Origin of the sequence: Hydrococcus rivularis NIES-593 (assembly GCF_001904635.1) — a bacterium.
In the GTDB taxonomy this organism is placed as follows: domain Bacteria; phylum Cyanobacteriota; class Cyanobacteriia; order Cyanobacteriales; family Microcystaceae; genus Hydrococcus; species Hydrococcus rivularis.
The window spans coordinates 1-85,075 of the sequence record NZ_MRCB01000020.1 but is presented as its reverse complement, the minus strand read 5'-3'; the positions used below and the strand labels follow the sequence as shown (position 1 = coordinate 85,075).

General features: G+C 44.8%; 76 protein-coding genes and 3 pseudogenes. 46 read left to right on the top strand and 33 right to left on the bottom strand.

Annotated elements, in window-relative coordinates; all coding sequences use genetic code 11:
* Positions 1–221 precede the first annotated feature (221 nt).
* From NIES593_RS15940 to NIES593_RS15930, 3 genes are all read left to right on the top strand, one after another.
* Positions 222–1,418 carry a DNA double-strand break repair nuclease NurA gene (locus tag NIES593_RS15940; protein WP_073600515.1) on the top strand — a complete coding sequence of 399 codons (1,197 nt, stop codon included), beginning with the start codon at positions 222–224 and terminating at the stop codon, positions 1,416–1,418.
* Between the two features lie 107 nt (positions 1,419–1,525).
* Positions 1,526–2,971: an Asp-tRNA(Asn)/Glu-tRNA(Gln) amidotransferase subunit GatA gene (gatA, locus tag NIES593_RS15935; protein WP_073600514.1), complete on the top strand. Its 1,446-nt coding sequence runs from the start codon at positions 1,526–1,528 to the stop codon at positions 2,969–2,971.
* Positions 2,972–3,196: 225 nt separating this feature from the next.
* Positions 3,197–4,099 carry an alpha/beta hydrolase gene (locus NIES593_RS15930; RefSeq protein ID WP_083602467.1) on the top strand — a complete coding sequence of 301 codons (903 nt, stop codon included), beginning with the start codon at positions 3,197–3,199 and terminating at the stop codon, positions 4,097–4,099.
* Between the two features lie 209 nt (positions 4,100–4,308).
* Here the strand turns inward: NIES593_RS15930 and NIES593_RS15925 are convergent, their stop codons facing one another.
* Positions 4,309–4,500 carry a hypothetical protein gene (locus NIES593_RS15925; RefSeq protein WP_073600513.1) on the bottom strand — a complete coding sequence of 64 codons (192 nt, stop codon included), beginning with the start codon at positions 4,498–4,500 and terminating at the stop codon, positions 4,309–4,311.
* A 70-nt stretch (positions 4,501–4,570) separates the two neighbouring features.
* Between NIES593_RS15925 and NIES593_RS15920 the strand changes: the two genes are divergently transcribed.
* The 5 genes from NIES593_RS15920 to NIES593_RS15900 all read left to right on the top strand — a co-directional run bounded on the left by NIES593_RS15920 (position 4,571) and on the right by NIES593_RS15900 (position 14,488).
* The gene (locus tag NIES593_RS15920; protein WP_083602466.1) at positions 4,571–8,347 is read left to right on the top strand and encodes a HEAT repeat domain-containing protein; all 3,777 of its coding nucleotides are present in this window, start codon (positions 4,571–4,573) and stop codon (positions 8,345–8,347) included.
* Positions 8,348–8,377: 30 nt separating this feature from the next.
* On the top strand, positions 8,378–8,980 hold the full coding sequence (locus NIES593_RS15915; protein WP_015142704.1) for a DUF1517 domain-containing protein: 603 nt from the start codon (positions 8,378–8,380) through the stop codon (positions 8,978–8,980).
* A 155-nt stretch (positions 8,981–9,135) separates the two neighbouring features.
* On the top strand, positions 9,136–9,984 hold the full coding sequence (locus NIES593_RS15910) for a hypothetical protein (RefSeq protein ID WP_073600511.1): 849 nt from the start codon (positions 9,136–9,138) through the stop codon (positions 9,982–9,984).
* Positions 9,985–10,558: 574 nt separating this feature from the next.
* Positions 10,559–13,456: a GAF domain-containing protein gene (locus tag NIES593_RS15905; protein WP_073600510.1), complete on the top strand. Its 2,898-nt coding sequence runs from the start codon at positions 10,559–10,561 to the stop codon at positions 13,454–13,456.
* A gap of 12 nt (positions 13,457–13,468) precedes the next feature.
* A complete protein-coding gene (locus NIES593_RS15900) occupies positions 13,469–14,488 on the top strand; it encodes an ATP-binding response regulator (protein ID WP_073600509.1) in 1,020 nt (339 codons plus the stop codon).
* Between the two features lie 162 nt (positions 14,489–14,650).
* Here NIES593_RS15900 and NIES593_RS15895 read toward each other — a convergent pair whose 3' ends face one another.
* A complete protein-coding gene (locus NIES593_RS15895) occupies positions 14,651–16,258 on the bottom strand; it encodes an NAD(P)H-quinone oxidoreductase subunit 4 (protein ID WP_175561155.1) in 1,608 nt (535 codons plus the stop codon).
* A 237-nt stretch (positions 16,259–16,495) separates the two neighbouring features.
* Between NIES593_RS15895 and NIES593_RS25625 the strand changes: the two are divergent.
* A pseudogene (locus NIES593_RS25625) lies at positions 16,496–16,723 on the top strand (REP-associated tyrosine transposase); the annotation flags it as partial.
* Positions 16,724–16,900: 177 nt separating this feature from the next.
* On the opposite strand, the gene NIES593_RS15885 reads toward NIES593_RS25625, so the two are convergent.
* A complete protein-coding gene (locus tag NIES593_RS15885; protein ID WP_073600507.1) occupies positions 16,901–17,668 on the bottom strand; it encodes a GDSL-type esterase/lipase family protein in 768 nt (255 codons plus the stop codon).
* Between the two features lie 80 nt (positions 17,669–17,748).
* Between NIES593_RS15885 and NIES593_RS15880 the strand changes: the two genes are divergently transcribed.
* The gene (locus NIES593_RS15880; RefSeq protein ID WP_073600521.1) at positions 17,749–19,050 is read left to right on the top strand and encodes a cytosine deaminase; all 1,302 of its coding nucleotides are present in this window, start codon (positions 17,749–17,751) and stop codon (positions 19,048–19,050) included.
* A gap of 35 nt (positions 19,051–19,085) precedes the next feature.
* Here the strand turns inward: NIES593_RS15880 and NIES593_RS15875 are convergent, their stop codons facing one another.
* Positions 19,086–19,400 carry a phage holin family protein gene (locus tag NIES593_RS15875; protein WP_139253720.1) on the bottom strand — a complete coding sequence of 105 codons (315 nt, stop codon included), beginning with the start codon at positions 19,398–19,400 and terminating at the stop codon, positions 19,086–19,088.
* A gap of 250 nt (positions 19,401–19,650) precedes the next feature.
* A complete protein-coding gene (locus NIES593_RS15870; RefSeq protein WP_073600506.1) occupies positions 19,651–20,190 on the bottom strand; it encodes a pentapeptide repeat-containing protein in 540 nt (179 codons plus the stop codon).
* A 445-nt stretch (positions 20,191–20,635) separates the two neighbouring features.
* Between NIES593_RS15870 and ggt the strand changes: the two genes are divergently transcribed.
* Positions 20,636–22,390, top strand: a complete 1,755-nt coding sequence (gene ggt, locus NIES593_RS15865; protein ID WP_073600505.1) for a gamma-glutamyltransferase — start codon at positions 20,636–20,638, stop codon at positions 22,388–22,390.
* 145 nt (positions 22,391–22,535) lie between these two features.
* Here ggt and NIES593_RS25620 read toward each other — a convergent pair.
* A pseudogene (locus NIES593_RS25620) lies at positions 22,536–22,787 on the bottom strand (hypothetical protein).
* A 53-nt stretch (positions 22,788–22,840) separates the two neighbouring features.
* Between NIES593_RS25620 and NIES593_RS15855 the strand changes: the two are divergent.
* From NIES593_RS15855 to NIES593_RS15835, 5 genes are all read left to right on the top strand, one after another.
* Positions 22,841–24,187, top strand: coding sequence for an FAD-binding oxidoreductase (locus NIES593_RS15855; protein WP_073600504.1), 1,347 nt, complete (start codon positions 22,841–22,843; stop codon positions 24,185–24,187).
* A 6-nt stretch (positions 24,188–24,193) separates the two neighbouring features.
* Positions 24,194–24,892 carry a TVP38/TMEM64 family protein gene (locus NIES593_RS15850; RefSeq protein WP_073600503.1) on the top strand — a complete coding sequence of 233 codons (699 nt, stop codon included), beginning with the start codon at positions 24,194–24,196 and terminating at the stop codon, positions 24,890–24,892.
* Between the two features lie 554 nt (positions 24,893–25,446).
* Positions 25,447–27,357 carry an ArnT family glycosyltransferase gene (locus NIES593_RS15845; protein WP_245817544.1) on the top strand — a complete coding sequence of 637 codons (1,911 nt, stop codon included), beginning with the start codon at positions 25,447–25,449 and terminating at the stop codon, positions 27,355–27,357.
* A gap of 35 nt (positions 27,358–27,392) precedes the next feature.
* Positions 27,393–28,205, top strand: coding sequence for a creatininase family protein (locus NIES593_RS15840; protein ID WP_073600501.1), 813 nt, complete (start codon positions 27,393–27,395; stop codon positions 28,203–28,205).
* Positions 28,202–28,786 carry an HD domain-containing protein gene (locus NIES593_RS15835; RefSeq protein ID WP_073600500.1) on the top strand — a complete coding sequence of 195 codons (585 nt, stop codon included), beginning with the start codon at positions 28,202–28,204 and terminating at the stop codon, positions 28,784–28,786. Before NIES593_RS15840 ends, NIES593_RS15835 begins: the two co-directional genes overlap by 4 nt.
* Before the next feature lies 1 nt (position 28,787).
* Here the strand turns inward: NIES593_RS15835 and NIES593_RS15830 are convergent, their stop codons facing one another.
* From NIES593_RS15830 to NIES593_RS15820, 3 genes are all read right to left on the bottom strand, one after another.
* Positions 28,788–29,306, bottom strand: coding sequence for a hypothetical protein (locus NIES593_RS15830; RefSeq protein WP_073600499.1), 519 nt, complete (start codon positions 29,304–29,306; stop codon positions 28,788–28,790).
* A 122-nt stretch (positions 29,307–29,428) separates the two neighbouring features.
* Complete coding sequence (locus tag NIES593_RS15825) at positions 29,429–30,178, bottom strand: ABC transporter ATP-binding protein (protein ID WP_073600498.1); 750 nt, start codon at positions 30,176–30,178, stop codon at positions 29,429–29,431.
* Between the two features lie 91 nt (positions 30,179–30,269).
* Positions 30,270–30,494: a ferredoxin family protein gene (locus NIES593_RS15820; protein WP_015142721.1), complete on the bottom strand. Its 225-nt coding sequence runs from the start codon at positions 30,492–30,494 to the stop codon at positions 30,270–30,272.
* A gap of 232 nt (positions 30,495–30,726) precedes the next feature.
* On the opposite strand from NIES593_RS15820, the gene NIES593_RS15815 reads away from it, so the two are divergent.
* From NIES593_RS15815 to NIES593_RS15800, 4 genes are read left to right on the top strand one after another with little or no spacing between them, the layout of a single operon-like run.
* Complete coding sequence (locus tag NIES593_RS15815) at positions 30,727–31,296, top strand: DUF3611 family protein (RefSeq protein WP_073600520.1); 570 nt, start codon at positions 30,727–30,729, stop codon at positions 31,294–31,296.
* Between the two features lie 32 nt (positions 31,297–31,328).
* Positions 31,329–31,652, top strand: coding sequence for a DUF565 domain-containing protein (locus tag NIES593_RS15810; RefSeq protein WP_015142723.1), 324 nt, complete (start codon positions 31,329–31,331; stop codon positions 31,650–31,652).
* Between the two features lie 3 nt (positions 31,653–31,655).
* Positions 31,656–32,726: a glycerate kinase gene (locus NIES593_RS15805; protein ID WP_073600497.1), complete on the top strand. Its 1,071-nt coding sequence runs from the start codon at positions 31,656–31,658 to the stop codon at positions 32,724–32,726.
* Between the two features lie 17 nt (positions 32,727–32,743).
* Positions 32,744–33,208: a hypothetical protein gene (locus tag NIES593_RS15800; protein ID WP_073600496.1), complete on the top strand. Its 465-nt coding sequence runs from the start codon at positions 32,744–32,746 to the stop codon at positions 33,206–33,208.
* A 24-nt stretch (positions 33,209–33,232) separates the two neighbouring features.
* Here NIES593_RS15800 and NIES593_RS15795 read toward each other — a convergent pair whose 3' ends face one another.
* Positions 33,233–35,455 carry an FdhF/YdeP family oxidoreductase gene (locus NIES593_RS15795; protein WP_073600495.1) on the bottom strand — a complete coding sequence of 741 codons (2,223 nt, stop codon included), beginning with the start codon at positions 35,453–35,455 and terminating at the stop codon, positions 33,233–33,235.
* Between the two features lie 55 nt (positions 35,456–35,510).
* Positions 35,511–35,612: pseudogene (locus tag NIES593_RS25265) on the bottom strand (formyltetrahydrofolate deformylase); the annotation flags it as partial.
* Between the two features lie 160 nt (positions 35,613–35,772).
* Here NIES593_RS25265 and NIES593_RS15790 point away from each other — a divergent pair.
* Positions 35,773–36,330: a Rieske 2Fe-2S domain-containing protein gene (locus NIES593_RS15790; RefSeq protein ID WP_073600494.1), complete on the top strand. Its 558-nt coding sequence runs from the start codon at positions 35,773–35,775 to the stop codon at positions 36,328–36,330.
* A 67-nt stretch (positions 36,331–36,397) separates the two neighbouring features.
* On the opposite strand, the gene NIES593_RS15785 is transcribed toward NIES593_RS15790, so the two are convergent.
* Positions 36,398–36,784, bottom strand: coding sequence for a Uma2 family endonuclease (locus NIES593_RS15785; RefSeq protein WP_425432544.1), 387 nt, complete (start codon positions 36,782–36,784; stop codon positions 36,398–36,400).
* A 92-nt stretch (positions 36,785–36,876) separates the two neighbouring features.
* Here NIES593_RS15785 and NIES593_RS15780 point away from each other — a divergent pair, with 92 nt between their 5' ends.
* Both NIES593_RS15780 and NIES593_RS15775 read left to right on the top strand, forming a co-directional pair.
* Complete coding sequence (locus NIES593_RS15780; RefSeq protein WP_073600493.1) at positions 36,877–38,208, top strand: cytochrome P450; 1,332 nt, start codon at positions 36,877–36,879, stop codon at positions 38,206–38,208.
* A gap of 143 nt (positions 38,209–38,351) precedes the next feature.
* Complete coding sequence (locus NIES593_RS15775) at positions 38,352–39,035, top strand: acetoacetate decarboxylase family protein (protein WP_073600492.1); 684 nt, start codon at positions 38,352–38,354, stop codon at positions 39,033–39,035.
* Positions 39,036–39,075: 40 nt separating this feature from the next.
* Here NIES593_RS15775 and murG read toward each other — a convergent pair whose 3' ends face one another.
* Positions 39,076–40,131: an undecaprenyldiphospho-muramoylpentapeptide beta-N-acetylglucosaminyltransferase gene (murG, locus tag NIES593_RS15770; RefSeq protein ID WP_073600491.1), complete on the bottom strand. Its 1,056-nt coding sequence runs from the start codon at positions 40,129–40,131 to the stop codon at positions 39,076–39,078.
* A gap of 85 nt (positions 40,132–40,216) precedes the next feature.
* On the opposite strand from murG, the gene NIES593_RS15765 reads away from it, so the two are divergent.
* Positions 40,217–41,023 (top strand): hypothetical protein, encoded by an 807-nt coding sequence (locus tag NIES593_RS15765; RefSeq protein ID WP_073600490.1) that lies wholly within the window; start codon positions 40,217–40,219, stop codon positions 41,021–41,023.
* Between the two features lie 173 nt (positions 41,024–41,196).
* On the opposite strand, the gene NIES593_RS15760 is transcribed toward NIES593_RS15765, so the two are convergent.
* Positions 41,197–41,862 (bottom strand): EcsC family protein, encoded by a 666-nt coding sequence (locus NIES593_RS15760; protein ID WP_073600489.1) that lies wholly within the window; start codon positions 41,860–41,862, stop codon positions 41,197–41,199.
* A gap of 426 nt (positions 41,863–42,288) precedes the next feature.
* On the opposite strand from NIES593_RS15760, the gene NIES593_RS15755 reads away from it, so the two are divergent.
* From NIES593_RS15755 to metK, 3 genes are all read left to right on the top strand, one after another.
* Positions 42,289–42,807 carry a DUF5132 domain-containing protein gene (locus tag NIES593_RS15755; RefSeq protein WP_073600488.1) on the top strand — a complete coding sequence of 173 codons (519 nt, stop codon included), beginning with the start codon at positions 42,289–42,291 and terminating at the stop codon, positions 42,805–42,807.
* Positions 42,808–42,908: 101 nt separating this feature from the next.
* Positions 42,909–45,920 carry a cation-translocating P-type ATPase gene (locus NIES593_RS25260; protein ID WP_073600487.1) on the top strand — a complete coding sequence of 1,004 codons (3,012 nt, stop codon included), beginning with the start codon at positions 42,909–42,911 and terminating at the stop codon, positions 45,918–45,920.
* Between the two features lie 34 nt (positions 45,921–45,954).
* The gene (gene metK, locus NIES593_RS15745; RefSeq protein WP_073600486.1) at positions 45,955–47,139 is read left to right on the top strand and encodes a methionine adenosyltransferase; all 1,185 of its coding nucleotides are present in this window, start codon (positions 45,955–45,957) and stop codon (positions 47,137–47,139) included.
* On the opposite strand, the gene clpX is transcribed toward metK, so the two are convergent.
* From clpX to tig, 4 genes are all read right to left on the bottom strand, one after another.
* Positions 47,136–48,473 (bottom strand): ATP-dependent protease ATP-binding subunit ClpX, encoded by a 1,338-nt coding sequence (clpX, locus tag NIES593_RS15740; RefSeq protein WP_073600485.1) that lies wholly within the window; start codon positions 48,471–48,473, stop codon positions 47,136–47,138. The two genes, metK and clpX, sit on opposite strands and share 4 nt — an antisense overlap.
* 2 nt (positions 48,474–48,475) lie before the next feature.
* Positions 48,476–49,177 carry an ATP-dependent Clp endopeptidase proteolytic subunit ClpP gene (clpP, locus tag NIES593_RS15735; RefSeq protein WP_073600484.1) on the bottom strand — a complete coding sequence of 234 codons (702 nt, stop codon included), beginning with the start codon at positions 49,175–49,177 and terminating at the stop codon, positions 48,476–48,478.
* 122 nt (positions 49,178–49,299) lie between these two features.
* Positions 49,300–49,464 carry a hypothetical protein gene (locus NIES593_RS24270; protein ID WP_175561152.1) on the bottom strand — a complete coding sequence of 55 codons (165 nt, stop codon included), beginning with the start codon at positions 49,462–49,464 and terminating at the stop codon, positions 49,300–49,302.
* A gap of 16 nt (positions 49,465–49,480) precedes the next feature.
* The gene (gene tig / locus NIES593_RS15730; protein ID WP_073600483.1) at positions 49,481–50,866 is read right to left on the bottom strand and encodes a trigger factor; all 1,386 of its coding nucleotides are present in this window, start codon (positions 50,864–50,866) and stop codon (positions 49,481–49,483) included.
* A gap of 449 nt (positions 50,867–51,315) precedes the next feature.
* Here tig and NIES593_RS15725 point away from each other — a divergent pair, with 449 nt between their 5' ends.
* The 4 genes from NIES593_RS15725 (at position 51,316) to NIES593_RS15710 (ending at position 56,092) form a co-directional block, all read left to right on the top strand.
* On the top strand, positions 51,316–52,359 hold the full coding sequence (locus tag NIES593_RS15725; RefSeq protein ID WP_073600519.1) for an aspartate-semialdehyde dehydrogenase: 1,044 nt from the start codon (positions 51,316–51,318) through the stop codon (positions 52,357–52,359).
* A gap of 48 nt (positions 52,360–52,407) precedes the next feature.
* Positions 52,408–53,298 (top strand): 4-hydroxy-tetrahydrodipicolinate synthase, encoded by an 891-nt coding sequence (gene dapA, locus NIES593_RS15720; RefSeq protein ID WP_073600482.1) that lies wholly within the window; start codon positions 52,408–52,410, stop codon positions 53,296–53,298.
* A 220-nt stretch (positions 53,299–53,518) separates the two neighbouring features.
* A complete protein-coding gene (locus tag NIES593_RS15715; RefSeq protein WP_073600481.1) occupies positions 53,519–55,303 on the top strand; it encodes a ribonuclease J in 1,785 nt (594 codons plus the stop codon).
* Positions 55,304–55,324: 21 nt separating this feature from the next.
* On the top strand, positions 55,325–56,092 hold the full coding sequence (locus NIES593_RS15710) for a hypothetical protein (RefSeq protein WP_073600480.1): 768 nt from the start codon (positions 55,325–55,327) through the stop codon (positions 56,090–56,092).
* A 117-nt stretch (positions 56,093–56,209) separates the two neighbouring features.
* Here NIES593_RS15710 and NIES593_RS15705 read toward each other — a convergent pair whose 3' ends face one another.
* Positions 56,210–57,952: a caspase family protein gene (locus NIES593_RS15705; RefSeq protein WP_073600479.1), complete on the bottom strand. Its 1,743-nt coding sequence runs from the start codon at positions 57,950–57,952 to the stop codon at positions 56,210–56,212.
* A gap of 71 nt (positions 57,953–58,023) precedes the next feature.
* Between NIES593_RS15705 and rpmF the strand changes: the two genes are divergently transcribed.
* From rpmF to rplI, 3 genes are all read left to right on the top strand, one after another.
* On the top strand, positions 58,024–58,200 hold the full coding sequence (rpmF, locus tag NIES593_RS15700) for a 50S ribosomal protein L32 (RefSeq protein WP_015142745.1): 177 nt from the start codon (positions 58,024–58,026) through the stop codon (positions 58,198–58,200).
* A 119-nt stretch (positions 58,201–58,319) separates the two neighbouring features.
* Positions 58,320–58,916, top strand: coding sequence for a sulfite oxidase-like oxidoreductase (locus tag NIES593_RS15695; protein ID WP_073600478.1), 597 nt, complete (start codon positions 58,320–58,322; stop codon positions 58,914–58,916).
* A 153-nt stretch (positions 58,917–59,069) separates the two neighbouring features.
* Complete coding sequence (gene rplI, locus NIES593_RS15690) at positions 59,070–59,528, top strand: 50S ribosomal protein L9 (protein ID WP_073600477.1); 459 nt, start codon at positions 59,070–59,072, stop codon at positions 59,526–59,528.
* A gap of 54 nt (positions 59,529–59,582) precedes the next feature.
* Here the strand turns inward: rplI and cysH are convergent, their stop codons facing one another.
* From cysH to NIES593_RS15675, 3 genes are all read right to left on the bottom strand, one after another.
* On the bottom strand, positions 59,583–60,443 hold the full coding sequence (gene cysH / locus NIES593_RS15685; RefSeq protein WP_139253719.1) for a phosphoadenosine phosphosulfate reductase: 861 nt from the start codon (positions 60,441–60,443) through the stop codon (positions 59,583–59,585).
* Positions 60,444–60,577: 134 nt separating this feature from the next.
* Positions 60,578–62,266, bottom strand: coding sequence for an alpha/beta hydrolase (locus NIES593_RS15680; protein ID WP_083602464.1), 1,689 nt, complete (start codon positions 62,264–62,266; stop codon positions 60,578–60,580).
* A 144-nt stretch (positions 62,267–62,410) separates the two neighbouring features.
* Positions 62,411–62,893, bottom strand: a complete 483-nt coding sequence (locus tag NIES593_RS15675; protein WP_015142750.1) for a hypothetical protein — start codon at positions 62,891–62,893, stop codon at positions 62,411–62,413.
* 185 nt (positions 62,894–63,078) lie between these two features.
* Here NIES593_RS15675 and hemF point away from each other — a divergent pair, with 185 nt between their 5' ends.
* Positions 63,079–64,113: an oxygen-dependent coproporphyrinogen oxidase gene (gene hemF / locus NIES593_RS15670; protein ID WP_073600475.1), complete on the top strand. Its 1,035-nt coding sequence runs from the start codon at positions 63,079–63,081 to the stop codon at positions 64,111–64,113.
* Positions 64,114–64,160: 47 nt separating this feature from the next.
* Here the strand turns inward: hemF and NIES593_RS15665 are convergent, their stop codons facing one another.
* From NIES593_RS15665 to NIES593_RS15635, 7 genes are all read right to left on the bottom strand, one after another.
* Positions 64,161–64,832 (bottom strand): MFS transporter, encoded by a 672-nt coding sequence (locus NIES593_RS15665; RefSeq protein ID WP_073600474.1) that lies wholly within the window; start codon positions 64,830–64,832, stop codon positions 64,161–64,163.
* 128 nt (positions 64,833–64,960) lie between these two features.
* Positions 64,961–65,260 carry an SET domain-containing protein-lysine N-methyltransferase gene (locus NIES593_RS24640; protein ID WP_073600473.1) on the bottom strand — a complete coding sequence of 100 codons (300 nt, stop codon included), beginning with the start codon at positions 65,258–65,260 and terminating at the stop codon, positions 64,961–64,963.
* Positions 65,261–65,438: 178 nt separating this feature from the next.
* Positions 65,439–66,053: an SET domain-containing protein gene (locus NIES593_RS15655; protein WP_073600472.1), complete on the bottom strand. Its 615-nt coding sequence runs from the start codon at positions 66,051–66,053 to the stop codon at positions 65,439–65,441.
* Between the two features lie 30 nt (positions 66,054–66,083).
* Positions 66,084–66,710, bottom strand: a complete 627-nt coding sequence (locus NIES593_RS15650; RefSeq protein WP_073600471.1) for an SET domain-containing protein — start codon at positions 66,708–66,710, stop codon at positions 66,084–66,086.
* Positions 66,711–66,749: 39 nt separating this feature from the next.
* Positions 66,750–67,403, bottom strand: coding sequence for an SET domain-containing protein (locus tag NIES593_RS15645; RefSeq protein ID WP_073600470.1), 654 nt, complete (start codon positions 67,401–67,403; stop codon positions 66,750–66,752).
* Between the two features lie 476 nt (positions 67,404–67,879).
* Complete coding sequence (locus NIES593_RS15640; protein WP_073600469.1) at positions 67,880–69,268, bottom strand: UDP-glucose dehydrogenase family protein; 1,389 nt, start codon at positions 69,266–69,268, stop codon at positions 67,880–67,882.
* 108 nt (positions 69,269–69,376) lie between these two features.
* Positions 69,377–70,303, bottom strand: coding sequence for a UDP-glucuronic acid decarboxylase family protein (locus tag NIES593_RS15635; protein ID WP_073600468.1), 927 nt, complete (start codon positions 70,301–70,303; stop codon positions 69,377–69,379).
* 257 nt (positions 70,304–70,560) lie between these two features.
* On the opposite strand from NIES593_RS15635, the gene rnhA reads away from it, so the two are divergent.
* Both rnhA and NIES593_RS15625 read left to right on the top strand, forming a co-directional pair.
* Positions 70,561–71,061, top strand: coding sequence for a ribonuclease HI (gene rnhA / locus NIES593_RS15630; protein WP_073600467.1), 501 nt, complete (start codon positions 70,561–70,563; stop codon positions 71,059–71,061).
* 7 nt (positions 71,062–71,068) lie between these two features.
* Complete coding sequence (locus NIES593_RS15625; protein ID WP_073600466.1) at positions 71,069–71,509, top strand: secondary thiamine-phosphate synthase enzyme YjbQ; 441 nt, start codon at positions 71,069–71,071, stop codon at positions 71,507–71,509.
* An 11-nt stretch (positions 71,510–71,520) separates the two neighbouring features.
* Here the strand turns inward: NIES593_RS15625 and NIES593_RS15620 are convergent, their stop codons facing one another.
* Complete coding sequence (locus tag NIES593_RS15620; protein WP_073600465.1) at positions 71,521–72,591, bottom strand: aromatic ring-hydroxylating dioxygenase subunit alpha; 1,071 nt, start codon at positions 72,589–72,591, stop codon at positions 71,521–71,523.
* Positions 72,592–72,673: 82 nt separating this feature from the next.
* On the opposite strand from NIES593_RS15620, the gene NIES593_RS15615 reads away from it, so the two are divergent.
* The 3 genes from NIES593_RS15615 to NIES593_RS15605 all read left to right on the top strand — a co-directional run bounded on the left by NIES593_RS15615 (position 72,674) and on the right by NIES593_RS15605 (position 75,301).
* Positions 72,674–73,132 carry a hypothetical protein gene (locus tag NIES593_RS15615; RefSeq protein WP_073600517.1) on the top strand — a complete coding sequence of 153 codons (459 nt, stop codon included), beginning with the start codon at positions 72,674–72,676 and terminating at the stop codon, positions 73,130–73,132.
* Positions 73,129–73,611 carry a P-loop NTPase family protein gene (locus NIES593_RS15610; RefSeq protein WP_073600464.1) on the top strand — a complete coding sequence of 161 codons (483 nt, stop codon included), beginning with the start codon at positions 73,129–73,131 and terminating at the stop codon, positions 73,609–73,611. The genes NIES593_RS15615 and NIES593_RS15610 overlap by 4 nt, the downstream gene beginning before the upstream one ends.
* A 175-nt stretch (positions 73,612–73,786) precedes the next feature.
* A complete protein-coding gene (locus NIES593_RS15605; RefSeq protein WP_073600463.1) occupies positions 73,787–75,301 on the top strand; it encodes a DEAD/DEAH box helicase in 1,515 nt (504 codons plus the stop codon).
* Positions 75,302–75,683: 382 nt separating this feature from the next.
* On the opposite strand, the gene NIES593_RS15600 is transcribed toward NIES593_RS15605, so the two are convergent.
* Together NIES593_RS15600 and NIES593_RS15595 are read right to left on the bottom strand one after the other, a co-directional pair.
* A complete protein-coding gene (locus tag NIES593_RS15600) occupies positions 75,684–76,709 on the bottom strand; it encodes an ABC transporter permease (protein WP_073600462.1) in 1,026 nt (341 codons plus the stop codon).
* A gap of 79 nt (positions 76,710–76,788) precedes the next feature.
* Complete coding sequence (locus tag NIES593_RS15595) at positions 76,789–77,070, bottom strand: DUF7219 family protein (RefSeq protein ID WP_073600461.1); 282 nt, start codon at positions 77,068–77,070, stop codon at positions 76,789–76,791.
* A 242-nt stretch (positions 77,071–77,312) separates the two neighbouring features.
* Between NIES593_RS15595 and purC the strand changes: the two genes are divergently transcribed.
* From purC to NIES593_RS15570, 5 genes are all read left to right on the top strand, one after another.
* Complete coding sequence (gene purC / locus NIES593_RS15590) at positions 77,313–78,050, top strand: phosphoribosylaminoimidazolesuccinocarboxamide synthase (RefSeq protein ID WP_073600516.1); 738 nt, start codon at positions 77,313–77,315, stop codon at positions 78,048–78,050.
* Positions 78,051–78,528: 478 nt separating this feature from the next.
* Complete coding sequence (locus NIES593_RS15585) at positions 78,529–80,607, top strand: BamA/TamA family outer membrane protein (protein WP_342747370.1); 2,079 nt, start codon at positions 78,529–78,531, stop codon at positions 80,605–80,607.
* 80 nt (positions 80,608–80,687) lie between these two features.
* Complete coding sequence (gene lpxC, locus NIES593_RS15580; RefSeq protein ID WP_073600459.1) at positions 80,688–81,524, top strand: UDP-3-O-acyl-N-acetylglucosamine deacetylase; 837 nt, start codon at positions 80,688–80,690, stop codon at positions 81,522–81,524.
* Between the two features lie 73 nt (positions 81,525–81,597).
* Positions 81,598–82,092, top strand: coding sequence for a 3-hydroxyacyl-ACP dehydratase FabZ (gene fabZ, locus NIES593_RS15575; protein ID WP_073600458.1), 495 nt, complete (start codon positions 81,598–81,600; stop codon positions 82,090–82,092).
* A gap of 554 nt (positions 82,093–82,646) precedes the next feature.
* Positions 82,647–83,342 carry an HAD family hydrolase gene (locus tag NIES593_RS15570; RefSeq protein WP_073600457.1) on the top strand — a complete coding sequence of 232 codons (696 nt, stop codon included), beginning with the start codon at positions 82,647–82,649 and terminating at the stop codon, positions 83,340–83,342.
* A 4-nt stretch (positions 83,343–83,346) separates the two neighbouring features.
* Here NIES593_RS15570 and NIES593_RS15565 read toward each other — a convergent pair whose 3' ends face one another.
* Entirely contained in the window at positions 83,347–83,973 is a 627-nt protein-coding gene (locus NIES593_RS15565) for a CPP1-like family protein (RefSeq protein ID WP_073600456.1), read from the bottom strand.
* Positions 83,974–84,326: 353 nt separating this feature from the next.
* Here NIES593_RS15565 and NIES593_RS15560 point away from each other — a divergent pair, with 353 nt between their 5' ends.
* The gene (locus NIES593_RS15560) at positions 84,327–85,031 is read left to right on the top strand and encodes a response regulator transcription factor (protein WP_073600455.1); all 705 of its coding nucleotides are present in this window, start codon (positions 84,327–84,329) and stop codon (positions 85,029–85,031) included.
* Positions 85,032–85,075 lie beyond the last annotated feature (44 nt).

Genomic DNA, 85,075 nt, shown 5'->3' with positions numbered 1-85,075 from the left:
TTTGGAGAGCCAGTCGTCCCCCGATTCTTCGGTTTAGACTGAACGAATCGCACTTGATTCCGGCGTTGATATCTCGGTCTGCAAAGTTAACCTATCTGTTGGATCTATCTGTACCGAGAACTGCACATAGTAGCCTAGCCATCAGCACGACGGACAATCCTCACTCGCTTGATTTGTTCAATGGAATAAAATAGATTAAGCCTGTTATAGCAGTGCGTCAAATGCTCGATCTCGCCAAACTTGCCGGACAAATTCCAGGAATTAGCCAACACTTTAAAAAAGAAGTCGCTGCAAGTCGCCAACGATTGGAACGCGCCCAGGTATTATTACTAGAAACGCAGGCAAAACAAGAGAAATTAATCGAACTGCACCAAAAATGGCGCGATCGCTTGATTTTCTCCGTCGCGATTCCCATCGAACCATTCGACACTCGCATTACCATCATCCCTCCCCCCGACCGTTACAGCGTCTTTGCTACCGATGGTTCGCAAATAGCCCCCTCTCATCACGAAATCGCCTATTGCTATTTAATCAATGTCGGTCGGGTCATGCTGCACTACGGGCAAAACTTGCATCCGCTAATCGATAGCGTTCCAGAAGTGTATTACAAACCCGAAGACCTCTACGTCTCCAAACAATGGGGAATTCGTACCGAAGAATGGATGGGATATCGGCGTGCGGTTTTAGAGACGCAAATGCTAGCAGAAATTGCTTGTCGCTGGGTAAACCCGCCAGGGGCGCATTACGATCCCAACCTCGCTTTAGTTGACGGGTCTTTGATTTACTGGTTTTTAGACGGGCTGCCCTTGGAGGCGCGCGATCGCATTTTATTACCTATCCTAGAAGCATGGGAACAGTTGCGAGAAACGAAAATTCCCTTAATAGGCTATCTCAGTGCTTCCCGCAGTACTGAAGCCGTTAACTTTCTACGCCTGCAAGCTTGCCCGCACGAGAGTCCCAACTGCCTTGCCAACTGTAGCGATCTCGAAGAAGATCGCACGCCTTGTCAAATTATCGATCCCCTGCGCGATGCGACCCTGTGGGCATATATACTAGAACCCGGACAGCGAGGTCCCCTGTGGCGCAGTTCCTTAAGAATTCTCGATTTGTATGGCGACTCGCTGAGGGTGTATTTTTGCTATGTCAACGTCGGAACGGAAATTGCTCGCATTGAAGTTCCTGCCTGGGTTGCAGAAGACTCGGAACTGTTCGATCGATCGCTGGGGATTATGCTAGCGCAGGTGAGCAAGGGATATGGCTATCCGATTTCCTTAGCAGAGGCGCACAATCAAGCAGTAGTTAGAGGCGGCGATCGCGCCCGTTTTTTTGCTTTACTCGAACAACAGATGATTCGGGCGGGGATGAAGAATGTAGGAGTCTCTTATAAGGAAACTCGCAAGCGAGGCAGTATTGCGTGACATCCTCGATCGAGTTAAATTTTCTCGAAAACCTGCCGCTGTTTGCTACAGTGACATAGGCGTAGTCTTTTTCTACGATTTTCTATTGACGTTTCAACGATACGCTCATGGCATCCATCCGCGAATTACATCAACAATTAGTCAAAAAAGAACGCTCGGCAACAGAAATTACAACTGAAGTCCTAGAACGCATTGAAGTACTAGAACCCAAATTACACAGTTTTTTGAGAGTTACTGCCGAGCAAGCCCTGGAAACCGCTAAGAAAGTGGATGCTAAAATTGCGGCAGGAGAAGAAATCGGACTGCTCGAAGGAATTCCTGTCGGCATCAAAGACAACATGTGTACCCAAGGAATTCCCACAACCTGCGCCTCGCGGATCTTAGAGAATTTTATTCCTCCCTATGAGTCTACCGTCACTCAAAAATTAAAAGACGCCGGGGCAGTCATGGTGGGAAAAACCAATCTCGATGAATTTGCTATGGGAGGTTCCACCGAAAACTCCGCCTATTATAGAACAGCCAACCCGTGGGATCTAGAGCGGGTTCCAGGGGGATCTTCCGGCGGTTCTGCCGCAGCCGTAGCCGCCGAAGAATGCGTCGTAGCCTTGGGTTCCGATACCGGAGGATCGATTCGTCAACCCGCTTCTCTGTGCGGGGTCGTAGGATTGAAACCCACTTACGGTTTGGTTTCGCGCTTTGGGTTAGTCGCTTTTGCGTCTTCGTTGGATCAAATCGGTCCTTTTGCCAGAACCGTAGAGGATGCCGCAATTTTACTCGGCGCGATCGCGGGGTACGATCCAAAAGATTCTACTAGCCTCAAGGTAGAAATCCCTAACTATACTCAATTCCTCAAACCAGACTTGTCTGGCTTAAAAATCGGGGTGATTCAAGAAACTTTTGGAGAAGGATTGGATCCGACTGTTGCAGAGACGGTCAACAACGCAATAGAACAACTCAAAACACTAGGAGCAGAGATTGTTGAGGTTTCCTGTCCTCGATTCCGCTACGGCGTTTCTGCTTACTATATCATTGCTCCCTCAGAAGCTTCGGCAAATCTAGCGCGTTACGATGCGGTCAGATATGGCATTCGAGAAAATAGCGATACGCTGCTATCAATGTATACAAAAACCCGCGCTATTGGTTTTGGGAAAGAAGTTAAGCGACGGATTATGTTGGGAACTTATGCACTCTCTGCGGGATACTATGATGCCTATTATCTGAAAGCGCAAAAAGTTCGCACTCTGATTAAACAAGACTTTGAGACGGCTTTTGAACGAGTAGACGTGTTAATTTGTCCCACCTCGCCAACGACTGCTTTCAAAGCTGGAGAGAAAACAGAAGATCCCCTGAGCATGTATTTATTGGACTTGATGACCATTCCGGTGAATTTGGCAGGTTTGCCGGGAATGAGCGTGCCTTGTGGATTCGACGCACAGGGATTGCCGATTGGCATGCAGTTAATCGGTAATGTTCTGCGAGAAGATTTGCTCTTTCAAGTTGCCTATGCTTACGAGCAATCCACCGATTGGCACACCAGAAAACCACCACTTTAACGGTTATTAGTGATTCGATGAAAGGATTGTAAAAGCGTCTTCTGCCTTCTGCCTTCACTTCCTCTGTTTTTCTTGGGCGCGATCGCCTAACTTTGCCAAAAACGTTACATTTTGTCGTTAAGATTACGTGAAGATAGGATCGGAAAAATGGAGGAACTCAAAGCTCGAAGCTTCTGACTCCTGAAAAGAGTAGACTGTTTTTAACCAATTTAGACGAAAGTGATTATGCAGTCGTGGCAAATTGTTCACTCTCCTTGGATGCAACTGTTATCAGGCGTTGTCGGTGTAGGTGCGCTCGTCTACTTTCTCTTTTGCATTGCTTTGACGCTGTGGCAAAATCGACTCATTTTTTTCCCCTCAACCATTATCAAAAACTCTCCTGGCGACTTTGGTTTAGCCTTTGAAGAGGTATGGATGCCCGTGTTGACTTGGAAGGGAAAAGTAGAACGCCTTCATGGATGGTGGATACCTTCTCTCAACCCTAAAGCAGATGTTCTTCTCTATCTACATGGAAATGGAGGCAATATCAGCGCTAATCTCGGACATGCCCGACGCTTTCACCAATTAGGATTTTCCGTACTGCTGATTGACTATCGAGGATACGGTCGCAGCAAAGGCAAATTTCCTACAGAAGCAGAAGTGTATCGAGATGCTCAAGCGGCATGGGATTATCTGGTGCGGCAGCGGGAAATTAACCCTCGCGATATCTTTATCTACGGACATTCCCTAGGAGGAGCGATCGCGATCGATTTAGCGGTGCGACGACCTCAAGCGGCTGGTTTAATTATAGAGAATACTTTTACTTCTATGGGCGAACAACTCGCCCGTCAAGGAGTTTTTCAACTTTTTCCTGTCAAATGGCTCCTGACTCAACGCTTTGACTCCCTGAGCAAACTAAAATTATTGCGGGTGCCGTTACTGCTGATTCATGGCGCGAGCGATCGCACCGTTCCTGTTCAAATGGGTCAAAACTTATATGAAGCTGCTAGCGCTCCCAAACAGCTTTTACTCGTTCCCCATGCGGGACACAATAATGTTGCTGCTGTCAGTGAAGAAGAATACCTTCGCGCCGTAAGTGAGTTTTATCAAGGAGTGCGTCGCACTCAGCTTCAGCTAGCCAAAGGCTGATTCTAATTCTACATCTAATATCTCTTTGCTTAGTTCTCTTGAGAGGACTTTAGCTATTAGTCAGGAACTTCAGTTTCTGACTAACTTGGAGTGAGATGACATAATGACATGAAAAAGAAATCGCCCGACAAATGATAGCAGGGACACAGATATTACGACATAAATAATGATATATCTATATATCTATAGATAGATTATAGATAGATCTTTTACAGGTCGTCGGGCATGACCCATTTAGGAGGCTCCGTTAGTTTTTTCAAACGAGCCGCTTCTGCCATTTCCAGCATTTTGTCCAAAGAAGTCTCGTTAATAAACTTAGAGGCTTCTGCTGCGTATTCCTTGTTGGGACACTGGTCGCCCAAAATACATCCATTAATACAATCCTTGGCACAATCAACCATTATTTCACCTTCGAGACCTACGATACAATTCCATTGTATTTGGGTACATTAAGATTGCAGGTCTTCTCGAATGCAGAGAAAACTGCCATGGCACTTATGCAATCGGTTTGAGAAAGCTTACATGAAGTCTGAAAAGTGCTTATCAACAAAGGCAAAAGAATCTTTTTCTCGGAAAAAATCTGCAATCGACTGGCATAAAGTTTGCCGTGTTATGCTCGATCGCTCTCTCCCAAGCAATCCTTTAACAACCCAACCCGACGGTTTAGAGCGCGCAGAAGAAGATAACCTTAATATATCACTGGGATTGGTCGAGCAGCGTCAACACCACGGTAGCCAAATTTTATCAGACGCAGAAGAACTCTCTTATCCTTCCCAGGAAGAACAAATCGCGCAAACTTTTCCACAAGAACAGTTTTTAACTCGGATTCTGCAACAGAGAAAAAGCCCTAGCCAAGGTTGCCGGATCGCGATCGTCGGCGAGTCCGGCACGGGAAAAACTTTCTTCCTGCAAAAAATCGCCAGTTGGGTATTGGAGAAAACAGAAGATGTTCCCATTTGGATTACTTCATCGCAGCTTGGGACGAATCTTTTCGATCAATATTTACGACAAAAATGGCTGCCTCAAGCCGCCAATAGTCCGGATCTGCCACCGATAGAATGGCAAGAAGCCTTTGAGGAATTACTCGATAGCGGTCGGGTGTGGCTGTTAATTGATGGCGTAGACGAACGATTGCTTAGACTATTGACAGTCGCTCAACAAATTCGCAGCTGGACGGATAAGGTACGGATCGTTTTAACCTGCCGTACCCATATTTGGGAAGACAATAAAAACTTACTCTCTGCATTCGATACCTATCAAACCCTAGAGCTAACCTATCCAGAACAGGTGAGAGAATTTATTGTCAAATGGTTTAATCCCAACCATTTGGCTAGCGATAAAAAAGTACAAGGCGAAGACTTAGGAGAAAAATTATTTCAAATCCTGAATCGACCCGAAAAAGTACAGATTCGCCAAATTATTAAGAATCCTTTGCGTTTGGCTTTGTTGTGTCGCCTATGGCAGAAGCAACCGCAAGACTTGCCCGATACGCGATCGCAACTGTACCAGAAACTCATTCCAGAATTTTATCAGTGGAAAGCCGAAGCGACTCCAACTAATGCAGCTCAGCAGCAAGAGTTAAATGCCGCCTTGGGGAAGCTAGCCCTGCTGTCGATGCAACAAGCCAAATCCTTTCCTTACAACATTTCTCACCGCCTCGTTGCCGAAACTCTCGGAGAAGATACGCCATTGTTTCGGCTGGCAATTCGATTGGGGTGGCTGCAATCGGTAGGAGTTTTCACAGAAAATCCACAGGAGAAATACTATGCATTTTTCGATCCGACTTTTCAAGAATATTTTGCCGCCCGCACAATAGAAGATTGGCACTTCTTTTTAAAAGACAAACTAGAAAAAGAAAACCCCCTAGATTCTCCCCACGATGGCTATCGCATCTTCGATCCCCATTGGAAACCAACGATTTTATTGTGGCTGGGACGCGAAGATATCGCGAAACAGGCTAAAGAAGACTTTATTAAAGCCTTAATCGAGTTTGACGACGGCTGCGGTTGTGAAAACTTTTATGGCAAACGAGCCTATTTTCTAGCGGCAGCAGGATTGTCAGAGTTTGGCGAATGCAGTCAAGCCGATAAAATTGTCGCGCAGCTTGTCGAGTGGGGATTGGCAGAACTCGATCGCCAGTCTCGGTTGCCAAGGGCACTGAATCATCCCTTCGCTGCCGCAGCTAGAGCCGCGCTAGCCGCAACCGATCCCAGAAAAACGATCGCGCTGCTGGTAAAATTAATTGAAACGACAGACAACGAGCGGGTTCAAAGCTTTGCTTTTAGAAGTTTAGAACAAATTGGCAAAGACAATTTAGAAGCGATCGCAGCGCTCCAACAAATTCTCGATACGACGAAATTAGCATCCATCCGCTGGCAAGCCGCAGAATGTTTGGGGAAAATAGAACCCGGCAATCAAAAAGCGATCGCAACTTTAGCCCAATTGCTCGACTCCAATACTCCCGAAGAGATTCAGCAAATTGCCTTCGATCGCTTAGAAAAAATTGGCGCAGGCAACCAAAAAGCGATCGCAACTTTAATTAACTTGCTTCGCACTGCCACCTCCAGCGCGACTCAACGAAGGGCATTTGAGTGTCTGGCTATCATCGGTCGCGGCAATCGGACGGCGATCGCGACGTTAGTCCAACTCATTCGCACCAACGAGGATGAAGGAGTACGCCGTCAGGCAGCAGAAACCCTAGAAAAAATCGATCCGGGCAACCCAACTGCGATCGCCGTTCTCGTTCAACTGTTGCAGTCGGCACAACAAAGAGAGGTTTGCCAACAAGCCGTCTACAGCTTGGGAGAAATCGATCCGGGCAATCTTGAGGCAATTGCTGCCCTAGTACAACTGCTCGAAACCTCGGACGATGTTTACATGCGTTGGCTCGCCGTCAGCAGTCTCGGCAAAATCGCCATCGGCAATCAAGAGGCAATCGACGCGCTCGTCAAAATTATCAAATCGCCAGAACAAGGCTTGTTGCATAAAGAAGCCATCGACAGTCTAGAAAAAATTCACCCCAATCATCCAGTAGCCTTCGCGGCTTTAGTGAGATTGATGCAGTATGCGGATGATGAATCCACCCGTCGAGAAGCCGCAGAAAGCTTGGGCAAAATCGATCCAGCTAATGCCGAAGCGATCGCCGCTCTGCAAGAGCTGCTCCGCACTAGCTATGACGAATTCACTTGCCGACAAGCCGCCTATAGCTTAGGAAAAATCGATCCGGGCAATCTTGAGGCAACTAAGGCGCTGGTTAAATTAATTCAATTGAGTCGAGATAAAGATGTCCGCAGCCTCGCCGCAGAAAGCCTAGGCGAAATTGGCAGCCACAATCCCGCCGCGATCGCAACGTTAATCCGCTTGATTCAGTCGGCGCGAGATAAAGATACCCTCAGACAAGCGGCTAAGAGTTTGGCAAAAGTGGGCGCGGGCAATCGAGAGGCGATTTCCGTTTTGCTGGGATTGCTTCAATCTAGCGATGACGAAACCATCCGCACACATATCGCAGATAGCCTAATTCATCTGCTCCAAGACAGACAGATGATGCTCGTCGTCTCGACCCTCAGAGATGGCTTCCTCTACAAGAGTGCAACGCCCGATCTGGCTTCCTATAAAGTCATGTGGCATTGCGCCCAGCGATTGCCCTACCCTGAGTTCTATCAAGCCTGGTATTTTCGCCCCCTACCCGTCCAGCCAGAAATTGACGAAGCGCCAGAAACTCAAGCGCTCTCCTTTGCAGGAGAGATTGCCTCAAGCGGGATGCCTCAAGCAGACAGCGCCAACGCGATCGACTTATTCTCTCGCTTGCAGCAAGCGATTGCTCATGATACCGACTTAGGTAAGCCCATTCATCTCGTTGGCATCGACAGCAGCCAATTTATCGATCCAGACAATCCGCTCGTGGATATCTACGATCGCATGCTGGCACAAAACTGTCCCAAGTTCGAGTATGGCGTACCAGACACGATGGCAAAACTGAGGCTTTACTGGAACATGCTCAGGCGCAATTATCCCGACAAGACGTTTGTGCTGGTTTTTGACGAAAATCGAACTGAGTCGGAAAGGCAAGGATTTTCTCCGCTCTTTTTAGAGACGCTCAGTAAGTTTGAAGGACCCATTTGCGTCGTCACCGACCAACCCGTTGTTAAACTCCAACAATTCTCTCCCAACGATCCTCAGTTAGTTCGCGCGATCGCCGATTGGATAGCAGTACAAAGCCAAGACAGATCTGCTAATGAGATATCGTAGAAATAGCTGTCAATTTCGATCTGAAAATCAATGAGTGCTTGGCGCGATCGCCTCAATAAACTATCGGGAAAAACTCGCTATGTCGTCTGTCGAATCTTCATCCATCTAGCAGGCGACGAAGTCGCTCCTTTGCTGGGAGTTCTCAATAGCAAAGCAAGGGACGCGATCGAATCGGAGGGAGATTTAGAGGTTTTGGGAGAAGGACTGGTAGATATTTGTCAAACCCTTCTCCAAATGAATCTCTACTGGCGATCGGCTGCTAACGAAGGCGATGTTTTTTGGGACGAAGGAGAAGCTGGCGATTACGTCACCGAGTTATTTACCGATTCGGCTCAGCGGTATCTGAGCGAAACAGATTTCGAGGTAGCGTCGGAGGATGACGAACTCTTGTCCTTACCCGCCACTCGCAATTTAGTTGTTATGCTAACGATAGCCGCTGAAGGCGAAGTTCCCGCACTAGAGACTAACTTAGCAGACCGAGAGGCACTCGAAGAGGGTCTAAAAGCATTAATCGACCTTCACTATCAAAACAAATTGCGCGCCATCCAAGTTCATTTCTCTCCAGCACAGTTAGGAGACGAACTCACTGACGAGCAACTGTTGCTCAATTTTCCCGAACTCGTTCCTCTGTAACAGCGATTCGGTAGGGGTGGGTTGAGTTGTAAAAATAACCGCTTGTTACATAGCCACAACCCAAATCCGCCCGTACAGTTAACAGTTATTAGTGACCAGTGAAAATCCTTTAATCTAACCCTGAAAAATTAGACCTTCAAAACAACCATTTATTTATGTCGCGTAAATTAGTAGCAATTCTTCTCTCTTTGACTTTGTGTTGGACGACGGTGGCGTGTGATTCGCCTACATCAACGCCAACTCAGTCAGCTCCAAACAATGTTAGTACCTCGGTTTCCAATCAAGTTGGTAGCGGAAAATATCCCGTTCAGCAAGCCACTTACGACGATGCGACTGGGGAATATACTTTGATGTTGCTCGGTGCCACTCCCCCCGTTTTTCGCACCAGCGACCTGCAAATGGCGCGTCTGAGTGATGAAGAGATCGCCAAGGGAGAAAAGACCTATGCCGAGATTAATGGCGATCGCGCAGTAATGCACCTGAGTGAAGATTTCAAAATCGAGTACGTTCACAACGTCACGCAAACTCAAACTAACCCGCAAACGGGTCAGCCAGAAACCGTTGTCATCCGTCGGGAATCGAACTTCTGGGCACCTTTTGCTGGCGCTCTAGCCGGTCAGGCTTTGGGCAGCTTATTGTTTACGCCTCAATACTACGTCCCCCCAGTCTATCAACCCGGCGTAGTCATTACGGGCTACGGCGGCTATGGTAGCAGCTACGATCGCGCCGTTCAGAGCTACCAAGCCAGATACAACGAGCCGCCAGCTGCCGTCAGAAATCGCCAAACGCTGCGAACGACTGGCAACCTGAGACGACCTTCTTCAAACAGAGCCACCACTCGCAGGCAGTCACCTAACGCTGGTAGAGCAAGCGGTTCGGGTTACGGTTCGAGCGAGCTGCGTCCTTCCAATCGCTCTGGTTCGACTAGAAAGCGTAGCGGGAGTTTCGGCAGCAGTGCCGGAAGTCGCAGTAAAAGTTTTGGTAGCAGCAGAAGACGGCGTTAATTCAACCATACTCTACTCTTTACTTTTTTAATTTGTAGGGGCGTTTTGCAAAATGCCCCTACGATTATTTTTGTCTATTTAAATTACATCTAGACAAAAGTCAAAAGCGCTATAAAATTAAAATTTATCTTTTTTGTTATTGATATTTTATAATCACAATAGTTAGATTGAAGAGAGTTTTGAAAGTAGTTTAAACTAGATACTGCTCGATTAATTAACCATTCATATCTTGTTTTTTAAAACTTATTTATTTAAATCTGTCAACTATCTTTGGGTCGATTCTTTTTTGTTTTAAGATAGATTTATGGTCTAAAAACGCGATCGCGTTTAATGAGTCGATCGCTTGCCAAGACTGTCCTCAGCGATTTCCAGCTACTTAGTTGACTGTCATTGGTTACGCTGGAATTATTGGGATCTGCAAATGCATTTTATAAAAATTTACAAAAAATCCAGTTAAAGTTAAACTAAAAAAAACTTTTATCAAACAATTTTGTTTGTCGATCGCAACGCTCGCAAATGCTTCAAACAAGCTTAAATAAGTCGAGCGATATCTATTTTTAGTGAGGGCTTGGTCGTGACCGGATCTTCCTCGTCTCAGCAGACAGATAAAACTATCGAAACTACCGAGATTCATAGCCATTCTCCTGCAACAGCAGAACCAGAATCGAACGAGCAAGTCGATCGCAAAGAAACAGCAGGCGACGAACGACAGCCAAAAGCAGAAAACCAAGTACCATCGCGTTCTAAACGGCGGGGATTGAGCTTGAGAATCAAAGCAACAACCACCGCGATCGCGATTAGCGTCCTGCCAGTGCTCGCCCTTGGGGGAATGACTTACTACGTAAGCGAGCGATCGAGCGAGCAGCAGGCAAACCAAGCCAAGCAATCGGGTAATCCAAGCGCAGCAGACATTATCTACCTGACCTTTCTACTCAAGAGACAACTCCAGATGGGGATAGCGATTGGCACCGGGGCAGTTGCTTTACTGGCACTGGCGATCGCTCTGTGGCTGACCAATCGTTCTCTTCGTCCCGTGCTGGGTGCTGCCAAAACCGCAGCAGAGACGGCAAAATTATTGCGACGAGAGGGAGGAGAAACCGAAAGCGACTTAGAATTTAGCGGCGCAGACGAATTAATTGCTCTCAAAACCGATCTGAACTTACTAGCCGTCCAAATCCCAGATCTGTTAAAACAACAAAACGCTGAAGGCGATCGCACTCAACTGCTAACCGACATTACCTTACGGGTGCGCGAAGCGCAAGACTTGGACGAGCTGCTAACCATTGCAGTTAGAGAAGTCAGACAGGTATTAAAAAGCGATCGCGTCTTGTTCTTTCGCCTCGAACCAGATGGGAATGGCACGATTATTGCCGAATCCGTAACGCCCGGTTTTCCGAAAGCGAGGGGGGCAAAAATTTTTGACCCTTGTTTTAAGGAACGCCATATCGAGATGTACCGAAACGGTCGCGTTAGAGCCTTCGACAACATCTACAAAGCCAATTTAGGCGAGTGTTACATTCAGTTGCTCGAACAATTTTCTGTCAAAGCCAACTTGATAGCCCCCGTCCTTAAAGACGGTCAGCTTCTGGGGCTGCTGATTGCCCACCAATGCTCGGCTCCTCGTGCTTGGCAGCAGTCGGAAATTACCTTTTTCTCGCGCTTGGCAACGCAAATCGGATTTGCCCTCGATCGCCGTCTCCCAGCCGAGCAAAAAGCCGAAGCCGAAGCCGAAGAACACTTTATGGAGATTACGCTTCGCATCCGCCAATCTCTCAAATCAGCCGATATCTTGACAACCACCGTCCAAGAAATTCGCAAGGCACTACAAGCCGATCGCGTGTTGGTCTATCGCTTCGAGCCTGATTGGAGCGGAACCGTCGTCGCCGAATCGGTGCTTTCCGGTTTGCCCAAGGCATTGGGAGCAAATATTATCGACCCGTGCTTCAAAGATCGTCACGTCGAGCAGTATCGTAACGGTCGGGTTCGGGCGACTGATAATATTTACACCGCTAATCTCTCGGACTGCCACATCGAATTATTGGGGCGCTTTGGGGTTAGGGCGAACTTGGTAGCTCCCATCGTGCAAGGAAAAGAGCTAATCGGTTTGCTGATCGCCCATCAGTGTTTCGCGCCTCGAACTTGGGAGCGATCGGAAATTCAATTATTTACTAAGTTAGCGACTCAAGTGGGATTTGCCCTCGACCAGGCGGCTGTTCTAGAAGAGATCGAACAAGCGCGTCAGGAGTTGGAGGGAGCGCTGCGACCTCGCGATCGCGCCATCGCCGCCGCCAGTTTCGGGCTTTGCATTGCCGACGCGACTCAACCGGACTACCCGATCGTCTATTGCAATCCCGCTTTTGAAAAAATGACGGGCTATTCTCACTCAGAAGCGATCGGGCGCAACTGCCGATTTTTGCAAGGTGCCGATACAGAACCCGATGCTGTCGCGCAAATTCGCCGAGCACTGCACGAGCAGCGCGAATGTCATCTGGTTTTGAAGAATTATCGCAAAGATGGTTCTCCCTTTTGGAACGAGCTGACGATTGCTCCGGTGCAAAACGAGCAGGGAGAAGTCACTCATTTTATCGGCTTGCAAACCGATATCACCAGTCGGCGGCAGATTGCCTCGCAGGTACAAGCCGCCGCTCAAGCCGTGACGCAAACCACCCAAGACAACGAATCTGCCATCAACACCCTCTCCTTAGAAGCAGCACTCCAGGCAGAGAAGATAGCAGAAGCTTTCAATGCAATTCAGGCGATGGCGAGTTCTGTTCGAGAAGTTGCCTTTAAGGCGCGTCAAGCTAAACGGAAAATGGAAGATGCCGATCGCGCCGTTAGGGCTGAGGATCGGGCAATGCGACAGACTGAAGTTGGCATGACGGGAATCCGAGAAACGTTGTTGAAGATGGTTAGAAAGACCGAGTATCTGGACGAAGTGTCGCGCAAGATTACCCAAACGATGCTGTCTCTCAACGATTTTGTCTCTCAAATCAATGTCTTGGCAATAAACGTAGCAGTAGAAGTCGGACGCGCGGGAGACGATCGAGAAAGCCGAGAGCTGATGGCGGTAGCAGAAGCCGTGCGTTCCCTCACCGAACAGTCAGCAACGGCAACTTCAGAAATCGAAGACCTAATGACAGAAATTAAAACTGCTATTAACGAAATCTTTGCGGTTATGAAGCAAGAAGCCAAGCAATTGAACGACGAAACCAAATGGGTAGCCCAATCCCGACAGAAACTCACTCAACTGGTAGCAATAAACGCCCAGACGAGCGATTTAGTGGAAGAGATCGCGCAAGCTGCCGCCGCCCATGCCGAAAACTTCACCTCCGTCAGCCAACTCGTCAGGGAATCGGCGACGATGGCAGACCGGACTTCCGAGCAATCGGCGACCGTCGCTAACTCCTTTGCCTATCTGTTGGCAGTCGCTCGCGAAATGGGAACAACTGCCGCGCAATTGGATACCGAATAACGGTAAATTCACATGGAAATGGTTGGGGAAGAAAGCAACGACAACGCATCGACTGCGCCTAAAACTTCAGAACTCAACGGTCAGCCGAAGGAGAGAGAGGTTACAGATAACGTTTCTCAGGCTGCTGCATCGAGCCGGCTTACGCTGACGACGAGAAAACAATTTGTTTGTATGGCAGATTCGGTTATCTTGACCCTGCCCTTTGAGAATATTGCCGAGATCGCCATGCTGCAAGAAAATCGGATCCGCCGGACTGAAAAACGGCGCTGGTTAAATTGGCGAGAGAAAACGATTCCCCTCTATCAACTCTCCGAATTGCTGGCTCGTGCTTATTTGTCTACCAGCACGAGTCCTGCTGCTAAGCGCCGACTTTCTTCTATATTGGTGTACGGTCGGGGCGATCGCATCCTTGCCCTAGAGTTGAAAATCGAAAGGTTAATTGCAGAGCCAGAATTGACCATTCAGCCCTTTGAAACTGCAATCGCGCGTCCTCATTATCTTTATGGCTGCACGATCTCGAAAGCCGGCAAACCAATTCCCGTCATCGATGGCGCGGCTTTTCTCAATTCGGTTTTGGATGATGACGCTTTGTCCACGGCGGCTGCAACGCCCGCTCAAAGGACGATCTCCGAGAAAACGACTCGCCCTCCTACCCTATTAGTCATTGACGATTCCATAACGGTCAGGCTGGCATTATATTTGACTCTCCAACAAGCGGGATATAAAGTTTTACAGGCTAGAGACGGCTGGCACGCGATCGAGCAATTGCAGCGACATACGAACATTCAATCGATCGTTTGCGATCTAGAAATGCCAAATATGAGCGGCTTTGAGTTTCTCCTGTACTGTCGTCAATCGTCCGATTTGGCAAAAATTCCGGTGGTTATCCTCTCAATCCGCAACGACGAACAAGATCGGAAAAGGGCTGCGTCCTTGGGGGCTAAAGCTTACTTGCTCAAAAAGCCCGATCTAGAAAAAGAACTTTTAGCGACTCTGCAAGCACTTGCAATGGTAAATCCAAGCGAAAGCTGACGCGTTAGAATTGCCCATCTCTTCCAAGAGTCCCCCACTCGCCAAGAAATTAATCTCTTGGAACCAATATAAAAAGTCCTCTTAAGAGGACTTTAGGTATGAGCTTAGAAATTAATTTCTAAGCAGAGTTTGCCACAACATTAACTTTCACAAGCGATCTATTCAACGCTGAATTGGAATTTCAGGAGATTTCAACCCGAACGAACTATTAGGATTGACAGCAGTTTGTTGTACCAGCGATGGAACTGACTGTCTCATTGAAGCGGTCAATTGGTTGGTCGTCGAATCGTAGATCTGAGTGACGATCTTTGGATAGAGACCGATGCCGATGACTGGCACCATCAGACAAGCGATGATAAACACCTCGCGAGGTTCGGCATCGATGAGAGCTTGATGCGAGACGAGTTCCTTATTTTCTGGTCCATAGAGCATTTCCCGCAGCATTGAGAGCAGGTAAATTGGTGTCAGAATCACTCCAACTGCCATGAGTAAAACGATAATCGTCCTAAAAACGGGATTATAAGCATCACTGGTTGCAAAACCAATAAATACCATCAATTCCGCCACAAAACCGCTCATTCCTGGTAAAGCGAGCGATGCTAGAGAACAAGTCGTCCACATGGCGAAAACCTTTTTCATCTTTTGTCCTACGCCTCCCATTTCGTCCAGCATTAAGGTATGGGTGCGATCGTAGGTACAGCCGACCATGAAGAATAAACTCGCTCCGATCAATCCGTGGGAGATCATTTGCAGCATGGCACCGCTAACCCCGATCTCGGTAAAGGAAGCGATCCCGATTAAGACGAATCCCATATGGGAGATCGAGGAATAGGCAATTTTCCGCTTCAGGTTGCGCTGGGCAAAAGAGGTTAAAGCGGCATAGATGATATTGACTACGCCCAAAATTACCAAGACGGGCGCAAAAATTGCATGGGCATCGGGCAGCATTCCCGCATTCATCCGCAGTAGCGCGTATCCGCCCATCTTCAGGAGAATTCCTGCCAGTAACATGTGAGCGGGTGCGGTGGCTTCTCCGTGGGCATCTGGCAGCCAAGTATGGAGGGGAAAGATGGGAAGTTTGACTCCGTAGGCGATTAATAAGCCACCATAGAGCAATAATTGTAGATTGAGCGGGAAATCTTTGGCTGCGATCGCGCTCATGTCAAGGGTGACAGGATTGCCGTAAAATGCCATCGTCAATCCCGCCACTAAAATAAAGAGCGAACCGCCTGCTGTGTAAAGAATAAACTTGGTCGCCGCATACTGACGGCGCTTTCCGCCCCAAATTGCCAGAATTAGGTAAACTGGGACTAACTCCAATTCCCAAACTAGGAAAAAGAGCAACATATCCTGAACGGCAAAGACAGCAATTTGTCCCCCATACATCGCCAGCATCAGGAAATAAAATAGCTTTGGCTTAAAGGTAACGGGCCAAGCTGCCATGATTGCCAGCGTCGTGACAAAGCCAGTCAGCAGGATTAGAGGCATAGACAAACCATCTGCCCCTAACGACCATTTCAAATCGATTTGGGGAACCCAAGCATAACTCTCAACTAATTGCAGTCCGGGAACGCTGAGATCGTAGCCCGTGTAGAAGGCATAGACAATCAGGGCAAAGTCAATTAGCCCCACACTCAGGGCATACCACCGCACTGTTTTAGCAGTCTTTTCCTGTTCTGGCTTGTCTCCCTCATCGGGAAACAAGGGGATGAACAAGGCGGCGACAATTGGAAACAAAATAATGGTTGTTAACCAGGGAAAATTGGCAATATTCATTGCAATTTACTAAATATTCATCAATAGCTTGGTTTTCGGGACTCGGAGATGGGAATAATTGCTTGAATTATTTTCCTTCACCATCGCCCGCTAACCGCGATCGCGTGCGGGACTTGAAGCCAAGTCGCCGCTACCCCAAAAACAATTTAGCAGCATTTATTCGCTGACGCTGTTTTGACAATAATAAATTTACTATTGGCAGCGCGATCGCTTTTTTACATTTAGAGGTAGGCAGTTTGGCAACGCCGATTTTGGGAGCATCAAATTCGAGACGAGCAAGATTTTGTTCGTCATGTTGAATATACTCATTACAATCCAGTGCATCATGGATTGGTAAGTGCATCGAAGGATTGGGAATATTCGAGTTTTCATCATTATGTGCGGGATGACATTTACGATCTGATGTGGGGAACTTCAGAAAGAATTGTTTTTGAGGGTACGATCGCGATGGGATGTTGAGAATGTCTATTCAAAAAACAAGGTGGGCATTGCCCATTCCTACATTTGTAGGAGTACGAACATTCTCGCGATTCATGCGATAGACAAAGCTAACCAGCGTACTTGTCCCAATTTTGCGATCGCTCACGCGAGTTAACGCTCTTTCTCAATGAGGAAACGCCCGCGTCTCTACTTAGGTTAAATATACTTTTCAATCAGTTTTTTCCAAAGTAAATATCCTTCTCCATTCAAGTGAACGCCGTCTGAAGTATATCGAGACGATAATTGATTTTGTTCGTCAAGGAAATGACTATGTAAATCTATATACTCATAGGAAAATTCCTTAGCTAATATTTTCAGGCGATCGTTGAAAGCGCCCAGTTCCTTATTGTCTAGTTTTATTTTATACTGAGCTTGATTGACTGGTAATATACTTTGAACAAAAACCTGAGTTTCAGGTGCATTCTTTTTGATAGTACTTAAAATTATTCTATAATTATTAACTACAATAGAAATAGTTTTGCTTTCATTCCAAAAATCATTGACTCCAATCATTAAAAATATTTTTTGGGGGTTTGTTTCTAATATTTCATTAATTCGCTCAATAATCCCATCTGTTGTTTCTCCATTAATACCACGATTTTTGATGTTGGCATTCTTAAAAAGTTCTTGCCATTCTCCTTGGTCGGTTAAACTATCGCCTAATAAAATCATTTCGCCTTCAGTGTCGGGGAGAGTTTTAAAAATACTGTATCTCATTTGATAGTAGGTAGAACGATAAGTGTTTTGACGGGGGACTTCTTTGGCTCGATTGGAATTTTTTTGAGAAGAAGTTTCAAGAAATGGGAGCCTTCTTACTATATAAGACATTCCACCCCTCCTAATTGTAAAAGTAATGCCTAAAGCAATAAAAAGAATATTTAGTCCTATAGAAATCAAAAGTAAAGTCTTATTTTTTGACAACATTGGCAAGTTATAGTCATCAGAAAATTTTCATCTATACTATCAAAGGAGGTTTCTGTAAATTAACCAGTTGGTTTTGCCCGATGATTCCAAGTAGCGATCGCTATTGGCTCAAAAATGCCCACGTACCCGTTGCCTTAATTGAAAATAGCAGCTTTCCCGCGCAGACGAGAGAAGGTCTATGCTTAGTCGATCTAGAAATTGTTGCCGGGGAAATTTCACAAATTATCCCAGCTTCTGGCAACAATCCTGAAGCCACTTTTGTGGACTTACGCAAGGGCATTGTTTTTCCTGGTTTTGTCGATATGCATACCCATCTAGATAAAGGTCATATTTGGGAACGTTCTCCCAATTTAGACGGCACCTTTGATAAGGCTCTAGCAACTGCCAAAAGCGATTCGCAACAATATTGGCAAGAAGAAGATGTCTATCGCCGCATGGAATTTGGAATTAAATGCAGTTATGCTCGCGGTACGACGGCAATCCGAACTCATATCGATTCGTTTGGCGAACAAGTAGATATTAGTTTTGAAGTCTTTAAAAGTTTACAAAAAGAATGGGCAGATAGGGTAATTTTACAAGCAGTTTCTCTTGTTTCTCTCGACTATTATCAAACGCCCGAAGGGGTTGCTTTAGCAGATAAAGTTGCTGAAGTTGGCGGAATTTTGGGAGGCGTTGCTTATATGAATCCCAACTTAGATAGCGAACTCGATACTATCTTCTCTCTTGCCAAGGAAAGAGGTTTAACTCTCGATTTTCATGCGGATGAAAATGGCGATATCGATTCAATTTGCTTGCAAAAGATAGCGATCGCTGCTTTGCGAAATGAGTTTGCCGGACAAATTATTTGCGGTCATTGTTGTAGTTTAGCCGTTCAGCCGCAAGAAGTTGTCGCTCAAACAATCTCTGCAATCAAAAAGGCAAATATTGGCATTGTTAGTTTGCCGATGTGTAATTTATACCTTCAAGATCGCCAAGCCTTACGCACTCCTTTTTGGCGAGGCGTTACTGATGTTCATGAATTGAAACAACAGGGAATTCCGGTTGCTTTTGCTAGCGATAATTGTCGAGATCCATTTTATGGATTTGGCGACCACGATGGATTAGAAGTCTTTACTCAAGCTGTCAGAATTGCCCATCTCGATACGCCCTATGGCGATTGGTGTTGCAGCGTCACTAAAACGCCAGCAGATTTAATGGGACTCCCAAATTTGGGAAGAATTGGGGTTGGATTGCCAGCCGATTTAATCTTATTTAGAGCCAGATATTTTAGCGAATTGTTATCGCGTTCCCAAAGCGATCGCATTGTTTTGCGTCGGGGAAAGCCAATTAATACAACTTTGCCCGACTATGCAGAATTAGACGATTTAGTTTTTAACGCCTAATCCTGCTATAGCGAGTACTTGATAACTCAAAGAATTCACCAAACCCAGTAAGCTCCCAGCAAAGCACTCCAAAATCCATAACGCAATCTAAAACCGCTAACGAGAGCGGCTGCCAAACCGAAAACGATCGCATTAATGACGAATAAAAACAGTCCCAAAGTGATAACAATAAAGGGAAAGCCCAATACGATCAGAATGGGATGAACGATTGCGTTCAAAATCCCGAAAACAGCAGCCGCAATCAGAGCTTTGCCAAAGCTATCGATCTCCACTCCGATGGGTAACTTAGAAACGATCAATAAACTAATGGCAGTGACGAGCCAAGCAATCAGAATGTTAGGAAGATTCATCAGATGTTACTCCCGAATCAGACTACATTACCTATTAAACCGGAATTAACATGAAATCTCCCTTTCGTACAAGATAATCTTTATTTTTTCTTATGAAATTGTTATCCCCTAGACCGAATAAATCTAGGGGATAGAAATAGCAAATTGCGATCGCACTAGAATTTCATCCCGGTGCGATAAAGGTTAGCAACAAATCCCTTGGTAGGGGCAAGGCAGCAGCCTGCCTCTAGTGTATCTATAAGCGCCAAAGTTAGCGGCGGTTACCCGACCAAGTGATCCAATGAGGAGACATCCCCGTCAAATGGCACTCTTCTGATTCGCAATCGATTGCCCAAAGCTCTGCTCCAACGGTATCGGCAACGCTCAGATCGGTTCCTGCCAGTTTAGCATTGCTCAAATTAGCACCGCTTAAATCAGCGCCATTGACATTAACATCCGTCAGGTTAGCACCGCTTAAATTGGCGTCGTGCAGGTTAGCACATCGCAAATCGGCTCCACAGAGATTTGCTCCCCTCAAATCTGCGCCAGACAAATCTGCACCGATGAGATTAACCTCGATTAAGTTAGCACCAACCAAGTTAGCACCGCTTAAGTCAGCATCAGTCAGGTTGGCTTGATTCAAACAAGCCCCGCTCAGATCGGCTAAACTTAAGTCGGCATGGCTAAGATCGGCTCTCATAAAATTGATCCGAGATAGATTGGCACCTTTTAAGCTGGCTTGATGCAAGCCGATCTCAACAAAATCTAGTTCATTGGCTTCATATCGGATGAGTAATTCGTGAGTATTCATATTCTGTCCCCCCTACGAAGGCATTGAGTCAACTGAAGGTTGAAGGTTAAAGGATGCATTTTTTCTCTAGCAACCTCTAGCTCAAATCCCTATCAAAAGAGGCTGCGAGATTGTCATCCCTAATGAAATGAGCAAACTATTCGCTAAAACGAGACTATGGCGTTAATCTAGATAGATTACGGTAAGTTTTGCGAAAGTTCTATTGAGTTCTAATTGAGTTCTTGCGAGAGAATTTTAGATTAGGATTGCGATTCGCCCTTAAGTTGTGCGTGCATAGGATATAGCACCCCCTTCGGAAATCAGGCGTTATCGATACTTTAATCGTACTGCAAAATTCTGAAAATTTTGTAACAAAGTATTGATTTTCCTAGCACTATATTTACAAACATCTTTTTAGTAGTGAATTAACAGATAATTTGCTTAAAAACCCGCGATCGCAGCTAAAATGAAAACTCTCAATCCCCCGTCGCTCAAACATTCAAGTAAAAGATGTTTGGCGCTGATAATCTCTTTAAAAATCGTAACAGGCAATGCCGTCGCTCAAGACTTTCCCATCCATAGTTCTGACGATATTTTTCATCCCGTAATTGCTAAAAATGGGATGGTTGCTACTCAGGAAGACTTAGCAACTCAAGCGGGATTAGAGGTATTAAAAGAAGGAGGAAATGCCGTTGATGCTGCGGTAACAATTGGCTTTACCCTAGCCGTTACTCTACCCCATGCGGGTAATTTAGGCGGTGGTGGTTTTATGTTAGTTCATGTGCGTGAAGACAACGAAACCATTGCGATCGACTATCGAGAAAAAGCGCCTTTAGCAGCAACGCGAGATATGTTTCTCGATGAAAATGGAGAAGTCGATAACCAAAAAACGAGATTTAGTCATTTAGCCGTTGGCGTTCCCGGTACGGTTGCGGGTTTAATTTTGGCACTAGAAAAGTATGGAACAATTTCCTTAGAAAGAGCCTTACAACCAGCGATCGAACTAGCAGAAAATGGCTTTCCCGTTGATGAAGATTTGCGGGTTTCTCTAAGGTTTGCTAAGAAACAAATGCAAGCCTCACCTGCTAGCAGAGAAATTTTCTACAAACAAGATGGTAGTTTATATGAAGTCGGAGACATTCTCGTCCAAAAAGATTTAGCAGAGAGTTTAAAACAAATTGCCGAAAAAGGTAAAGATGCTTTTTATCGAGGAGAAATTGCCGATCGCATCGTGGATGAAATGGAAGCCAATAATGGCTTAATTACCAAAGAAGATTTAGCCAAATATAAACCAGTCATTCGTCAACCCATTCGAGGCAACTATCGCGGCTATCAAATCTATTCGATGCCGCCTCCGAGTTCTGGCGGCGTTCATCTCGTCGAGATGCTCAATATCTTAGAAAGATTTCCGCTTCGTTCTCTCGGTCATAATACCGCTCAAACGATTCATTTAATGACAGAGACGATGAAATTAGCCTACGCAGATCGCTTTAAATATATGGGAGATACAGATTTTGTTGAAGTTCCTATCAAGCGTTTAATTTCTAAAGATTATGCCGATGAATTGCGCGAAAAAATAAACCGCGATCGCGCTACGCCAAGCCGAGAAATTTTACCGGGAAACGGCGATTTTATAGAAGAAAGTACCGAGACTACCCATTATTCTGTCGTCGATAAAGATGGCAATGCCGTTTCTAATACTTATACCCTAAACTTCAGCTTTGGGACGGGAATAACTGTGCCGGGAACGGGAATTTTATTAAACAATCAAATGGATGATTTTACTGCTAAACCAGGCGTTGCCAATGCATTTAGATTAATTGGTGGAGAAGCAAACGCGATCGCACCCGAAAAAAGAATGCTCAGTTCCATGACACCAACCATTGTCATGAAAGATGGAAAACCCTTTTTAGTCACGGGAAGTCCCGGCGGCAGTCGAATTATTACGACGGTTTTACAAATTATTATCAACGCGATCGACCATCGCATGAATATTGCTGAAGCAACCAATGCCGTGCGAGTTCATCATCAGTGGTTTCCCGACGAATTACAGGTAGAACGAGATTTAAATGGCGATACAATTCGATTGTTAACCGATAAAGGACATAATGTGGTTTTAGGACGTGCAGCAGGTAGTACTCAAAGCATCATGTCTGTCAATGGCATATTGTACGGTGCTTCAGATCCCCGCAAACCAGGCGCTTTGACTTTGGGTTATTAAAGATTGGCGATCGGGATTTCCCAGTTACCAGCCCACACTCATTAGTCGCCTCTGACTGGGTTGAGATCGCACAAAACTACATCTCCCCGCGAAAGAGTTATATTAAATCTGTTTAATTAGCCATAATAATCTATAGTGCGTTCGCTTAGCGTGCGCGTAAGCGCATATGTCCCACTCGCGAGCAAGATGCTCCCACTCTTAGGTCTTCTTCTAAGTTAGATAAGTAGTCAGAGAAGTCTGACTCAGCCATTTCTAGAGACTCAGCAAACTGCATCCACAATTACCATTTTTCACTATTCTGTTTCATTAGTAAGAAATCTATAAAATCATTAACCTTACTAACAAGAGATTCTGGTAGCTGGTCAATCTTGGTTATCGTTTCTTCGCGTTTAGGCATTAATAATTTATAAACTAATGAAATAACTCTGCACCTCTGCGCGAGAAAAAATTATGACCTCGACGACAACGATTTGGGATACCATAGCTGCCGAACTCAACGGCATAGAAATTATTACCGACCCCACCCAACTGGCTAAACTTTCCCTCGATTACTACCACTTCAGCCCCATTTTAGAAGCACAACTCAAAGATAAGCGAGGCAATCTCGTCGTCCGTCCTGCCACGGAAGCAGAAGTCATGCAAGTGGCAAAAACCTGCGTCAAACATAAAGTCCCTCTCACCGTCAGAGGTGCGGGAACGGGAAATTACGGACAATGCATACCCCTCGAAGGCGGCGTAATTCTCGACACGACCAAAATGAATCAAATTCGCTGGATTAAACCAGGACTCGCTTGCGTCGAACCTGGGGTGAGAATGGCAGCCTTTGACAAACAAGCCAGAGAAATCGGCTGGGAATTGCGGATGGCACCGTCAACCTACCGTACAGCCACCATTGGCGGGTTTATCGGCGGCGGTAGCGTGGGGATGGGTTCGATTACCTACGGACAATTGCGCGATCGCGGCAATCTTCGCGCCCTTCGCGTCGTCACCCTCGAAGACGAACCCCGCGTCATCCAATTGCGAGGCGATGAAGTTCAGAAGGTCAACCATGCCTACGGAACTAATGGCATTATTACAGAATTAGAAATTCCCCTTGCCCCTGCCTATCCCTGGGCAGAAATTATCGTCGCCTTCGATGAGTTTATGACGGCAGCGCAATTCGGACAAGCCCTCAGCGATAGCGATGGCATCGTCAAAAAAATGGTCAGCATTCATGCATGGCCCATTCCTTCATACTTTGCCGCCCTGCAAAGCTATCTTCCCCAAGGCAAGCATTGTGCCCTTTTGATGGTATCGGAAACCGATCTAGAACCTTTGCAAGAATTAGTCCGCGAGTACGGCGGCGAGATAACTTATAACAAAACCGCCCAAGAAGCCAGCAAAGGGACCAGCATACTCGAATTTACTTGGAATCATACCACCCTTCACGCCCGCAGCGTCGATCCCAATCTCACCTATTTACAAACCTTTTACTTTACCCTCGATCGCGTCGAACACATGTATCATCACTTCGGCGATGAACTAGCGATTCATTTAGAATTCCTTCGCTTCGGTGGAAAAGCCATCCCTGCTGGATTGCAACTGTTTCGCTTCACCACAGAAGAACGCCTCAACGAAATTATTCGCTATCACGAGGAAAATGGGACAGGCATTGCCAATCCCCACACCTACATCCTTGAAGACGGGGGCAGAAAAACCATCGACCCCGAACAATTGGCTTTCAAAAAGTTAGTCGATCCCTACGGATTGATGAATCCAGGTAAAATGCGAGCATGGTCGCAAATGACAAATGACTAATAACTAATGACTAAAAGTGGCATTATTCTTCTCACCGTTTTCTGTATCGTAGCGACAGGGATAGGATTCTACTGGCTTGGCGGGATCGATCCAGAACAATTGCAAGCATGGCTGAAAAAAATGGGGATCTGGGCACCCATTGTTTATGTGCTTCTCTATACGCTGGGAACGCTCTTAATCCTGCCATCAACCCCGCTCAATCTCAGTGGCGGCGCGCTTTTCGGCGTTTGGTGGGGAACGCTGTGGACGACGGTTGCGGCAATAATTGCAGCAGTGGTTTCTTTTGCTTTTACGCGAACGGTAGGACGAGAATACATTGCCCAGAAACTAGCGGGACGATGGGAAGCGATCGATGCAGAAATGCGTCTAGGCGGATTGTTTTATATGTTTGCCGTTCGCCTGCTGCCCCTGATTCCCTATGGAATTGTTAATTTTGCCGCCGGGTTGACCTCCATTCGCTTTCGGGACTACTTAGTCGGAACCATGCTGGGAACGGTTCCTGGGATTTTACCCTTCGTCATGATGGGATCTGGTTTGCAGGAACTTAGTAGCGGCAATGTCATTCCTCTGATGTGCGCTTTGGCATTAACCGGAATGCTAGTGGGAGTGGCGACTTGGTATCGCCGCCGCCGTCAGTCGCCTCAAAAAGCGTTGGAGGATGCTGAAAGAAAGCATTTTTTAGACTCTACCGAAAAAAAAGAATAGTTTGTCTTATGCTGAGATTCACGATAAATCAACAGAAAATATTGGTACTATTAGTCATAATTATCGTTGGGATTTTACTGCGAGTTTATCAGTTTACCGATATTCCACCGAGTCTCCATCAAGATGAAGCATCGGCTGGATATGAGGCATACTCATTGCTGTTGACAGGTAAAGACAGATGGGGAAATTCTTGGCTAAGCTATTTTCCCTCCTGGAGTACGGGTCAAAATGTCCTGTACTCGTATTTATCGATTCCAATTATCAAGTTTTTCGGTCTTAATCCATTAACGACAAGGTTGGTAAGCTTAATATTTGGAATTTTAACGTTACCACTACTGTATCTAACAATCGAGCCAATTTTTGATCTCAGAACTAATTCCCGTTCGCTATATTCATATATTATTTCATTTTAAAATCGATCCAGAAAATTTCCAAAAAAAAGTAACTATTTTTTTCAAAGGCGATCGCTACTATGTACCTAGCTTTGAACGTTTTTATTTTGTATGCTGGCTAGCTTACTATTAATCTCATTAATTCTTCTATTTCTAATTTTCTTGAGTGCCGAAATAGACTGGCGCAGCGCTTTTTTATCCGCCGCAGTTATCTGGGGTATTTTAACGACAGCATTTACAGAAGTCCTTAGTTTATTTAAATTCCTAACATTTGGCACTGTATTAGCCACTTGGGGATTAACTATTGTTATTTCAGGTTTTATCTATTATCGACTCATCAGAGAAGGAAAACGAGAGTTTAAGGGTCTGAAAATTTTTCAACTCACTCCAGTTTCTGCCATCTTGCTAGGTGGCGTTGTTTTTATCCTAGCTATAGTCGGGTTAATTTCTATCGTTGCGCCGCCCAATAATTGGGATTCCATGACCTATCATATGCCCAGGGTAGTTCATTGGATACAAAATCACAGCGTTGCTCACTACCCAACTTACGATTCTGCTCAATTAGTTCATCCACCCTTCGCAGAATTTGCCATCATGCACTTGCAGATTCTCAGTGGCGGAGATAGATTGGCTAACCTAGTACAATGGTTGGCTATGGCAGGTAGTATTATCGGGGTATCTTTAATTGCAAAACAGTTGGATGCAGATAGGCGCGGTCAAATTTTGGCAGCGGTTTTTTGTACCACAATTCCGATGGGAATTCTCCAAGCTTCTAGTACGCAAAATGATTATGTAGTCGCTTTCTGGTTAGTTTGTTTAGCTCATTATGTTCTCTCGATCTTACCTCATAAAAAACCTCCGACTCTCCTAGTTTTTGCGATCGGAGCTTGCTTGGGGTTAGCTATTTTAACTAAGAGTTCGGGTTATATCCTTGCCTTTCCTTTTATGGTTTGGCTTTTTTGTTGGTATGTTAACCGCTTGCGTTGGAGATTGTGGCAACCTTTCTGTATCGTAACTGGTACTTTCCTTTTACTAAACATCGGTCACTATTTACGCAATATAGATTTATATGGAAGCCCGATCGCAACGGTAGATTATACAGACGACTACAAAATCGAAGTTTATAGCTTGCAAACTTGGATTTCTAATATTCTTAGAAATCTTTCTCTTCATGTCGATATTGTTAGATACTTAAATCTTCAGAGTTTTATTACACCAATTACAGGAAAAGTTGAAAAGCTAATAAGTATCATTCATGGCTTTTTGGGAGTTGATATAAACGATCCCAGAACAACTTTTCCAGCAAATTCTTACCGCGTTCCTAGCTTGTCTTTTGATGAGAATGTAGCTGGTAATCCCCTTCACTTTTTTATTTTATTAGCGTCTCTTATCGGATTTTGGTTGAAAGGAGAGCTAAGAAAAAACCAAAAAGTTATCGGCTATTTATTAACCCTAATAGGCGGATTTTTATTGCTGTGTTTTATGCTGAAGATCCAGCCTTATCACAGCCGCCATCATCTAACCCTTTTTGTTTTATTTTCTGCGTTTGTCGGTCTAGTCTTTTCTAAGATAGCCAACCGCTATATCGTCACAGCTTTAGCTGTTATTTTAATCGTTACTTCCCTTCCTTTTGTGTTTGAGAACAAATTTCGTCCCATTGCCGCAGAAAAAAATATTTTCAATACTCCCAGAAGCGAACTATATTTTACCAATCGACCTCATATATCAGCTTCGTATTTAGGAGCGATAAATTTTCTGAAAACCCAAAATTGCACCAACATCGGTTTTTCTTTAGGAGGAGAAGCAATCCCGTCTCATTTAGATTGGGAATATCCTTTTTGGGCACTTCTACAAGAAGATAGGGGACAAAAAATTCGTTTTCAACACATTTTGCATCCTGACAACACCTCTAGCAGATTTCTGCAAGAATCTCCTTATAAGGACTTCACTGCCTGTGCCATTATTGCAACCAGAAACAGCAAGCAAGAACCCGTTAAAGAAATGGTTGTGAATGGAACTACTTATATCACTAAATGGTCGAGAGAATTCGTTAGCGTATTAATGAAACAATAATTAATATCAATAGTAATCCAAAATCCAAAATAAAAATGATGCATGGTTTTATTCCGCAAAAACGTTATTTTCCCTATCTCACTTGGACTGAAATTCAGTCAATGTCAGATAAAGAAAATGTTGTAATTATTCAACCCGTTGGAGCGATCGAACAACACGGACCTCATTTACCAATTGTTGTGGATTCGGCGATTGGAATGGGGGTTTTAGGAAAAGCTTTAGAAAAGCTAGAAGATTGTATTCCTGCCTATAGTTTGCCTTGTCTTTATTACGGAAAATCTAACGAACATTGGCATTTTCCTGGAACGATTACGCTTAGCGCCCAAACCTTATTATTAGTATTAATAGAAATAGCTGATAGCCTCTATCGGTCGGGATTTCGCAAACTGATATTGATGAATTCCCACGGCGGACAACCCCAGGTTATGGAAATTGCCGCTAGAGATATTCATCAAAAATACGGAGATTTTTTGGTCTTTCCTTTGTTTACTTGGCGAGTGCCGAATATTGCCCATGAATTATTGACAGAAAAAGAACTCGAATATGGCATTCATGCTGGCGATGCAGAAACCAGTATTATGCTTTCTCTTTTGCCAGAACAAGTAAAAATGGAAAAGGCAGTAACAGAATATCCCCAAGGTATGCCAGAAGATAGTTTATTAAGTATGGAAGGACAACTTCCTTTTGCTTGGTTGACGAGTGAATTGACTCAAAGTGGAGTTATGGGAGATGCTACGGCGGCAACAAAAGAAAAAGGCGATCGCTTGCTAGAATCCGTTGCCGATGGTTGGGTACGAGTCATAAAAGATATCTACAAATTTCGTCAGCCAAACGTTAATCAAGTATGACCTTGAATTCAGAATTACCGCCAAAACTAACCAGTCGTTTTGAAGAAGCTTTAATTTACGCTACGCAACTCCACGCTTGTCAAATCAGAAAAGCAAGCGGCGTACCCTATATCAGTCATCTTTTAAGCGTCACTGCTTTGGTATTAGAAGATGGTGGCAATGAAGACGAAGCGATCGCAGCGCTTCTACACGATGCCATAGAAGACCAAGGCGGCGATAAAATCCGCCAAGAAATTTATCAAAAATTTGGCGAAAGCGTTGCCAGTATTGTCGAGGAATGTACCGAGTCGGATACGATTCCCAAACCGCCGTGGAAAGAACGAAAATTAGCTGCGATCGCGCGGTTGCGAGATGCTTCGCCCCAAGTGCGTCGAGTGATTATAGCAGATAAACTGCACAATGCGCGATCGATTTTAGTCGATTGGCATCGCTACGGAGAAGAGATTTGGACTCGATTTAAAGGAGGTAAAGAGGGAACGCTTTGGTTTTATCGGGCTATTATTGAAAGCGATCGCAACAGAGGATTTAACGTTCTCACCGAAGAACTCGATCGCGTCGTCAAGCAACTTGAAATCCTCTAATTTATCCGGGCAAATTTTCCAGAAGTTTACCCAAACTCGCACGACTCAGCGTCAATTTGACTTCTATTTGCTGTTTGGAATCTCGCAATAAAAGCACGCAATTATCGCCCACCGACGTGCCTGCAATCAGCGGATCTTTTAACTCAATCGTCTGATAAATAATATCGGGTTTGCCGACGCGAATGACCAATTGGGGTTGCGATAGGGGATAGATATAAAGCTTCTGGCGTGCCGTGTCGAGTTCTAGCTTTTTAGCCGTGATATTGCGCGTTCCCTCAGAACCAGGTTTGTACCAGTATAAAGTTATGCCGCGAATTTCGGGGAGTTGCAAGGCAAATTTTTCGTCAAATCGCTGTGAATCCCAGTCGATCTCATCGGGATTGCCGCTTTCGGGAATTAATCGCTGCTGCCAAGCAACTTCTTTGGCGTTAAGATCTGCCCACCACTGTTTGATAGCGGCGAAGTTATTAGCATTATCGGGTTGGCTACTATCTTGTTGCCAGACAATCTTAGTTGGCATAACCAATAAGGAGCATTGCAAACTTTTCTCTTTTTAGCATAGACAGAATTTGACCGCTTTTGAGATTTGAGATTTTTCGAGTCGCGATCGCACAATTTCTATGAGCGTGTCATAGGATAAAATTAGTTTTGCGATCGCGACTCTTTGGTCTTAGCATGATAAGCTGCGCCCAGGTACAGTTCGCCAACTTTTGGATCGTTTAGTAAATCTGTACCAGAACCTTCAAAGCGATCGCGTCCGCTTTCTAGGACATATCCTCTATCTGCCATCAGCAGGGCTTTCTTGGCATTTTGTTCGACCAAAACAATGGCTTTTCCTGCTTGATTGATCGCCCTAATTTGCTCGAAAACGCTATTGACTAACATCGGCGACAAGGCAGCAGAAGGTTCGTCTAATACTAACAAATCTGGATCGAGCATTAATGCTCGTCCCATCGCTAGCATTTGGCGTTCGCCTCCAGATAAGGTTCCCGCACGCTGGTTTCGCCTTTCTGCTAGCCTGGGAAACATCGTGTAGATCGTATCTTTTTGCGATCGCAACGATCCCTTACGAATATAAGCTCCCATCTCTAAATTTTCTTCTACCGATAGAGTGGGAAAGACATTGGCAATTTGCGGGACATAACACATTCCCCGACGGACAATTTGGTCAGATCTCAGACCGGCAATATTTTCGCCTTTAAAAATAATTTTGCCCTGACTGGGAGTTAGTAGCCCAAAAATGGTTTTTGCTAAGGTAGATTTACCCGCACCGTTCGGACCGATTACCGCTACTAATTCTCCGGGTGCAATGCGAAAATTAATTCCTTGCAGGATGTTTAAATCTTGAACGTACCCCGCATAAACATTTTCAACTTCTAATAAATTAGTCATTGGTTGTTGGTTATTAGTTCCTGGTTATCGATTGTTGGTTATTAGTTATTTAACTCCTATCCAACAACGAACAACGAATAACAACTCTCTATTATGGTGTTTTTTGTAAATCGGGTCGTTCTTCCGGAACGATTGCACCCTCAACCGGACAGACTTGCAAGCAAATGCCGCAATCGATGCAAGTAGCAAAGTCAATCCAGTACCAATCGGTTCCTTTAGCATTTTTACCGGGTCCGGGATGAATGCAAGCAACGGGACAAGCATCTACACAGTCGGCAACGCCTTCGCAGATTTCCGTGACGATAGTGTGTGGCACAGTGTTTCCTCTCCTCAAGCTTCGTGATGACTCGCTTGTTTATAGCCTAGCAAGATTGACGGACTTTAACAGATTTAGCACGAGCAACATACGATGAAATTAGAACGATCTTTAAGCAATGCTTCAGATTGGTTGCCATGTTATGGCAAGTCAACCTCAAAGATACGACAATAAAGAAAGAATAGCCAATATCGGCTCGATAGATTCGTTGCTTTTCCAATGCGAAATTCCTATGAGAAAAGACTCTGAAATTACTGCTATCCCCCCAGAAGCACAGCGAGTTTCATCAAATTTAAGATGGTCGGGCTGGATTTGCTTTTGGGTTCAGATCGTTTTAGGGGTTATATCCACACTCGCCTTGCTTTTAGCAGTTCCTTCTTTGTTGGGCAATGACGAAAGAAGTCAAGGAACGGGAGTTGGCGTTTTTTTTGCTATCTGCGGATTAATTACCTTGGGAGTATGCATTTACTATTCTTTCCGCTACACGAACATCGCCAAATTGCTCAACAATCCCAATCCAGCCATACGTCCCAAAAAAGCAGACACGATCAAGGTAATTAGAATCGGACTAACTACTAATATACTGGGATTGTTATTTTCTATTATGGGAACTCAAGCAGTCGTCGGCAGCGTCTTAATCAAGTCTTTACAACAAAGTCCGGGGTTGGGAGTTGGAGGAGCATCTGCTCGATTCGTTCTCCCCGTCGATATGTTTAGCATTCAAGCCAATACTACTGCTATTACTGCTTACTTTGTAGGAATTGTAACCTCTTTATGGTTACTCAACCGCATCACCAGATGAATCGGGAGTTTTGAGAATAGTTACTGTCGATTATGCAACGCACTCGTCTCAACACGCTTGCTGACGTAGCACTCACAAGGATCGATCGCTTCTTTAGCAATCCCTGGCGGCGCATTTCGCTTATTCTGATTGGCGTGCTATTTGGCTTTTTTGCCGGGTCGGCGCTTTCTACGACTGCCGGACAAGCGGCTGAGTGGGATATCATAGCAGCCGGATTCGTACTTCTGTTTGTAGAATTTGTCAGTCGAATTTTTTATAGACGCGAGCGGCGATCGCTATTTTTAGAAGTCTTAAATTTCTTCAAAATTGGCATGATTTATAGTCTATTTTTAGAAGCTTTCAAACTCGGATCTTAGTCGATGCATACAGCGATCATTTCCATTCTACAAAATTGGACTAGCAGCGATCGACCCACTTCAAAACAACTACAACAATTACTTGCCCAAGAACTCGTTGATTCTCAACGAGCACAAGCATTTGACATTACTCAAGAGAATGGTTTAGAAAAGATTGAAGCGCGATCGCGTCTCTTTTTGGTCGTTTATGACGAGGTAGTGCAATTGTGTCAGAAATTTGGTTTGACGCGATCGCATGCTATCCTATCAATGTTATGGCAGTTGTGGCTTCCTTTAGCGATGCAACTTGCCGAAGCGAGAAACAAGCTAGAACGTCCTCTCATCCAAGGAATTTTAGGCGGACAGGGAACGGGAAAAACGACTCTAGCTGAAGTCAGTTGCATAATTCTTCGCCATCTCGGTTACGCGACTATCGGCGTATCCATCGACGACCTTTATAAAACCTATGCCGAACGCCAAAAACTACAACAACAAGATCCCAGACTGATTTGGCGAGGCCCGCCAGAAACTCATGATGTCGAATTAGGCATACAGCTTCTAGACCGAATTCGTCATTGCCACACTCCTATTTTAGTCCCTCGTTTCGATAAATCAGCGCGCAATGGTACGGGAGATAGAACAGAACTGGAAGCGATCGATCGAGTCGATATCGTTTTATTTGAAGGCTGGTTTGTCGGTGCGCGTCCCGTCGATGAGAGCGCCTTTGAAAACCCGCCACCGCCGATTTTAACGCCAGAAGACAAACAATTTGCACGGGATACCAACGAACGCTTGAAAGACTATCTACCCCTGTGGGAACGATTGGATCGCTTAATCGTCCTCTATCCCGTCGATTATCGCTTGAGCAAACAATGGCGACGGGAAGCAGAACAGAAAATGATGGCTTCTGGAAAATCGGGAATGAGCGATGAGGAAATCGATCGCTTTGTCGAATATTTCTGGCGATCGCTTCATCCAGAATTATTCATTACTCCATTAACTAAAAATCCAGATCTAGTCGATTTGGTAATTGAAATTGATGCAGAACATTGCCCAAGCAAAGTCTATAAACCAGCTTTTAAGCGACAAAGATAATATTTCCATGTCACGCAATGAATCAATTATTAATCATAATTTCTTTACTAACTACAGTAGCTCTATTAACGCTATCTACAATAACTTACAGCCAAACAGAAAACCATTTAAACCCCATTCATAACAATTTACCACCAGAAGACTCTTCTCAACCAGAACAACAAAGCTTCATAGTTGGATTATGGCGAGGCTATCGAAAGGAAAAAGATTTTACCATGTACTATGGATATGAATTTCGCTCTAATAGAACCTATTTTGCCAGACATAGAGTTTATCAAAATCAAGAAACCATTCAAGACGAAATTTGGCAGGGTCAATGGGAATTAGACGACGATCTACTTTATTTAAAAGGAACCAGTGCGACTAACAAGAGAAAAACAGTTAGAGTTCGTTTTCGGTTAGCTAATGATAATCAACTTTATTATGATGGAGGGACTTTAGCTAAACCTTATATTCCCCTAAAACTTGGAAGACAAAATTAAAAATTTTAATGTTATTATTTTTTATTACACCTTCTCTAACCTAACCAGAGCATTATAATCCGGCACCCCTTCCTGAGATCTTTTGCTTTTATCCAACAATACATTCCCTTCTGGCCAATGGACTTGTAAATTCCCTGGTTTAACTGGTGCCGTATAAACGCGTCCTTTATACTCCCCTAAATCATTTTTCAACACCACGACATCTCCATTTTTTAATCCGAATTTCTCTGCATCAACCGAACTCATTAACACCGCTTCTCGAACTGCACCAGTGATTCGATCCTTGTGTTCTTGCACCATGCTATTAAACTGCTTGCCTCGGCGCGTTGTGACTAAAAAATAGCCTTCTGGTAACTCATTTCTAGGAGGATATAAGGCGGCAAAATTTGCTTTCCCATCTGGTGTCGGAAACTTCCATCCGAAGCATAAGTGAGAACCGCCATATTGAAATTGATCGCCTGCTTCTTGAAGATGTTGAATCCCTGCATATTGAGGAATCACTAAAGCAATTTCTTGGCGCATAGCAGCTGGATTCTCGAAAAATAATTTATCGGCTAATTCTGGACGAACTCTTCTTGCTAACTCCATAAACACTTCCCATTCCGGACGCGCTTGGACGATTCTCCGTCCGGGGATTTCTGGACTAAAAATTACTCGTCTTTCGGTGCTGGTTTCTGTTACGCCGCCTGGGATTTCATAACGAGTTGTTGCAGGGAGTAAAATAACAGTCTCTGTGGGTTCTAAAAGCATTTGTTTAGAACAAACAATATCCATATGAACTCGAAGAGGGATGTTTAATAAAGCCGATTCGACATAATTAGGATCTGGTAAAACATCTAAAAAATTACCGCCAACTGAGAATAAAACATCTAACTTACTTTCTGCCGCTGCATTTATCATATCTGAAGCGATTAACCCTTTGGTCTGAGGAACTTCAAACCCCCAAAGTTTGCTCATTTCTTTGGCAGTTTCCGGAGAAATTTTTCTTCCTCCTGGAAAGACGGTGGAATAACATCCCATTTCTGCACCGCCTTGGACTCCAGAATGTCCGCGAATTGGCATTAAACCGCAGCCTTCTCGTCCGACAAAACCTTTTGTTAGGGCTAAATTAATAATGGCTTTGACATTCTCTTCGCCGCATTCGTGTTGGGTAATTCCCATACTCCACACAAAGATGGCTTTATTGGCTTCGCCAACCATTTTGGCAAAGGCATACATTTCTTCGCGAGATGCCCCAGAAAGTGACTCTAATTCCTCCCAAGATTGAGCGTCTAAAGTCGCTTTTAATTCCTCAAAATGGTTGGTGTAATTATCAATAAATTGACTGTCGAGCCAATTGTTGATTATCATATGTTTGATGGTACCATTGAGGAATGGTATGTCTCCGCCCACGTTCACTAGAAAGAAATCTTCGGCGAATTTGGTGCCAAATAACGCACTTTCAGGAATAGAGGGCACCCAATAACGTTCCATTCCGGGTTCGCGGTAGGTGTTAATAACGACGATGCGAGTACCTGCTTTTTTCGCCCAGTGCAGATATTTCACCGTGACGGGTTGGTTGTTGGCGACATTGGAACCAATAAAGACTAATAAATCGGTTCCTATCCAATCTTTGTAAGAACAAGTCGTCGCTGCTACTCCCAAAGTTGCTTTCAATGCGCTAGTGCTCGGAGAATGGCAAATTCTGGCAGCATTATCAACATTGTTGCTACCCATTGCCCTAACTGCCTTCTGGATGGCGTAGTAAGTCTCGTTAACCGTACCTCGGCTGGTAACATAATAAGCAGTGCGTTCGGGTGTTGTGGCGCGAATGCGACTGGCAATTGTTTCTAGCGCTTCATCCCAGCTAATGCGACGGAATCCTTTATCCCCTATATCCCTTCTCATCGGATAGGGAAGTCGCCCCATATCTCGCAATTCGGCACTGCTTTTTGTGTATAATTGTTCACAATTTTCGAGAATTTTATGGTCAAAAGCTGGCATAGTGTTGAGGCGCAACAGACGCAACCGGACGTTGCACAGATGCAAGCCATCTAGCGTCCAGTCTTTCATTCCTGTGGTACCGAGAGAACAACCGTCGCAAACACCTTTGTTGAGAATTTCCCAGGCATAGGGCAATTCATCAAAGTTGACTAAAGCTGCCCTAATAACTTCCCAGTAGTTGTTAGGGTATTGTTCGCCGATTCCAAATGGTTTCCAACTTGCCCAAATGGAAGGATTCCAAGCTTTTTTGGGTTTGCGCAGCATAGTAGATTACTCCTGGAACATAAGGGATTTTTTATTTCGCGCCCAGACGCAAAGATTAGCCGAAGACAACGGTACGATTGCCGTATACTAATACTCTATTTTGTAAGTGTAGACGGACGACTCTTGCTAAAACAATTCTTTCTAAATATTTACCTTGCCATTGCACCAATAATTTTTGCACCTCTTTCGTAGGCTCATTTTGGCAAAATTAAGATAAAGCAAACTATAGAAAATTCTGAAAATTTTAAAAGATACTTTCTGTTAACTCGACGCGGACTTCGATTAGTTACAAACTTAAGTAATGACTGAAAAATCCAATGAAAAACTCTACCTTTCCGAAAAATCGACGACAATTCCTTATATACATGGTGGCAGGTACGGCTGGAACTGTAGCACTTGGATGGCTTTTTCCTAATCTTGTAAAAAGTCAAGAAACAGAACTAGAAACTCTGTGTTCTTTATTCCCTTATAATTCTCGGTGTAGAAACTATCTGCCTGGTGTTCAAGCCATTGACAATCAAGGAAACCCAATCGATCCGCCATCGCTTTTAGCCAAGGCAGTGCCAGGAATTCCCGTAGAATTAGAAGGTTTATCAAAACCTACTTATCTCATAATTACTGAAAAACACCAAATTGCCCCCTATGGGATTCGTCCCGTTTGTACCCACTTAGGCTGCACGGTGGATTGGAAGTCAGAACGAAATCGTTTTGTTTGTCCTTGTCATGGTTCCGAGTACGATGCGATGGGACGAGTGGAAAAGGGTCCGGCAAAACGTCCTTTACCGTTGGTAACGGTGGTGGTTAAGCAAAATCAAATTCGTTTAGTAGACCGCCAACCAGGAGTCGATCCTCGTGGGTCTCGTTCCTCAAACTAGCGTTAAGATCGACTGAGTTTTTGATTGAAGAAGTTGTAAAAGTTTTAAAGTTAACGCGATCGCGTTTTTAATCGATCGCTTGACTATCTAATCGATCGTCCACTTCAAATTCTACTTTGTTATAAATATCTATCAAAGAGATTTGAAACTCTACTGAAGTTAGAGAAATTGTCTTATCTTCTTCATCATATTCATACAACGTCCATTGTTTTTTAGCCGTCTTATAATACTGTTCTATATAGATCCGATTTTGGTCGATTAAAATATATTCTTGGAACGTAGCAATCGTTCGATAAGCATCAAATTTTTCTCCCTTATCATAGCTTTGGTTGGATTTTGAAAGTACTTCTATAATGAGCAAGGGATTAGTAATTGTATCCGTGCGATTGTTAAAATACTCTGGTTCGCCCGCTACTACCATCACATCAGGAACAGTATACGTATACCTCAACAGTGTAACGCGATCGCAACGATGACAATTCCTCCCCTTTTAAAGAAAAGTAAATAAAATATAAAGCAAATGAGATTCGGATCTAGAAAACTCTTATGCAAAATGCACTGAAAAAGAAGCAATCCCTCCCTTTACCGCCAGGTAGCTTTGGATTGCCCGTTATAGGAGAGACGATAAGTCTTTTACGCGATCGCAATTTTGCAGACAAGCGACAAAAAAAGTACGGGTCAGTTTTCAAGACCAATATTTTTGGCCGTCCCACTATCTATATCTGCGGTGCAGAAGCGAATCGCTTTATCTTTTCTAACGAGAATAAATATTTTGTTGCTACTTGGCCCAAAAGTACGAAAATTCTTCTAGGTTCCAACTCTCTTGCCACGAATACGGGAAGCTTTCACACCTCGCGTCGCAAGTTGATGTACCAAGCATTCCAACCGAGGGCACTGGCAAATTATATTCCCGCGATGGAACGCTTTACCAAGAAGTATTTGGAAAAGTGGCAAGGGATGGGTACATTAACTTGGTATCCAGAACTGAGAAATTACACCTTTGATATTGCTAGTAATTTATTAGTAGGCACTGATGGCGGTTCCGAAACTAGATTAAGTAAGCTGTTTGAAGACTGGTGTGCGGGTTTGTTTAGTATTCCCATCCCCTTACCTTGGACGAGTTTTGGCAAGGCATTACGTTGTCGCGTTGAAATGTTGAAAGAGATCGAAAAGATCGTCTTGCGGCGACAGCAAGAGCAAAAACTTGGTGAAGATGCTTTAGGGTTATTGTTACAGGCGAGGGATGAAGAAGGAAATAGCTTATCTCTAGACGAACTCAAAGATCAAATCTTGTTACTGTTATTTGCAGGTCACGAGACATTAACTTCTGCGCTAGCATCATTTTGTCTATTGGTGGCACAGCATCCAGAAGTGCTGTCTCGCATTCGCGAAGAACAAGATCGACTTAATTTTTCCGAACCTCTGACAATCGATAAATTGAAACAGATGACCTATTTAGAACAAGTTCTCAAGGAAGTTCTACGGGTTATCTCGCCAGTCGGAGGAGGATTTCGAGAAGTCATTGAAGAGTGCGAATTCAAAGGTTACTCGATTCCCAAAGGTTGGTCGATCCAGTATCAAATTGGGAGAACTCATGAGGATGCAAGTATTTATAATAATCCCGATCGCTTCGATCCCGATCGCTTTGCCCCAGATAGGGCAGAAGACAAACAGCAAAGCTTTGGCTATGTCCCCTTTGGCGGCGGTTTGCGAGAATGTTTGGGCAAAGAATTCGCTCGATTGGAAATGAAAATTTTTGCTACCATGTTGGTGCGAGACTATGATTGGGAATTATTACCCAGTCAGGATTTAAACTTAGTAACCATTCCCACTCCCCATCCCCGCGATGGATTACGAGTTAAATTTTGTTATCGATAATTAAACTAATTGCGAATTGATAATTGCGAATCGGTAGAAGATATTTCGCTTCGTTACCGCGACGCTCAACATGACACTCTATACTTTTGGGACAACCTGTAAGGAATGCTTTACCCCTACTGATAACTAAAAACTGATAACTGATGACTGTTAAATATCCTCCTGCCCCCTGGAATCTTCAAGGACGCGCTATCCAAACCTTGCATTTAGTCGATCTCGAAAATTCACGTCCTTTTGTGCCTCCAGAATTAGAAATTATCTCCATCTTACCTGGAAAAACATTAGGAGGCACATACATATCTGCTTACGAATCAGGTTCGATACTGGAATACAATGAATTAATTGTTGTTGCCGCTTTAGTACGCTATCAAGGAAAAATCGGCGCGTGGATTTCTCATATTTACGTCGATAATGAGGACTCCGTTGCTGGGGGTCGAGAAATTTGGGGACTGCCCAAAGAAATGGCAGAATTTATATGGAAAAAAGATAGCGTCAGCGTTCGTCAACAAGAGCGACAATTGTGCCGAGTTCGCTACAAAAAAGAATGGTTTAGTTTTGCGACCTGGTGGCAACAGCCTTTGAATGGTAATGTTTTTGGTGGATTAGAGTCGGACTTACTTTTATTCAACAGTGAGTTTAAATCGCAATTTGAGATAGTAAACGGCAATCTAGAAATCCCTCAAGAAAGTCCTTTTGCTCGATTAAATCTAGGTCAACCTTGGTTAATACTCAATTGCCAAAATTTAGAGTTAGTTGCAGGCGTACCCAAAGTTGTGGGAACAAAAGCTTCTCAAGGCAATCCTAATCTATCTAATCTGACGATGTAATTGGGGAAAAATTTTAATCGATCGATCTTTTGGCTCCGAATTATCGCTTTTCTCCAACTGTTTGACGCACCAAATTAGCTAGCCGTTCTGCACTATCGAGTAATGTCAGATTTGCTATTTTTTCTGACATTTGTTGCAGTTTTTCAGGCGATTTTAACAAGTCTAAAACCTGCTTTTCCAAAAGCTCGGCAGTTAATTCCCCTTGACGGTAAATAAATGCCGCCCCTGCATCGGCAAATACCTTAGCATTATAGGCTTGGTGGTCTTCTGCCGCGTAGGGATAAGGAATTAAAATTGCAGGCGTTTTTGTAACGGCTAATTCCGTTAGCGTTCCTGCACCGGCGCGGCTAATTGCCAAATTAGCTCTCTGTAACAACCCAGCCATATTTTGATAGAAAGGCAAAGAAAAATAGCGGGGATGTTTGAAGATCTCTGCTTCTGGATCTTTGTCTCCCGTCAAATGGACGATAACGGCTCCCTCTTGTAACCAAACTGGGGCGCACTGACGCACCATTTGATTGACTGCAATGGCTCCTTGAGAACCACCGACGACAACGATTAAAGGTACATCGTCAGGAATGGGTAAATCCAAAGGTTGTGGCGCGAGAAACTGAGAGCGGACGGGCGTACTAACCCAGCAAGTTTGAGCACCGGGAAGATATTGAGACGATCCTTCAAAACCAAGCGCGACAGTGCTGCACCAACGACTGAACCAACGGGTCACTTTGCCGGGGAGAAAGTTGGATTCGTGGAGAATGACTGGGATTCCTTGCAAGCGAGCAGCTAATATGGCAGGAGCAGCGATATAGCCTCCCGTTGTAAAGATTAACTCGATTTGGTGCTTTCTAATTAGCTGTCGTACCCGCACAACGGAAGAGATGAGACGCAGCCCTATTTGAAGCGTCTTGATGCCCAAACGGGTTTGAAATCCTTCGACGGGAATGGTATGTAGGGTATAGTCGGAGGGGACTAGAGTTTTTTCGAGACGGTTAGGAACGCCCAACCACTCAATCTTGTACTCTTTAAGTTGTTCTGCCACCGCTAGGGCAGGAAATAGATGTCCGCCAGTGCCGCTTGCTGCAATTAATAATCGCATTGGTGTTTGAGTCACAACTGTTGTCGGTGAAAGTTTAAGACTTACAATGAATAAGAGTTACTAACAACTATTCAACCTATCACTGATGCGCAATTGTAGAACGTTCGGTCTTCCCTTTTGTTCCAAACAGTCTCGCTGGTCGATTTCTTTTCTGCTCGGTCTTGGCTTGGCGATTGGTAGCGCAATGGCTAGTTGGGCAGAAAGTCCGGAAACTGCGCCACCTGAGTTGAAAACGTCGATGGCACAGATAGAAGCTGCTGCCAATCAGAAAGATCTCAAACAGGTGATGGAATTTTACAGTCCTGATTTCAAGAACTCGGATGGGTTGAATTATACCTCCCTAGAACAATCCCTCGATCGCTTTTGGAAACGCTTCAACAACGTACAATACAAGACAGAACTCCAGTCTTGGGAAAATACCAAGGAAGGGTTAATGGCACAAACGCTTACCACGGTTACGGGAACTAGCGAGCAGAAAGGAAGAACGATTCAACTTCAGTCAACTATCCAATCTCGTCAGTATTTTCGCGACCAAAAGCTCGTTCGTCAGGAAATCTTGACAGAAAAAACGGAAGTGACTTCTGGCACTCCCCCCCTCAAAGTCACAATTGTTTTGCCAGAAACCTTAAAAGTCGGACAGGAATTTGAATTTGACGCGATCGTACAAGAACCATTAGGAAACGACTTGTTGGCAGGAACGGCAATAGACGAGCCAGTCGATGGCAAGCGCTATCTTACTCCAGGTGCAGTCGAGTTAGAATTGCTGTCGGCTGGCGGACTTTTTAAGCGAGCTAAAGCTCCCGACCAAGCAGGCCATCGCTGGCTTTCCGCTATTTTGGTGCGCAGCGACGGCATGACGATGGTAACGCAAAGAATCAAGGTAGAGCCATAAGATTTGGCGACTAGCGATCGCAACTAAACGTTAGAATTTACCAGTTACACTCCCGAATGACTTATGACTGCTAACGATCTATTGACCCTAGTGCTCCTCTTAAGTCCCGGAATTTTACTATCTATCCTGGTAATGCTTGCTTTTGCAAAAGGAGGCTAGTTAAGGTTAATTAACTATAAATTTTCAAAATAGTCGATTGCCACCTTGCCTACGGCTTGAGTAGTCATCCAGTCAAGACCGCCGCCAATTACGGCTCCGAATGCCGGAGCAGCAATAACGCCAAGAGACTTTTGCAGCACTTTTTTGGCGATCTTTTTCCCAATTACCTGGGACAAAGCTTCAGCCAGCGCTTTTGTAGCAAATTTAGAGCCTTCTTTTACCGCCCTTTGAATCGCTGTTTTTTTCAGAGGGTCAAAAGCACTAAGGGTGTGTTCGCTAACTACAATTGCAGCCTCCTGCCTGAGAAATTGTTTCAACTCCTCGATCGAGCCACTAGAAACTAACAGTAAGATGGCAGTTTTGAGATCGGTATTTTGTGGAGTATAGCCGTAAACCTGGGCAATAGAGCGAATCATAAAACTCTGGATTTTCCAGGCTTTAATGATATCGATCGGAATCATTATAGGTAGGCTAATTGCGCTTCCCAATCCGGTTAAAGCTCCGAATAATCCATTAGTAATCGATTGTTCGTCAACGATATTTTGAGCAAGATCTCGCTGACTTAGTGAAAGATGCGTCGAACGAATTTTTTCTACATAATTTGTTGATTCTTGAGAATCGACAGCAAAGATCCAATCAACAATATTTTCAAATGATTGCTCCAAATTTGTAACGTGCATTATCGGTTTTCCTTAGCCTAAATTCGATCTATCTACTTTCTCTATCAAACACCTTATCTGTATGCAGTTAAATTAATGATTTTTATACTGGAGTTTATTAATGCTTACTTTTCTAGAAAGTAAAAAATTAAAAAATTCTTACTCAGACATTTCGAGAAGTTATCTCAGTCGATCTTAGATTAGTCGGCAAACCAATGAGGTTAATTCAAGGTTAAGTTTGAGCGGCAAATTTTTCTTAAAACTATCTTAATAGTTCTTGTTTCTAGAGCGCGCGCGATCGCCAAACTAGAAAATTAACCAGTCTCCACAAAATCTTCCTTTCATTGCTATAAATAAATTTGTATCTACGACTTAAGAGCGATCTAAGCTAATATCCAATCTAATTATGCTTTTATATGGTCGTCTGCTTGCACAGGAGATTTTTCAATGGCATCTACGTTTGACTGGGAAGAATTAAAAGTTCCCGAAATTATCGATGGGATGACCGCACTATTCGTTGCGCCTGTCATTCTTACTGTTGCATCGGCTGTAAAACAGCCTGGAGTCCAATCGGCTATTAAAGGAGGAATTACCCTGGCTGAAAGGTGCAAAGAAGCTTTGGCAGAAACAACAGAGACGATTGAAAATTTAGCAGCAGAAGTCAATAGCGAATTAATTGCTCAAAAACAGGTGCAATCTAACTCTCAAAGTTATGTTCCAAGCGAACAATTCGATATCGGTGGAGAATTAATGCATGCACTCTCTGAAGCAAATTTAGAAATGAGACGATTGACTAATGGTTTGGTAGATTGGCGTTTGATAGTACCGTTGGGATTGGGTTCGCTTGCCATCCGACAATTACTCATTAAGGGATTGCAACTTGACGAAATTCCCTGGTATACGTTGGCTTGGTATGCGTTCGATTCCTTTGCCAAACTCAATGATAGTAGCGAATCGAGTTTGTGACGCATTCTATTCCAATACAAATTTAAATGTCTAAATTTGTGTCGGAACGGGGCGTATTTTAATTGACTATCGGACATCTTTTCTCAGGGGCAGAAAATTCTGTGATTAAAGCTATTCATAGGACTAAAGGGAGAGCCAGATATAAGATTCGAGAGCTTTACCGTTCAAAATCCCTCAAAAACTATCTTGAAGAGAGACTGGGACGTAAGCCAGAAATTAAGTATGTTTCAGCTAATCCTCTAACCAGTAATGTTCTTGTTATTTTTAAGGAAGATAATAGTAGCGATCGCATTGCTTCTCTTCTCGAAGAAATTGTTTTAGATTACCAAAAGCACGGCGAAAAAGTTCGGACAAAATCTTTCTCTAAAACCCCAAATGATGCTGTTGCCAACGCCCAAGCGCAAAGCACAAAAGACTGGCATCTGATGGAAGTCAATACCGTCCTGGATGTCTTGAATACTTCAAAAACAGCAGGATTATCTAGCGAGTTGGCAGCAGAAAACCTGAATAAATATGGTCCGAATCTCCTATCTGAAGCAGAAACGCGATCCCAATTGAGTATTTTAATCGACCAATTCAAATCCTTACCCGTTGCTTTACTGGGAGTGGCTGCTGGGGTCTCCATTTTCACTGGTGGGCTGGTCGATGCGCTAGTAATATTGGGCGTTATTGGTCTCAATGCCGCGATCGGTTATACAACAGAAAGCCAGTCAGAAAAAATTATTAATTCTCTCGCCAGTCGCGGGCAAACCTCGACTTGGGTGATTAGAGACGGCAAGCAGATAGAAATCCCCACACAAGAGGTTGTTTTAGGAGATATTTTAGTTCTAAAAAGCGGCAATTATGTCGCAGCAGATGGGCGATTAATCGAGGCAGAGAACTTGAGCGTCGATGAGTCCGCCCTTACTGGCGAGAGCATCCCCGTTACTAAAACAACGGCATCCCTGACAGATGAAGATGTTTATGTTTCCCTAGCCGATCGCACCAACATGGTTTATAAAGGAACGTTGGTCACTGGCGGTCAAGGGATCGCTGTGGTAGTGGCGACGGGGAAATCGACGGAAATGGGCAAAATCCAACAAATGGTTGGCGAGGCAAATGCGATGGAAACCCCTTTGTCGAGACAACTAGACGAGGTTGGATCTCAGCTTGTCGCGATTGGGATGGTCATTTGTGGCGGTGTCTTTGGCATTGGCGTGCTGCGGGGATACGGTTTGGTGCAAATGCTCCAATCGTCTATTTCCCTGGCGGTTGCTGCGGTTCCCGAAGGATTGCCCACTATCGCCACGACAACCCTTGCCCTGGGCATCCAAGATATGAGGAAGCATAACGTCCTCGTCCGCAGTCTCAGCGCGGTAGAAGCGTTGGGTTCGGTACAGACTATCTGCATGGATAAAACCGGAACCATCACCGAAAACCGAATGTCAGTGGTCGAGATACACACAGACAGCCACTACATTAAGGTGTCTGATGGCGAATTTATCGCAGGCGAGGAGAAGATTAATCCCTATGCCTGCGAGGAACTGCTCAAGCTGATTCACGTATCGGTTCTGTGCAACGAAAGCGAAGTCAGCCAACAGCAAGATGGCGAGTATGCGGTCAAGGGTTCGGCAACCGAGAATGCCCTGATTTATATGGCGATTAGTGCCGGGACGAACGTTATCGAACTTCGGCAAAAGTATCCGTTGCTGCAAACCAACCCGCGATCGGAAAATCGCAATATTATGAGTACGGTTCATAGCGATCGCGATAATCATAAGTTGGTCGCACTCAAAGGCAGTCCGGCAGAGGTGGTACGGATCTGCAACTATTGGCTGAAAAACGGTCGTGCAGTACCCTTAGAAGAAGAAGACAGGCAGGCGATCGAACTCGAAAACGATCGCATGGCAGGAAAAGCGCTGAGGGTGCTTGGGGTCGCTTATCGCCAGATCGATGAGGTCGATAATGGGAATGGGAATAACTACGAATCAGACTTGACATGGCTGGGTCTTGTCGGTATGGCAGATCCCGTGAGAAAGGGAGTTAAAGAATTAATCGATGATTTCCATAAAGCGGGCATCGATCCGGTAATGATTACCGGGGATCAAAGCCCAACCGCCTACGCGATCGCAAAGGAGTTAGGGTTAACTAGAAGAGAGCAACTAGAAATCCTCGATTCAACTAACCTCAACAATCTCACTCCAGAGGCACTGAGAGCACTTGCCGATAAAGTCGATGTTTTTGCCCGCATCAGTCCGAGTAATAAATTGCAAATCGTCCAAGCTTTGCAGGCAGCCGGAAAAGTGGTTGCTATGACCGGAGATGGCATTAACGACGCACCCGCGCTCAAAGCCGCTCAAGTCGGCGTGGCAATGGGTAAAGGCGGTACCGACGCTGCGCGAGAGGTGGCAGACATTATCCTAGAAGATGACAGGCTCGAAACGATGATTATTGCCATCAGTCGAGGACGGACGATCTATAACAACATCAGAAAAGCGGTGCATTTTCTGCTAGCGACAAACTTGAGCGAAATCATGGTGATGACGACTGCAACCGCAGTCGGTCTAGGCGAACCTTTGAATGCGATCCAACTCCTCTGGCTCAATTTAGTTAGTGACATCTTCCCCGGTCTTGCCCTTGCCCTAGAACCGCCAGAGCCAGATATTTTAAGTCAGCCGCCCCGCAGCCCTGACGAACCGATTATCAAGGAATCCGACTTCGGGAGAATTGCCTTTGAGTCGGCAACGCTGACGGTAGGGACTTTATCGGCTTATGGGTATGGCATCCTCAGATATGGGATCGGTCCGCAGGCAAGTACGATGGCATTTATGAGCCTGACGGCGGGGCAACTGCTGCATACTATTAGCTGCCGCTCCCAAGAACACAGTATTTTTAGTCGAGAAAAATTGCCAAATAATCCCTACTTAAATGCTGCCATAGCAGGCTCTTTTGCCATACAGCTCCTCGCGATCGCGATTCCCCCACTCAGGAGCCTTTTGAAAATTACGCCCATCGATCTTGTCGATGGTGCTGTCATTAGCGGTAGTGCCGTGTTGCCCCTGCTAGTCAATGAAAGCACGAAGCGCGATCGCAATATAGCAAGCGATAAAGATAATGGGCAGGAGATTGAATAGCGATCCAAACTTACGTCGATTGAGGTGAAAAACGATGAAAAAAGACTTTATGTTCACATCTGAGTCCGTCACCGAAGGACATCCCGATAAACTTTGCGACCAGATTAGCGATGCTATCGTCGATCGTTTTCTCCAGCAAGATCCCTATGCCAGGATCGTTACAGAATGTGCTGTAGCAACGGGCATTGTTTTCATAGCCGCTAGATTTGAACCCAATGCCAATGTAGATTTTCCCAACGTTGCCAGACAAGTTATCGACCAGGTTGGCTACGCGCAAAAGGATTTTAATGCTAAAACCTGTAGCATTCTAACCAGCCTTACCGAATTAAAGCGAGAGCAAGACCGATTTTTTGACGAAAAAAATCTCTCTGACGAAGAAATAGAGCGAATTCCTGTCAAAAACCAAGCGACGGTATTTGGTTTTGCTTGCAATCAAACTCCCGTGTTGATGCCGTTGCCGATTTGGCTGGCACACAAACTGGCAAGACAACTCAGCGAGGTGAGAAAGCAAAATCTACTCTCCTATCTGACCCCTGACGGCAAAACCCAAGTTGGCGTGGAATATAGAAATCGCAGACCTTATAGAATTCACAGCATTACAGTCATTGCCAGCCAAACCAAAAAATCAAAACCCGATTTCGAGCAACTCCAGGACGATATTCGCGAGACGGTCATCAAACCCATCTTTGAAGATGAAGATATTAGACCAGATGCACAAACTAGAATATTTGTCAACCCAGATGGACCGTTTGTAAAAGGAGGACCTGCCGTTCATTCCGGGCTAACGGGAAGAAAAAACGCGATCGATACCTATGGCGAGTACGCACAGCATAGCGGTTCGGCTTTGAGCGGCAAAGACCCAGTTAGAATCGATCGAGTGGGAGCCTATGCCGCTCGTTATGCTGCGAAAAATGTGGTAGCAGCAGGACTGGCCGATGAATGTGAAGTACAGCTTAGTTATTCTATCGGACTTGCAAGACCTGTCAGCATTCAGGTGGAAACGTTTGGCACCGGAAAAGTTTCCGAGGAAGAAATCGCAATCCTGCTTGAGAAGCATTTTGATTTCCGTTTGGCAGGAATCATTAAGCAGTTCGATTTGAGATACTTGCCCTCGCTCCATAAAGGCACGTTCTATAGAAAATTAGCAGCCTACGGTCATGTAGGCAGGACGGATATCGAACTGCCCTGGGAGAAAACGGATAAGGCGACTGTTTTTTAAGCCGATTCCGGCGTTGGCAGGGAAGAAGGATGCATCAGCAGCTCTGCGGTAGAGCGCTTCTCCACCATCTCCCGCGTAATCAAACAGCGTTGGACATCCTTGCGGGATGGCAGTTCGTACATTACGTCCAGCATTAGTTCTTCGACGATTCCCCGCAAAGCTCTAGCGCCAGTTTTGCGACGATAAGCTTCCTGCGCGATCGCCCTCACTGCATCATGTCTAAACTCTAGTTGCACGTTGTCCATCTTCAAGAGTTTTTGATACTGCTTGACGAGGGCGTTGCGAGGTTGAGTCAAAATGGCGACCAAGGTTTCTTCATCGAGGGGATCGAGAGATGCCATGACTGGAATGCGACCGACAAATTCGGGGATCATGCCATACTTAACTAGGTCGTCCGGTTCGAGTTGTTTGAGTAAATCCGCCGTTCTTTTCTCTTTAGAAGTCCCTTCTCCCGGACGCACGAAGCCCATCGACTTTTTGCCCAGTCGCTGTTCGACCATTTTGTCGAGTCCGACAAAAGCACCGCCGCAGATGAAGAGAATATTGCTAGTATCGATTTGGATGCAGTCTTGATAGGGATGTTTCCGTCCTCCCTGGGGCGGCACGTTAGCAACCGTTCCCTCCAGCATTTTTAGGAGTGCTTGCTGTACGCCTTCTCCAGATACGTCGCGAGTGATTGAGGGATTTTCGCTTTTGCGGGCAATTTTATCGATTTCGTCGATGTAGATAATTCCCCGTTGCGCTTCTTCTACATCTAAATCTGCTACCTGTAGCAGACGCAGTAGAATATTTTCTACATCTTCTCCCACGTATCCCGCTTCGGTGAGGGTAGTGGCATCTGCAACCGCAAAGGGAACGTCGAGAATTTTCGCCAGCGTTTGCGCGAGTAAAGTTTTGCCCGAACCTGTCGGTCCGATGAGCAGAATATTCGATTTTTGTAGCTCTACGGGGTCGTCTATAATGCCGCTTTTTCTGGCTTGAGAGACGCTGAGACGCTTGTAATGATTGTAAACGGCGACCGAGAGAATTTTTTTGGCGTCGTCTTGCCCGATGACGTATTCGTCTAGGTATTTTTTGATTTCTCTCGGTTTGGGAATGCGATCGAAGCTGAGGCGCTCTCGATTGGCGCGTCGCTTGGCATGATTTTCCTCCGACCGAGACACGGACGAGGAAACCGAGTTGGAAGCGTCCATCAGTTCCTCGTCTAAAATTTCGTTACATAACTCAACGCATTCGTCGCAGATGTAGACTCCCGGTCCGGCAATGAGTTTGCGCACCTGTTCTTGGGATTTTCCGCAGAACGAACATTTTAAATGGGAGTCGTATTTAGACATATTCATTTTAGTGATGTAACGGGAATGGTTGGATCGGAAAGGGTTGGGCGAGAGATCACGCGGTCGATCAGTCCGTATTCTTGGGCTTCTTGAGCGGACATGTAGAAATCGCGTTCGGTATCGGTAGCAATTTTCTCGTATGGCTGACCTGTGTGGATAGCAAGAAGTTCGTTTAGCCTTTGTTTCATGTAGAGGATTTCTCTAGCCTGAATTTCGATTTCTACGGCTTGTCCTTGGGCACCGCCGATAGGCTGATGGATCATCAACCTCGCACTCGGCAAAGCCATGCGCTTTCCTTTGGCACCGCCCGATAGCAAAAACGCGCCCATGCTAGCAGCTAATCCGAAACAGATGGTGACGACATCCGGGCGAACTTGCTGCATGGCATCGTAGATAGCGAAGCCTGCATACACCGACCCTCCAGGAGAGTTGATGTATAGCTGAATGTCTTTTTCTGGGTCTTCGGCATCTAAATATAACAATTGTGCCACGATCGAATCGGCAACTTTGTCGTCAATCGGGGTTCCCAGAAAAACAATCCGCTCTCTGAGCAGTCGCGAGTAGATATCAAAGGCTCTTTCTCCCAACCCAGATTGTTCCACGACCATAGGAATAACGTTTTCAACGTCGTTGGGACTTTGAGAGTAGATATCCCAAGAACAATAGCTGGTGATTGAAGATTGGCGCGATCGCGATTGAACCATAAACCTAGGAGCTAAGCTCGAAGCAAAAATTTATATCTTAACTAAAGGTGATTGACTTAGTGCTTCTGTTTTTTAGATAAGAAGACCAAACCAACCAATTTACCTTCTGACAACATTATGCCTTAAGCGATCGCGAATTGGGTACAACCGCAAAGGATGAAGGAGATAGGGAAGATGTACGAACCCAAAGAAGTCGCGTAGGCGCTCAGGCGGGAAGGAATTCCCTTGCGCCTGCCCTTTGAGCGCCATTCTCTACTCCTAACCGATCCATCTTTGCTATCCTTCATTTCGATTCCCTTTATTTTATTCTTCTTCTGTCTGGGTTGAGGCTGCTTCGGTTTCCTCTTCTTCGGATTTTGCTTCTTCTTCAAGCGTTCCTTTGGGAACTAATTCTACTGTTGTTTTTTCTTCAAGCCAATCGAGGGTTTTTTCGGCGAGCAAGTCTTCTTGCACCATGTCTCGCAAGCGTTCTAAATCAATTTCGCGATCGCTAAATTTTTCTCTGAGTTCTTTAATCTTGGCTTCTACTGCTTCTGCTTCCGGTTCGATCGATTCGGCTTTGGCAATTTCTTTGAGGATTAGGGTTTGTTTGAGGCGCTCTATGGCTTCGGGACGAGAATTTTCCCGCATCCGAGGAATGCTCTGTGCATTGAATAGCTGCTTGATATCAACGCCAAGCTGCTGCATCTGCATTGCCGTCTGAGTCAGAATCGCGTTGACTTCTTCCTGAATCATCGTATCCGGCAGATCGACCGCGCAGTTTTTGAGCAATTCTGCTATAATTGCCGAACGAATGCTGTTTTTCGTTTCTTGTTCGGCTTTTTCTCGATATTGTTTTTCCAGAGATTCCCTTAGCTGTGCCATCGTCTCGAATTCGCTTACCTCTTGGGCAAAGTCATCGTCTAACTCTGGCAGTTCTTTTGCTTTGAGTTCTTTGAGGGTAATGCTAAAGATGACCGCTTTTCCGGCTAAATCTTCTCGCGGATAATCTTCTGGGAAAGTTACGGAAATTTCCTTGGTTTCTTCCGGCTTCATGCCGACAATTCCTTCGACCATTCCCCCGATGAAGCGTCCTCGTTCCATTTCGACTTTTAAATCCGTCCCTTGAACGCCTGGAATGGGTTCGCCTGCTTCTCCTGACTCCGTAACTGTGAGCCCTTGATAGTCAACAATTGCCACGTCTCCCATTTGTGCCCCACGTTCTTCGACGGGAACTAAAGTCGCTTGCTGGACGCGACGTTGTTCTAGCCAATCCTCGACTTCTTTGGGATCGTAAACGCTCTCCTCTGCTTTCACTGTCAGACCTTGATATTGTCCCAGTTCTACCGTTGGCGGCACGTCAACGGAGGCAGAAAAAGTTAATGGCTGTCCTGGTTCGTATTTTTGAATTAATTCGTCAAAATTGGAGCGTAATTTGTAATTTCCTAGCGATTCGATCGATTCTTGCTTTATGGCTTCTTCTAAGGCTTTTTGAACGATCTCTTCCAAGGCTGCTGCCTTGATTTGCTTCGAGCCGATTCTTTGCAGCAGCACTTGACGAGGAACTTTTCCCTTGCGAAACCCAGGAATGTTCGAGGAGCGAGCTAGGTTTTGTATCACTTTTTCGTAGGTATTTTTCGAGGTTTCAGCCGAAATTTCGATTTCCAAGCCAATTTGACTGTCAGGAAGTTTTTCCTGGGTTACTTTCATCGACGTTCCTAAATTTAGACAACTACAATAACTGTTTCGGATTCGGAATTGACGAGCGGCGATCGCGTTAACGATTAAATAAACAGACACCGCTCGTGATATCCTAAGTGAAGCAACTATCCATCAAACAAGGCAAAGAGAGTCGCGTTGGCGTTTAGCCTTGCCTGTGGAATTTCTTGTGTCGCTCTTTCACCTATTTGATAATAGTACACTCAAAGATATCTCATTGTGGCTAGATTAAAGTTTTCTAGATTGTTAAGATGGCGAAGATCGGTTGGCAAGAAGAGAGAAACTTTGAGGCAAAATGAAAACAGCCATCTCAAGCAACCTCGACTTAAAAAAAATTAACTAAAGTTTTTTAAGAAAGACTCTCTCTAGAGATTGAAGAAAATTAAAGCATTAAAAACCAGCTACAAGAGATGCGATTGCTAACAAGTGGAGGAAAAAATTTGTCACACAGAGTCAATGTCGCCATTCTTGGCGCAACGGGAGCAGTTGGTACAGAATTACTCGAACTTCTAGAAAGTCGTCAGTTTCCAGTTGCTAACCTAAAACTTCTCGCTTCGCCTCGTTCGGCGGGAACAACTCTACCGTTTAGGGGAGAAAATCTTCCCGTCGAGGCAGTGAGCGAGGATTCTTTCCAAGGCGTGGATATCGTGTTAGCCTCTGCGGGCGCTTCCACCTCCAAGGCTTGGGCAAAAACGATTGTTGAATCAGGGGCAGTAATTATTGATAACTCCAGTGCTTTTCGCATGGATTCCCAGGTGCCCTTAATCGTTCCTGAAATCAACCCAGAAGCTGCCGCCCAGCATCAAGGCATCATTGCCAATCCCAACTGTACGACAATCTTAATGGGAATGGCAATATTTCCCCTCCACCAAGTCCAGCCAATCAAACGTATCGTAGTGTCTACCTACCAATCGGCTAGCGGTGCGGGTGCGAGGGCGATGGAAGAGTTAAAAGCCCAAGCAAAAGCGATTCTAGAAAACCAGACTCCCTCTACGCAAGCCTTTCCCTATCCCTTAGCATTTAATTTATTTCCTCACAATTCTCCCCTAAACGAAGAAGGTTATTGCGAGGAAGAGATGAAAATGATTCGGGAAACTCGCAAGATTTTCAATGCCCCTCAGTTGTCAATTACGGCAACTTGCGTTCGGGTTCCCGTACTCCGCGCCCACTCAGAAGCGGTTAATCTAGAATTTAGTCGTCCCTTTGCGCCACAGCAAGCCAGAGAAATTCTCGCTTCGGCACCGGGGGTGAAACTGGTCGAAGAGTGGCAGGCAAATTATTTTCCCATGCCGATTGATGCAACGGGCAAAGATGAAGTGTTCGTGGGTCGAATTCGTCAAGATTTATCTCACCCTTGCGGGTTGGAATTGTGGCTCTGCGGCGATCAAATTCGCAAAGGAGCAGCCTTAAATGCGGTGCAGATTGCCGAATTATTGATCGAAAAAAATCTTCTCAAATCATCGACTTCAGCAGTTTCTGTTTAGCCAGAAAGTCTATTGACTACTATTAATCAAACCAAAATTCAAAATCGAATGAACGATCGCAACTTTGGACGAGTAATCACCGCGATGGTGACTCCTTTTGACGAACGGGGCAATGTCAATTATGAAGTCGCCGAAAGATTAGCCGATTATTTAGCGACTCATGGCAGTGACGGATTGGTCGTCTGCGGGACGACTGGCGAATCGCCAACGCTGACATGGGAGGAAGAATATCAACTCTTTCAAGTCGTCAAAAAAGCCGTTGGCGGCAGGGCAAAAATCATTGCCGGAACGGGATCGAACTCGACCAAGGAAGCAATTGAAGCCACTAAAAAAGCAGCTGACTTGGGGTTAGACGGTTCCTTGCAGGTCGTACCATACTACAATAAGCCTCCCCAAGAAGGATTATACGAGCATTTTCGGGCGATCGCGCGGGCTTGCCCCGACCTACCTTTGATGCTCTACAATATTCCGGGTCGCACGGGACAAAATCTTTTGCCAGAGACAATCGCTAAATTGGCAGAGATAGAGAATATTGTCGCTGTCAAAGAAGCAAGCGGGAATCTAGAGCAAGCCTGTCAGATTCATCGCCTAACCCCTCCCTCATTTGCTATTTACTCAGGCGATGATTTTCTCACCCTTCCCCTACTCACCGTAGGAGGAGTCGGCGTAGTCAGCGTGGCAAGCCATTTGGTAGGCGAGCAACTGCAAAAGATGATACAAGCGTTTGAAACGGGCAATGCAACGCTGGCAAAAGAGATTAACATCCAGCTCTTTCCTTTATTTAAAGTGCTTTTTTGTACGACTAATCCCATTCCCATCAAAGCCGCGTTAAACTTAAAAGGCTGGCAAGTTGGAGGACTGCGACTGCCGCTTTGCGAAATCTCACCTAATTTAAAACAAAATTTAGAAAGTGTTTTACAGAGTTTGTCTCTAAGCTAAGTCTAATTTCTTAAAATCTTTTCTCGATTTTTCTGAGAAAATACTTAGATATAAAACAATTCTATAAATAAAAATAGAAGTTGTTTTTATAAAAGTAATTGGATTTTTTTTATTTTGATGTTTATAATTTATCTAAATTAATTTAAAAAATATTTAACAAAAATTATTGACAAAAAGCTCCATTTTAAAACTCAATCTTGGTAAACCATTAAGGAGGAAAATGAATCAAAACGGAAACCAGCCTAATCTAAAAATTATCCCCCTCGGAGGACTGCACGAAATTGGAAAAAATACCTGCATATTTGAGTATGACGACGAAATTCTGCTATTAGATGCAGGAATCGCCTTTCCGACAGAGGATATGCACGGGGTTAATATCGTTCTGCCCGACATGACCTACCTGAGAGAAAATCGCCACAAAATTAAAGGGATGATTGTCACTCATGGGCATGAAGATCACATTGGTGGAATTGCCTATCATCTCAAGCAATTTGACATTCCAATTATCTATGGTCCTCGCCTAGCCATGGCTTTGTTGCAGGACAAATTAAAAGAGGCAGGGGTAGCCAATCGCACGACGCTGAAAACCGTTCGACCTCGCGAAATAGTAAGAGTCGGACGCTCGTTTGTTGTAGAATTTATCCGCAACACCCACTCGATCGCCGATAGCTTTAGCGTCGCCATTCATACGCCTATCGGAGTCATCATTCATACGGGAGATTTTAAGATCGACCATACCCCTGTCGATGGCGAGTTTTTCGACCTGCAAAAATTAGCCGAACACGGAGAAAAAGGCGTATTATGCCTCCTGAGCGATTCGACTAACGCCGAAGTACCGGGCAATACCCCCTCAGAGCGATCTGTTTATCCCAATCTCGATCGCGTCTTCGCCCAAGCACCCGGACGGTTGATGATTACGACCTTTGCTTCTTCGGTTCATCGCATCAACATCATTCTCCAACTGGCGCAGAAACACAATCGCAAAGTGGCAGTCGTCGGACGATCGATGCTTAACGTGATTGCCCATGCTCGCAATTTGGGCTATATTAAATGTCCCGACGATATCTTTGAACCCCTAAAAACGGTTCGCAACTTGCCCGACGAGAAAGTCCTGATTCTGACAACGGGATCTCAAGGAGAACCTTTAGCGGCAATGACGCGCATCTCCAAAGGGGAACATCCCCAAATCAAAATCCGTCAGGGAGATACGGTAGTCTTTTCTGCCAATCCGATCCCAGGCAATACGATTGCAGTAGTTAATACGATCGACCGCTTGATGATGCTGGGAGCCAATGTCATTTACGGACGCGACAAAGGCATTCACGTATCGGGTCATGGCGCTCAAGAAGAACAAAAACTGATGCTGGCGCTGACAAAACCCAAGTTCTTTATGCCAGTCCACGGAGAGCATCGAATGCTGGTCAAACACGCCCAGATGGCTCATAGCATGGGCATTCCAGCAGAAAATACAGTCATTGTCAGGAACGGGGATATAGTCGAGTTAGAAGCCGATCGCATTGCCATTGTCGGTCAAGTGCCTTCCGGACTGCAACTGGTCGATAGCGCCGGCGTGGTTCACGACAATATCATGCAAGAGCGACAGCAGTTGGCAGAAGATGGCGTGGTGACAGTAGCTGCTGCCATAGATTGGGACGGCAAACTCATGGCACAGCCAGAAGTTCATCTGCGGGGGGTGGTTACGACCGTCGAGCGATCGCTCCTACAAAAACTCATCGCCAAGACGATCGAGCGAATTTTAAGCGAGCGTTGGAACGAATTCAGCCAAAACGCTAATGGAGACGCAATCGAGGTCGATTGGACGGCTTTTCGAGAAGAAATTGAGAATAACCTGCAACGACTCGTCCGACGAGAACTGCAAAGCAGCCCTTTAGTAGTCTTCTTACTGCAAACGCCAGATCCTACGCCAACGAGAACTTATCGCCGTCGGCGCTCGACCGCATCTGTAGTTTCGCCAGAGCAATCTCTATCTCCAATTAATAATTGAGCCGATTGTTTCTAGAACATTATGATATCTCCATCACAACCCAATTTCGACGGTCACTCCTCAACTGAGATCCGAGAAATTCAGGAACTCGCCCTGACTATCTCTGCCAAAAACCTCAACCCCGCCATGTTGAGCGAGGATTTTCTCAAATTTAGCGGCATCGTTCCCAACGACTGGGAATTAGGAAAACAGCCCATTTTGTCTCCAAACTTCGCTCAAGTCAGCTTTCAAAATGGCGTTAGCGTTGTTTCTCAACCTCGGACTGTGAGTTTTGCCGAGACGATTGACACGCGAGGGGCGCAAGAGCCTAGAGTGCCTCAAATTGCCCGTAAATATATCGATAAACTGCCCCACGCCGAATACCAAACCCTTAGCATCAGCACGAAAAGCATCGTCCCTTTTTCCGGCGGTCAAGATGCAGCTAGAAGATATATTACCGGGACGCTTCTGGCTGCCGGCCCTTGGCTAGACTTTGGTCAAGCCCCCGTGCAAGCAGGAATTAACTTGTCGTACCAGTTAGAAGGCCGTCAATTTAGCCTGGGCATTAATGAAGCTAGAGTACACATAGGCGAGCAAGTTGCAATTCCCGCGATCTTGTTCGCTGGTAGCTTTAATTACGCGATCGCGATCGCTAACGAACCCGAACGACTCAAACAATTAACCCAAGGCATTGACCAATGGCGATCGGATTGGGAGATGTTTAACAAAATCATTCGTCAATGGTTTTTTCAACAAGGCAAACAGAAATTCGGACAAATGGAGCAAGAAAGCTTATTTCCTGGTAATTAAAGGGAATTGGGGATTGGTCATTTGTCCCTTGTCATTAGTCATTGCTCATTGGTCTTTTGTTAGTGGTTGGTGGTTAATTGTCTCCCAGTCTCAAAAGTCTCCCCGTTCCCCCGTCTCCTACTTCTTAATCTTCCATCTTGCCTTACTCTTTTGCTTCCACCGAGCGATCGCCTTTTGGGCATCTTGATATAAATGGGTGTCTGAAGGGATAAATTGGGCTGTTTCGATCGCCTGCCCTAGATTGCCTTCGGCAGCATGGGAAATAGCCAGGAAGTAAATCTTTTGGCTCCAGTTATTCATAAACTGACGAGTTTCCATATAGCCTGGTTGTTCGGGTGGAATTTGGCGCAGGAGCGCGATCGCTCGGCTATAAGTGGCGGCTTGAGAAGGATTAATTAGTTTTCTGGCTGTCTCGATCGCGGCTTTGGTGGCTTGTTGTTGTTTTTGTAAGGTTTCCCAGAGCCGAATTTTCTGTCGAGCCGTTTGAGAAAGACTTGCGCGATCGCGAGGAACCAGTTCTGCCGCCGCGATCGCCCTTTGAAAATCTCCCGTTCGCGCCCGTCCTTCGGCGATATCGAGTATAATCTGACTCCAGCGATCGATATCAGCCCGCGCCTGTTGATAAAAAGGATCGCCCGGTTTTAATTGGCGAACCGAGCCAATGGCTCGATTAAAATCTGAGGCTTGGTTAGCTTTCAGGAAAATTGTGGCACGATTTAAGATTTCTTGCTCGCTTTTAGATCCTGCTTGGATAGGAGTCTCGGTTTCCAAAATCTCTGCTGCTTGCTCTGATATAGAGGTTGGCTGTCTCATTTGGAGCAGTTGAAAAACGACGACGATCGTCAGCAGCGACGGAAGTAGGCTAGATGCCAATCCAAAGAAAAACCATTTAAATTGGCTTATTTTAATAATAATAGGCGATAAATCTGCTTTTATGCCGATATTTGCTCGTTTATCGTCGTTATTGTTGCTGGGAAGGTTGATATTTAATGGAGAATAGAAGGCAGGGCGATCGGGCAGTTTTGGGAGAGCGATCGCAGCGACTTTAGTGGTCATCGGCGAGTCGGCGGTCGCCCTCTTAAGCGATATGGGCTGCGGGAAAAGAGTCCTACTAGAGGAAAAAGTTGCCATCGGCATGCGATCGCGCTCTGCTTTTTCCAGGAGAGGATAATGGCTAGCTTCTGGGCTAGGACTGATAACAACAGGAGTTTGAGTAGGTCGCCAGAGATCGAGGCTAAATTCTGGCAGGCGATCGCGTAGATATTGCTCTAACTTTGCTAGGGTAATGTTTTGGCGATAGTGACGGAGTGCTTCTACAAGGGCAGTGGCCAACATTCCCCGACCCAAACTCGCCGATTTATCGCCATGGGAAGATACAATCAGAGAGATTTTCATTTGTTTGGCCAAAGCGATCGCCTGTTGCCCCACCATCGCGTCTTCCATTCCCCTGAGATCGAGCACGACTAAAATTCTGGCTGCCCTTTGTTGAATGAGAGATTCAAACAGCGATCGCATAGCGATTCCTGTCCCCGGAATATCCTTGAGATTGCCATCGATAGGCATCAGGTAATCTTCTCCTTGGTAACTTATTCCATAGCCACTGAAAAAGAACCAGAGAGAGGAAGATGAGGGAGAGTTTCTAATTTCTAACCAACTTATGAGATTTTTGCGATTGGGATAGGTAGAGCGATTGAGAAACCGAGGAGATGCGTCTGTTAATAGTAGGGCTTGTCGAACTGAAATTTTTGCCTGTTCGACCAAACATTGATAGAGGATTCGCGCACTAGCTTCAGCAAAATTTAGGGGGGGGAAAAAATGATAGCGATCGATCCCGATAGCGATACATTGATAATTTTCCATCTGACAAATCGACTCCTCAACGCCTAAAATAAGAAAGCTGTCGATTGAAAAATAAAATATAAGTAGTAACTATGGCTGTTCCTAAGAAGAAAACCTCAAAATCCAAACGCGACCAGCGCAGAGCGCACTGGAGACGACAAGCCGCCCTACAGGCTCAAAAAGCCCTTTCTCTAGGCAAATCGGTTCTCACCGGACGTTCCAGCTTTGTTTATCCTCAAGATGAAGATGAGGAAGAAGAGAACGAGTAAGCATAGTTAGGAGTTCAAGGTTCGGAGTGATTATTTTTCAATTCCGAATCCCGAACTCCAGTACTTGATTTTCATGACCCCAAAGAAGTTTCGTTGTTCCATCAACCGCTTTGGAAGGTATGTTAGGGAATTTTTTTAAAAAACCAGAAGCAACAGATAGCGATCGCGTTCCACCCGGTCAATATTTGACCAATGGCTTTCCCGTTCTTACCTATGGAGATACGCCTCACATTAGTACCAATGAGTGGCAATTTCGCGTCTTTGGATTAGCTCAACCCAAGACCTTTACTTGGTCTGATTTTATGAGCTTGCCCCAACACGAATTTACGAAAGATTTTCACTGCGTCACTCGTTGGTCAAAGTTGGACGTGCAATGGACGGGGGTCAAAGTTACCGACTTCATGAAACTCGTAAAACTCGATCCCAAAGCCACTCATGTCATGCAGCATTGCTACGGGGGATATACGACTAACCTACCCCTAGAAGATTTTTTGCGCCAAGAAAATTTCTTCGCTCACAAATTGTTCGGAGAACCCCTACCCGCCGACCACGGAGGTCCCATGCGCCTGGTCGTTCCCCATCTCTATGCTTGGAAAAGTGCCAAGTGGATTAACGGGTTAGAGTTTCTCGACCATGACGAATTAGGATTTTGGGAACGCAACGGATATCACCGACGGGGAGATCCCTGGAAAGAAGAACGCTACGGAGGCCTTTGATATGTCGGGCATCTCGAATACTTATTGAGGTGACATGTCGCTTCGAGGAGACGAGAAGCGGGCGTGCTTTGCCTTAAACCAACCGAAAATAGTATAATTAGTAGCTCTGGGTTATTTTAAATATTTCTAAAATCTAGCTTATTAGGAGAGACGATGGCAAAACGAGTGCAAATCGTATTGAATCAAAATGTCAGCAAGCTCGGTAAAACCGGAGATTTAGTAGAAGTTGCCCCTGGCTATGCTCGTAACTATTTGCTGCCGAGAGGCATAGGCGTTATTGCCACCCAAAGCATTCTCAAACAAGTCGAGCACAGAAGAGAGAAAGAAAGACAGCGCCTGATTGCAGAAAAACAAGAGGCAGAAGCTCGCAAAACGGCTTTACAGACTATTGGACGCTTTGTTATCAAAAAGCAAGTAGGTGAAAAAGAGGCAATTTTTGGGACGGTAACTGCCCAAGAAGTAGCAGATGCAATCAAAGAAAATACGGGTCAAGAAGTAGACCGTCGCGGCATTACCCTGCCAGAGATCGGCAAAACTGGCTTCTACAAAGCTACGGTCAAACTTCACCCCGAAGTGACTGCCGAGATCGAAATTCAAGTCGCTCCTTTATAAACAAATATCAGTTATCAGCGATCGGTAAGCTAGCAACAGGCTGCCGATCGCCGATCAAAGCGTACTCGAATCAAGACTTTTGGCTTCTCCTGGCGTGAGAGGCAAGTGCAAACCGCATTCTTGTTTGAGACCCTTAAAACGGGTATCCCGTTCGTTGGTATCGTCAGCCGTTAACGGACGGCTGGAATGCCAATCACCTACCGAGACATAGCCCAGATCGAAGAAAGGGTGATAGGGAAGATTGTAGGCGGTCAAGTATTCATATATATCTTTAGCACTCCAATAAAGAATCGGCAGAATCTTATACCGCCCTCCTTGCATGCCTACCCGTTGTAAAGTCTTGCGATGGTCGGTTTGTTCGCTTCTCAAACCAGCCAACCAAGCAGTTGCCTTCAGTTCTTTCAAGGCGCGTTGCATCGGTTCGACTTTGCGGATTTGGTCGTAGCGGTTGAGCGACTCGACATCATTTTGCGCCCAGAGTCTGCCATAGAGTGCTTCCATGCGAGCGGGACTGATGGGAGATTGATAAACTTTTAGGTTTAGCTTTAAGCGTTCGGTTAATTGTTCGGCAAATTGATAGGTTTCGGCCGGTAAATAACCCGTATCTACCCAGATAATCGGTATATCGGGCACGATTTGAGTCACCAGATGAAGCATGACGGCGGCTTGAATGCCAAAGCTAGTACTCATTACCAAGCCATTTCCAAAGGTATCTGCTGCCCACTCGATAACTTGCTCGGCTGTAGCGTCGGCGAGCTGCCGATTGATGGCTTCTAAATCTAGAGTAGGCTTTTCCTTTGGCGATGGCTCCGAGCTTTCGTTGTTTGGTTCGCTACCTGGAAGCGTACTGGGAACCCAAGTCATTCCAGCTTTAGCTGGTTGTGGGTGGGAGTCAATCGGGTTCAAATGTGGCATGCTTGCTCTTTTTTTCCCTTATTGTAGACTGTGGTGGCGCAATCTTGAATTTTGTGGCTTTGGGTTCGTTTTTGCAAGTCTGAGGATTTTGACCCTATCTTTCTTTATATTGTAGTGCGATGGATGAAGAACCCTTAATTGTTTAGATTGAATTTAGCCAATGCTCGTACAATCTCAGTGGCTGATGCAGAATCTACCAGATAAAGCTTGAAAATATTTTCGCGACTCAAATAGGCTGCATAGGAGGATTGGAGATAAGAGCTATAGTTAGCGTCATCGGCGACGTAGACCTCGAAAAAGGCTAGACCCATCGCGTCGGCATAGTTATCGATGAGGATGGGATCGGGGAAAGTTAGATTGGGCAAAGAATTAAGCAGTTGGCTAGCGCCAGCATCCAATTGAGAAAAATCGACGTGTGCCTGTCCTTCTGCTACAGCAAGATATTTGTTGGGCGTACTCAGCCAAGGAAAAGAACGAATCTGCTCGAAAACAGCTGGCGTAGCGGGATCGTAACTGCCTGCCACCACCAAAACCGGAATTTGAATTTGACTTAACCCTTGGGGTCCGAAGATGCTGCTGTTGACTGGGTTGACGGCAATGACTGCTTTAACTCGCGGATCTTTGAAATTATAGTTTTTTCTCGGTAATGCTAGGGCGCGACACTGAAGTAGCAGGGATAAATTTGGATCCCAGTCGGGAGCATCGCAGGATTTTTTTAAATTGTCAAAATCAATTTGGGCGCCCGCCACGGCCAACGCCGTATAACCGCCAAAGGAATGCCCCAAGACTCCTACCTCTTCTAAATTTAGCCTTCCTTCAAATTCGGTGCGATCGCGCTTCTGGAGTTCGTCGATGATAAAACTAATATCGAGCGGGCGATCGACAAATTCATCGAGACTAAAAATGTCTCGATAATAGCCTGCCAGCGTTTCCTGAAATCGAGTCAAGTCGCTGCCGGGGTGCTGGGGCAGGGCGACGAAATAGCCATGGGACGCTAAATGTTCGGCGCGGGCGCTGAAGTCTTTGGGTCTGGAGCCTAATCCGTGGGACATAATAACGACAGGAGTTTTTTCGGGTCGCCATCGTTGAGGTTTGTAGAGATAGACGGTTAACGTGCGATCGCGGCTTTCATCTCTGAGCGTCAGAACTTGTTTTTCGACTCCATAGGAACCGCGAACTCGCAGATCGGGCAAAGCGGCAAAGTTTACTGGCCGATCTTTTCTAGCTTTTCTGTCCGACAACTGGCTGACTTTTTCGACCAGCGCTGCCGTCACCTCGACCGCCCGTTGCACTTTTTCGGCAACCGCGAAAATCTCATCGGTGTCGAGTTGTATGTCGGTCGGAAACTTGCGCAGAAAGTTAAGAAGCGTCAGCCCTTCAGAATCGCTTGCCGCTTGAAAAAGTGCTCCTCGCAGGGGGTATTTCCCATTGCGCCCGCCTGGCGTTCTAATCAACTGACCGATGCCCTCAAGAATATCTTCTCCGATTGAAGTCTTGAAAAAGCGATACAATTGGACGGGATTGAGTTCGGAGCGTTGTAGCAGAGCTTCGCGAAATTGCTGGCGTTGTTCGGGGTTAACGTCTCCCAAATAAAAAGCTAATTCTTGATTAATCGTGCCATCCCTGGCAAATTCTTCGAGGGAATCAACCCGAATCGACAATCTGAGCGGTCCGTAGTTAAAATAAATACGCTCGGCTGCCTCTAGGGGAATCGCGATCGCACAAATCGCCCCTAAAAGTAGGGAACCTATCCAAGGTAACGGAGAAAATAACCTGCCTGGCTTGGCGCTATGCTTCGATCGATAGCTTGAGGGATTTTTCACGCAGTTAGCTTCAGATTGGGTAAGTTGCTACTCGAAAAAGTATAGATAACAATTGAGCGATCGCGATGCATCTCGAGACCCAATCTTACCGATGCGATCCTCGCGCTGCCGCACTTCGGTTCGGCCGGGTTTAATCTCGATGGATTATCCCGCCAATCGTTGTTCTGCGGCTTGAGCTAATTCTGAAGCGACGCGATCCGAATAGGGTTTAATCCACAACCACACCAACGGAGACAGCCAGCCCTTTAGGGTAACCGAATAGGAGATATAGGTTCCGCACAGTGTCGATTCTATCTGGTAAGTGATTTTTTGTTCCATGCCCGGAATGGCTAAAACGCGAAGGCTCAATAACTCTCCCGGACGAACGTTCTCGACGAATAGCCTTATGGGAATCGGCGTTAGACGAGTCACCACCTGATAGATTAAACCGGGTTTGGCGATCGAGCCATTGGGCGCATTGGTGCTCGAAAAAAGCGGATGCCAGGAAACGTCGGCAATATTAATTAATTTTTGCCACAAAACATCGATTGGAGCCGTACTGACAACGCGGTAGGTCTTAAATAAAGAAAACTTACAGAATAGTCTTCCTTTAGCCGCAACGAGTTTGAAAGAAAAGTTAAGAATCACGCTAAGCCTCCCGCAATTATGCTTGGGCAAATTATTTATTTTAGAAGATTTAGAAGCTAAAGATAGCAGTAAGTATGCTTTTATTAAGATAGTTTAGTAATGTCTAGTTTAACTATCACACAAGCCGTAAATTTATTAAGAGCGATCGGGCGATCGCTGAGAATAGATAACCGATAATAGATATTATGACCGCGATAACAACAGGCGCAACAACCTCTCCTGACGCTTCAATTCCTCCAGCTGATGCGAAAACAAGAGTCAGCCAATTTATGAAAGCACTACAAGATGAAATCTGCAATGCCCTCGAAAACCTCGATGGCGTTAGCCAATTTCGGGAAGATAGCTGGGAAAGAGAAGAAGGAGGCGGCGGGCGATCGAGAGTTCTCCGAGAAGGCAGTGTATTCGAGCAAGCGGGAGTAAATTTCTCTGAAGTGTGGGGAAAGCAACTACCGCCTTCTATCTTAAAACAACGACCCGAAGCCGCAGGACATGGATTTTATGCCACGGGAACCTCTATGGTTCTGCATCCTCGCAATCCCTACGTTCCTACCGTACACCTCAATTATCGCTACTTTGAGGCGGGTCCGGTTTGGTGGTTTGGCGGGGGGGCAGATTTAACGCCCTATTACCCTTTTGCTGAAGATGCAGCCCATTTTCACCGCACGCTTAAGCAAGCTTGCGATAAACACCATCCCGAATATTATCCCGTGTTTAAGCGCTGGTGCGATGAATATTTCTACCTCAATCATCGCCAAGAAATGCGAGGGGTTGGCGGAATTTTTTTCGATTATCAAGACGGTCGAGATCCCCTCTATCGAGGACCTCACCCAGAGAAAGCAGCCGCAATTTACAGCGCTCAATTGCCTTCCCAACAACCCCGCACTTGGGAGCAATTGTTTGCCTTTGTCAGCGATTGCGGACGGGCATTTCTACCCGCCTACGTGCCGATTGTAGAGAAACGGCGAGGAATGGAATATGGCGATCGCGAACGTCAATTTCAACTCTATCGTCGCGGACGCTATGTAGAATTTAACCTCGTTTACGACCGAGGCACGATTTTTGGGTTGCAAACGAATGGACGCACGGAGTCGATTTTGATGTCTCTACCGCCGTTAGTGCGCTGGGAATACTGTTACCAACCCGAACCGAATACACCGGAAGCCCAATTATACGAAACATTTCTCAAGCCTCAAGACTGGGCGAATTGGCAACCGTCTTAGGAAGCTATTGATGTTGTAGAGACGTTCCATCGAACGTCTCTATAAATTTAAAGTTTATTGGCGTCGTCGGCAGACTTCCTTGTCGATGTCAGTAAGGGTCGCACTTCCATCTCGCTTGGATCTGGGTAGTTAGATAAACGGGTTTTTGGCGATCGCTCGTATAGAATTTGAGCAACGTAGACGGTGGCGATCGTTTGAACGATTCCCATGACGATAAACAAAGAATTAAACGAAAAGGAACTGACAATTAGTCCGCCTAACAATACGCCAATTCCTGTTACAATCTCCGATTGTCCGTCGGCAAGCGCCCAAACGCATCCAGATTTTTTCTTACGTCCATGATTTTCATAACGTTCGTACTTTGCGTATAAAGCATTCCAGGTTGGAGTAGACAAAGCCGATGCAACTCCCACACCAATTTGTACGACTAATAATTCACTTTGAGAGGAGACCAATAGGTAAGCAAAAGTGAAAATTGCATTTAAGGCATAGCCTATAGTCATGAGTTTTTCTTTACTAATAACTTTGTCGGCAATCTTACCAACAAAAACGGTAAAGGTACCGGAGGCAATGAGATAAGCTGCCCAAACCCCAGAGATCTCAAGAATATCGCCGCCAACTTTTTTAGCAAAGACAGCAAAAAGTGGAGCAAACATTCCTTCTCCTAGATACCAAATATTGCTACTGTAGAGCAAAATTTTAAGTTGTCTGTTTAACATGAGGCTCTCTTCAACTGTTTGGAACCTTTGGAACGGTCGTAATAGCAAGTTAATACTGAGTCTACGGCTGCTTTTCCCTCTGCAATAGCATTAACTTTATCCCAATATTTTTTACTAATCAAGTGTTGCTAAGGTTGTTTGACTTTTTTAAGATACAGCATCGCTTCAGCTAGCTGTAGATACCACTCAGGATGAAAATGTAGAAGATCGTCAGGCATTACTTTAGTCCTTGCAATTCCCTCTTCTGGAAGACAATCAAATGGTTCGTCTTCATTACAAAACGCATAATCGTCAGTCAATTCTTCTCCTGGATAAATATCCTTAATCGCAATTTCAAATTCATAGGGTGTACTCATACAGTTTGGCTTAAAGCTATGATTGACAAATTGTTCGATATCCCAGGGAAGAATATACTTTAAATTAATCAAAGCTAAATAATTTATCCGATTGATTGAGATAAGCCATCAAGATATTACGACAAATTCACGTGCCGCACTTGACTTTGGTAAGGCAAAGCTTTCTGTTTTCGTTGCTAGATTTAGCCGAGTAACGAAGGTTAAAGATAGCGCCAAAAACTAAAATTTAATTACCGTAAAAAATGCGTTCCTAATTTAAACTGAGGTTAAGCTTTTTATATCTATCGTAGTAAGTAACCAACACCGAATCCAAGAGTTCTCTTCCCTCTGCAACAGCATTAACTTTGTCAATATATTTTCGATCGATTAGATGCTTTAAAGGTTGTTCTACCTTATTAAAGTAAGGCATGGCTTCTAGAACTAGCCGATCCCACTCTTGGTGATAGTTTAATAAATCGTCCGGCGTAACTTTAGTTCTCAAAACGCCCTCTTCTGGGGGGAAATCAAATGTCTCATCTAAATTCAGACAGCCATAGTCATCTCTTAATTCTTCTCCAGGATGTATGTCCCTGACAGCAATTTCAAAATCATAGGCAGTGGCAATGCAATTTGCGTTAAAACTGTGATTGACAAAGCGACCGATATCCCAACATAGTATGTACTTACCTTCACTATCGCGAAAGGTGTATTTTCGGACTTGTTTTTGTCGCAATGGATCGAGAGATTTTACATAAGCTTCATCGAGTTTATAATCGAGATCGTCTAAGACCCAAACAATCGTTCCTTTAGGGATAAATTGAGTGGCAAATACGCCGTAGCCTATTTCTTCATTAACAAAACCCAAGCGGGTATGAGGGTGCATCATAATTAGAGATTCTCAACATTAATAAGTTAGTCAGTTTGTAGCACGCGAAAATTTTTTAGAGTTTTTCTGATAACACTCAATGAGAGAGTCCATTGGTTCTTTTCCTTCTGCTATGGCATTTAGCTTATCGAGATATTTTTGTTTTACTAAAGATTTCAAAGGTTGTTCTACTCGATTAAAATACCGAAATGCTTCTTCTGCCTGTCGCTCTAAATCTTGGTAACAATCAAAAATGTCATCTGCCTTAACTTTTCCAATCGTCCCATCTTTTGAAGAGTAATCAAATGAATAATTAACATCAAACCATCGATAGTCATCTGTTATTTCCTCGCCCGGATAAATATCTTTTGAAGCTAGAGTAAGTTCATAGGGAGTAGGAACGCAATTAGCCTCAGAACTATGATTCATAAATTGACTGGCATCCCAACAGATGATATATCTATCTTGACTATCTATAAAAGCAGTATCTCGGAAAGAATAGGCTAGTACTCGTTCTTTGAGGATTTCTTCTAGGGAGTCAATATAGGATTTCTTTAACTTGAGATCGAGATCGTCTAAGACCCAAACAATCGTTCCTTTGGGAATCAATTGAGTGGCAAATAAGCCATAGCCTATTTCTTCGTTAACAAAACCTAATTGAGTATGAGGATGTATCATGATATTTTTCAGTCCACTAATCAAGTCAATGTCAAATTTTCAACTATTTCGAGTATTCGGTCGAGTTGATAAAGTCTTAAAAATTTCTTTTCTAGAGTTTTCGTAATAACATCTTAGGAGTGAATCCATTGGTTCTTTTCCTTCTGCTACGGCTTCAATTTTATCTAAGTATTTCTTCTTGATTAGAGATCTTAAAGGTTGTTCTACTTTATTAATACAACGCATTGCTTCTTCGGCTTGACTTTCTAATATCTTGTAACAATCGAAAAGATCGTCAGCTTTAACTCGTCTGGCTGTACCGTCTTCTAATAGATAATCAAATGCATGGTCGATGTTATACCAGCGGTAGTCATCTGTTAATTCTTCTCCCGCATAGATATCTCGTGAAGCTATGGAAAATTCATAGGGAGTAGGAAGACAGGTTGGTTGAGAACTGTGGTTGACAAATTGACCGATATCCCAACAGAGTAGATATTTTCCTTTACTATCTAGATAAATAGTATCGCGAAAACCATATATTCTGACTCGCTCTTGAAGTAATGGATCGAGAGAATTAATTTGTGCTTCGTCTAATTTAGGATCTAGTTCATCTAACACCCAAATGATAGTTCCTTTAGGAATAAAATTTGTGACAAATACACCATATCCTACGGTTTCGTTAACAAAACCCAGTCGTGTATGAGGATGCATCATAAACTTTAAAAATAGTTTTTACTGACAAAAATTTTGGCTGGTAATTCTAAACACTCGCTCTTGAACCCAGAAGACATTTGAAAACTCCATTCTGTCATTCTGAGTGCAGTAGAACATAACGAAGAATCTCTGTTTGGAGTTGGTATGCTAAATAGATTTTCGAGTCAGTAGAATACAGGATTTTTTCCCTTTTTCTTTTCTCTTTTCTCCCAATCGACCAATTTTGTTTCTCATCTAACTGAAAAGCGTTATAAGATGTTTTGCTTCGCGATCTCTACGCTCAACATGACATCTTATTTATACTTTTAAGACAACCTGTAAAAGAAGAACTTGTGCCTCGTACAACAACCTTACTATAAGGCTCGCCCAAACAAGTTTAAAAATCCTGATAATTCATACATATAGTCATAAAAAGGCAAAATAAGCAGTTAAAGAAACTTATTTTGCCTTTCGAACGATTGATGCTCGTTTGCGCTTTAACGACCGATGCCAACGTAGCGGAAACCGGCTTTTTCTAAAGCTTCCCGATCGAGAAAATTACGACCGTCAATCATCACTGGATTGGTCATCAGCTTTGCCATTTTTTCGTAGTTGAGTTTGAGAAATTCTTGCCAATCGGTAACTAATACCAAAGCATCGCAACCATCGGCGAGCATTTCAGGATTGGTTTCAATAATGACCCCAGATAATCCATGACTCAAACCCGATTGAGAAACGATTGGATCGTAAGCCTTTACTCTAGCACCGAGACGATTGAGTTGTTCGATGAGAATTAGTGCGGGGGCATCTCGCATGTCGTCGGTATCTGGCTTAAAGGTTAGACCCAACAAACCGACAGTTTTGCCCTTGAGGATTTTCAGTTCTTGCTGGAGTTTTTCGATCGCGATCGAACGCTGACGCTTGTTGACATTGACCGCCGATTTGAGCAATTCGGCTTCGTAGCCGTAGTCTTCAGCCGTATGAATCAACGCCGAGACATCTTTTGGGAAACAAGAACCGCCCCAGCCGATGCCGGCTTGTAAGAATTTATCTCCGATGCGGGAGTCTAAGCCAATTCCTTTGGCGACTTGCGTGACATCGGCACCGACGCGATCGCAAATATTGGCTACTTCATTAATAAAACTAATCTTAGTTGCCAAAAAGGCATTAGCGGCATATTTAATCATTTCTGCAGAACTTAAGTCCGTCACTACCACGGGAACGGGAGGCAAGGACTGGTCTTGGGCAAATTTGCGTTCTACCAGGGGAGCATAAAGTTCCTGCATCATCGCGATCGCTTTTTGACTGTTGCTTCCTAATACGATGCGATCGGGATTGAAGGTATCATAAACCGCAGACCCCTCCCGCAAAAATTCGGGATTGCTGACGACATCGAAATTAGCCATCATTTCTTTAGTCGGTTCGCTGCTTCCGCCTGCGGTCACTAAAGATTTTAGGCGTTCGGCTACGCCATCGAGGACGATCATTCTTACCCAGTCTCCAGAACCAATGGGAACGGTGGACTTATTAACGATGACCTTATAAGTGCTACTATCGAGATGGGCGCCGATCCCGCGAGCAACCGCTTCCACATAGCGCGTATCGCTTTCGCCAGTTGGTAATGCCGGCGTGCCAACGGCAATAAACAAAATCTCTCCGTGTTTTACGCCAGCCGCGAGATCCGAGGTAAACTCCAAACGTCCCGATTGGGCGGAAGACTGCATCAGTTCCGACAATCCCGGTTCGTAAATAGGCGATTGTCCCGATTTCATCAATTTGACTTTTTCTTCGTTGTTGTCAACGCAGATGACGTGGTGTCCGATGTGAGCGAGGCAAACTCCTGTAACTAAGCCAACATATCCAGTGCCGATCACACAAACGCGCATACAGTTCGATCCTTTTTGTGATTTTTGACGTTTTACTTGTGACTTTTATACGCAAAATATCGCGTCTCTACCATACGGGCGAAGAGATCTGTACCCGTACTTCTAGCTTTAAGAAAGACGTTCCCGAAAATCTTCGATCGTCAGTTTTAAGCCCTCTTTTAGGGGAATAGTCGGTTCCCAATCTAGGTATGTTTTAGCACGGGTAATATCCGGCTGTCGCTGTTTGGGGTCGTCTTGCGGCAAGGGTTTGAATACTAATTCTGCATCGGGATTAATCATATTTTGAATGACCTGAGCCAATTCTAGAATGGTATATTCTCCGGGGTTGCCTAAGTTAACGGGACCGATATAGTCGCTGTTCATCAGGCGGATAAATCCTTCTACTAGGTCAGAGACATAGCAAAAACTGCGAGTTTGAGACCCATCGCCGTAAACGGTTAGAGGATCGCCTCGCAAGGCTTGAACGATAAAATTACTGACGACGCGACCATCATTTTCCAGCATCCGAGGACCATAGGTATTGAAGATGCGCGCTACTCGAATATCTACTTTGTTTTGTCGGTGGTAGTCGAAGGCTAGGGTTTCAGCCACGCGCTTGCCTTCGTCGTAGCAAGACCGGATCCCCGTGCAGTTGACATTGCCGCGATAGTCTTCGGGTTGGGGATGCACTTCTGGGTCGCCATATACTTCTGAAGTAGAAGCTAGGAAAAATCTCGCTTTGATCCGCTTGGCTAACCCCAGCATATTTAACGTTCCGATGACGTTAGTTTTGATGGTTTTGACGGGGTTATATTGATAGTGAACTGGAGATGCGGGACAAGCGAGGTGGTAGATCTGGTCTACCTCTAGGCGAATAGGTTCGGTAATATCGTGACGAATTAGTTCAAAATAGGGATGGTCTAACCACTTAAGAACATTGCGTTTATGCCCTGTATAAAAGTTATCGAGGCAGAGAACTTCATGCCCCGCTTCCATCAGGCGATCGATGAGATGGGAACCTATAAAACCGGCACCACCCGTAACTAAGATTCTCATGCAACTGACCGTTCAAAATATAAAGTTAATCTTAAACTAAATCTTGTCCTGGATTTTTGCCAAGCTCTCGCCAGCAGCGATCGCATTCACGTAATTTTACTTACAATCTCATAATTATCTAATGCCATTATTTTTTTCTTACAATAAATCGTCAATATCATTCAGTCAACTTCACTAAATCTTTAAAGGATTTATGAATTTACTTCTGGAAATTTCCTCAATTTCTCGATTATTTCCCCAATCAAGCCGAATTGTAGATGAGTGAATCTCTTAAGGAAGTTACGATATATACCGATGGAGCCTGTCTGGGCAATCCTGGTGCGGGCGGGTATGGTGTTGTTCTGATCTATGGGCGACATAGAAAAGAACTATCGGGCGGGTTTCGCTTAACTACCAATAACCGCATGGAAATTCTGGCTGCTATTGCGGGATTGATGGCGCTCAAAACTAAATGTACCGTTACTTTGTATACTGATTCTCAATATCTGGTTAATGCCATAACCAAGGGCTGGGCGCGGCAATGGCAGAAAAATGGCTGGAAGCGCAACAAAAAGGAAAAGGCGAAAAATTCCGATTTGTGGGAGCAATTGTTGAATTTATGCGCGCAACATGAAGTTAACTTTATTTGGGTAAAAGGACACGCAGGCAATCCAGAAAATGAATATTGCGATCGCTTGGCTGTCAGCGCGGCACTACAAAAAGATTTACCGCCAGATGCAGCATATGAAAATTGTATGAAATCCGAAGAGTCATCTTAATATTTCTATGCAAATTATTAATGAAATTCTCGATATAGAAACCGATAGCAGGATTGGAATTTATAACGTTACTCCTCTGCTTGAAAAAATTCTGCTCGAAACCTCGATTAAAAGCGGACAGGTTTTAATCTTTTCGAGACATACAACAACGGCATTAACGATTAATGAATATGAAGAAAGACTGCTAGAAGACCTCAAAAGTTACTTGAGAAAATTAGCGCCTCAATCAGAAAAGTATCTCCACAATGACCTTCATTTGCGCAAAAATATTCCGCCCGACGAACCAATGAATGCCCACTCTCATCTGATGGCGATGACGCTAAGTACTAGCGAAGTCATTCCCGTTGTCGATGGCAAATTGGGATTAGGAACTTGGCAATCGGTGTTATTTTGCGAACTCGACGGCCCTCGCAAGAGAACCTTATTAATTCAAGTCTGCGGGCAGTAAATCTTCTTACATCATTGATAATTCCCCATCGCTGCTTGTTGACAAATTAATTTTTGTACGCTTGCGATCGCGGGATTTAGTTCGTAAGTCCGACGGCCAGGATCGTTAAGATATGCCTGCTGTTCTTGTTCGATCATCTCTACATCCTGACGAACTAAACCATCTAATAATTTTTGCGCCGAACCAAACAAACTATTTTTAAGGTAGCGACGAAACCTGACAGGTAATTTATGTAAGCGCCAAAAGGAATTGAGAGAAGTAAAATGAATTAAATAAGCGCGAGTATAATTTTGATTAACCGGACAAAATAAACAATAAATTTTGAAATCTTTTCCTAATGTAGATACCCAATGGGGATACACATAACTCACATCTAAAGGTTCTGGATGGAGACGACGGAAAGCAGGGAAAAATAACTGCGAAATCGACCAAATTTTATCGATTTTGTAATAACTTTGGGCTTCATAATGAGCCTTTACTTGTTTCTCATCTGTATTTAAATCTTTTAAAGATGCTGAGGTCCAAGCTTGATAGTCATTGTGTAGATGCCCGTGATACATATCCATTAGATTTTCTATTAAAAAAGAATAATGTCCTTTACACTCAATACTGGATACAGTAGCAATGTAATTAAGATGTTCCCATTCTGGAACTCCCATCGGTTGTATAGAGTCTCGATCTAATTTGTCTAAATCTCCAGGAAATAGCCAAATAAATCCATCTAATTCTCGTACTGGATAGCGACAAATTTGACAATTAGGTAACTTTTGATTTGAGGCAAGATAGGGAACAGCAACGCAATTTCCCTCCCAATTAAAGCGCCATCCATGGTAAGAACATTCGAGTTCATTGCCAATAACTTTCCCATGACTGAGTTTTACCTGTCGATGGGGACAGCGATCTTCGAGTGCATGAACTTTCCCCGTCTTATCTCGATAGAGAACAATAGCTTGATGCCATAGCGTCACGCCGATGGGTTTATCTCTGACTTCCGTACTGCGTGCCACAACATACCAATGATTTGGGTTAATTCCACAGGTGCGAACATCAACAAACTGGTTTGTTTGGGGGGAAACTTGCATTGTTGTGAAGTGCGATCGCTCTCTTGTTTGGGTTAATTTTGATATAGAATATCGCAAAACTCAAAAAATTCGTGCAGCAATAATGCAGAGTCAGTGGATAACAATTGATGGAATAATTAAGCAGGGACACCAAGTAGCCTCTGGCATGGCTGAAAACAGTCCTTATCCGGGAAGTACAATAGAAATGCAGACACCTTTTTTCCAAAAACTGGGACTGGATTTGACCCCATTCTTTCCAGCTACATTAAATGTATCGATTAGTCCTTATACTTTCACTGTCAAACAGCCAGAATATACTTTCCAAAAGGTTGAGTGGACTTCCAAACATCCTCCCGAAGATTTCTCTTTTTCTCGCTGTCGAGTTGTCTACAATAATATTCGATATGATACCTTAATTTACTATCCCCATCCAGAAACAAAAAAAACGCACTTTCAAGATAATTCAACTGTTGAAATTCTCGCCCCATTAATTCCTAATTTAAGTTATGGCGATCGCATACAAATTGAACTGAATTCATTGGAGATAGAAATTAGTCCGTGAGAAAAATCGTTATATTTGGTAACTCTGGCTCTGGGAAAACCACCTTGGCCTTAAAATTCCAGAGAGAACTAAACATACCAATGCTAGATTTAGATACGATTACCTGGATACCAAATCTGCCAGGAGTAAGAAGAGAAGAAAATGAAAGCGAGAAATTGTTGAATGATTTTATTAATGAAAATCCTCAATGGATAATCGAAGGATGTTACGGAAGCTTAATTGAGAAGGTCGTAAGACATTGCTCAGAAATGATATTCTTAAATCCTGGGATCGAAAAATGTCTAGAAAATAATCTTAAAAGACCGTGGGAGCCACATAAATATAAAACTCCCCAAGAACAAGATACCAATTTGGAATTTTTACAAACCTGGGTTAGAGAATATTACTCTCGCGATGACGAATATTCTTTTAAGTGCCATGAGAAAATATTTAAAGCATTTAATGGCAACAAAAGAGAGATAATCTCAGATACATTTTAGCCAGTGTTTCTACGAAAGAATAACTCTTTCAGGCAACGACCGAATTAGGGTTTCTGCTTATCCCGAACTCAGGTTAAATAGCTAGCGGTAGTCAATTTACTTTCTTAGCAATCTCTCTGCGCCCCTGCGTCTCTGCGAGAGATAATATTCATATTTAAATCTTCCTCATCTCCCTATGGCTCGCATCCCCAAACTAAAATACGATCGGGGTACATTAATCTTACATCCGCCGCCAAAAGGAAAAGAGTGGATCGACTTTGCTAGTTGGGACGATCGCGTTGAAAAATTTCGCATTCCTGCCATTGATTATCGTCCCCTAGTAGAAACGCTACAGGCGACGGGAATAGATTTTATCGACGAAGCAAAAGAATTTATTCCTCTCGAACTGACTCCCAGCTTTGAGAGAGAACCTTATCCCCATCAAAAAGAAGCATTGCAAGCTTGGAAACAAGCAGGCAGAAAAGGCGTTGTCGTTCTGCCTACGGCAGCGGGAAAGACCTATTTGGCGCAACTTGCCATGCAAGCGACTCCTCGCACGACTCTCATTCTCGTGCCTACGTTAGATTTAATGCATCAGTGGTATGCCCAGATAAAAGCGGCATTTCCCGATGTGGAAGTGGGATTGCTGGGAGGAGGATCGCGCGATCGCACTCCCATCCTAATAGCAACCTATAATAGCGCGGCGATTCATTCGGAAGCTTTGGGCGATCGCTATGCACTGCTGATTTTTGACGAATGCCACCACTTACCGACAGACTTCTTTCGTAGAATTGCTGAGGATGCGATCGCGCCCTATCGTTTAGGACTGACTGCAACTCCAGATCGAACCGATGGCACTCATCGGGAGTTGGATGCCCTTATTGGTCCGGTCGTCTATCGTAAAACCCCTGAAGAACTTTCTGGAGGGGCGCTAGCAGAACATAAAATCGTCCAAATTAAGGTTAAATTATCGCAAAAAGAGCGCGAAAGATACGAGAAAGCCCTAAAAATTCGCAACGATTTTTTGCGTCAGTCGAATATTTCTTTAGGGAGTTTAAATGGTTGGCAACTCTTCGTCCAAGCCAGTGCGGGATCGAATGCGGGACGGCGTGCCATGCTTGCCCATCGAGAAGCGAAAGAAATTGCTGCCGGAACTGATGCAAAATTGCGAGTTCTCATCGAATTAATTTGCGAACATTATCCAGAATCCATTCTCATTTTTACTAACGATAATGCAACTGTCTATCGCATCTCGCAAGAGTTTTTGATTCCTGCTATCACTTACCAGACACCCGTCAAAGAACGCCATGAGATTCTAACTCGCTTTCGAGAAAGAGATTACAAAACCCTGGTCACTTCTCACGTTCTCAATGAAGGGGTTGACGTACCCGATGCTCGCATTGCCATTATTCTATCGGGTACGGGTTCGACGCGGGAATACGTACAGCGACTCGGTAGGGTATTGAGAAAGGGCAGCGATCGCAATAAATTGGCAGTCCTATACGAAGTTATAACAGAAGATACCAGCGACGAAAGAACTTCACAACGCAGGCGAGGGACAGAAGATAATCCGAATCAACCTCGACAATTATCGCTCGTTTACTCTCAATCTTCCAATAGCGCAGATCCTCTAGAAACTTCCAAAGCAGCAGAGTCACCCGTTCAGTGGAAACAAGAAGATTCAAAAGACAATCTGACCCTCGATTTCTAAAATTCGATCCGATCTTTATCAACAAGCATAAAGATGCAGTGTTAAGTATTAAAGGCTGGCGATCGCTGTTAAATCCACCCAAGAAAATTAGCGATCGCCAACTATCGTCCTAAGATATTACACTAGAGCGTTTGCTCGCATCGAATAAATGTCATATTCATACCCTTACATTTGTCATGATTAATAAATAAGGGTAACAAGATGTAATACTATTTTTCATGCATTAATGACAGAGATGGTCGATTGCCCTCACCCCTAACCCCTCTCCCAAATAGGGAGAGGGGAGAAGGATGTCGATCGCGAAAACCTGAAAATTGGTGTAAGGCGATGAAAATAACTTCATAGCGTTTTACACCGTTTTACCAGCAAGTAGATGGGGATCTCAATAACGAATGCGAGGATCGATGTAAGCATTGATTAAATCGATTAAAATGCTGGCAAAAACCACAATTGCCCCAAAAAAGACCATAATTCCCTGAACGGTTGGATAATCTCGCAAAGAAATAGCTTCATATAGCCGATTTCCCAAACCGGGCCACGAAAACGTTACTTCTGTTAAAACCGCACCGCCCAACAAGGATGCAAATGTCAGTCCTAGAACTGTAATAACCGGAATCAGGGCATTTTTTAGGGCGTGAGCGAGAAGAATTTGTCGTTCGGGAATGCCTCTTGCTCTAGCAGCTTCTACATAATCTGCTTGCAACGTTTGCTTTAAATTCACCCGCACGATTCGTTCAAAAATCCCGCTCAAAAGAACTCCTAGCGTCAGACTAGGCATAGCCAAATAATGCAAAGCGGTGAAAAATTGAGCGAAATTCCCGGTTAGCAGGCTATCAATCGTATATAGCCCCGTGATTGCTGCGGGTGGAGTTTCGCTCAGCGGAAAACGAGTTCCGAGGGGAAACCAACCAAGCTGGACAGAAAAAATCAATTGCAGGAGCATACCAACCCAGAAAATGGGTAAAGCGTAGGTAACGATTCCAAATAGTCTTCCACCGACATCGATCGCGCTTCCAGGACGAGAGGCAGAAAAAATTCCAATGCCAATACCAACGACTAGAGCAACGACTATACTATAAAACGCCAATTCTAGCGTAGCCGGAAAATGCTCTCGAATGACCTCCCAAACAGCAATTCCCTTGCTGGTAATCGAGTTTCCTAAATCCAAGCGCAGCAAATCCCATAGATAATTTAAATACTGAAGCCAAAGGGGCTGATTTAGTCCTAATTCTTCTCTTAACTTTAACTTAGCGGCTTCGGGAGCGCGATTGCCCAGAATCGCGTCTGCCGTGTCTCCCGGTGTCGCCCGCATCAGCAAAAAGACGATTGTAATAATCGTCCATAACATGAGTGGAGCTAGCAGTAGGCGAGCTAGAATGTAATACTGTAGGGCTTTAGAACGAGACATCTATTGAGTTACCAGTTGTCAGTTATCAGTTTATAGCCTATTGCCGATAACTGGGTCGCTGGTTACTAAGTCGCGATCGCTATTCGTTTTTATTCTCCTTATCATCGCTACCGCCAGCAAAAGGATTTTCTCCAATCCCTAGTTGCTTTTTGCTTTGTCTGAGTTCCTTCCAAAGCGCCTTGATTTGCTCGTAAGCTTCTTCGGGAGCGATCTTGCCGCCAGTTTCTAAATTACAGATATAGCTGACTCGTTGGGCAAATTCTTGTAAATTGGCGTTGAAGACCAGATTTTCTGGCTTCACCTCACCCCGATAGGGACTGCGAGGATAGAGGAAGTCTTCTTTGTCTCTGTTAGCTGCCATTGCTATCGCCCTGCCTGAATTATCCTTATTTTATGGAGATCGAACGCTATTGGTGTTTAAGTTGACTTAGTCTTTTATTAACCTAATGTTAATCTATTATTAACTTTTGCTGAATTCAAATTTAACAGAAGAACTCGAACTATGCTATAGCGCCAGTTTGTATAGCAATGAAAGTTTTACAATTGTCGTAGTCTCAGCGCGATCGCTATTATCAATTCTTTGTATTAAAAATGGAAGGTTCTATGGTAGAAAAACTATATGAAGGAAAAGCCAAGATTCTGTACCCGACAGAAGACGAAGAAATCCTCCTGACCTACTTTAAAGATGATGCAACTGCGTTTAACGCTCAAAAACGAGGGCAAATTCGGGGAAAAGGAGAAATCAACTGTGCGATTTCGGCGGCTTTATTTGAATGGTTAGAATCTCTGGGAATTCCTACTCACTATATCGATCGCCCCGAACGCGATCGCATGCGCGTCAAAGCCGTCAAAATTCTTCCCATAGAAGTTGTCGTCAGAAATATCGCGGCTGGCAGTCTTTGCAAACAGACGGGTTTGCCTGAGGGAAAAATCTTACCATATCCCCTAGTAGAATTTTATCTAAAAAATGATGCCCTTGGAGATCCCCTGCTCACCCGCGATCGCCTGGCCATTTTAGAGCTAGCCACACCGCAACAGCTAGAGCAAATAGAAGCAATGGCCCTCAAAATCAACCAACATTTGCGCGAGTTTTTCGAACGCTGCGGAATTACTCTAGTAGACTTCAAACTAGAATTTGGGCTAGATTCTGGGGGACAGTTGCTCTTAGCCGATGAAATCAGTCCCGATACTTGTCGTTTGTGGGATAAAGCCGAAACCGACCCCAAAGCAAGAGTCATGGATAAAGATCGATTTCGTCGAGATTTAGGAGAGGTAGAATCTGCTTATCAGCGAGTCCAGCAACGGGTTTTAGAACAAATTGCCCAGTTGCGCAACCAATGAGAGAGCGATCGGAACATTGCAAATTAGATACAGTCTCTATCTTCGGTTACTAATCTTCTCTGTGCTATGTTAGTAACTTGTTGCCAGTCGTTTGGTCAATATTAAATAGTAGACCAAAATTGACAATACTTATTTTTGGTGGTGTGTGGACGTGCTCGACAAAATCATAAATGTGAAGCTGTCTCCTGTTGTTTTTTCCCTAGTTATTGCGACAGCAGTGCTCAACTTAGCTAGTTCGGCTAGGGGAGAAACCACCGACCCAATTCTCTCCTCGGCAGAAACCGCTTGGCTCAAGGAGAAAGTCAACCCTTCCGACAGACAAAAGAGCAAGCTTCAGACGGCTTTTGCGCAAGAGCTGCAAAATCGTCTTTCTCTAGAAACGACGATAGTTGCGCAAGCAGACGAGCCGTCAATCTTAGCCGATGCGATCGCGCCTGCAACTCCTCGTGCTTCCGACTCCAAGTCTCAGCGGGTTTCCATGCCTGTAGGTTCTCCGTCTCCAGCAAAGCCTACCGCTGCCTTGCACGAAACGCTGACTGCACAAACACCACCCTTTGAAACGCCAGAAGAAACTCCTACCCTGCAAATCCCCGATTCCGAATCGCAGGAGGCTCCCGCTCCCCAACAAAGCGCCCCTAAGCCTCAAGAAACGCCTCCTCCTCAAGTCCCCGCGCCCGAAACTTCCCCAACTCCAGCTCCAGAAATCCCAGCACCTGAAGATGGAGCAGAATCTCCTGAAGAAGCACCTGCCGAAGAAGCGCGAGTGCTCGTCTCAGAAGTACTCGTTAGCGGTGCTCCTCCGGAATTGACCGATCTGGTCTACAACACCATTCGCACTCGTCCGGGACGAATTGCCACCCGCTCTCAACTACAAGAAGACATCAATGCTATCTACGCTACGGGTTTCTTTGCCAACGTCAGAGTCACCCCAGAAGATACTCCCCTAGGCGTTCGCGTCACTTTTGCCGTCGATCCCAATCCAGTGCTACAGCGCGTAGAAATCCAAACCGTCCCTCCCACAGAAAAACCCCGCGTTTTGCCCGACCAAGTGATAGAGGAGACATTTAAGGAGCAGTATGGTAGGATTCTCAATTTGCGCGACTTGCAACAGGGGATTAAAAAAATCAATGAGTGGTATTCCCAAAATGGTTACGATTTAGCACAGGTAATCGAATCTCCTAAAGTTTCCGAAGATGGAACCGTTACTTTGGTAATCGCAGAAGGGGTTATCGAAGATATCCAGGTCAGATTTTTCGACGAAGAAGACGAGCCAAAAGAAGGAGACACGCGACCGTTTATCGTCACGCGGGAATTAGAGTTAAAGCCGGGAGATGTCTTCAACCGCAATATAGCGCAAAGGGATCTTCAGCGCGTCTTTGGGTTGGGGATCTTTGAGGATGCGAGGCTGTCATTTTCCCCCGGAAAAGACCCGCGTCAAGTCATTGTTAATGTCGATGTGGTCGAGGGCAATACTGCCTCGCTGGCGGCAGGTGCAGGGATTAGCTCCAATAGCGGTTTATTTGGAACGGTGAGCTATCAAGAGCAGAATCTGGGCGGCAATAACCAAACCCTGGGAGCAGAATTGCAGATCGGGGAACGAGAATTCCTGTTTGACGTGAGCTTTACCGATCCCTGGATTGGCGGCGATCCTTACCGCACTTCTTATACGGTTAATGCCTTCCGCCGTCGGTCGATTTCCTTGGTATTTGACGGGGACGACACGCGCTTGACCACGGAGAATGGCGACGATAGTCCCCGCGTCGTTCGTACCGGAGGCGGCATTACCTTTGTGCGCCCGATCGCTGAAAATCCTTATACAAGACCAGATTGGCGACTTTCAGCTGGATTTACTTACCAGCGCGTTCAGATCGAGAACGGAGACGGCGATATCGCGCCCAGATCCTCGCGCGATGACGGATTGCGAGACTTAGCCTTTAGTCCTAGCGGTAAAGATGACTTATTTGTCTTCAGTTTTGGTGCGACTCAGGATTACCGCAATAATACCTTACAACCAACTAGCGGTTCTTTCCTGCGTTTGGGCTTGGAGCAAAGCGTCCCTATCGGCTCCGGTAATATTCTTTTGAGTCGTCTCAGAGCGAGTTACAGTTACTATATTCCGGTTAACTATATTGACTTTGGCTTTGCTGAAGATTCAGAAAAGCTACCCCAGACGATCGCGTTTAACGTTCAGGCAGGAACTGTCCTCGGAGATTTACCGCCCTATGAAGCTTTTGTTATCGGTGGTAGTAACTCGGTGCGCGGTTACGGGGAAGGAGAAGTTGGCGTTGGTCGCAGCTATTTTCAGGCAACCGCTGAATATCGCTTCCCAATTCTTGATTTTATCGGGGCTGCTGTCTTTCTCGACTACGGCACGACGCTGGGTTCTAGCGGTGGCGTTCCCGGCGCTCCTGGCGACGTTCGGAACTTACCGGGTAGCGGTTTGGGCTACGGTCTTGGCGTTCGGGTTCAATCCCCTGTCGGTCCAATTCGGATAGACTATGGATGGAACGACCAAGGAGAATCTCAGCTTCATTTTGGCATTGGAGAAAGGTTTTAAACAGTTATCCGTTATCAGTTATCAGTGACCAGTAGGGGTGCAAAGCTTTGCACCCGTAAAGTTATCATTTACCAAGATCGATGGAAACGACAATCGAGCGATCGTTTGAAATTTCAGGCATAGGACTGCATTCTGGGGCAACGACTTGCGTGCGAGTGTTGCCAGCTAAGGCAGGAGAGGGGCGCTATTTTGTGCGGGTAGATTTGCCCGAATGCCCCTCAATCCCAGCACGGGTGGAAGCAGTTCGTCAGACCACGCTGTCTACAGAACTCGCAACCGCAGCAGGTGCAGTCGGCACGGTGGAGCATCTTCTCGCGGCATTGGCTGGCAGTGGCGTAGATAATGCCAGGATTGAAATTGATGGGGCAGAAGTGCCGCTGCTAGATGGTTCGGCAAAGGTTTGGACGGACGCGATCGCCCAAGTCGGTATTATTCCCCTATCTCAGACGCGACGGGTTGCATCTCTAGATGCCCCCATCTGGATACAAGAAGGAGATAGTTTCGTCGCCGCTTTACCTGCCCCAGAGATTCGCTTTACCTACGGAATCGATTTTCCCTACCAGGCAATTGGCAATCAATGGCACAGTTGGAGTCCCGTTTCAGAAAGCTTCGTCGAGGCGATCGCTCCCGCACGAACTTTCGGTTTTGCCGACCAAATCGAGCAACTGCGACAAGCTGGGTTGATTAAAGGAGGAAGTTTAGAGAACGCCCTCGTCTGCGATCGTCGCTCTGGTTGGCTAAATCCACCCTTGAGGTTTGCAAATGAGCCAGTTCGTCATAAACTTTTAGACTTAGTAGGGGATTTAAGTTTACTAGGAACGATTCCTGTCGCTCATTTCCTTGCGTACAAAGCCAGCCATAAGTTACACGTTCAACTGGCAAAAGCTCTTTGCACGTTAGCGCTCAGTAGTTCATAGATAGTAGCCTAAAGCTACCAACTATTGACTACCAACTACTAACTACCAACTACTAACTGATATCTAATTACCCATGTCTTCCACTATTAATACCAATACTGTCGATCGCCAACAACAGCAAACCTCGCCTGAAAAAACGACTTTTACCGTAGAAGAAATCCAAGCACTCCTGCCCCATCGCTATCCCTTTGCGCTAGTCGATCGCATTATCAATTACGTTCCTGGAAAACGTGCAGTCGGCATCAAAAATTTCACCATCAACGAACCTTTTTTTCCCGGACACATTCCCAGTCGTCCGATCGTGCCGGGAGTGCTGCTAGCAGAATCTATGGCACAAGTCGGCGGCATCGTACTAACCCTTCTTCCGGGTATGAAAGGGAAATTTTTTGCCTATGCGGGGATTGATAAGATGCGTTTTCGCCGTCCGGTCATTCCTGGCGATCGCCTGGTCATAGAAGTGGAATTGCTCTCGTTTAAGCTCAATCGAATTGCTAAAATGCATGGAAAGGCAACGGTTGACGACCAATTAGCGGTAGAGGGAGAGATGTTATTTTCTCTGTTTGAGTGAGAAATTGGGTTTAACTGAGCTGTCAGTCAGCGATTGAAATCGCTGCCTCATATTTCAAGTCGTCTAAAGACGACTAAAGACTAAACAAGTGTTTTAGTCCATTTCAAATAAGATCTTGCACTATTCTCAACAACCGCTGTTGTCATTCATTTTCCGTGCGATCGAAAAAGTCTTCTAAAGAAGACCCAATAGGAATTTCAGTCGATTTTAATCGAGTTGGCATTAACGCCTAGAACTTGAGTTCTAGGCGTTGATGCCAAAGGGGTAAGCTTTCAATTTCAATGGACTTGATATGTAAGCCTGGAAATCAATTTCCAGGTACCTGTTGCTAAGAGTGCAAGCTCTTAGTTTCAATGGACTCGATCTATAGGTTCCAGGAAATTCATTAACTTCGATGTTTATGTTAGGAAAAGGTTTAGTAGGGGCAGGTTTAGAAATCTGCCCCTACCAAAATTTGTGTGTCTTTTCGAGATGGAAACTGCTGTCATAGTTACAGTGTATCTGCTAAGCTAATTTTGATATAAAACTTAACAATATATTGTTTACAGCGCTTAATGTTAAGACTGATTACTGACTTCGACGGTCCCATCATGGACGTTTCAGAACGCTACTATCGCGTTTATCAGTTTTGCTTAGAACAAACAAAACGTCCCGAACAACCCGTTCGCGAACTATCCAAATCGAAATTTTGGGAGCTGAAACGGACAAAAGTTCCAGAACGACAGATTGGCATTCTTTCGGGTCTAGACGAAGCCCAAGCCCGAAAATTTGCTCGCTTGCGCCGTCAAACCGTTCATACGCTTTCCTATTTAGTCTACGATCGCCCCATTCCTAGTGCTGTAGAAACCCTAGAAAGACTACAAAAGCAAGGAATCGATCTGGTCGTCATGACCATGCGTCGAGTGCGAGAATTGGAAGCAGCGTTCGAGCAGTACGATCTCAGAAAATTTTTTCCCTCAGATCGCTGCTATTGTTTAAGCGACGATTATGTCAAAACGGCAGATGTAGAAGACAAACCTTTATTAATGGAGAAAGCTCTCCGAGAATTACCCCTCGCTGCCGATACCTGGATGATAGGAGATACCGAAGCTGACATCATTGCCGCTAAAACCCATAATATTAAAGTAGTTGGCGTATTATCAGGCATTCGCGATCGCGAGCGATTAGAGCAATATCAACCCGACCATATCGCTAAGAACCTCAGTGAAGCCGTCGATCTAGTAATGTCTGCTATCCATGCCATTTCCTAAAACCTCAACGCAGAAAACTACTAATCAGCCAGAACAAGCCAAACGTCACAAGGCAAGCCAACTGTTCGACACTTAACATAAATGAGCTACTGGGCAATCCCAGTAAAGATGCCAAGCCACTTCCCAATCCAATTCCCAAGAGCAAACCCAGCACGGTGAATAATACAGCGCGCCCCAAACGTTGCTCTTTGCGATTGAGCAGATAAATGTTAGCACAAACTCCTATCGCCATTAGCAAAGGAAGCACCGATTCGCTGTTATTTTGGGAAAAAACCGTTAGAATCGACAAAATTAGGAAAACCGCGATCGACCAGAGAAGATCTGACTGAGATGGCGTATCGATCGCGCGCTGCAACCAACTAGGAGATTTAGACACTGAAACAGAGGGAGGTAGAGGAGATACCTCAGCAAGCTTTTCAGGGAAGCGGATTCTATCTGGTACCTTGATTCTTCCTTCTTGGCGCATTCTCAGACGATCCATGATAATGGCATCATAAGCTGCCTCAATGCTTTCAAGAACTTGACTGTCGTCTCGATACTGTTCGATCGAGCGCTGCTTCGCTGCTTGGATCTCCTCAAAGGAGGCATTTTCAGTGACTCCTAGCCTTTCATAGGGATTTTGCTCGCTCATCTAAAACCTCCTTTGATATTGCCATGATGTTAAGTAACCGTGTGGGAAAGGGTAAACTAATTTTGAGAGCGGAAAGCTAAAGCGGATTGAGCGAACGGAATGAACCTTCGAGAAGTCTTGCTTCTTCAAAAAGATGCATTACTTTTAGATTACATTTTCCCTCGATTTTCATTCCATCGAGCTTCTGCTTTTTTACGCTCCTGAAATCACAAAAGGATATCAATATCCTTCCTCAAGCTATAGTTTAGCTTGAGAAACGAACACTAGATAAGGTAAGTATCTAGTTAAAAAATCCCTCTTTACCTGACATCCTAGCAATTTAGCTTCTAATTTTTACCAGGAAAACAAGTGCCATGGCTTCTGCCAAGATTCTAGTTGTAGACGACGACTCAGCAATTCGTAACTTGATCGTTCGCTTCCTGAGCCAGAAAACTTATCAGGTACAGGCGGCAGCGGATGGAAAGTCCGCTATCGATCTATTCAACAAGTTTAACCCCGACCTGATCATTTTGGATGTCAATTTACCCGATGCGCTGGGGTATAACCTATGCGAGCAAATGCAGCGCAACACCAATGTCTTCATTCTCATGCTTACCAGTCGTACTGATGTTGAAGATAAAAAAGAGGGATTCTTAAAAGGAGCAGACGATTATATTACTAAACCCTTCGATCTGCAAGAACTAGAATTTCGAGTTAGAGCTATTTTAAAGCGTCGGCGAGTGATTATTCCCGAAGAAAAGGATTCGCTTGTCTTCGGGAATTTAACCATCGATCCAGAACGCCGAGAAGTGATGGTTAACGACCATCTCGTCACCCTGACTTCTCTAGAATTCGATTTGTTATACTGTTTAGCCAGTCAGCCCGGTCGAGTTTGGAGTCGTGCAGAACTCATTCATCGCGTTTGGGAGTACGACTATGTTGGCGATCAAAGAGTCGTCGATGTCCATATCGGCCAAATTCGCAAAAAGATAGAAACTGATACTTCCCATCCAGCTTTGATTCAAACGGTTAGGGGCGTCGGATATAAATTTGAAGCGACCTCCGTCACTGGAGTTTAGACTAAAAAAGAAAGAACGGCAGCCAAAAGAGAACTTTAGCTACC

Excerpts from the sequence above, each read along its gene's own strand:
- NIES593_RS15880 (WP_073600521.1), top strand. The coding sequence starts at position 17,749 with ATGATTCCAAGTAGCGATCGCTATTGGCTCAAAAATGCCCACGTACCC.
- rpmF (WP_015142745.1), top strand. The coding sequence starts at position 58,024 with ATGGCTGTTCCTAAGAAGAAAACCTCAAAATCCAAACGCGACCAGCGC.
- NIES593_RS15855 (WP_073600504.1), top strand. The coding sequence starts at position 22,841 with ATGACCTCGACGACAACGATTTGGGATACCATAGCTGCCGAACTCAAC.
- NIES593_RS15790 (WP_073600494.1), top strand. The coding sequence starts at position 35,773 with ATGAAAAACTCTACCTTTCCGAAAAATCGACGACAATTCCTTATATAC.
- NIES593_RS15715 (WP_073600481.1), top strand. The coding sequence starts at position 53,519 with ATGAATCAAAACGGAAACCAGCCTAATCTAAAAATTATCCCCCTCGGA.
- NIES593_RS15900 (WP_073600509.1), top strand. The coding sequence starts at position 13,469 with ATGGAAATGGTTGGGGAAGAAAGCAACGACAACGCATCGACTGCGCCT.
- NIES593_RS15710 (WP_073600480.1), top strand. The coding sequence starts at position 55,325 with ATGATATCTCCATCACAACCCAATTTCGACGGTCACTCCTCAACTGAG.
- NIES593_RS15815 (WP_073600520.1), top strand. The coding sequence starts at position 30,727 with ATGAGAAAAGACTCTGAAATTACTGCTATCCCCCCAGAAGCACAGCGA.
- lpxC (WP_073600459.1), top strand. The coding sequence starts at position 80,688 with ATGGAAACGACAATCGAGCGATCGTTTGAAATTTCAGGCATAGGACTG.
- NIES593_RS15775 (WP_073600492.1), top strand. The coding sequence starts at position 38,352 with ATGACTGTTAAATATCCTCCTGCCCCCTGGAATCTTCAAGGACGCGCT.
- metK (WP_073600486.1), top strand. The coding sequence starts at position 45,955 with ATGAAAAAAGACTTTATGTTCACATCTGAGTCCGTCACCGAAGGACAT.
- NIES593_RS15850 (WP_073600503.1), top strand. The coding sequence starts at position 24,194 with ATGACTAAAAGTGGCATTATTCTTCTCACCGTTTTCTGTATCGTAGCG.
- NIES593_RS15570 (WP_073600457.1), top strand. The coding sequence starts at position 82,647 with ATGTTAAGACTGATTACTGACTTCGACGGTCCCATCATGGACGTTTCA.
- NIES593_RS15810 (WP_015142723.1), top strand. The coding sequence starts at position 31,329 with ATGCAACGCACTCGTCTCAACACGCTTGCTGACGTAGCACTCACAAGG.
- NIES593_RS15760 (WP_073600489.1), bottom strand. The coding sequence starts at position 41,862 with ATGCACGTTACAAATTTGGAGCAATCATTTGAAAATATTGTTGATTGG.
- ggt (WP_073600505.1), top strand. The coding sequence starts at position 20,636 with ATGAAAACTCTCAATCCCCCGTCGCTCAAACATTCAAGTAAAAGATGT.
- NIES593_RS15615 (WP_073600517.1), top strand. The coding sequence starts at position 72,674 with ATGCAGAGTCAGTGGATAACAATTGATGGAATAATTAAGCAGGGACAC.
- NIES593_RS15695 (WP_073600478.1), top strand. The coding sequence starts at position 58,320 with ATGTTAGGGAATTTTTTTAAAAAACCAGAAGCAACAGATAGCGATCGC.
- hemF (WP_073600475.1), top strand. The coding sequence starts at position 63,079 with ATGACCGCGATAACAACAGGCGCAACAACCTCTCCTGACGCTTCAATT.
- NIES593_RS15835 (WP_073600500.1), top strand. The coding sequence starts at position 28,202 with ATGACCTTGAATTCAGAATTACCGCCAAAACTAACCAGTCGTTTTGAA.
- rplI (WP_073600477.1), top strand. The coding sequence starts at position 59,070 with ATGGCAAAACGAGTGCAAATCGTATTGAATCAAAATGTCAGCAAGCTC.
- NIES593_RS15655 (WP_073600472.1), bottom strand. The coding sequence starts at position 66,053 with ATGATGCACCCTCATACCCGCTTGGGTTTTGTTAATGAAGAAATAGGC.
- NIES593_RS15595 (WP_073600461.1), bottom strand. The coding sequence starts at position 77,070 with ATGGCAGCTAACAGAGACAAAGAAGACTTCCTCTATCCTCGCAGTCCC.
- rnhA (WP_073600467.1), top strand. The coding sequence starts at position 70,561 with ATGAGTGAATCTCTTAAGGAAGTTACGATATATACCGATGGAGCCTGT.
- clpP (WP_073600484.1), bottom strand. The coding sequence starts at position 49,177 with ATGGTTCAATCGCGATCGCGCCAATCTTCAATCACCAGCTATTGTTCT.
- NIES593_RS15640 (WP_073600469.1), bottom strand. The coding sequence starts at position 69,268 with ATGCGCGTTTGTGTGATCGGCACTGGATATGTTGGCTTAGTTACAGGA.
- NIES593_RS15665 (WP_073600474.1), bottom strand. The coding sequence starts at position 64,832 with ATGTTAAACAGACAACTTAAAATTTTGCTCTACAGTAGCAATATTTGG.
- dapA (WP_073600482.1), top strand. The coding sequence starts at position 52,408 with ATGAACGATCGCAACTTTGGACGAGTAATCACCGCGATGGTGACTCCT.
- NIES593_RS15870 (WP_073600506.1), bottom strand. The coding sequence starts at position 20,190 with ATGAATACTCACGAATTACTCATCCGATATGAAGCCAATGAACTAGAT.
- gatA (WP_073600514.1), top strand. The coding sequence starts at position 1,526 with ATGGCATCCATCCGCGAATTACATCAACAATTAGTCAAAAAAGAACGC.
- NIES593_RS15885 (WP_073600507.1), bottom strand. The coding sequence starts at position 17,668 with ATGTTGTCAAAAAATAAGACTTTACTTTTGATTTCTATAGGACTAAAT.
- NIES593_RS15625 (WP_073600466.1), top strand. The coding sequence starts at position 71,069 with ATGCAAATTATTAATGAAATTCTCGATATAGAAACCGATAGCAGGATT.
- NIES593_RS15600 (WP_073600462.1), bottom strand. The coding sequence starts at position 76,709 with ATGTCTCGTTCTAAAGCCCTACAGTATTACATTCTAGCTCGCCTACTG.
- NIES593_RS15605 (WP_073600463.1), top strand. The coding sequence starts at position 73,787 with ATGGCTCGCATCCCCAAACTAAAATACGATCGGGGTACATTAATCTTA.
- NIES593_RS15930 (WP_083602467.1), top strand. The coding sequence starts at position 3,197 with ATGCAGTCGTGGCAAATTGTTCACTCTCCTTGGATGCAACTGTTATCA.
- NIES593_RS15800 (WP_073600496.1), top strand. The coding sequence starts at position 32,744 with ATGAATCAATTATTAATCATAATTTCTTTACTAACTACAGTAGCTCTA.
- purC (WP_073600516.1), top strand. The coding sequence starts at position 77,313 with ATGGTAGAAAAACTATATGAAGGAAAAGCCAAGATTCTGTACCCGACA.
- NIES593_RS15705 (WP_073600479.1), bottom strand. The coding sequence starts at position 57,952 with ATGGAAAATTATCAATGTATCGCTATCGGGATCGATCGCTATCATTTT.
- NIES593_RS15925 (WP_073600513.1), bottom strand. The coding sequence starts at position 4,500 with ATGGTTGATTGTGCCAAGGATTGTATTAATGGATGTATTTTGGGCGAC.
- NIES593_RS15755 (WP_073600488.1), top strand. The coding sequence starts at position 42,289 with ATGGCATCTACGTTTGACTGGGAAGAATTAAAAGTTCCCGAAATTATC.
- NIES593_RS15620 (WP_073600465.1), bottom strand. The coding sequence starts at position 72,591 with ATGCAAGTTTCCCCCCAAACAAACCAGTTTGTTGATGTTCGCACCTGT.
- fabZ (WP_073600458.1), top strand. The coding sequence starts at position 81,598 with ATGTCTTCCACTATTAATACCAATACTGTCGATCGCCAACAACAGCAA.
- NIES593_RS15940 (WP_073600515.1), top strand. The coding sequence starts at position 222 with ATGCTCGATCTCGCCAAACTTGCCGGACAAATTCCAGGAATTAGCCAA.
- NIES593_RS15825 (WP_073600498.1), bottom strand. The coding sequence starts at position 30,178 with ATGACTAATTTATTAGAAGTTGAAAATGTTTATGCGGGGTACGTTCAA.
- NIES593_RS15635 (WP_073600468.1), bottom strand. The coding sequence starts at position 70,303 with ATGAGAATCTTAGTTACGGGTGGTGCCGGTTTTATAGGTTCCCATCTC.
- NIES593_RS15645 (WP_073600470.1), bottom strand. The coding sequence starts at position 67,403 with ATGATGCATCCTCATACACGACTGGGTTTTGTTAACGAAACCGTAGGA.
- NIES593_RS15875 (WP_139253720.1), bottom strand. The coding sequence starts at position 19,400 with ATGAATCTTCCTAACATTCTGATTGCTTGGCTCGTCACTGCCATTAGT.
- murG (WP_073600491.1), bottom strand. The coding sequence starts at position 40,131 with ATGCGATTATTAATTGCAGCAAGCGGCACTGGCGGACATCTATTTCCT.
- NIES593_RS15830 (WP_073600499.1), bottom strand. The coding sequence starts at position 29,306 with ATGCCAACTAAGATTGTCTGGCAACAAGATAGTAGCCAACCCGATAAT.
- NIES593_RS15585 (WP_342747370.1), top strand. The coding sequence starts at position 78,529 with ATGCCTGTAGGTTCTCCGTCTCCAGCAAAGCCTACCGCTGCCTTGCAC.
- NIES593_RS15565 (WP_073600456.1), bottom strand. The coding sequence starts at position 83,973 with ATGAGCGAGCAAAATCCCTATGAAAGGCTAGGAGTCACTGAAAATGCC.
- cysH (WP_139253719.1), bottom strand. The coding sequence starts at position 60,443 with ATGCCACATTTGAACCCGATTGACTCCCACCCACAACCAGCTAAAGCT.
- tig (WP_073600483.1), bottom strand. The coding sequence starts at position 50,866 with ATGAAAGTAACCCAGGAAAAACTTCCTGACAGTCAAATTGGCTTGGAA.
- NIES593_RS15805 (WP_073600497.1), top strand. The coding sequence starts at position 31,656 with ATGCATACAGCGATCATTTCCATTCTACAAAATTGGACTAGCAGCGAT.
- NIES593_RS24270 (WP_175561152.1), bottom strand. The coding sequence starts at position 49,464 with ATGAAGGATAGCAAAGATGGATCGGTTAGGAGTAGAGAATGGCGCTCA.
- NIES593_RS15920 (WP_083602466.1), top strand. The coding sequence starts at position 4,571 with ATGCAGAGAAAACTGCCATGGCACTTATGCAATCGGTTTGAGAAAGCT.
- NIES593_RS15915 (WP_015142704.1), top strand. The coding sequence starts at position 8,378 with ATGAGTGCTTGGCGCGATCGCCTCAATAAACTATCGGGAAAAACTCGC.
- NIES593_RS15765 (WP_073600490.1), top strand. The coding sequence starts at position 40,217 with ATGCGCAATTGTAGAACGTTCGGTCTTCCCTTTTGTTCCAAACAGTCT.
- NIES593_RS15795 (WP_073600495.1), bottom strand. The coding sequence starts at position 35,455 with ATGCTGCGCAAACCCAAAAAAGCTTGGAATCCTTCCATTTGGGCAAGT.
- NIES593_RS15840 (WP_073600501.1), top strand. The coding sequence starts at position 27,393 with ATGATGCATGGTTTTATTCCGCAAAAACGTTATTTTCCCTATCTCACT.
- NIES593_RS15910 (WP_073600511.1), top strand. The coding sequence starts at position 9,136 with ATGTCGCGTAAATTAGTAGCAATTCTTCTCTCTTTGACTTTGTGTTGG.
- NIES593_RS15560 (WP_073600455.1), top strand. The coding sequence starts at position 84,327 with ATGGCTTCTGCCAAGATTCTAGTTGTAGACGACGACTCAGCAATTCGT.
- NIES593_RS15650 (WP_073600471.1), bottom strand. The coding sequence starts at position 66,710 with ATGATACATCCTCATACTCAATTAGGTTTTGTTAACGAAGAAATAGGC.
- NIES593_RS15780 (WP_073600493.1), top strand. The coding sequence starts at position 36,877 with ATGCAAAATGCACTGAAAAAGAAGCAATCCCTCCCTTTACCGCCAGGT.
- clpX (WP_073600485.1), bottom strand. The coding sequence starts at position 48,473 with ATGTCTAAATACGACTCCCATTTAAAATGTTCGTTCTGCGGAAAATCC.